The sequence below is a fragment of the Guptibacillus hwajinpoensis genome (assembly GCF_020171785.1).
Taxonomy (GTDB): Bacteria; Bacillota; Bacilli; order Bacillales; family Guptibacillaceae; genus Guptibacillus; species Guptibacillus sedimenti.
Map to the genome: position 1 here is coordinate 519,045 of NZ_JAIVAE010000003.1, position 89,567 is coordinate 608,611.

Here is an 89,567-nt window from a genome sequence, read left to right on the forward strand (position 1 = left end):
TCATAAATGGCTATAATGTAATCCTTATGTTCACTATGACCAGGAATCCTTCGTAACCATTGACTTAAAGTCTCTCCTGCTTGACGTCCAACCCCATACTTCAGCGCCTTTATTTCTAAATTAAAAATTTGCTTTCTTACTTGATTCAAAGGTGGTTTTAATGGGCTTCCCTTCTTATCTTCCCTTGTATCCAACATTTCACTCGTAATAGTAGCAAAGCTACTTACTTCAAGTCGAGAAAGTACAAGCCTTTTTTTATAAATGATGAAGAAAGTAACGATTAATGCAATGATAAGGCAGGTGTAGAAAATAAGTTCAAGTGGCAAGTCTATACTTTGTCCATTTATCGTTTGTTCCTTGTTCATTTGTTGGTTTTCCATTGACGAATTCCCCTCTAAAAAAAGAGAATCTTCTGCAGAGCGCGTCGAAAGATTTGAGGTTAGCCAGTAGATTGGTAAACCAATAACATAACCAATTCCACTTATTGTATAAGAAATCAACTTTATAAGAGGGTCTTTTATCCAAATAATAATGCTAAACAAGCCGCTAGAAACAGCTAACAAAAGAAGGATAGAACTCATGACCCATCTGGCCTGCTTCAGTCCCCCTGCTTTTCTTATTTCCACAGCCGCTCTACATATGAGGAGCAAAAGAAATTGCACAAGAGGAAATAGAAATACGACCTGTCTTAACTCTGAAGAATTACTGAAAAGGAAGAATAGAAAGGAACCAACCAAATTTAAGAAAAAAATGATTGTATCATCATGTCGAGTTAACTCTCTAATGTTGACATAGCTCCGCCAAGCGATCGTAATCGAAAGGAGAATGGAATAAAAAAGCGGGACGCCTAACACGAATCCTACAACAGCAGTTAGGATGCCAAGCAGAATTATCCACGACAAAGTGATTTGATCACGATTTCTAAAATAAAGAAGAAAGTAGCAACTTCCGCAACCAAGAACAAGCACAAGAAAAGGGAAAATAGGCGGGAAGGTTTGTTCATATAAATAAAAGAACGCTAAAAGAAAATACACGAAAACCATATCATAAATATAATAGAGAAAATGAGGAAGTTCTCTACGTACTTTCATCAATTCTGAACCCTTTCTACCTTACCAAGATAGGCATAACCATCCGACATTTTCACGTCATAGCACATATGACCGATACTCTTCAAAAACTGATAAAATGTTTCTTCTTCCTTTGATTGAATCGGCTCACCTAATCGAATCAAAACAGAGCGCTCTGATAATCGCTTTTTGAGCAATGAACTCATCCGTTCAAAAGATAACAGCGGTCTTGTGTCATCAATGCGAGCCAATAACTCTAGTGCCTTACTTAACTGAGCATTCCCCTCTCCAACTTCAAGTACCATTGAAGAAGCAGGTCCTTCCGGATCAAGATTAATATGAATTTCAAACGCTATCCCTCGTTTTGTAGCGACTGAACAAAGAAATGCCAGTTGGCTAATATATGCTTCGATGTTATTGGAGACTTGCCCAGGACTATTCTTTCTTTTAACAGACAAATCAAGAATAAAAACCCACCTCATCTCGATCGAACGCTCATACACTTTCGTTTTTAATTCTGAAGTTCTTGCCGTAGCTTTCCAATGAATACGATTAAAAGGATCAGAGTTCGCATATTCTCGTGCACCTGCAGGAGCACACAAGTTTTCATAGAGGGAATGTTCATAAGCGTGACTCCCCATTTCATAAGTCGAAAGTTGTTCTACGCCCTGCACCTCCCTCAACTCAGGGTAAATCAATATTTCTGTTTGTGAGAAGCCTTGAAAACTAGATAGACGGCTTCCTAAACCAAAGAGATCCTTTATTATAAATTGAAGGTTCCTTATTCGCGTAGCTCCTCTTTCATAAGCATGGATAGAAAAGGAAATATTCTTACGTTCATTTCGTCTCATAAAAAAAGGAACACCATAATAGTGAAGGTTTTTCGTGTTTTGAACAATTTCAAGTTGGGAGAGATGAATCACAGGCTCCAAAGCAAAGCGCAGCTCGCCGTTCCAAATCGGCAACTTCCCTTGATTTTGTAACGAAAAGGAGAGCGTTTCATATTCTCCTTTGAAAAGCCTAATCGTATGTCGCTTATTTTCTACCTGAACAGATGTAGCTGCTTTCTTTAAGTAGATACGAGTTCCATAGCTAAGTAGCATTAATGCCACAGTAACTATGAATAGCTCGACCGATTGTAAATAAAAAGAAATAATAATCAAAACCCAGCTTAGTCCTAGAAAAGAAGAAAGGAATAGAGAGAGTGTGGTTTTCGTCTCCCACCTCATGATGTTGCCCTTCCCCTCACTTCCACCGGCACCTCGACTTGAGTAAGGATCTCTTGAAGCACAGCTTGTTTCGTCTTACGCATCGCTCCTTCCATCGTTAAGACTAGACGATGACTGAGAACATAAGGCGCAACGAACTGAATATCTTCGGGAGTAACAAATGATCTTCCTTCAATGAATGCTTTTCCCTGTGCTGCTTTCATAAAGGCAATGGTTCCTCGTGGACTTACGCCAACACTTATGTACTCTCCGCTTCTCGTCGCTTGGACGATACTTAAAAGATAATCCTCAATCACTTCAGAAAGCTCCACTCGCTTCACTTCTTTTTGAAATAATTCAATTTCTCCATCTTCAAAAACCGACTTCAAATCATCGAATGGATTTTGAAGCCTCATCATTTGAATCATTCGTTTTTCTTCTATCTGTGTTGGATATCCGCTTTGCATCTGCATAAAGAAACGATCCATTTGGGCTTCAGGTAATGAAAAAGTTCCCTGTGATTCGAGGGGATTTTGCGTTGCGATTACGATAAAAGGCGTCGGAAGTTTGAGCGTTGTTCCTTCAATGGTTACCTGCTTTTCTTCCATTACTTCTAGTAAACTCGACTGCGTTCGAGGCGTTGCTCGGTTGATTTCATCAGCTAGCAATACGTTCGTCACAACTGGTCCTGGACGCAATTCAAAATCTTGCTTTTTTGGATTAAAAAATTGAATACCTGTCACATCACCTGGTAAAACATCTGGAGTAAACTGAATTCTTTTAAATTGCCCACCTAGTAAAACAGCCATCGATTTAGCTAAAAGGGTTTTTCCAGTCCCGGGAACATCTTCCAGCAACACATTACCATTATTTAATAAAGAAATCATCACCAGCTCAATCGTTTTTTTCTTTCCGATTAGAACTTTTTGCATCTCATGTTGGACAAGCTTCATCTTTTCAACAATAGTCATATTAGCAACCCCTTTTTAGGTGGTGTGATATCGATTAATCCTTATCTTGCTTATACTTCCAGAGGAAATCACGATCTAAACTTGTACCACGCCTTTTCTCATCTCTTAACTTATGACTCCCATCCTTACCGAGTTGATTTCCTTTAAGAAGAGCTCCCTCGCCATATTTGGATCGGATTGAACCAATCGTATTCTGAAGATTGTGTCGTTTTGAATCCGCTTCAAAAGAAAATAAATCAAGCTGAACAGTGGCCTCGTTTCGATCAACTAGCTGCTGTCCTGTTACGCCAAGTAAGCGAATCGGCTGCCCTGACCAATTCTTCTCAAAGAGAGCTTGAGCAGCTTCAAGAATGTCCGCAGACTGAGATATTGGATTTTGAAGTTTTCTACTTCTAGTAACGGTTGTTCGATCACTGTAACGTATCGTTAGCTGAATATTAAAACTAAGAACGTTCTTTTTGGCCATCCGCTTAGCTACGGAATCAGATAAATTTGTGAGTGCGGTATGAATACGGTGATGATCAATAAGATCTTCCGGAAACGTAGTGGAATTGCCAACACTTTTAAATTCATCTATCGCATCTGGATTAACGGGGCGGTTGTCTCGTCCGTTGGCACGCTCATGTAACCTTCTTCCATTAATGCCTAGCTTCATTTCAAGTTGTAGAGGATTCGCATGAGCTAGATCGTGAATGGTTTTAATTTCTAGCTCAAGTAATTTCTCTTTTGTTTTCTTTCCTACCCCATGCATTTCCCCAACATCAAGTGGCCAGAGCAATTGATCTAACTCTCGTTTACGAAGAATGGTAATCCCTAAAGGCTTTTTCATATCAGATGCCATCTTTGCTAAAAATTTATTTGGTGCAATTCCAATACTACAAGGGATGCCAATTTCAGCATGAATACGATTTTGAATTTCCTCCGCTATTTCAATAGGATTCCGATGTCCACAATCTTCTGTTATATCTAAATACCCTTCATCAATGGAAACTGGCTGAACGAGTGGCGTGTAGGTTTCTAATAGTTCAAAAATTTGGAGAGAGGTTTGTCGGTAAAGTGGAAAATTAGGCGGCATAATGAGAAGTTCAGGACAGTGCTTTTTGGCTTCCCAAACCGGCATAGTTGTTTTGACACCTTTCTTTCTCGCTTCATAGCTACTCGTTACCACAATACCTCGCCTTTCCTCTACATTCCCGGCAATAGCAAGAGGTTTTCCTCGAAGTTTTGGGTTATGAGCGACTTCGACAGAAGCGTAAAAACTGTTCATATCCACATGAAAAATAATTCTTCCTCTTCCCTTTGTACTAAGGTCCATTCCATCCATCTCCTTAAAGCCCTCTATCGAAACCGTTGCGTTTCCCCCACTCATGCTAAAAAGACAGGAGAGGTCTCCTGTCTCACGTGGTGAGTGCTTGCTTTCGTTCTATCCATTTCACAAATTCACTACCGTGAAAATGCTGGTTGAATTCCATTTGAAATTCGTACATCGCATCTAGAAATTCAGCATTTTCAGCTGATTTTGAGCGATACTCATCTAAGTAATTCATGACCGCATAGGAATACTGTGTACTAGCTTCCACTTTATGGTGACCTTCTTCCGTTAAGGTCACGTATGATACGCGCCGGTCGTTCGCTTTCTTATCAAGTTTGACAAACAGTTTGTTTTTCAAACGTTTTAACACCTGCATAACTGTTGATACGTCCCAAAGCCCAATTTCTGAAACTCTTGTAATGGTAACTTCTTCTTCCAAATAAACAATCCACATCACATGCTGTTCGGCTTGAGTTAATCCAATTTCTCTCGCATTTTTTTGCCATTCATTTTCCAGTACTTTATAAGTTCCTCGCATATAATTCATCAGTTTATGAGTTTGAATAGAGTCCATTTTAACACCGCTTCCACTTCAATAATTATAATCATACCGTTCTATTTTAACATAATATAGAAGCAGTGCCACAAAGGTGGATGTAACAAAAAAGAGAACATTGCCGAAAATCGACAATGTTCTAAACGTTTTTTAAACTTAAGCGTTGGCAACTTCTTTAATGATCGAAACCACTGCTTCAGATACCTTTACAAGCTCTTTTACAGGCATGCGTTCATTCGTTGTATGAATTTCTTCGTAACCAACTGCAAGATTGACTGTAGGAATACCATGCCCAGCAATCACATTGGCATCACTTCCACCACCGCTAGTTAATAGCTCAGGAGAACGGCCAATCTTTTCCATTGCTTTTTTTGCTACTTCAACGACATAGTCACCATCATTGAACTTGAAACCAGGGTACATCACCTTAATATCAAGATCTACGGACCCACCCATTTCTGAAGCCGTTTTTTCGAAAGCCTGTTTCATTTTCTCTACTTGCGCTTCCATTTTCTCAGGAACGAGTGAGCGTGCTTCAGCTAGCACTTCTACATGATCACAAACAATGTTTGTTTGAGAACCACCTTCAAACCGACCGATATTCGCTGTTGTTTCATCGTCAAGTCGACCAAGCGGCATTTTCGCGATTGATTTGGCTGCCATTGTGATCGCTGAAACGCCTTTTTCAGGTGCAACACCAGCATGAGCTGTTTTACCATAAATGGTTGCTTTTATTTTCGCTTGCGTAGGAGCAGCGGTAATGATTTTTCCGACTTCACCATCACTATCAAGCGCATAACCGAATTTGGCGATTAGCTTTTCAGGATCAAGAACTTTTGCACCTTGAAGCCCTGATTCTTCTCCAACGGTAATAATAAACTGAATCGTTCCATGCTCAATGTTTTGTTCTTTTAATACGCGAATGGCTTCAAACATAGCCGCTAAACCTGTTTTATCATCGGCTCCAAGGATCGTTGTTCCATCGGTTACCACATACCCATCTTTGATGGATGGCTTAACGCCCTTACCTGGCACTACTGTATCCATATGAGAAGTAAAGTAAATCGGGTCTGCTTTGTCAACGTTCCCTTTAAGCGTGCAGATTAAGTTCCCTGCCTCATGATCTGTCTTATCTGCAGCATCATCTTCTTCTACTTCCACACCAAGCGATGTGAATTTCTCCTTTAAAATGGCAGCAATTTTCTTCTCGTGTTTCGTTTCAGAATCAATTTGAACCAACTCTAAAAATTCGTCTACTAGTCTTTGTTCATTAATCATGTTGTTTGTGCCTCCTAGAAATCGGTTTAAAGCGGGATATTGCCGTGTTTCTTCTTAGGGCGTTCTTCGTGCTTATTCCGCATCATTTCGAGCGCTTCAATCAGTTTCTTCCTCGTTTCTCTTGGATCGATGACGTCATCAACCATTCCACGTGAAGCAGCTATGTATGGGTTCGCGAACTTCTCACGATATTCTTCAATCTTTGCAGCTCTTGTTGCTTCCGGATCTTCACTCTCATTAATTTCTCTTGCAAAAATCACATTTGCTGCACCTTCCGGGCCCATTACGGCAATTTCAGCATTTGGCCATGCATACACGAGATCGGCTCCAATGGATTTAGAATTTAAAGCGACATATGCGCCACCGTATGCTTTCCTTAGGATAACCGTAATTTTGGGTACGGTCGCTTCTGAATAGGAATAAAGAATTTTAGCTCCATGGCGGATAATACCTCCATGCTCCTGTTTAATACCCGGGAAAAACCCCGTAACATCTTCAAACGTAATTAATGGAATATTAAAAGAATCACAGAACCGAATAAAGCGCGCAAGCTTGTCAGATGAATCAATGTCGAGTCCACCAGCCATAACTTTTGGCTGATTGCAGACCATTCCTACCGTCTCACCTTTTATTCTTGCAAAACCAACAACAATGTTTTTCGCAAAATATTTTTGTACTTCAAGAAATGAGTCTTTATCTACTACTGCATCAATCACCGTTCTAACGTCATATGGCCTGGTCGCATCAAATGGAACAATGTCAGCAAGATCTGCACAGAAATCGTCACGTTCTTCACTTTTAATGATGGGACTCTTTTCTTCATTATTTGATGGTAAATAACGAATCAAATCACGAACGCTTGTGAGAACCTCTTCTTCTGTTTTACCTGTAAAATGAGCATTACCACTTTTAGAACGATGGACTTTCGCACCACCAAGGTCTTCTGCAGTAATCTTCTCACGTGTAACCGTTTCAATGACTTTAGGTCCAGTTATAAACATCTGACTCGTATCTTCTACCATAAACACAAAATCTGTAATTGCAGGGGAATAAACAGCTCCGCCTGCACATGGCCCCATAATCACCGAAATTTGTGGAATCACACCAGAATAGATGGAGTTACGATAAAAAATGTGTCCATACCCATCCAATGATACCACACCTTCTTGAATTCTCGCACCTCCAGAGTCGTTCAAACCAATAATTGGCGCACCATTACGCGCTGCAAGATCCATAACGTGGGCTACTTTTTTGGCATGCATTTCACCTAGCGCTCCGCCAAAAACAGTAAAATCTTGCGCAAATAGGTAAATAGGACGGCCATGCACCTTTCCATAACCGGTGACCACACCTTCACCCGGCGCTTTTACATCTCCCATTCCAAAATCTTGAGATCGATGTTCAATAAACGAATTAAGTTCAACAAACGTACCCGGGTCAACGAGTAAATCAATTCGTTCTCGAGCCGTTAACTTTCCTTTCTCATGCTGTTTGTTAATTCGTTCATCCCCACCTCCAAGCTCTACTTCCCTCCGTCGATCATACAATTCATTGATTTTATCATACATATCCATTATTCTGCCTCCTTCGAAGGTTTATCACAAAGTTCATACAGAACCCCTCTTGCTGATTTAGGATGCAGAAATGCAATATTCGCTCCACCAGCACCTTTAACAGGCGTTTCATGAATAAGTTTCACACCGTTTTCAGAAAGTTCACGTAGCCTGTCTTCAATTCGATCGTCTGCAAGTGCGATGTGATGAATTCCTTCGCCTCTTTTATTAATAAATGAAGCAATCGGACTTGATTCTCCAATAGGCTCTAGAAGTTCTATTCTAGACTCACCGATTTTCATAAAAGCCACTTTCACCCCTTCTGAAACAACTTCTTCGATTGCCTCTAGTTTCAAATGAAGCTGGTTCACATAAAAAGGGAGTGCCTCTTCTAGAGAAGATACTGCAATTCCGATGTGATCAATTTTTTTAGGAGGTTCTTTAATGGATTGATCGATTCCGTCTCGCTCGTACACTGCTTTTTCGATAAAAACAGCTGTATCTTTAGTTGGCGTACCTGGCGTAAATACCTTTTGAATTCCTTTTGATTCTAAGAATGGGATATCTTCCCATGGAATAACTCCGCCTCCCACAACGATAATATCCCCCGCATTGCGCTGTTCTAGCAGTGAAACAATTTCAGGGAATAGTTCATTATGTGCACCTGATAAGCAAGATAAGCCAATCGCATCCACATCTTCTTGGATTGCAGCTGTGACGATTTGTTGGGGCGTTTGCCTTAAACCCGTATAGATTACTTCCATTCCATAATCACGAAGGGCCTGGGCGATTACAAGAGCGCCTCTATCATGACCATCAAGACCTGGCTTTGCAATTAAAACGCGTATCTTCTTCATCTCTTTCCACTCCCGTTTGTTTAGATTCCAGTGTATTCGCCAAATTCTTCTCGGAGTATGCCGCATATTTCACCGACTGTACAATAATCTCGTACACAATTAATAATAAGCGGCATTAAATTACTTGTGCCTTTAGCTCCCGACCTTAATTCCTCCAACCGAGCGCTCACTCGATGCTGATCTCTTGTAGTCCTTAAAGTTTCAAGCTTTTCAATTTGTTTCCGTTGAAGCTCAGGATCAATACGATGTAATTCTGGCTTAGGTTCGTCTTCTAACTTGTATTGATTCATGCCCACGACGACTTCTTCACCACTCTCGATTTTCTTTTGCGTTTCATAAGAAGCTTGGTGAATTTCGCGCTGCATATAGCCCTGTTCAACTGCGGACACTGCTCCGCCCATGTCATCGATCTTACGAATATAATCAAAAACATACGCTTCAAGTTGATCAGTCAAATTCTCGATAAAATAAGAGCCACCAAGGGGATCAACCGTATCGGTTACGCCGCTTTCGTTTGCAATAATCTGCTGGGTTCTTAGAGCAATTCGTGCGGAATCTTCCGTTGGTAAAGCTAACGCTTCATCTTTCGCATTTGTATGAAGGCTCTGTGTCCCTCCTAGAACAGCCGCAAGTGCTTGAATGGTCACCCGGACGATATTGTTGTCTGGCTGTTGGGCTGTTAACGTTGATCCAGCAACTTGAGTGTGAAAACGGAGCTGCAGACTTTTCGGCTTTTTTGCACCGTACCGTTCTTTCATAATTTTAGCCCAGATTCTTCGAGCTGCTCTAAATTTCGCAACTTCTTCAAGGAATTGATTGTGCCCATTAAAAAAGAAAGCTAGCCTTGGCGCAAAATCGTCGACTTTTAATCCCGTCTCAATTGCTGCATCGACATAAGCAATACCATTCGCAATGGTAAATGCTAGTTCTTGAGCCGCAGTCGAACCCGCTTCTCGAATGTGGTAGCCAGATATACTAATCGTATTCCATCTCGGTACATACTCTGCGCAATAAGCAAAAATGTCTGTAATCAATCGCATAGATGGTTTTGGAGGAAAAATATATGTTCCCCTTGCTATATATTCTTTTAGAATGTCATTCTGGATCGTTCCAGAAATTTGTTCTTGCGATACTCCCTGTTTTTCTGCTACGACGATGTACATCGCTAGCAATACTGATGCCGGCGCATTAATCGTCATGGACGTACTCACTTTATCAAGGGGGATATCTCGTAAAAGCGCTTCCATATCATCGAGTGAATCAATCGCTACGCCTACTTTACCAACTTCTCCTTTTGCCATCATATCATCCGAATCATATCCAATCTGCGTTGGAAGATCGAAGGCAACGGATAAGCCAGTTTGACCTTGATCAAGTAAATAGCGAAAGCGACGATTGGTTTCCTCAGCTGAGCCAAACCCCGCATATTGTCTCATTGTCCATGTTCTACCACGATACATGGTTGGTTGAATCCCTCGTGTGTATGGATATTGTCCCGGTAAACCCAGTTTCTCCATGTAATGCTGATCTAAGTGATCCGGATGTCCAAGACGGTCTATGTCAATTCCAGAGCTCGTCTTAAACGCTTCTTTTTTCTCCGGAAATTTCTCGATTAATTTTTCAGTTAGTGCTTTCCATTCCTCGAATTGACTTTGAAAATCTTTCTTTTCTGTCTCCATCCCCATTCCTCCCTGTTGTCTTCCTCATAATTAAATCGATTAGAAATTTAGATGTCTAACTTATATCTAATTCTGGATAAAGTAAGCGTTTTCCTCTAAAATTCGTAAAATTTGTCGAAGCACTTTCTAGTTTCATCAAGGATAGTCTTGTCCAACCTAACAAATCATTGTAAAATAACGATAGAATGCTTATTTTGGGAGGGACTCTCATGCCTCGTAAAGCTACAAAGATCGTTGTTTATATTATGATTATTTCGATGCTTCTTAGTTTATTTGCTGGAGCAACAGCGATGTTGTTTTAATGACAACACGTTTTCAACTAGCTCATTCACAAATATAGGAAACAAAGCATAGAAAAGAAGAAGCTGCCATTAGACAGCTTCTTCTTTTTATAATCACTTTAATTCAATGTGTTTCTCCTATCGCTCCAGCTTTACTTGCCAATTCATCAAAAGATTGATCGCTTGAAGTAATTAGAATTTTAGTTCCAATTGGTATGTCATTATAAAGCAGTTCAACTTCCTCATTTAAAAGTCGAATACATCCAGCAGTTGTATATTTCCCAATTGAATCTGGACGATTTGTTCCATGGACGCCATAAGTTCTTCCGTTTGTTCCTTTTGCATCAAAACCAATCCACCTTGTACCAAGCGGATTCTCTTTCACTCCACCTTCAATATTTTTCTTTCTGTAATAAGGATTTTCCGCCTTCACAATTACTGTAAATAGACCTTCAGGAGTCTGATCGATACTTTTACCAGTCGCTACCGATAAAACACGCTGAACTTCATTTCCATCAATATAAGCTAGTTCGTTTACCTTCTTATTTACAATAAGAAATGGATCACCTGCATTTGGCTGAGTACCGAATGGAAAGAGAATGGATACCGATAAATACAGCGATAACATGATAGAGAACAAATGTATCACTCCTTTTATTCTCTATCATGCAACCATTTATAGGATTCATTCAGCTTTTGAAAAAGCGCCTGGTTTAAAGTAACGCTTTAGTAACAAATATTGTTCGACTTCATTTAGGAAATACAGAAGGGCTGAGCGCGTTTCAAACTCTTCACGATCTGCAGGCAGTGGAGAATTCCGAAATTCCTCACGCATCGTTTCTAATTCTTCTAGAAAAACATTTGCTGTATTTTGGGGCTTTACTGAGCTACTAAGCTTCTCCATGAAGTCAGCCATTGTACGACCATGAATATAAGTTTGATCAAGAGATGAAATAATTGGTAACACTCTCTCCAAGATCGCAAATTGTTTTTCGCGCATTTTAAAATAAACATAATATTTATCATCATCACGTAACATGTGATTTTCTATATCTTTGAGTGCAAGGTTCTTAGCATACTGAAGTAAGTCACCAACTTCAATGATCTCTTTTCCATCCCAGTTACTTTCCCCTTCACGAAGATAAACAGCATACTCCATAAGGATAATTGAAAATTTTTCTTCGATTTGTTTTCTGATATTCAACAAATCTTTTTCAAGGCTGGGCATATACAAATTAAAGAGAAGTGCAACCCCAATTCCTATGACAATAATCGCTACTTCATTCCATACAATTCCCCAACTTACATGATTGAAATTATAAATATGGAGTATGATAACTGAACTTGTAATAACACCTTCCGTTGCTTTTATCGCAACAACCACTGGTATAAAGAAGAGTAGCAATAAAGATATGCTAAACGGTGTATAACCAATTCCTTCAAAAAATACTGCACTAAATACAATACCAAGTAAACAAGCTAAAAACCGTTCCCAAGAACTTCGAAATGATCGTTTAGTTGTTGGTTTAATACAAAGAATCGTTAAAATACCGGCAGAAACATAGTTATCAAGTGAGAAAAGTTGCGCAATGGTGATAGCAACCCCAGTTCCTATTGCTGTTTTTAACGTTCGATAGCCAATTTTCACTTTCAATAAAAATTCTTCCTTCCACAATAAGAGTTACTTCTTTAATATCCTTCAATTATCAGAGTCTAAACTATTTTCTCTTGATTGAACAGTTAATTTCGTATAGATAACGCTTTCATGATAAATATTCTATTGAATACATAATAAACACTTAATAAAACAAAAAAGTGAACACGAATGTTCACTTTACAACACTTTATCTAAGAATACTTTTGCTCTATCTGTTTTAGGGTGGTTAAAGAATGAACTAGGTTCACTTTCCTCAACAAGTTTTCCTTCATCTAAAAACAAAATTCGATCTGCCGCTTCTCTTGCAAATGCCATTTCATGTGTAACGATGACCATCGTCATCCCAGATTGCCCAAGATCTTTCATGACGTCTAATACCTCTTTAACCATCTCAGGATCAAGTGCAGATGTAGGTTCATCAAACAACATATATTCTGGCTCCATTGCTAGGGCTCTGGCAATCGCAACACGTTGTTTTTGTCCACCAGACAAGCGCTTTGGATACTCATTCTCCTTCATCGATAGACCTACTTGTAAAAGGAGCTCGTGAGCTTTTGCCTCAGCAATATCACGCTTTATTCCCTTTACTTTCATTGGTGCGTAGATAAGGTTTTCTAGAACGGTTTTATGTGGAAAGAGGTGGAAATGTTGAAAGACCATTCCAACTGTCTGGCGTAAGTCCATGATATTTGTAGATGAGTCTGTTAGTTTCTTATCATCCACCCATATTGAACCAGAACTAACTTGTTCCAATTGATTTAAACACCGAAGAAGAGTCGACTTACCAGATCCAGAAGGGCCTATAATCGCAACCACTTCACCTTTCTTAATCGATGTATTAATACCACTTAATACTTCATTGTTCCCGAATTTTTTGTGAAGGTTTTCTACTTTAATCACTGCGACTCATTCTCCTTTCTACTATTTTTCCTATCAGCGTTAAAATCATAACAAGCAAATAGTAAATAATCCCTGCAATTAGTAACGGTTCAAAGTATTTGAATTTCTCAGCAGCCACGATCTGACTTCGTCTCATAATATCAAAAACACCAATAACAGAAACAATCGCAGATTCTTTTGTTAATGTAATAAACTCATTCATAAGAGCAGGTAAAATGTTTTTCATAGCTTGCGGCAAGATAATATCCTTCATCATTGGACGATAAGGAATACCCAGGGCAGCAGCAGCTTCATTTTGTCCAGTGTCTACTGCACGAATTCCTGCTCGTATTATCTCAGATATATAGGCGGCAGAGTTGAGACCAAATGAGAGAACACCCGCTTCAAAAGCTGAAATATCATAACCTGTTAACTGAGGCGTTGCATGATAAAATAATAATAACTGTAAGATAAGAGGGGTACCTCTGAAAACAGATGTATAAGCATCAGCTAGCCAACTAAGCATCTTGACTCGCCCGATTTTAAATAAAGCAAGTATTGTGCCGAGTACAAATCCTACTATAGCTGAAACACTAACAAATTTTAACGTGACCAATATTCCTTGCAGGATGTATGGAATATTAGGCACGAATTGACCGAAATCTAAATTCATGCCTGTTCATCCTTTCTTCTATGATGTTATTCTACGGTGTCCTGTCCAAACCACTTTTCGATAAGCTCGTCCATCTTACCATTATCCTTCATTTCCTTAATGACTTCGTTAAACTCTTTCGTTAACTCACTATCTTTCGGGAAAGCGACAGCTGACCCCGCCTCTTCTGTATTTGGAAGATTCTCACCAGTTAGATCGTCATTACTTTCTAAGTAGCCTTTTGCTACAGTATCTTCAATAATAATGGCATCATAACGCCCTGATTTAAGTTCTTGAATCAGTTCTGGAATGCGATTTAACGTGATGATTTCCATTTCGATTCCACTTTCTTTTAATTCGTTAGCTTTGTCTTCTTGAATCGAGCCAAGTTGAACCCCTACTTTTGCTCCATCGAGATCTTCTGGTTTTACCATTTCATTATCCGTTGAAGAGACGATCATATGGTTAGCTGAATAATAAATATCCGAGAAGTCAACATTCTCCTTACGCTCCTCTGTAGGTGTCATCCCTGCAAGAACAAAATCGACACGCTCACTACTTAAAGCAGTAATTAGTCCACTAAAATCCATGTCTTTGATCTCAACTTTATAACCTAACTCTTCTGCAATATAATTAGCAATATCCACGTCAAATCCAATGATCTCTTCTCCCTGAGCAGAATCAATATATTCAAATGGCGGATAATCAGCAGAAGTACCCATTACAAGAGTTTTTTCTGAATTACCTCCATCCTCTTGATTTGCATCTTCATTTGAAGATCCGCAAGCAGCAAGCCCCATAACCATAAATAATCCGACTATCACGATTAACCAATTTTTCTTCATTTTTATTCCCCCTGATAAATGTATAATAATTCGTTTACTTGAATATTTATCACTATATCAGATATCTCGTTCTTATTCTACATGTTTATTCATATATTTTCATATAAATTAAAGTAATTCTTTTCTGTATATTCTGTTATTTTCACAAACACTCACTATTGTATTTAGTTTCATAAAATTTAAAACGAATAAATAATGCATAAAAAAACACCAGGCATTTTGCCTGGTGCTCACTGAAAAGCTATTAACAATATTTATTGAATAAATATTGTAACATTCCGGATACTTCTTCGGGATCGCTTCCTTCAATTTCATGACGTTCTACCATGTTAATGATTTCTCCGTCTTTTAGAATAGCAAACGAAGGAGAAGATGGTGCAAACCCTGTAAAATAAGAACGTGCTTTTGCTGTTGCTTCTTTATCTTGACCGGCAAAAACCGTTACAAGATTATCTGGTGTTTTCTCGTTATTGATCGCCATCCTTGCGGCAGGACGCGCAACGCCTCCTGCACACCCACAAACTGAGTTGACCATCACAAGTGTCGTTCCTTTACTTGTCACTACCTCTTCTACCTCTTCAGGTGTTGTTAATTCTTTATATCCTGCTGCTTTGATCTCTTCACGAGCTGTTGCGACAACATCATTCATAAATAGATTAAAGTCCATTGACATGCTAGATTCCTCCCTTAATTCAAATCGCTTTCTTTCTTATTGTATCGCGAATCACTACACTTTTCCAAGAAACGCTTTCATTCTATCAAAAAAAACAGCCATCCCTTAATGAGATGGCTGTACATTTTAGTAAACAGATGTGTTTTCTTTTGAGATAGTTTCTAGGTTTTCCTTCACTCGAGCAAGAAACTTACCGCAAATCATACCATCAAGTACTCTGTGATCAAGAGAAAGGCAAAGATTTACCATATCCCGGACAGCAATCATCCCGTTATTCATAACAACTGGTCGTTTTACAATGCTCTCTACTTGAAGAATAGCAGCTTGAGGATAATTTATAATGCCCATAGATTGAACAGAGCCAAATGAGCCAGTGTTATTTACTGTAAACGTTCCAGCCTGCATTTCTTCACCTTTGAGCTTACCAGTTTTGGCTTTTTGGGCGAGTTCTTTCACTTCACGAGCAATTCCTTTAATTGATTTCTCATCAGCGTTCTTAATAACCGGAACGAAAAGTGATTCATCTGTTCCAACCGCAATCGAAATATTAATATCTTTTTTCTGAACGATTTTATCTCCAGCCCACATCGAATTCATTTGAGGGAATTCTTTAAGTGCTTCGACGACAGCTTTAACAAAGAAAGCAAAGAACGTTAAACCATACCCTTCTTTCTTTTTGAAATCATCTTTAATCCCATTACGGTATTCCACAAGATTTGTTACATCTACTTCCACCATTGTCCACGCATGTGGAGCTTCATGCTTACTGCGAAGCATATTGTTTGCAATGGCGCGTCGAACACCTGTCACTGGAATCTCAATATCGCCATCTGCAACAGGAACATCAACGGCTTTTGATTCTGGCACTGATTTTGATGGAGCTTTTGGAGCTTTTGGAGCTTCACTCTTCTCTTCTTTTTTGTTTTCAGCAGGAGTTTGTTCTTGCTTTGGTGCTGGAATTTCACCTGAGTCAATTACCTTCTGAATATCTTTTCGGGTAATACGACCACCTTTACCAGAACCGCTAATTTGTTCAAGGTCGATATTATTCTCTTGAGACATACGAAGAACTGCTGGTGAGTAGCGACGTTTCATCGGCTGATCCTCATCCTGCTCTTTCTTTTCTTCAGAAATATTTTCAATCGCCTGTTGACCTGTTGACTCTTCCTGCTTTTCTTCTTTAGCTGCTCCACCTTCAACATCGATATAACATACAAGCTCACCGACTTCAATTGTATCGCCTTCTCCAGCGACTAGTTCTTTAATAACTCCTGAATAAGATGAAGGTACTTCCGCATTCACTTTATCTGTATTTACCTCTGCAATTGGATCATATTTGTTTACAGTATCACCGACTTCAACGAGCCATTTTTCAATCGTTCCTTCTGTGACACTTTCTCCAAGTTGAGGCATCAGTATTTTTTCAACTGCCACAATAAACCCTCCACTTCTTACAATCTTTTAGTATTCTGCTAGTTCGCGCATTGCTTTTTCTACTTTGTCAGGATTTAGCATAAAGTACTTCTCCATCGGTGGGGAGTACGGCATAGCCGGTACATCCGGTCCTGCTAAGCGTTGAATCGGCGCATCAAGATCAAAGAGACATTCTTCTGCAATAATGGCAGAAACTTCACCAATGATACTTCCTTCTTTATTGTCTTCCGTAACAAGAAGAACTTTACCTGTCTTTTTCGCAGCTTCTACAATGGACTCACGGTCCAATGGGTAGACTGTACGAAGATCTAGAACATGTGCAGAAATACCGTCTTTTTCAAGCTTCTCTGCTGCTTGAAGAGCAAAGTGCACGCTTAGACCGTATGTAATTACTGTAATATCGTCACCTTCACGTTTTACATCAGCTTTTCCAATAGGAAGCGTATACTCTTCTTCAGGGACCTGGCCTTTGATCAACCGATAAGCACGCTTATGCTCAAAGAAAAGAACCGGATCATTATCACGAATGGCAGCTTTTAACAGCCCTTTTGCATCGTAAGGGGTAGAAGGCATAACAATTTTAAGTCCAGGGACGTTAGCAAAAAGCGCTTCGACTGATTGTGAATGATAAAGTGCACCGTGAACGCCACCACCATAAGGCGCACGTATTGTAATAGGGCAATTCCAATCATTGTTTGACCGATAACGAATCTTCGCTGCTTCAGATACAATTTGGTTAACAGCAGGCATAATAAAATCTGCAAACTGCATTTCTGCAACAGGTCTCATTCCGTACATGGCAGCACCAATTCCAACACCAGCAATGGCTGATTCTGCAAGTGGAGTATCAATCACACGGTGTTCACCAAACTCGTCATAAAGACCGTCCGTAGCGCGGAAAACACCTCCGCGTACACCAACATCCTCGCCTAGTACAAAAACTTTCTCATCGCGCTGCATTTCTTCTCTTAAAGCCTGGGTTATCGCTTGAATATATGAAATAACTGGCATAATGGTTCCTCCTTACTCTTCGTATACATACTTCAATGCATCTTCAGCCGGTGCATAGTCTGCATTTTCTGCGTACTCTGTTGCTTCATCTACTTCTTTTTGAACACGCTCATGAATTTCTTTTTCAATTTCATCAGTTAACACGCCTACTTCTTTTAAATAAGCTGCAAACGTAATAACAGCATCCTTTTTCTTCGCTTCTTCAACTTCTTCACGCGTACGATAAGCGCGATCATCGTCATCACTTGAGTGAGGTGTTAAACGATAAGATACAGTCTCAATCAATGTTGGGCCATCGCCTCGGCGCCCTCTTTCTACCGCTTCTTTCGCAGCTTCATAAACAGCAAGTGGATCATTTCCATCAACCGTTACACCAGGCATTCCATAACCAATCGCGCGATCAGAAACTTTCTCACAAGCTAACTGCTTTGAAACTGGTACTGAAATCGCGTATTTGTTGTTTTCACAAACGAAGAGCACTGGTAACTTATGCACGCCAGCAAAGTTAGCCGCCTCATGAAAATCTCCCTGATTGGATGAGCCTTCTCCAAACGAACAGAACGTTACTAGGTCTTTCCCTTCCATGCGACCCGCGAGAGCAAAACCAACTGCATGAGGCACCTGAGTTGTTACAGGTGAAGAGCCAGTAATGATGTTGTTCTTCTTCTGTCCAAAGTGACCCGGCATTTGACGACCTGCTGAGTTTGGATCTTCTGCTTTAGCGAAACCTGAAAGCATCAGATCTTTTGCTGTCATACCGAAAGAAAGGACTACGCCCATATCACGGTAATACGGCGCAACAAAATCTTTCTCTGGATCCATTGCAAATGCAGATCCAACCTGAGCCGCTTCTTGTCCCTGACAGGAAATAACAAAAGGGATTTTACCAGCGCGATTCAGTAACCACATGCGCTCATCGATTTTACGAGCCATTAACATAGTTTCAAACATTTCAAGCACTCTTTCATCTGAAAGTCCTAATGCTTCATGACGATTTTCAGCCATAATGTTTTACCTCCTTAAATAAACCTTGTATTAAGAATGAATTGCTTTCCCATCCACTGCAAGTGCAGCTTCACCGATTGCTTCAGACAGTGTAGGGTGAGGATGAATTGTATGCGCCACTTCCCAAGAGGCCGCATCAAGAACTTTCGCTAGACCCGCTTCAGAAATCATATCCGTTACATGAGGGCCGATCATATGTACTCCTAGAAGATCCTCATTGTCCGCATCAGCTACAATTTTCACAAATCCATCAGATTCTCCGAAAACAAGTGCTTTTCCTATTGCTTTAAAAGGGAACTTTCCAATCTTAACGGTATGACCTTGTTCTTTCGCTTGCGATTCCGATAAACCTACACTCGCCATCTCTGGACTGCTGTAAATACAGCTTGGGACCTGAGTGTAATCAATTGGGTCAGGATCTTGATCGGCTAGGTGTTCTACTGCAGTAATCCCCTCATGTGAAGCAACGTGAGCAAGCTGCATACCACCAATTACATCACCAATCGCGTATATATGAGATTCTTTTGTTTGAAAATATTCATTGGTTTGAATAACGCCTTTATCTACTTCAATTGTTGTATTCTCAAGACCGATGTTTTTCACGTTTGCTTCCCGTCCTACTGACACCAGCATCTTATCTGCAGAGAACGTTTTCGTTTCTCCTTCATGTTCCGCCTGAATGGAAACACCCTGATCCTTTGTTAACGACTCACCCATCACTTTTGCACCAGTGAAAAGCTTGATCCCCTTTTTCTTCATCAATTTGTGTGCTTCTTTAGAGATATCCTTATCTTCTGTTGGCACAATACGATCAGCATATTCGAGAACAGTTACCTCTACACCAAAATCAACAAGCATGGACGCCCATTCAATTCCAATAACACCACCGCCGACAATGATAATGGAAGATGGGAGGCTTTCCATATGAAGAGCTTCATCTGAGGTCATAACATAGTCGCCGTCTACCTCAAGTCCAGGAAGCGTACGAGGCTTCGATCCCGTTGCAATAATAACGTTTTTAGGAATCAACATTTCATTTTCTTCCCCGTTATTCATTTCAACTGAAACCGTACCAGGCATTGGAGAGAAAATAGATGGTCCAAGAATTCGACCGAATCCTTCAAATACATCTATTTTCCCTTGTTTCATAAGGTGCTTCACGCCATTATGAAGCTGATCAACAATTCCCTGCTTACGTTCTTGAACCTTTTTAAAATCTAACGCAATTTCCTTTGCCATTACGCCAAACTTCTCTCCATGCTTAGCAGTGGCATATACTTCAGCACTTCGAAGTAACGCTTTACTTGGAATACAGCCGCGATGCAAACAAGTACCACCAAGTTCACGCTTTTCAACGATTGCCGTTTTTAGACCTAGTTGGGAAGCACGAATAGCAGCTACATAGCCACCAGTACCTCCACCCATTATGACGAGATCATATTCTTCAGCCATTCAAATTCTCCTTTATAAAACGTTTTATTCCCTTTTTTTAAAAGAGTCACTGCACATGAATATTAATGAAAATGCGTTAGAATCTCTAAACCATTGACTCCACAGAAGAAACAGGATAAATTTTCGCTATTTCCTCTTCTCTTAACACGCGTAATCCACCTTCTGCAAGTGCCTGTAGCTCATTTTCACCAGGATGAACGAGAACATCAGCAATCCACTTGATTTGCTCTGTTATTTGAGAGACAAATTGTTTTCCATAAGCTAGACCACCAGTTAAAACGATCGCATCCACTTCTCCTGCAAGAACAGCACTAGCCGATCCAATCTCTTTGGCTACCTGATACGCCATGGCATCGAAAATAAGTTTCGCCTTCTCATCTCCATTTTGAATCCGCTGTTCCACTTTAAGAGCATCGTTAGTTCCAAGATAACCAACGTAACCTGCTTGTCCAACTAGCTTCTTCATAATTTCGTCAGCATAATATTCCCCTGAAAAACACATGGACACTAGATCACCAACAGGAACTGTTCCCGCACGTTCTGGTGAGAATGGCCCTTCACCGTGCAAGCCATTATTTACATCCACAACTTTACCTTTTCGATGGGCACCTACGGTTATCCCGCCACCCATATGAGTTACGATAAGGTTAAGATCTTCATATTTGCTATTTAATTGAGAAGCTACTCGTCTGGCGACTGCTTTTTGGTTTAAAGCATGAAAAATACTTTTACGTTCGATTTCTGGCACTCCAGAAAGGCGAGCTACATCTTGAAGCTCATCAACAACTACTGGATCAACAATAAAAGAGGGGATATTGAGCTGTTCAGCAATTTCAAAAGCAATAATCCCACCTAAATTCGAAGCATGTTCACCAGAATAACCATTGCGAAGATCTTCAAGCATGCGTTCATTAACTGAGTACGTTCCACCTTCGATAGGACGCAACAAACCACCGCGTCCTACAACCGCAGATAATCTCGAAATATTAATATCTTCTTCATCTAACGCTTCAAGAATGGTATTTTTTCTAAATTCATATTGATCGATGATTGTTTTAAATTGATTGATTTCATCTCTATCGTGCCGTAATGATTTCTCAAATACAGCACGCTCATTATCAAATACACCTATTTTTGTTGAAGTTGATCCCGGGTTGATTACCAGAAGTCTATATACTTTATCTGTCACTCCAAACCCTCCGTTTATCTACGATGACCTAAAATATGCTGAGAGTTTGTTAAGAATTGACTTCTAGACTGCTTCATTTGCTCAATTCTTTCTTCAGCAAGACGGTCTGCCGCTGCATAAGTAGGAATACCATCGCGTTTAGAAATTTCGATAACTTTAGAAATAGTGTCATAAATGCCATCAACGCGCTTCATTGCACGATCGCGATTATATCCATAAAGCTCATCCGCAACGTTAATAACACCACCAGCATTGATAACATAGTCTGGCGCATAAACAATACCCATCTCATGAATCTGATCACCGTGTGTCGTTTCGCGAAGCTGGTTGTTTGCTGCTCCAGCAATAACTTTTGCTTTAATTTTGCCTATTGTATCGTCATTGATAATTGCACCTAGTGCACATGGTGCAAAAATATCACAGTCTACCTCGTAAATGTCTTCTGGATCTACAGCTTTTGCACCGAAGTCAGCTACTGCACGATCAACTGATTCTTTATTGATATCTGTAACAACTAGAGAAGCTCCTTCTTCATGAAGGTGTTTGCAAAGATTATAGGCAACATTCCCTACACCTTGAACAGCTACTGTTTTACCTTGTAAAGAATCTGTACCAAACGCTTCTTTTGCTGCAGCCTTCATTCCTACATAAACACCATAAGCTGTTACAGGAGAAGGGTTACCAGAAGAACCAAACGCTGGTGAAATACCCGTTACATATTCTGTTTCTTCATGAATAGTATCCATATCTTGAACAGTAGTACCCACGTCTTCGGCAGTAATGTAACGACCGTTTAATCCCTGAATATATCGTCCAAATGCCCGGAACATCGCTTCATTTTTGTCTTTACGAGGATCACCGATGATAACTGTTTTTCCTCCGCCAAGATTTAAACCTGCTGCAGCATTTTTGTACGTCATTCCTTTGGCTAAACGAAGTGCATCCTCAAATGCAGCTTCTTCAGAAGCGTATGTCCACATTCTTGTTCCGCCGAGAGCCGGTCCTAGGGTTGTATCATGAATCGCAATAATCGCTTTTAATCCTGAAGCTTTATCTTGACAAACAACCACTTGTTCATAATCGTATTTCTCCATATAAGTAAAAAGTTCCATCAGTAATCTCCCTCTCTGTTATCCTCTAATTTTATTTAGCTGAACTTACTGCAAGCGCGATACTATAAACTTTGCTTTCTGAACTATCTGCGCGAGAAGTTAAAACAATTGGCGCTTTAGCGCCAGCGATGACTCCTCCAACTTTTGCATTTGCAAAATAGACAAGTGATTTATACAATGCATTCCCTACTTCTATTGAAGGAACAAGAAGGATATCTGCTTTCCCAGCTACTTCACTTTGTATCCCCTTATGCTCTGCTGCTTCTATTGAAATAGCGTTATCCAATGCGAGGGGTCCATCAATCACGCATTCAGAAATCTGTTCTCTTCTATTCATCTGAGTTAGCGCCGATGCATCAAGCGTCGCTTGCATAGCTGGATTAACGACTTCTACTGCGGCTAACGGCACAACTTTGGGGCGCTCAATGCCAATACTTCTCGCAATCGATACCGCGTTATTAACAATTTCCACCTTTTGCGTTAAATCCGGCTCAATATTCATACCAGAGTCTGTTACAAAAATCAGTCGTTCATATCCTCGAACATCAAATGCGGCTACGTGCGAAAGAACCTTTCCTTTTCGCAAGCCATATTCTTTATTTAAAACTTCTTTTAAAATGACTGAAGTGGAGACCATTCCTTTCATTAAAACATCGGCATCTCCATTTCGAACGGCTTGAACAGCCATTCTCGAAGCCTCTTGATCTGACTCCACATGCACGATTTGAAGAGATGATGATTCAGTTAAACCTTCATCAGTTAACATTCTCTTGATATCTTGCTTATCACCGTAAAGAATGAATGAAGCCAGTTGTTTCTGAATAGCTTTATGAACCGCTTCAATCACTTCTTTATCTGCAGCAGCAGCAAGTGCAATCGTTTTGTTAGGTTGTTTGGATACTTCCATTACAAGTTGATCTAGATTCATTGATGTCCTCCCTCTACGCCATCATACTATTATGCAAGTTCCGTGCCAATTCTACATTATTGTCATAACAGGGTTTTGAACTGATGGACCACGCAAAAACCTGCACACCACGCAAATTATTGCATGCCAGACTTTTCAATACCGTGTTTTTCCATCTTGTAGTACAGGTTACGAAGTGACACACCTAAGGCCTTTGCTGTCGCAGTTTTATTTCCCTCATAATGGGCAAGAGTTTGACGAATTGTCTTCTTTTCAAATTCATCAACTAGCTGAGACAACATTTTGTCAGGGGTTCGTTCGACGAACAGCACATCAGCATCTTTTTTCTCACTCAACAATGATGGGAGATGGTGTGAATCAATCATCGTTTCAGAGACATCCATATGAATCACAATTCTTCCCAAGACATTCTCAAACTCCCTAACATTACCTGGCCAATCATAAGATTTTAAATAGTCAACAGCACCATCCGTTATCCCTTTAACATTTCTCCCATAGTCTTGATTAATTTTTGTAAGTAAATGCTTTGCAAGGGCGGTAATATCTTCTTTCCGCTGTCTCAAAGGAGCTATTTGAATCGGCAGTCGATTTAATCGATAGTATAAATCTTCCCTAAATGAACCATCGATTATTCTTTTCTCCAGTTTCGCATTTGTTGCTGCAATTATTCTTACATTAATTGAAATTGGCTTCGCTCCACCTACTCGAACTATTTCTCGCTCCTGAAGAACACGAAGAAGCTTTGCCTGAGTACCTAGAGATACCTCCCCTATTTCATCAAGGAATATACTCCCACCATTCGCCTCTTCAAAAAGCCCTCGTTTACCACCCTGCCTAGCACCTGAAAACGCGCCATCTTCATAACCAAAAAGTTCACTTTCAAATAAGGATTCAGAAATAGCAGCACAGTTCACTCTGACAAATTTGTTATACTTACGATCACTTGCATTATGTATGGCATGGGCAAATAGTTCCTTACCTGTTCCAGATTCACCACGAAGAAGAACAGTTGCTGGCGTCGAGGCTGCCAGTTTCGCTTGTTGTACAGAAAAAGTCATTTCCTCTGATTTCCCGATAATGTCTTCAAAGGAATACTTTGCTTCAAGTGTTCTAATTATTTGTCTCGCTCGTTGAAGTTGATTGTTCAAAGAGTGTAGTTCTGAAATGTCATGAATCACACCGACACTTCCTTTTAAGAGACCATCCACTATAACCGGCGACACATTAACAACAACTTCTCTTTTTGCGGGACCAACTTTCATTTGTACGCCACGCACTGGTTTTCTCGTTCTGAGTACACGCATGTGCATGCTTTCACCTTCAGAAATATCCGTATTCGCCGGTTTTCCAATTACTTCTTCCCGTTGAAGACCGGTTAATCTTGTGTAGGCAGGGTTAATCATAAGTCCTTTCCCAGTTTCATCCACTACTGAGATTGCCTCGTCAGAAGACTGTATAATAGCTTCCAACATGGATTGAACACTTTTTAAATTTGTTACTTCTTGCGCCATCTGTTCAATTGCGGTCATATCTTTAAAAACAGCCAAAGCTCCTATACGTTTTCCTTCATCATTAAACATTGGAATTCTCGTGGTAATAATTTTCTTACCATTAGGTAGTAACTGTTCTTTATTAATCTCCGCTTTTCCAGATGAAAGGACGCGCGGTAGTCTACTTGAAGCCATAAGAGACCCAATTATTTTTCCATCGGCGAGCTCTTTGCTAATTCCCGTTATTTTCTCAGCACTTCGATTAAATAAAGTTACTTCCTCATGCACATTTACTGCAATCATGCCATCATGTGTTGAATCTAAAATAATTTCTTGTTGTTTGGATTGATCTCGTAACGTATCAATTAATATTTCTTTTTCTTCAATAAGTTTTAAAACAATATTAGCGACCGATCCCGGAATGAGGACAGTATGCTTTTCTCGCCTGTCTCTTATTTCTTCAAAAACCGCTTCATCCCCGGTAGCTTCTACAATGACATCGATTTCAAATTGATTTAATGCTACTTTCCAATCTTCAAATACAGCTATTCCACTATTACGAGCTTTAAGAATACCAGGCGCCCCCTGGTAACAATCCACCATCGCAATAACTTTCATCATTTTAGTTTCCTGCAAAATCTGCAAAAGCGCCAATCCGCCTCTTCCAGCACCTACAATCATACATGTTCGCAACTTTTTCATCACCTGCACCCTATACATGCAATATATTTCATACTAATCATACATCTCTTTTTTAATTTTGACAAATTATGCACGGTTCTTTTTATCGTTTTATGTAAGTTGCAAACACTAATGGACACTTCATTCCTACTTCGCTACAATAGCACTAGTGATGTGTAGAAAGGGTGCACCAGTAATGAGGTTAGTTGCTTTACTTGTCGTATTAATTCCAGGAATCATCGGCGTTATCGGTATTAAATTAATGAGAGATGTTCTTTTCGGAGTAGTAAACCCACCGTTCACTTCTCTTGTTGTTCAATTTATCCTTGGACTCATATTCCTTATCGCTGGCCTCGCTTTCGTTGGTGGATTTATTTTCTACCGTGATCGCAAGCGAAATAAAGTACAGCCAAGGTTTTCCTCTAAAAAACAGTAATCTTTCATTGAAAGATTTCGTAAAAGTACAGGTTCACATTGTAGTAATCTCCCAGACATAAAAACAAAGCCCACTTCACAAAAGAAGGGGCTTTGTTTTTCCAAATTTAATTTGAAGCATTTCACTAAGCTTTCATCAACTCTGAAATAGAGATAACTTGATTTATGTTTGAATTCGAATTACCTGCTATGAGAATAATTATCCATGTTGTGCTCAATCCGAAGCTTATCAGCAACCATTGCAATGAACTCTGAATTTGTAGGTTTCGCTTTAGACATACTCACAGTATAACCAAATAAGTTTGAAATAGACTCTACATTACCTCGACTCCAAGCAACCTCAATCGCATGGCGAATCGCACGTTCTACTCTGGATGAGGTTGTATTGAATTTTTTCGCAATATCAGGATATAGAACCTTCGTGATTGAACCTAATAGTTCAATATCGTTATAAACCATCGTAATCGCTTCTCTTAAGTACATATAACCTTTAATATGTGCCGGTACCCCGATTTCATGAATAATACTCGTGATGCTCGCATCAAGGTTTCTAGGGCGACTTTCACGCTGAGGACGCTTATACGAGCCATTACTTGTTGTAAATGTTGTTTTCTTACCACTCACTTGCCTTACATGACTTGCTAAATTATCCATATCAAACGGTTTTAGTATAAAGTAGGATGCTCCTAAATCTACTGCTTTTTTCGTTACGTCTTCCTGTCCGAAGGCAGTGAGCATAATAACGCTACAAGTATAATTCATTTCTCTTAAACGTTCGAGAACAGCCAGGCCATCTAAATGCGGCATAATTATATCAAGTACAAGGACATCAGGTTCTTGATCTTCAAGAACTTCTAAGCATTCCTGTCCATTGGAAGCGGTTCCGACTACCTCCATATCCTCTTGTCGTGACATATATTCCTCAATTAAATTCACCAATTCACGATTATCATCAGCTAGACATACCTTTATTTTTTGCACGGCTCCGTCTCTCCTTCCACAAGTTTGGTTACCGTAGTAGTATAGAAATTCAACGGAAGTTGTAAATTCCCTCTAAAATTTCTAAAAACATTTAAAAACAATATTTATTCTTCATCATTCTTTAGCATACTTCAATTTACTACACATAACTACATTTTCTGAATAATCTTTCAATTTTGTCGAATTTTCTTCACCCAAAGTATACCATGCTTTGAAAATGAAAGAAAGCGAACATTGAGCTTTTTTAGCTCGCTGTTCGCTTTTCATTACGACTTTCTTCATAAATATTAATACCAGCTTCTTCCAACATCCATTCAATATGAACGCCATAGCCTGAAGTGGAATCATTAACAAACACATGAGTAACCGCTCCAATTACTTTTCCATCTTGAATAATGGGGCTTCCACTCATCCCTTGTACAATCCCACCCGTTTCATTTAACAACTGAGGATCAGTTACTTTAATAACCATTCCTTTTGTAGCAGGAAACTTCTGAGGAATTGAACTGATCACTTCTACATCATATTCTTTTACCTCACTACCTTTTACTACTGTTAAAATTTTAGCAGGACCTTCTTTCACTTGATGAGATAGCGCAATCGGCATCGGCTTATCATACAGGCCTTTTTTTACTTCCTGGTTCATTTCTCCAAAAATACCGAAAGGACTGTTCCGTGTTATTGTACCAAGCTTTTGATCTGTCTTAGAAAATCTTGCTAGCTTTTCACCAGGGTGACCGTTGCTACCTTTTTCAATTGATGTTACAGAAGAGGGATAAATCTCTCCCCGATTAACAACGATTGGCTTCTTCGTATCCATATCAGAAATAACATGTCCTAGAGCACCATATTTTTTCGTATCTGGATGATAAAATGTTAACGTTCCAACTCCTGCTGCAGAGTCACGAATATACAACCCAATTCTGTATGCTTCATTTTGTTTATCCTTTACAGGAACCAACTTCTTACTAAGTTCTTCGTTTTCTCTTACAATCGTCACTTCTAATGCTTGGCCATTATTTGCAGCTTTTTTTACAATTGAGCCAATGTCGCTCATTTTTTGAACGGCTTGACCATTTATCTTAGTAATAATATCGCCTACTTGAATGTCAGCAATTTCTCCTGGTGACCGATCTCCTTGATTCGTATGAATTAAATGGTGACCAACAACAAGTACACCACGCGTGTTTAATTTTACACCAATTGATTGCCCACCAGGTATAACTTTAAAATCAGGAAGAACTTTTACATCAACTTTTTTAATTGGAATATTTCCAACAGTAAAATCCAGAATATCAGAACCGCTTTTTGCGCCGTTAACCGCAATTTCTTTCCCCGACGGGTTAAGACTTGCCACTTCAGAGCTTCCAAGCGTTGCAACGGCAGTAGTAACAGAGGATATTGTTGTTTGATCTCCTTCAAACATGATAATCTCATCTGGAATTGATAAAAATAACTGTACTGGTTTTGAAAAACCAAGTACGATTAAACCTCCAAGGAGAACTACTCCTAACAGCTTCCGAAACATCTCTATCTTCAATCCTTCACTCTCCTCGCTCTTGCTCACACCTCCAACATGGCTGTATCTATAATTTTGCCTTGAGTGGCCGTTATTATAACCTCTAAAAATGAAAATGCTACCCTCAGTTGGATAGCATTACATATCATGATTTAATTTGGTTTGCTTGATATAACAATTCTTTTGCATGTTTCTTTGTAAGCTCTGTCATTTCGGCGCCAGCAATCATTCTTCCAAGTTCTTCTATTTGTTCATCTGTACTTAAATTTCCAACACTTGTCTTTGTTCGACCTTCACCCGTTTCTTCTTTTGAAATATAAAGGTGATGATCAGCCATTGCTGCAACTTGAGGAAGGTGAGTAATAACAAGTACTTGGGACCCGGCGGAAAGACGCTGTATCTTCTCCGCCATCGCTTGAGCAACCCTTCCACTTACACCAGTATCTACTTCGTCAAAAATAATTGATGTAATACCTTGATGTTTTGAAAAGATGGACTTCAACGCCAACATGATACGAGATAACTCGCCACCAGAAGCCGTTTTAGAAAGTTCCTTAAGCGGCTCGCCTGGATTGGTAGAGATCATAAAATCAATATCATCTTGTCCAGATCGATGAAAAAATTCTTTCTTACTTTCATCTCGGTCATTAAAATGAATTGCAAATTCTGTTTTTTCCATATAAAGATCTCTAAGCTCATGGTGAATTGATTCAACAAGCTCACTAGCAACTTTTTTTCGCAGACCGGTCAAATTATTAGCCTCTACAGTTAAATCAGCCTTAATCCCTTTTAAGTCAGCCTGTAGCTCGTCTACGCGATCTTCTCTGTTTAATAATTCATCTACTTCATCTTCAATCGAAGCTGCATATTCCAATATGTCTTCTACAGATTCTCCATACTTTCGCTTTAATAATTGGATTTCGTTTAGTCGTTCTTCTACAAAATCCAATCGTGCGGGATCAAATTCAAGTTGATCACGATATGTATTTAATTTACCTGCCGTTTCTTCAAGTAGATAAAATTGATTGGCTACTTCTTCATGGTATCCCTGTAGTTCTTCATCAAGGTCCGCAACTGACTCGAGTTGTGACATAGCAAGCCCTACCCAGTCTAATCCTTTATTATCTCCATGTAGGGAATCATAAACATCCTGAAGAGCAGTATATAGTTTCTCAAAATTACCCAATCGTAATTTCTCGTCCATTAACTGATCATCTTCATTAGGAGAAAGCTCAGCTTTCGTGATTTCTTCAAGTTGATATTGAATTAAATCCAGCCTATGAGCCATCTGCTGTTCATTCTCAGTTAAATTTTGCATTTGTTGCTGGATTTTTTTGTATCTTTGAAAGATTTCCCTGTATTCAAAAAGAGCCGGACCAATTGACCGTTCCCCAAACTGATCGAGCAAAGTAAGATGCTTATCAGATTGCATTAAATCCTGATGTTCATGCTGACCGTGAATGTCAATAAGTGTTTGACCAATCTCTCGCAAAATTCCAAGCGTCACTAATTTTCCATTTACTCGGCAGATGCTTTTACCTGTATGTGAAATATCACGGCGCAGTACCACCATGTCATCTGTAAACTCGATTCCGATATCTTCAAGTTTTTGCACTGTTGGATGGTTTGTATCAATATGAAATAACCCTTCAATTTCTGCTTTTTTCGTTCCATAACGGACGAATTCAGCTGATCCTCTCCCACCAACCAATAGCCCTATGGCATCAATAATGATGGATTTACCAGCACCTGTTTCTCCAGTAAGAACGGTTAACCCTCGCTCAAATGAAACGGTAATTGCTTCTATGATCGCAAAATTACGAATGGATAGTTCCGCTAACATATTCTCCCACCTTTAAAGATCCTCATTCATATTCTACAGCATATCAATAAACCGTTGTGATAACATCGGGGCCGCATCGGCGCTCTTACATATAATTAGAATCGTATCATCTCCGCTTATATTCCCCATAATCTCTTCCCAGTCTAGATTATCGATTAGAGCACCGATAGCATTAGCGTTACCAGGAAGCGTTTTCATTACAATAAGATGATCCGCATGATCAATACTAATAAACGCGTCTGTTAAAGTTCTTTTTAATTTTTGCAGCGGGTTAAAGCGCTGATCTGCTGGCAAACTGTATTTATATCTGCCGTCGATTGTTGGAACTTTAACAAGATGAAGCTCTTTAATATCTCTCGAAACAGTTGCTTGCGTAACGTTGAATCCTGCACTTTTAAGACAATAGACAAGCTCATCCTGCGTCTCTACATCTTGATTGGCAATCATTTCACGTATCTTGATATGACGTTGTCCTTTATTCATTGTATAACCTCCGGCAAGTAAAATCTGACAGCCTTATTATATAGTCCTATCTCTCTTTTGTATAGACCCTCATAAATATTCACTTACTAAAAGAAAACTTCTCCATTCAGAATTTCGAACAACATGAACGAGAAAAAGGACACACATCGTGTATCCTTTATAATTTCTGATGTGCTTCTTCAACAACTTCTTCTGCAGAAGGAACATTTTCGACTTTGCTCTCCTGTTTCCAGCCAAGATATAATAGAAATTCGATATTTCCTTCGCCACCAGTTATTGGTGAATATGATATACCGTTTACTTGATATCCTTCTAGTTCAGCAAAATCCATCATTTCTTTCAGTACACGATGATGAATTTTTTTATCACGTACAATTCCTTTTTTGCCTATTTCGCCGCGGCCTGCTTCAAATTGCGGTTTGACGAGAGCGATAACTTCACCTTTCTCTTTCAAAATCCCTTTTAATACAGGTAGGATTAATTTTAAAGAGATGAATGAGACATCTATTGTGGCAAGATCCGGAAGTCCTTGTTCAAAATCCTCTCTAACAGCATATCGAAAATTCGTTCTTTCTTTCACAACCACACGATCGTCTACTCGCAGTTTCCAAGCTAATTGATTGTAACCTACATCAAGTGCATAAACGAGGGAAGCGCCATTTTGAAGTGCACAGTCTGTAAAACCACCAGTAGACGAACCAATATCTAAAACCACTTTGTTTTCGGGATCGAGAGAGAAGACGTCAATGGCCTTCTCTAACTTTAAACCCCCACGTCCAACATAACGTAGCGTATCTCCTTTAATCTGAAGAAGAATATCTTCTGGCACTTTCATGCCAGGTTTGTCCATCCTTTCCGTCTCTGAAAAGACAAGACCTGCCATAATTGCTCTTTTTGCTTTTTCTCTCGTATCAATTAAACCTCGGTTTACAAGGAGTACATCTAGTCTTTCTTTTTTTGCCATGCTTTTTTATGCCCTCTTTTGTTTTGCTGGAATCATTTTCTTTGCTTTCTCAGCAATATCATCTGAAGTTAATCCAATTTCTTTTAATAACTCACTTACACTGCCATGTTCGATATAAGCATCGGGGATTCCCATTCGTTGAATACCACCATGCTGATAGCCACTGTCATTAACATATTCTAGAATGGCACTACCAAACCCACCTTGGAGTATAGCTTCTTCAACTGTAAGCATCGGTAACCCTTCTTGCATGAGATCTGCGATCATTTTCTCATCTAAAGGTTTTATGAAGCGAGCGTTAATCACACGAGCTGAAATACCTTCTTTTTCTAATTTATCCGCAGCACTCAACAGATCTTGTAACGTAGGGCCAAATGACAAGAGAGCAATATCCGTACCTTCACGAATAACTTCCCAACTACCAATTTGAATTTCTTTTAATTCTTGATCCATCTTTGTACCAATCCCGTTCCCTCTAGGATAGCGTACAGCAATTGGTCCCTGATTGTACTTCAAACTAGTATAAACCATATGCTGCAATTCATTCTCGTCTTTCGCCATCATAAGAACCATATTAGGTAAGTGTCTAAGGAATGAGATATCGAAAACACCTTGGTGCGTTTCACCATCTGCTCCTACAAGTCCGGAACGATCAATCGCTAGGAAAACATTCAAGTTTTGTCGGCAAACGTCATGAACAAGCTGATCATAAGCTCTTTGAAGAAACGTAGAATAAATCGATAAAACCGGTTTTAATTCCTGAGTTGCAAGTCCTGCAGCCATTGTAGTAGCATGTTGCTCAGCTATACCAACGTCAAAAAGCCTTTCTGGGAATTGTTTTTCAAATGCTTCCCACTTAGAGCCTACTGTCATTGCTGGTGTGATGACTGAGATGCGATCGTCCTTCTCTGCAAGCTTTCGCACTGTTTCACTAACGACCTTACTATATCCAGGCGCTGCGACCTTCGGTTTAATTTGTTCACCTGCTTCAATCTTATAAGGACTCACACCGTGCCAAACGCCAATCTGATCGCTTTCTGCGGGTTGATAGCCTTTTCCTTTTTTCGTAAGTACGTGAATAAGGACCGGTCCTTTTGTCTTCTTAGCATATTTAATGTTTTCCATTAACGCTTCAACGTCATGACCGTCGACTGGTCCAAGATAGGTAAAACCAAGCTCCTCAAAGAAAATCCCTGAAACCAACAAATATTTCAACGCATCTTTCACGCGCTCAGCGGTTGAAGCTAGCGCTCCGCCAAACGCAGGAATTTTTTTAAGTAAATACTCAAGTTCATCTTTTGCTTTATGATATTTCCCAGCTGTGCGGAGCTTTCCTAAAATATTATGAAGAGCACCTACATTTGGAGCAATAGACATTTCATTGTCATTTAAGATAACGAGCATATCTTTTTGTTCGTGTCCGATATGATTAAGAGCTTCAAGTGCCATCCCACCTGTAAGAGCCCCATCTCCAATAATCGCAACTACACTTTCGTCAGAGCCTTTCATATCTCGAGCAGCCGCCATCCCCATTGCTGCTGATAATGAGGTAGAGCTGTGCCCAGTTTCCCAGACGTCATGCTCACTTTCATTTCGTTTTGGAAAACCACAAAGACCTTTATATTTACGTAGCGTATCAAATCTCGAAGCTCGTCCAGTGAGAATTTTATGGACATAAGCCTGATGGCCAACATCCCAAATAAATTTATCTTTTGGGCTATCATAAATTTTATGAAGCACGATTGTAAGTTCTACTACGCCAAGATTAGGCCCAAGATGTCCACCAGTTTCGGATAGTTTATTAATTAAAAAGCTTCTAATCTCTTCAGCAAGCTCGGTCATATCGTTCATATCATAATTCTTTAGAAACTTAGGATTCTCAATCTTTTCTAAATCCATGGGAATGTCCTCCCCTTCTTATTTCGATTTACGGTTTCCCTTTTTCTTTTTGGATTGTTTGTCCACCATCTTGATCTTAAATGTTTTTTCTACATAGTATAAAAATCTACCTACTTGAAAGATGATACCTGTAGAAAAGTGGATGGCAAACGTTTTTCCGAGCGCTTTTCCTCCAACCGTTAACGCAGCAATGACGCTTGTAAATACTACTGATATTATATATTGAAACAAAGATCCATCGCTATGTCCAAGCTGAAGTGTTAATTGGACGACAACGGTTGCAGAGGCTGTACCGCTTATAATACCCGATATATCACCAATTACATCATTACAGAAGCTTGCTACACGATCTGCGTTACGTGTCACAAAGATCGCATGTTTCGCACCAGTAAGACGTTCTGCTGCCATCGCATGAAATGGCACTTCGTTTGCGGCAGTAGAAGCTACCCCAATTGTATCAAAGAATATCCCAATTAGAACGATCAACAGAACCACAATCATACCAATTGCCCATGAAACTCCACTTAATACCGCTGTTGATATAATTGAAAAAATAGCCGCTAACACAAGTGTGATAACGGCAATAGCTAAACTCCAGTTTATGGATTTTGATACGGAAGCTTTCATATCTACTCCTTGTCCATTATATAATCACATAAAAATAAGTATCCAACTAACAGGACATCAAGGGGTCAGTTCGTTTCCCCCTGTTCCCTGTCAGTTGAATACCCCTGTTGTATTATGTATCGCAGAGTGGTCACTTAAAGAGTAAAGACTGCGGCTTAGGTCCAGTAGGTTTTCCCAGATTGATACCTCAACGTCGCCGTTCAGGCGGTTTCCCTTTACATCAATCTTAGCGTAGTCACCAGGCGCTAGACTGGATTACCACTTAGTCCGCACTATAATCCCCTTTAAGTGTCACTCGGAACAGTCTAGGAGTTTTCCTCAACAGTTCCACACATTTCCTAGCCTCTTTTGCAGAGCAGATTTCATATGGGTGGTAGGAAAAAAGCGGCCGGCCGAGCTGCAAATTTCCAATAATCCATAATCCCCTCTAGCTCCACTCAAGGCAGGCTACGCTGTTCAACTGCGTTCCCATGCAGCTGCAACAGGTTCATACCCCAATTCATAGCAGGCAGCGTTAACCGCTCTGCTACAAGAATGGGCCTCCGCGGAAGCAGGGTCAACGCCCACATGCCTTTGTGGATCGCCCTGCGACCTTAACTCCCAGCATCGACCCAAGTCTGGGCGACTCAAGCCAACACCAGGAACTTCATCGATGTGCCCTATGGCGGATTTTTAGGCCCGCCTTCAGAAATGGCGAACTGACTAGAATACTGCACCACTCAGTCTTAATTTATTATACCACACATTCATTTTATGCTCAATTATGTGTTAGTGGTCCCGCTCTACAATAAATTTCGCAATAGATTGTAACGTGTCCTTTTCTACGTTAGCAGCAGTTAGATGGGCTAATCCCTCTTTAAAATGATGATTAAGTTTTTCTTTTGCTCCGTCTAGTGTGAGAAGCTTTGGATAAGTACTTTTTTCGTTCGTTTCATCACTACCAGGAAGTTTTCCAATCTTTCCTTCTTCTCCTTCAACGTCAAGAATATCATCGCTAATTTGGAAGGAAAGGCCTATATGTTCGCCAAAAGCACGTAGATGTTCACGTTGATGACTTGTTGCATGACCAATTATTGCCCCAGCCATAATAGAAAATACAAGAAGTTTTCCTGTTTTATGATGATGAATGTATTCAAGTTGTTCTAGCGTTAATTCTTGTTTCTCCCCGTCTAAATCCGCCATTTGTCCTCCTACCATTCCGGAAGGGCCAGCAGCGTGAGATAATAATTTAATCAAGTCAACTTTTTGTTCACTTGTTAAATTGGAATCTGCAATAAGTTCAAAGCTTTGGGTTAAAAGCGCATCCCCAGCAAGAATCGCAGTTGCCTCTCCAAAAACGATATGATTTGTTGGTTTACCTCGACGTAAATCGTCATCATCCATTGCAGGCAAGTCATCATGAATCAATGAGTACGTGTGAATCATCTCAACCGCACACGCCACCGGAATGGCTTCTTTAATAGAATGACCAAATGCTTCTACGGTAGCGAGCATTAATATTGGACGAATGCGTTTTCCACCTGCGTGAATGGAATACAACATCGCATCCTTCAATGATTCCGGCATCTCCAAGCGGTCAATGTATGCGGGAAGTTCTTCATCCAACAGTTTCTTACATTCGTTCATATAGGAACTGAGATCTGAAGTCACGCTTCATCCTCCTGGACAGAAAAACGTTTAATTTCACCGTTTTCTTCAACAATTTGATCCATTTTACCCTCAACGGATTGCAGTTTCTCATGGCATACATTTGATAAATTCATTCCTTCTTGAAAGAGTGAAATCGCTTTTTCAAGAGGTACGTTACCTTCTTCCAATGCTCCGACAATTTGTTCTAACTTTTCCATCGCTTCTTCAAATGTTACGTTCTCATTTTTCTCCATTCGAATCACTCTCCTCTAATCCCCATACATGGCAATCAATTTTCCCATCTGTCATTTCAAGTTTTAGAATATCTCCAGGTTGAACCTGATGAACAGATTTAATGAGTTCTTCTTCTTTATATGCAAGGCTATAGCCACGCTCCATTACTTTTAATGGACTTAAAGCATTCAGTTTCCCTGCAGCAAGCGAAAAATCACGTTGTTTTCCCAGTAGAACACGCTGCATTTCTTTATTTAAAGAAAGTTTAAGCTCTTCAAGCTCCTGGCTCGCTTCTTTAAGAAGTTTTTGTGGATGCTGCTTCACTAGCTGCTTATGATTTCGTTCTACTCGCTCTGTGGTATATGATAGCAATCGCTTCATATTTCGTTGCATTCGTTCAACTTGCATATCAAGCTCTTGTTCCTTTTGTTTCAATAATTGATCAGGATAACGAAAGGCATATGACTTCTGGAGGTTTGATAATCGATCTCGATCCGTAGCTAACGTTTCTTGCATGACTCTCATTAACCTATGTACTCGTTGGTCAACCCGCTCTTTTAATTCTACTACGCTGGATACTGCCAGTTCAGCTGCTCCAGTTGGCGTTGGTGCTCTTAAATCTGAAACAAAATCAGCAATAGTAAAATCGGTCTCATGGCCAACAGCTGATATAATTGGCACTCTTGAATTTGCTATACTTCTGGCAACTTCTTCTTCGTTAAATGCCCATAACTCTTCAATTGACCCTCCACCTCTACCAACAATCAGCACATCAATCATTTTCATAGCATTTGCCATCTCGATCGCCTGAACAATTGACCCCTTAGCACGATTCCCCTGAACAAGAACGGGAAACACCGTTATCCTAGCAGCCGGATAACGTCTTTTGATCGTTGTAAAAATATCTCGAATAGCTGCTCCAGTTGGGGAGGTAATCACTCCAATTTCTGTAGGATATCGGGGTATTTGCTGTTTGAGGTTTTCTGAAAACAACCCTTCAAATTCGAGTTTTCGTTTCAATTCTTCATAAGCTAAATATAAATTCCCAATTCCATCAGGCTGCATTTCTTTTGCATAGAGCTGATATTGACCATACGGTTCAAACACTGATATCTCGCCTCGAATTAGGACTTTCATACCGCTTTCCGGCTTGAATTTCATATGTCGATTGTTTCCAGCAAACATCACTGCCTGAACACGCGACTTATCATCTTTTACAGTAAAATAAAGATGCCCTCGATTGTGAAGCTTCACATTCGATAGTTCACCACGTAACCAGACATCTTGAAGTGCTGGCTCATTATCAATCATCCGCTTCACTTGTCTCGTAAGGGCTGTAACCGATATATAGCGATCAGCTTTCACAACGTTCCCCTCCTCATTGAATTAGCTTTTTTGTATGATTTTAGAGAGGACTCCATTTACAAAGCGTCCCGATTCTTCTCCACCGAACAATTTTGCTAGTTCAACGGCTTCATTTAAACTAACATTTACTGGTATATCATCTCTCATCACTATTTCATACGAAGCCATTCGAAGAACAGAACGGTCTACATTACCAATTCGGCTAAAGGTCCAGTTAACAAGGTTCTCTTTAATGACTGCATCAATCTTTTCGAGATTCTCAAGCGTTCCGAAGACAAGCTCAGATAGAAACTCGTCACCTTCTCCCTCATTTAAAACGTGTTGCAGGGCCTCACGTGGATCGGTGTCTGTTACATCTATTTGAAACAATACCTGGATGGCTTTTTCTCTTGCATGTCTTCTTTTCATTGCTATACTCCCTTTACGCTTATATTGCTATACCAATAAATAATAGCATAATGTTGAGGACAAATACAGGTTTTGCAATGTCCAATTGTTTTCATAAACTTAGTAAGGTTCGTGAAAGTTGCTCCGATGCGTAAAATTCATTTCATTCATGAGTGGAGTCACATTCGTAAAAAAAGCAAAAAAACAAGCAGAGGGGACATGCCCCGCTGCTTATTCTTCGTCTTCAGTTTCTTTTTTATCAAACGTGATTCCAACAACGCTCACATTAACCGCGCTGATTTCTAGCGCAGTCATTGTTAGAAGCGCCTGTCGAATGTTTTCTTGTACCTTCTCACACACTTCAGGAATGGATAAACCATAGCTTACTACAACGTATGCATCCAAAATGATGCCATCCTCATCAAGCTCTACCTTGACACCTTTTCGATGATCTTTTCGTCCAAAGCGTTCCACAACACCTGAAGCGAAATTCCCTCTCATTTCTGCAACACCGTCAACTTCTGAAGCAGCAATACTACCGATTACTTCAATAACTTCTGGTGATATTTCGACTTTTCCAAGTCCAGTATCGTGCTCTTCCATTTCAAATGATTGAAGTTCATTCATATTGAACACCTCACTTAGAATTCGTTGATTGTTCTGTTAAATCGTATTTCTCAAGAAACTTAGTGTTGAAGTCGCCGCTTACAAATTTCTCGTGACTCATTAAACGCATATGGAATGGAATGGTCGTTTTGACACCTTCCACCACAAACTCTCCAAGAGCCCGCTTCATTCTAGCAATCGCTTCTTCTCTTGTATCAGCGTAAGTAATGAGCTTTGCTACCATTGAATCATAGAAAGGCAAAATATCATAACCAGGATAGACAGCAGAATCTACACGAACGCCAAACCCACCTGGAGGGAGGTACATGTCGACCTTCCCTGGAGATGGCATGAATTTCTTGTCAGGGTCTTCTGCATTAATGCGACATTCAATCGCCCATCCTTTGAACGTTACATCTTCCTGCGTGTACCGCAACGTTTCATCAGAAGCTGCTCGAATTTGCTCTTTAATTAAATCAATACCCGTTACCATTTCTGTCACAGGATGCTCAACCTGAATACGTGTATTCATTTCCATAAAATAAAATTTCCCTGTTGGCTCAAAAATAAACTCAACAGTTCCTGCACCAGAATATTGGACGGCTTTCGCAGCACGAACGGCAGCATCGCCCATTTTTTTTCTGATGGTTTCATCAAGAGCTGGGGAAGGCGTTTCCTCTACAAGCTTTTGCAAACGTCTTTGGATTGAGCAATCTCGCTCTCCAAGATGGATCGCATTCCCATGATTATCAGCAAGGACCTGAATTTCCACATGGCGAAAATCTTCGATAAACTTCTCAATGTAGACCCCAGGATTACCAAATGCAGTCGATGCTTCCTGCTGGGTAATGTTAATTCCTTTTACTAATTCGTTTTCATCCTTAGCAATCCGGATACCTTTACCACCACCGCCAGCGGTCGCTTTAATAATGACAGGATACCCCATCTCATTAGCCAGAGCTACCGCTTCGTCTGCATCCTTCACGATGCCCTCAGAACCGGGTACAATCGGCACTCCCGCTTCCTTCATCGTTGTTCTAGCAACGTCCTTGGTACCCATACGACTAATCGCTTCAGGGCTTGGTCCAATGAACGTAATATTGCACTCTCTACATAACTCTGCAAAGTCTGCGTTTTCCGAAAGAAATCCATAACCAGGATGAATCGCATCAACACCGGTTACCGTTGCAATACTCATAATATTGGTGAAGTTTAAATAGCTGTCTTTTGAAGCAGTTGGTCCAATACAATAAGCTTCATCTGCTAACCTAACATGCAGGGCTTCTTTATCGGCTTGAGAATACACAGCAACCGTTTCAATGCCAAGCTCTTCACAAGCACGGATAATTCGAACAGCAATTTCTCCTCGATTGGCTACAAGTACTTTCTTAATCTCCATACCATCATCACCTATGCTTTCACTAAAAACAGAGGTTGTCCGTATTCAACTAGCTGTCCATCCTCAACTAGCATTTCAACGATTTCTCCATTTACCTCTGCTTCTATTTCATTAAAAAGCTTCATTGCTTCAATGATGCAGACTACGCTATCTTCTGAAACTTTCTCTCCAGTTTTTACGTAAAGTTCCGATTCTGGATTCGGACGAGCATAGAACGTTCCCACCATTGGTGATTCGATTTTATGTAATGATTCATCTTGTACTTCTTCTTTTTCAGCCGCTTTAGGTTCTTCTTTAACAGGAGAAGAAGCCGGCATCGTTTGATCAACAGGCTGTTGTGCAATGGTTTGCTGTACAGGTTGTTGAACAGGTGCCTCTGCATATTGCACTTCATTTTTCTTTAATACAATCTTAGATCCATCACTTTCATATTCAAATTCATCAATGCTTGATTGATCAATTAGTTTGATCAATTCGCGAATTTCTTGAACTTTTAACAAGATTTCCACTCCCTGTCGTCTTTTTGCTAATTTTGGATAGTAAAGGAGGTTTTCTGTATAGAAGACACTCTCCAACCTATAGTGATTATAGCATAATAATAATGACCATTAGTATCTCCCGTAAAACTTACAGTCAATCAAACCTCATGGTTAAGACCATTATATAACAGCTGGTCCTAAGCCTATTTATCATATCATATCTTACGGTTACTTGGTAGAAGTCAACTTTGCATGACCTCCTCCACTAAGGGTAACAAATAAAGAAATCGTTTTCACTAGTATTTTAGAAAACGCGCCTAATTATAAAAAAAAAAGAGATGGAGTAATCTCCATCTCTACTTTGCCACAGGCTGAAATTCTACAGCGATTCTATGACCTTCCCCTAACTGTTCTTCTGCTAGTACCATAATGTTATTTGCTTCTTCATTTGATAGCTGATCCGCTTTAACAATTACTCTTACTTTCTCGTCTTCAAGAGTATAAACCACTGCATCGCTATACCCTTCTGACTTGATCACATTTTCTAGAACTGATTCCTTTTGAGACAATGCCATTAATTCTTGACGCTGTTCGTGTGCTTCATTTCGTAAATCTGCTGATGCTTCACTTGCTATCACAGCCGTGTAATCTTCAATCGCTGCATCTCGCTTTTCTTGAATTTCAAGTCTTAGCGCCGCAAAGACTTCATCACCAGAAACATTCATCGAAACAGACTTATCTTCAACACCATTCGTTTCTTTTGCTTCTTCTCCTTTCGCCCCTTCCTCGCTTTGCTCCTGATCTCCCACATAGGCTACATTGTTCGAACCAGGTGTCATGATGTAATAAGCTGATAAAACAATAATTAAACTTAGCATTGTCAATAACCATACCGTTTGCTTTTTTAAGACCATTTTATGATTCCCCCTTTAGTTTTTTCGGCAAAACCATCACCCGATGACTTTTCACATCAAGTAGTCTCGTCACTGCATCGACAATCATTTTTTTTACTTCCATGTTTTCCGCTCCGGCTGCTACGACAACTACACCTCTCACCACCGGTTTCTTCGTACTTACTACGATCGGTCCTTGACCATTATCATTCTGAACAATAACGACTTGTTCATCGCTTGATTGTTCTTCAATCTTTCTCGAACCTCCATCGTTTGGAGATTCATAAGTATATTTATCAGTAGAAGTGCTGTTTTTCTCCACAACTTTTTGCTCTGTAGAATCTAAATTAACAATGACAGTGGCATCTGACACTCCAGCCACTTCGTCTAACGCTTCCTTTAATTGAGTTTCATACATATTTTCATATTCTGACATTGACGAGGGACTGGACTTTTTTTGACTAAAAGCGGCTTCACTTTCCGATGAGCTTTCCTGCTCACTGAACACTTGCTGGCCAGGGTCAGGCGTCGAGAAGAAACTACCGGAAAACATGAAGATGACACCAAGCCCTGCTGCAATCATTAAATAATAAAGCGGGATTCCTTTTTTCTTCTTCGGTTTTTTCAATTGATCTAGCCAGCTTGTTGGTTTTTCATCCATGTTACCTACTCTCCTCCCTTCACCTGAACGCCAACCTGGTTTGGATATAATCCCCATTCATCAGCTAGAAAATAAGCGACTTTTTTTGACTGTGCATCTGATGATTGAACCTCTTCTTCCGAAAGTTCAAATGATACCGATACGGCTTCGACGTCCTGAACATCTTTTTCTACTACCTTACTTACCGTTACTGCAATTTGTTCAATATTCTTTTCTCCCTCTGCATCTTTTAGCTCAAGACCTACATGTGTAATTTCAAGGTTAAACTGGTCTCTCAACTCCTTTTCAACCTGGCTTTTCATTTGGACAGCCATTTGTTCTTCAATATATGCAGCATTGGATGCTTGTATTTCACTTTTCTTTGATTCTATCTGATTTTCCATCCTTACATCCGGAGTCATATCTGTGAGAGCTGCTGATCTTAACATTGAATCAAAATCTTTTGTGAAGATTGTTAGAATAGGCGATAGAATAACAGCCATTAACATTAATCCGATGACCATTTTGACATATCGCTGCATATTGGAATTTGGCAACAACAATTCAAGCACGGTAGCGAGTAAAATAAGAACAATGATATTCGTGATCCATCCCGTAATAACTGCCACTTCAAACCTCCTAACGCACCATTAGCGTAATATTTCCAGATGCTATAATAATTGTTACCGCTAAGAAAAACATCAATGAAACAATGGCAAGAGCTGCAAAAATAAACAAAATACTTTTTGATATTACATTAAGAGACTGGATAATTGGTCCTCCTCCTAATGGTTGAATGACTGCTGCCGCAATGTTATAAATCAGCACTAGTGATAAAACTTTTAGTGCAGGGAAGGCACATATCATTAGTAAAATGACAACCCCAGCTAGTCCAACCGTATTTTTCAAAAGCACCGATGCACTTAGTACGGTATCTGTTGCGTCCGTAAACATCCGCCCTACAACAGGTATAAAATTACCAGTTACAAATTTAGCCGCACGAATCGTTACACCATCTGCTACGGCGGTTGAGGCGCCCTGCACTGAAATCACACCTAAAAATACTGCAAAAAATACGCCTAGTGTACCGATTGCTATATTTCGTAGTAAATTAGAAAGCTGGGTAACTTTGTACTGCTCACTAATCGTACTTACAATCGCAAGAACTGCGGATAGAAAAAGCATTGGTAGTACAAACTTCTGGATAAGCAATCCACCAGTGTTAACTAAAAACAGGACGATTGGGTGAAAAAAAGCTACAGAAGCCATCCCACCAACAGAAGCAATCAATGCTAAAAGTAGCGGAATTAACGCTAAGAGAAACCCCATCATATTTGCTATCGCGCTTTCAGTATATTGAATTGCCACGTGAAAACTATTAAGTGCAAGAATAATTAGAACCATGTAGATAATGCCATACGCCACTGTGCTTACTGCTTTATGTTCAAAGGCATTTTGCATGTTTTGTAACAGTATGCTGAAAATAGTTAACAGTATTAAACTACCAAGCAATTTACCATGAACAAGTAATTCATGAAAAAGAAATTTCAATAAACCTAATAAATAAGCTTTTAAAGAAAATTGCTTTTCTCCTTTTATAAATTCCAAGAAGGAACCTTTCTGACTTTCAGGCAAAAAGCCGCCATACTCTTCGATCACTTCGTTCCAATAGGCCTGAATCTCTTGTAATCCGAGCGTGTTTAACTGCTTGTCTACAATTTGAGTTGTTAGCGGCTCATTCTCTTCGCCTTGAGCAAGTACAGTAGATTGAAATTGCAATAAGGTGAAGCAGAGGAATAGTAGCATCAACATCGTTTTTTTCATGTGAGGCATGTCCTGCTCCTCCCTCTTATGATGGTAAAAGTTTAAGCACCGTTTCAATAATCAGGGTGAGAATCGGTATGGCCATCGCTAAGATTAATAATTTTCCAGCAAGTTCAATCTTCGAAGCAATCGCCCCTTGACCAGCATCTCTCACAATTTGGGCACCGAATTCAGCTATATACGCAATTCCTATAATCTTTAATACCGTTTCGATATAGACAATTTCGACATTTGCTTTTGACGCCAAGCTTTCTAACATTTGAATAATATGTTGAATTTCTCCTATTAAATAAAGAAAAATCAAAGCGCCTGTGAAAACCGTAATCGTAAAGGCAAACACAGGCTTTTGTTCTTTGACAACAATAACAAGGAAGGTAGCGATTAATCCCAATCCAACGATTTGTAAAATATCAATCGCAGTCACCCCCTAACCCTGGAAAAGGAAGACCCCTCGTATTTTCTGAAAAAGATCATCAATGATCGTGATCACCATATAAAGGACAACAATAAAACCAATTAAAGTAACCCAATGGGCGTACTCTTCTTTCCCCATTTGCTTGAGAATGGTATGAAGCATGGCTACAATGATACCGATACCCGCAATTTGGAATATTGTATTTACATCATGATTCATTTCCGTTTCCTCCCAATGACTAAATCAATAGTATGACAAGAAGAATCCCCCCAAGAACACCAAGACTCTTAAACATCCGCTCATACTTCATTTGATTGTCTCTCGCTTCTCGCTCTTCTCTTTCCAAATGAATCAAGGCAAGTTTAATTTGTTTTTGTTCATGTTCTCGATCGTGTTGACCTATTGTGGCACCAAGTTGTTTCATTACTTCCTTCTCTTCTTGTTTAAAAGCCGTATACTTCCAAACCTCTTCCATGCTTTCCATCCATGCTTCATAAGCTGTGCCTTGTCCAGCATCGAGCTTTTTCCGAAATGAATCGAAAAACCAGGAAATAGGGTGACCTACCTGTCTACAAATGTGACTACAGGCAACACTGAGTGGTGTCATTCCATACACAATTTCAGCTTCCAATGACTGAAGGGCTGCTTTTAACTGCCGCAACTGTCGAGATCGTTCGCTCACAGTTCTTGACCATTCCACACCTGCCCACGTACTCGCTAAAATAATAAGCACTGCACCTAGTAGCTTCATGCTAGATCACCTTTTTACGTCGAATTTCCTTACCTGTTTTATCTTTGATCGCATGAATCGTTCCCGGACCATCTTTCCGTGACAGTTCGACTATTCGTTCAAAAGATCCAGAGTTGATTAAACCTTGCATACTTGGTCTACGGTGTAAATCATCCATACTCGTTCCGTGCACAGTGACAACAAGCTTAATTCCTGCATTTATCGCTTCAACTATAGCTTCACTATCTTCTTTTCGACCAATTTCATCAACGACCAATATTTCTGGACTCATGGATCGGATCATCATCATCATTCCTTCTGCTTTAGGACAAGCATCCAAAACATCAACACGATCACCAAGTCGATGTTGAGGAACCCCTAAAACACAACCAGCAATTTCAGATCGTTCATCAACAATACCAACTTTGGCTGATGGAATTCTTCTTACGTTATCACCTTCAGCCATAATTCGAGTTAAGTCACGAAGCATCGTCGTTTTACCGGACTGTGGCGGTCCTAAGATAATTGTATTTGTCCATCCCCCTGCATAAAGATATGATACAAGCGGTACAGCTATTCCAAGCTTTTGTTTTGCAATTCTTACGTTAAAAGATGCAATGTCCCGGATCGCTTTAACATGTCCGTTTAGCGTAATGACTTTTCCTGCAAGACCGACGCGGTGCCCACCTTCAATCGTGACAAATCCCTTTTTTAATTCTTCTTCTAGCGCGTACAGGGAATAATGGCTAAGTTTATTTATCATTTGTGAACTATCATCTTTTGAAATGAAGTATGTTTGACCGTTTAAGAGAGGAAAATTCGGTTTTCCATTGATCATTATTTCAAGCGGACGGTTAATGCGCATTCGAATTTCTTCAATCGTTGATCTTTCCATTTCTGTGTATTGACACAGTATTTCCCTTACATTTTCCGGAAGCACGCGAAGAGCTTCTTCCACGAATGTCCCTCCTCCCACTGCTTGTTTCTCTCTACACTACTATTCCTATTTTGATCGAAATATGTCTCTATCAAATCTATGAGAGAGTGCCAATTAAAATAAAGCCTACACCAATTACAATGAATAGAATTTTTGTGATTGATAGATCTCCTGCTAGACCAATTAGTCCAGCTGTCATCGTAACGACAAGGATAATAGGCCCGACAATGGCTAAAAATGCATTGATCAACATTGCGGTTTTAAGATCACGAAAAACTAGAATTAATACACCTGCAATTAGCTCAATAACACCTGAGAGTATGCGAAGTAAACCCATTACAAGAACCGAATGAATCATCATAACCCTCCCTAATCAGTACAACTTATGATGACACCATCTATTTCAGAAGACTAAGTTATGGGGCAGTCTTTAAAAGACACAAAAAAACCACCCTAATGTGGGTGGTTATCTTGCTTTTAAACCATGTAATATGAATTGAACAGTTATTTCAATTTCTTTCTCATCATCCCAATCACGGTCCGGAACCATAATATATCTTGCTAGAAAAAAACCGAGAATGGCGGTTAATGAAAGTCGAATGGCAGAGGAAGAGGGGATTTCAATCAATTCTCCTTTTTCTTGAAAGTGAACGACTACTTTTCCAAATCGATCAAATAAATCTTTCGCTATATGCTCGATAAATTGTGTGCGAAGTTCTTCATGAAAAGGAATTTCCTGAATAAGAATTTTCACAATCGGTAAGTGCTTACGAATAAATGTTTGTCTATTTCTTACAACCGCCTTTAAAAAATCTTCATAGTGCTCATAATCTTGTTCTAGTACTTTATCTAAATCTTTAACGATAAAAGGAGCAACAAGATGACTCATGACAGGTGTAACAATAGCTAGAAGCAACTCTTTTTTCGTGCGATAGTGTCGAAATATCGTTCCTTCTGCTACACCAGCACGTCTGGCAATTTCGCTAGTTGATGAAGCAGAAAATCCCTTTTCCTGAAACATCTCAACCGCTGCTTTTACGATGCGCTTTTGTTTCTCAGTTAAATCTCCGGAATCGCTCACTTCTTCATCAAAAAGCCATCCCATGTTATTCTCTTCCTTCTTCATATGCTCCCCCTGATTCTAAATTCGTCGATGTTTTTTTAGTGCATATATGTTTAAAATCATAAAAACGATTGAAAATCCAAGTAAAACAAGTAAATCAATCCATATATCTGTTAATCCTTGTCCTTTAATCATAACACTTCTTAAAGCATCAGCTCCATAATACAAAGGAGTTAACGGACCTATCCAGCTAAGATAGTTTGAGATCGTATCAAGATTAAACAACCCAGAGAAAAAGATTTGGGGAACGACCACAAGAGGAATGAATTGAATCATTTGCAATTCATTTTTTGCGAATGAAGAGAGTAAAGTTCCCAACGTTAGTGCACTTAACGCTAGCATAAGTGTAATCAACAAGACGTAAAGAAAAGCTCCTTCCATCATGAGATCAATCACATAAATACTATATAATGCTATTATGGCGGATTGAAGCATTGTAAATAATCCAAAACCAATTACATAACCTGTTACAAGTTCCCACCTTTTTATTGGGGTAGCCAAAACTCGTTCAAGCGTCCCTTGTGTCCTCTCTCTCAAGAAAGAGACTCCAGCAATTAAAAACACAAAGAAGAATATAAAGAAACCTACTAAAACAGGTCCAAAGTGATCAAATGAACTCATATCGTTCGAACCAAACAAATAGGACACTTCCAAATCCACTTCTTGATTTTTTCCCATTGAACTACTTTGAACCATATTGATGACTGCTCGATTAATAGAAGGATCGCTCCCCTCAAGATATAGCTTTTTCGCACCGTTCCCAAAATCAATCACAGCATCATAATCGTTTTTCAAAGTAGATTCAATTGGTTCATCTGAAGCGATGGGTTTTACATTAGCGTGTTTTTCCATTTGTTCAACGATCGATTCAGGGGCGTTTCGTACGCCTAGTTTCAATTCCAGATCTTCTCCGTTAAAGACAAGAGATAGCATGGTTAAAATAATAATAGGCGCGACAATCATTAAAGCCATCGTTCGTTTATCACTTATAAACTGCCTCAATATTCTTATTACAACTGCAATTATCCTCATTCGCCCCCTCCTCCAAATGAAAGAAACGCTTCCTCGATTGTTACTGAGTCAGTTTGTTTTTTTAATTCCTCCGGTGTGCCGACTGCAATCAATTGACCATTTTGGATCATACCAAGCCTTGAACATCTTTCAGCTTCATCCATTACATGAGTTGTTACCAATATAAGGACTCCATTGCTTCTTAGTTTTTCAAATGTCCACCAAATTTTTTGTCTAAGTGAAGGGTCAATTCCAACAGTTGGCTCATCTAACAGTAAAATATCAGGATTGTGTAACAAAGCAATGGCGAGGGATAAGCGTCGCTTCATTCCACCCGAAAAATCTTCTACGTTCTTTTGAAGTTCATTTTCTAAATTAACGAGCTGCATTACCTCTATAATCCGTTCTTTTTGATCACGTCGATGGACACCGCTTAGAGTTGCAAAAAACTTCAGGTTCTCATAAGCGGTTAATTCACCATACAAAGCATCCGCCTGCGCCATATAACCAACTTTCTTCATCATACTAAGATTGGGCATTTTCGTATCGAGCACCTTCACCTCACCTTCAGAAGCCTCTTCAATACCACATAAAAGTTTCACTAAGGTTGTCTTACCAGAGCCGGATGGTCCTAAAAGACCGAATATCTCACCGCGTTTTAGTGAAAGATTAACATGATCTAAAATGGTAGTTTTGCCGTAGTTCTTCGTAACATTTGCTTCAATTGCACCTTTGGGCATGTGACCCCTCCTAAAATGAGTGATTACTCACTATATTTTATCATGAAATCACTCATTGTAAAGTGAGTAATCACTCATTTTTAAAGTAAACAAAAAAACCGCTCATACAGAGCGGTTTTTAAAAATCACTTCACTATCCCCTTGATACATATTCACCTTTAGAAGTATCAATAATGAGAATGTCTCCCTGGTTCACAAAGAACGGCACTTGAACCGTTAAACCAGTTTCAACAGTTGCAGGCTTTGTTCCTCCTGAAGCTGTATCACCTTTAATACCAGGCTCAGTTTCAGTAACAACGAGTTCAACAGTATTTGGTAATTCCACACCGATGGTTTCTTCACCATAAGTACGAATCGAAATTTCCATGTTTTCCTTCAGGAATTTTAGTTCATAATTAATTTGCTCTGTAGGAAGTTCCACTTGCTCATATGTTGTTGTATCCATAAATGTGTGCATATCTCCACTTGCATAAAGATATTGCATTTTACGATTTTCAATATGAGCTTTTGAAACCTTTTCTCCAGCACGAAACGTTTTTTCTTGAATTCCACCCGTACGAAGGTTGCGTAGCTTTGTTCTTACGAAAGCTGCTCCTTTACCAGGTTTCACGTGTTGAAATTCCATTACTGTCCAGATCCCATTATCCACTTCAATTGTAAGACCAGTTTTTAAATCGTTAACAGAAATCATTGTAGTCCCTCACTTTCATTATTCGCCGAGAATCAGCAATTCCTTTGTGGAATGAGACAATGTCTCATTTCCTGTCTCGGTGATGACTGTATCATCTTCTATTCGTACTCCGCCCTTACCAGAGAGGTAAATACCTGGTTCAACGGTAACAACCATACCCGGTTCTAACACTGTATCAGATTTTGTTGAAAGCGCTGGTCCTTCATGTACTTCTAGACCAACACCATGCCCCAATGTATGACCAAAGTAGTCACCATAACCTTTTGCAGCAATGAGATCCCTGGATATAGCATCAGCTTCTTTGCCGCTCATTCCAGGCTTGATTTCTTCCATTGCCTTAAGCTGAGCTTCAAGAACCGTGTGGTAAATACCTTTCAGCTCTTCTCCAGGATCTCCAACAGCCACTGTACGTGTTATATCAGAACAATATCCTTTATAATAAGCGCCAAAATCAAGTGTGATTAGTTCGTTCTTTCCAATGACTTTATCACTTGCAACACCGTGGGGAAGGCTTGAGCGAATACCCGACGCAACTATAATATCAAAAGAAGATGAGGTTGCGCCATTTTTTCTCATAAAAAACTCAAGCTCGTTGGATACGTCAAGCTCTGTAATACCCGTTCTGATATAGTTTGTAATATGTTGAAAAGCAGCATCCGCTATTTCAGTAGCTTCTTTCAATACGTTTAATTCACTAGAGTCTTTAATCATACGATGTTTTTCAAGAAGGCCATTGATAGGTACAAGACTAGCTTCAACTTTGGCTTCATATGCTTTAAAGACCTGGTATGTAACTTGCGTTTCTTCAAAACCTAGCTTCTTTACGCCTAGTGCATTAGCTAATTTAGCAACTTCTTCTACAATAGGACCCTTGTGTTGTACAATCTCAAAACCCTTTGCTTGCTCCTGTGCCTGATCAACATAACGAAAGTCTGTTATAAACTTCGCTTCTTTCTCAGTTATTAGGACAACTCCTGAGCTTCCGGTGAACTGCGAAATATATCTGCGATTGCTTGCTGAGGTAATTAACATCGCATCAATATCATACTCTTTAAATGACTGACGTAGATTCTCAATACGTTTCACAACTTCGTCCTCCTTTAGAATTATAAAAATGACTGCAATGCTAGTTCATAACCCTTTAATCCAAATCCTACAATTTGACCTGTAGTGACAGGGGAAATCACAGACGTGTGTCGAAAAGGCTCTCGCTTATGTACATTTGAAATATGTACCTCTACCACTGAAACAGGAACACTAGCAATTGCATCACGGATTGCATAACTATAATGAGTGAAGGCGCCTGGATTTAGAATAATACCCGAAGCATGCTCTGCTTCATGAATCCAATCAATTAGATCGCCTTCGTGATTTGATTGACGAAAAATTACAGTGGCCTCATTTTCACTAGCTAATTGAGATATTCGCTGCTCCACATTTTCAAGCGTTTCGTTCCCATAAATGTCAGGTTCACGTTTACCCAGTCGATTTAAATTAGGTCCGTTAAGCACATAGAATGTTTTCATGCCAGTCTCCTTACTCATGACGATTCGGCAGTTCTCTCTAACTCAGATGATGCATAAAAAAAGAGAATGTTCCATGAACATTCTACCATAGCTTCATTTGTTTGAATAGGAAGTGCCCTTTTGCTGGTTCTCATGATACTCAAATGAGATCGAATAGCCAATGAATACTCCATAGAGTAAATAGAGGCAGATAGTTGTAATAACTGTATTGCGATCTAGTTTTGTAATTGTTGGCAAGTCAATAAACATTGGATTAAGCAAGTAGAATACAATGATCCATAGTACAACCCCATAAGCAAGCCCTGCCAGCATATTATTGATTTTCACAAGCGTTATTTTATATAAAAATGCAACGAGAATGGAAACAAGTCCAATTGAAAGGATACCTATCCATTGACCTAGCTGTTCATTCTTCCACTCTCCAAGTGCCCACGGTGAAAGGATTAACGAAGGCGGTATTTTCGTAAACTTAAACAAATAAGTCAAGTACCCAATAAGTCCCCAAAACAGTCCCCCCGCTATTCCGATCGTAACAATTTTTGATGTGAAAGAAAGAGGTTGTTCTTGTTTATTCTGTTCAAGCTGCTCGTTTTCTTTTGAGTCCTGCTGCTTTTCTTTTTCCATTAGATTCACCTCATACCTAGCATTTCCTACTGTACACGAAATTATTTATTAGAAAATATGTGTATTGGTGAGATTAAAATCGCTAACGTTGGGGAAAATGATTATTAACATCTCCCATCTAGAGGTTTTTGCCTATTTCTTGTAGAATGGTATTAAATACATTTAAACAAGAGTATAATCGTTTCAAAACATTCTACTTCATACTATAGGTTGGTGAGAGATATTGTCAGATACTAACAAGCCTGCATATGGCGGGCAAGCAGTTGTGGAAGGCGTCATGTTTCAGGGGAAACATACATCTGTAACTGCTATTCGGCGAAAGGATGGATCGATTGATTATCTAGAAGTTCCCAAACAGCCGAAACCAATACGAACAAAACTTAAGAAGATTCCCTTTATACGCGGAGTTGTCGCAATCATTGATGCTAGTGGAAATGGGACGAAGCATTTAAATTTCTCTAGCGAGCGTTACGATGTTGATCCTTCTGAAGATGAGGAAGTCCTTGGAAAAGATGAGCCTTCTAAACTAACTCTTTTATTAGGTGCTGCTGCTATAGGCGTTATTTCTTTCGCTTTTGTGAAAACGATTTTCACCTTATTACCAGCATTAGCTGCAGCTTCACTGGAGTTTATATTTCCAGGTCACGTGGTCCAGAATTTAATAGAAGGCTTCATTAAATTGATTCTACTGCTCGGCTATATTTATTTCATTTCACTCACACCTATCGTTAAAAGAGTGTTTCAGTATCATGGTGCAGAGCACAAAGTAATTAATGCTTATGAGGCTGGATTACCCATTACAATCGATAATGTCCAGAAACAATCACGACTGCATTACCGATGCGGAAGTAGCTTTATTCTTTTCACAGTCGTCATTGGAGTGTTTATTTATCTATTAGTTCCCACTGACCCTTTATGGGTCAGGTTAGTATATCGTGTTGCATTAATACCAGTTGTTCTTGGTGTCTCTTTTGAAGTTCTTCAGCTAACGAACAAAGTGAGAGACATTCCAGTTTTGAAAGGACTTGGCTATCCAGGATTGTGGGTACAGCTCCTTACGACGAAGAATCCTGATGATAAACAAGTAGATGTAGCCATTCACTCATTTAAAGAACTACTTTCTCGAGATAAATTACGAGAGGAAGATGATTCAAGCACAAAAGTTGTGTAAAGATGAACAGGAGGTGAATCATTTGTCGCGCCGTGTTGTTCAACCTCTGATTTATTTATTAATAGGTCTTGCAGCTATTGGTTTTTTATGGAAAATACTCACAGATCCAAGCGGACTTTTCAAGCAGCTTCTTATCACTGCAGCAATTGCCGTCGTGATCATCTTTATTGCCAAAAAATTAATGGCAAAAAAAATGGGGCAACAATCAACTGCCTATCAAAGAGCTGCAAAACAATCTTCAAAACTAAAAAAGAAAAAAGCTACGCCTAGAAGAAATGCCACTCACCTACGAGTCATCCCATCTAAACGACTTACGCCTAAGAAGCGTTCATTACAAGATAAGAAAGAAAATCCTTTTACGGTCATTGAAGGACGTAAAGGCAAGAAGAAAAACAGAGCTCTTTTTTAAAATTGTGGTTCTAAAGTTAGCAAGAGTTTTCAATTCAATTTTTAAGTCTTTAAATAAGAAAGGATGGCTGATATTCAGCCATCCTTTCTTTGTATTTCGGGCATTTTCCGCCACGTATTGAGGAATTGAGAAGTTCGTTCCTTACCTAACATGATTAATTTCTTCTGCCCTTGTCTCTCTAATTTAAATGCAGTGGTAATATCCTGATTAATCGGAATAAATACGATGTTTTGAGCTTTTTGATCTTCAATGTATCGTGCATCATGAGCTCGTTTCATTGTTTCAAAGAGAGCCTGATACATGTCAACGGCATTTGATATTTTATTTTCAGGTATTTGATTAAAGTTTGCACTCAGTTGAAACCCGAGCACAGGGCGAAGTGGTTTTTTATGATCAGGCGGTTGAAAAACCCACAGTGGAAAATTACTCAATATCCCCCCATCTACCATGTAATGTTTTTTTCCATTTATGGAATAGAGAGGCTGAGGCTTAAAAAAGAATGGCAAACTTGCACTCATACGCACTGCTTTAGCAACTGAAAATTGCTCTGGCACGAATCCATAATGTGCAAGGTCATCAGGTAATACAACAAGCCTTCCTTTCGTAATATCTGATACAATAATCTTAAGGGAACCTTCGGGCAGATCTCCAAAAGTTGAAATTCCCTTCTTTTTTAATAATTCCCCCACCCAAATTTCTAGGTCCTTTCCAGAATAAAGACCAAGGTTCCAATATAACATCAACCAGCGAAGAAGCGGGAACGTAAAACCTGAATTCTTCTCTAAAAGTGAAGTCAAATCTGTATCAAGCAATGTGTTTTCTAACTCATTCCCCTTATAACCTGCCATGATCAGTGCAGCAATAAGAGCGCCAGCACTCGTTCCAGCTGTTCTCTTAAATGAAAGCCCTCTTTTCTCCACAGCTTGAAGTGCTCCCACAAGTGCAATTCCTTTTACTCCCCCTCCTGAAAACACTCCGTCAATATACACAGAGCCCTACCTCCTTCCAACCTTATTAAAGCCTAAGCTTATAAGCTAAAATTTAGTACAGAAAAAAGATATTGTTTCATATCGATAAAACCTTTATTAATAAAAAAGGAACAATCCGATTAAACCTCGGATTGTTCCTCGTGAGCTTCTTCATTTTTCCGCTGGACTTCCCTAAGTTCATCCACTCGTCCATTCGTTTCTTCAAAATATTGGACTAAATCTCCAATTCGATCAATAGCATCCCAACTTAAATGATGCTCGATCCCTTCAACGTCTTCGTATATGTTCTCTTCATTAACCCCGATAACACCTAGAAATTGTTCAAGCAAAGCATGGCGATCAACGAGTCGCTTGCCTAGCTTTTTCCCTTTGGGAGTAAGCATGAAGCCGCGATACTTTTCGTAAACGACATATTTACCTTTATCTAATTTTTGAATCATTTTTGTTACCGAGGAGGGATGTACCTCTAGTGCTTCCGCAATATCTGATACGCGAGCATACCCTTTTCCGTCTATTAGTGCATAAATACGTTCAATATAATCTTCCATACTTGGAGTAGTGGCCATTGGATTCCCTCCATCTTTTATTCCATTTAAGCCAGTTAATAAAAGCATACACCATAGTATGGGCGGATACAAGGAAAGGTTCCATATGCTTTTATTAAGAGGCTAACCTTAGTGAACTAGCTAAAGGAGATCACAAAAAGATGAAGGATAAACGTTTCCGCTTACCCTTCACTACCTGATCCTAAAGTCCGCACTTCAGCTGTGCACTACAATTATCACATGTGTTACATCCACCGATTTCTTTTATTTGTCCTTTCCGACATACTGGACACGTATTGCCTACTTCTGAGCCGATCGTCACATCAGTTGAACGAAGGTCAGTGATTGTATCAACAAGAACAACTTGTTTCTTTTCTTGCATACCGTCTTCAAATTCAAGCTGCTCAAATGAATTATCTTCTGCTTTAAGAGTTAGAACTTGAGAATCACGGCTACCGTCTACATAAACGGTGCCTCCCTTAGCGCCGCCATTGTAAAGACGCTCATAAACAGCTTCTACTTGCTTTACAGAATACCCTTTTGGCGCATTTACCGTTTTAGAGATCGAACTATCTACCCAGCGCTGAATCACACATTGCGTATCAGCATGATCTTCAGGCGCAAGTTCCATTGCAGACACAAACCATTCTGGCAACTTCTCTGGATCTGCTTCTGGATTTTTCTCGTAGTATTCTGCTAGTATATCTGCTTTCACTTCGATAAATTTACCGAGGCGACCACTGCGGAAATAAGAGAACGAGAAGTATGGTTCAAGACCGGTTGAAACGCCAACCATCGTCCCTGTACTACCCGTAGGCGCTACAGTTAGTAGATGTGAGTTACGAATACCATAATCCATAATGCTGTCTCGTAAATCATTCGGCATTTGTTGCATATACCCTGTGTTAACAAAAGCTTCACGTAAACGATTTGTTTCTTCTGCTGTTTCACCTTCAAGGAACGGGAAACTGCCTTTTTCCTTAGCTAAGTCAACTGAAGCACGATAAGCCGTTGTCGCGATGGTTTCAAATATTTGATCAGTTAACTTATTTCCATCTTCTGAGCCGTACACTGTTTCGCAATAGATCAATAAATCATGAAGTCCCATTACTCCTAGACCCACGCGACGCTCACCGAGAGCTTGTTTTTCGTTTTCTTTTAAGAAATAAGGCGTAGCATCAATAACATTATCTTGCATTCTTACGCCTACTTCGACAGTTTCTCTCAATTTTTCGAAATCAACTGTTTTCGTCTCCTTATTTGCCATTTCAGCAAGGTTTACAGCCGCAAGGTTACAAACTGAATAAGGGGCTAACGGTTGCTCTCCACAAGGATTCGTTGCTACCACTTTTTGGCCATAAGATGTAGCGTTTGTTTTTTCATTAGCATTATCAATAAAGAAGATTCCTGGTTCTGCGGAATATGTTGCACAAATATTGATAAGATCCCATAGCTCTTTCGCCTGAACTTTACGATACGTTCTTACAGGGAATCCTTGTTCTTTCCAATCACGAACATCACCTGATTCGTGCCAATTCTCATTGTAGAAACTCATTTGTTCTTTCGTATAGTTCTCTACATCAGGAAAGCGAAGTTCATACTCAGCATCATTTTCGACTGCATCCATGAAATCCTTCGTGAGACAAACAGAAATATTTGCTCCAGTTAAAAAGTCTGGATTATGAACGGAATACGTACCACCAGTCGCTAATTTCTCCTGTGCGTCTTGCATCACTTTTTCTTCAAACCCACCTGTACCAGGGATACTACGATAATTTAGAATGCTTTGGTACATCGATCTCTCAGAATCAGAAAGAGGTGTGAATTTAAGTTTATCTTCTGCAAGCTTTTTAATTTGCTCGTCTTTTGTGTTTTCCACAAGAAAACGAAGGATACGTGGGTTTTGCATTTTTGAAATGATGAATTCAATAATATCAGGATGCCAATCTGCAAGCATGATCATCTGTGCACCGCGACGTGATCCGCCCTGCTCTACGAGATGTGTAAGCTTTGCAATATCATCAAGCCATGAAACGGACCCCGATGACTTTCCATTAACTCCTCTTGCAAGAGTATTCCTCGGACGAAGCGTTGAGCCATTTGTTCCTACCCCGCCTCCGCGACTCATAATTTCCATTACCTGTTTGCGGTGTTCCGAAATGCCTTCTCTTGAATCTTGTGGAAACGGCATAACATAACAATTGAAATAAGTTACTTCGGTATCAGCACCTGCACCATACAATACTCTACCGGCAGGAACAAAATTCATTGATGAAAGTTCATTATAGAAACGATCTTCCCAATATTTCTTTTCACCATCCGTTTTCTCAACATCTGCCAAGCCCCGAGCGTTCCGTCGTGCAATTTGCTCATAGTAAACTTCAAGGGGCTTCTCAATAACGTCCAATGAACGTACAATTAAGCCAGTTTCTCTCTCTTCTTCAGTATCCAGTACACCGACATAGTCTTCATGCACAGCAACAGTCGCTTTCTTTGAAGCTAGATCCAGTTTTTCAATATACCCAAGACCTCTTGCTGGGAACTTTGGATCTTCCTTAATCGTTAAGACAACAAAATCACCTTTTTGTAACGTCTTTTTTTCAGTATCTTTAAAGGCATAGCGATCCAGCATAACAAGACGACTTACACCTTTGTGGGTAAGGTGCATATCTTCTGTAATAGGATGAACCTGCGCGAACATCTCAATATCTTTATTTAACTGTGCGATGTTAATGGACCTTCTTTTTTCATTGGTTTGTATTGTCATATAAACCCCTCCGTTTCGACATTTATACATATAAGAGCAACTCTAGATGTATGTAACTGTGATAAATCGTCTTGATTAATAGTAGCACATGTCCATCATGCAGACAATCATTTTAAACCATATATAGTGTTCAGAATTCTTTACCCAATACTACATATAGTAAAACGGCGGATGTGCGTTTAATTTGTCAACTTTCAAATTAAGTGAAAATACGAGATTACACTCGATAAATCAAGGTTGAATTACAAGAACAGAGAAAAAAGAGGAATTTTGTCTATTGCACATTTATCCACATTCTGTCTTTTAATCTTAGCCTATCTTTAAATAAAGAATGCATTTAGTTAATGCAACAAGAATAACTTTAGAACATTTGTTCCTCTGTAGTCAATAGGAAAAAGCACCCATGGCAGGTGCTCATTTACTAAAGTTCCATTCGTTACTTGCATACTTATCCATTGCCAAATCGTTCACGTAAGCTTCTTGTTCTTCTGATAGCTCAAATGGGACTAGCTCAATGTTAAGGCCTTTTTGAAATCCATCATAAAAGGCTTTAATCGCTTCTGAAATTGATACTGGTGTATCGCGAAGTGCATTAATAGCCACCGCTTTGTTTCTGAATCCTCTTTGCATCCGTTCACGAATACGATCATTTTTAAATTTAAAGCAATCAAACAATTTATCTTCATCAATATCTAGCAAAATAGATCCATGCTGGAGGATGACACCTTTTTGGCGCGTTTGAGCACTCCCAGCCACTTTCCGTCCTTCTACAACAAGTTCATAATACGAGGGAGAATCAAAGCATACACCAGACCTCGGAGCTCTAAGTTCCTCTTTTTCTTTCTCAGTTTCAGGAACAGAGAAGTAAGCATTTAAACCAAGTTGTTGAAAACCAATCAATAGGCCTTCAGAAATAACACGGTATGCTTCCCTTACCGTAGTTGGCATATCAGGATAATCTTCAGATACAATAACGCTGTATGTAACCTCTTTATCATGAAGAACGGCTCTTCCACCTGTAGGTCTTCTTACAAAGCCCAATCCATAGTTCTCTACGGCTTCCATATTTATATCTTTTTCAATACGTTGGAAGTAACCGATTGATAGGGTTGGAGGATTCCACCCGTAAAATCGAATGACTGGAGGTATGCTCCCTTCACTGTGCCATTTCAACAACGCTTCATCTAGTGCCATGTTATATGCTGGAGAACGTTCTCCCGAATCAATAAATGCCCATTGCTTCATTATCGGTACTCCTTTATCACAGTTAATTTCTAACACCTCTCCTATTCTAGCAGAGGTGAAAATGGATGACCAATGAACACTCTCTTATTTTACAAAAGGTAGATCGCTACGTGACGAACAAAAATAAATGACGAACAATCTCTGATTACCTACCGGAACTAGAAAATATTATTTCGCATTTCATTCGGTAACCTTCTGGTAAATTTTTTATTTATTCTTTTTTTCTTTTGCGGAAAGGGGAAAAGACGTGTAAACTTAAGGTTGTCGATTTTACTTGAAAGGGTGTAACAAAGTATATGGAATGGATTATCGCAATACTTGTCGCGATCATTGTGTATGTTGTCATTACTCGCTACATACAGAAAAGAAATTTGAAAACGTTAACGGAGGAAGAATTCCGAGCGGGCTACCGTAAAGCCCAACTGATTGATGTTCGTGAACCAAACGAATTTGATAACGGTCATATTCTTGGCGCAAGAAATATTCCTGTTAGTCAACTCAAAATGCGTATTAAAGAAATTCGCAAAGACCAGCCAGTCTATATGTATGATTACAATGGAATCATTGTCGCTCGTGCTGCAAGCATCCTTAGAAAGCACGGGATTAAGGACCTTTATCAATTAAAAGGCGGCTTCAAAAAATGGGGCGGAAAAGTAAAGAAGAAGTAAAAAGCAGCTGCGTGGCAGCTGCTTTTTTATTTCCGAAAAGTATTTCATTACGCTGATAGGCAGATTACGCTTTTTGGTATCGTAAGATTGGTTTTCTAGCAGCGGTCGTTTCATCCAGTCGACCAATGACAGTTGTATGAGGAGCTTCCTGAACGATTTCAGGGTTATCTTCTGCTTCTTTAGCAATCTGAAGCAGTACATCACAGAATTCATCAAGCGTTTCTTTTGATTCAGTTTCTGTAGGTTCAATCATCATACACTCTTCGACATTAATAGGGAAATAAATCGTAGGTGGATGATACCCAAAATCAAGCAAACGCTTGGCCATATCTAACGTTCGAACGCCCAGTTTCTTTTGTTTCTTACCAGAAATAACGAATTCGTGCTTACAATGCTGTTCATACGGCAACACAAAAGCATCTTGAAGACGTCTCATCATATAATTTGCGTTCAAAACTGCGTTTTCAGATACTTGCTTTAGTCCTTCTGGCCCCATCGTACGAATGTACGAGTAAGCACGGACGTTAATCCCAAAGTTTCCATAATAAGGTTTCACTCGTCCAATCGATTGAGGACGATCATAGTCAAAACGATACGCATCATTTTCTTTTACAAGAACTGGTTTCGGAAGATATGGAATTAAATCTGATTTAACGCCCACAGGTCCCGAACCAGGTCCTCCTCCACCGTGTGGTCCAGTAAAGGTTTTGTGTAAATTTAAATGCACTACATCAAAGCCCATATCCCCCGGGCGAGCTGCCCCCATAATGGCATTCATATTCGCACCATCATAATAGAGTTTTCCACCGGCATCATGAATAATTGTCGCCATCTCGGTAATTTGCTCTTCAAACAGACCAAGGGTATTGGGATTTGTAAGCATAAGAGCTGCGGTGTCATGATTGACAACACGCTTTAGATCTTCAAGATCAACAAGCCCTTTTTCATTTGATTTAACGGTCACTGCCTCAAAACCAGCAACGGTGGCAGATGCGGGATTTGTACCGTGGGCAGAGTCTGGGACAATGACTTTTGTACGATTAAAATCCCCATTTGCTTCATGATAGGCACGAATCATCATTAATCCTGTCCACTCGCCATGAGCACCTGCAGCAGGTTGTAGGGTCACTTCGTCCATACCTGTTACAGCGACAAGGTTTTCCTGCAGGTTGTACATCATTTCTAGTGCACCCTGAACAGTCTCCTCTTCTTGAAGCGGATGAACAAAAGCAAAACCAGGATACCTTGCCACATCTTCGTTAATTTTTGGATTATATTTCATCGTACATGATCCAAGCGGATAAAATCCAGAATCCACCCCATGATTACGTTTCGATAAGGCGGTATAGTGACGCATTAGCTGCAGCTCCGAAACTTCTGGTAGCTCCGGCTCAGTTTTGCGATTAAATTCCTCCGGTAACCATTCATCTAAATCAATGTCAGGAACATCAAGTTCAGGAAGACTGTATGAAATACGCTCCGGTTCACTTAGCTCAAATATTAACGCCTGGTCTTTACTCATTTTGCTCCCCCCACTTCTTCTACAAACATATCAATTTCCGCTTTTGTACGATTTTCTGTTACTGCGACAAGCATGTGATTGTTAAGTTCAGGATAATCGCGACCAAGATCATACCCACCGATGATTCCTTTGGTTAATAACTTGCGATTCAATTCCTTGATTGGTCCGTTAACCTTAATAACAAATTCATTGAAATAGACGCCATTAAACACAGTCTCTACACCAGCTTCTTCAAGACGCGTTTTCGCATAATGAGCTTTTTTTATATTTTGCTCTGCCATTTTGCGTACGCCTTTCTTTCCGAGCGCGCTCATAGCAACTGAGGAAGCTAGCGCATTTAGTGCCTGGTTTGAACATATATTGGACGTCGCTTTATCCCGACGAATATGCTGTTCTCTTGCTTGTAACGTAAGTACAAAACCACGCTGTCCATTCTCATCAGTTGTTTGTCCAATCAAACGTCCTGGAACTTTCCGCATTAGTTTTTTTGTCACTGCGAAATATCCACAGTGAGGCCCCCCAAATTGAGCTGGGATACCAAACGGCTGACAATCTCCCACAACAATATCCGCACCCAACTCACCAGGTGGCGTTAAGCGGCCAAGCGCCAGTGGGTTACTTGAAACGACGAACATTGCTTTTTGCTCATGTACAAGCTTTTCAATATCTGGCAATGGTTCAAGTTGCCCGAAAAAGTTCGGATACTGAACCATCACACAAGCAGTATTTTCGTCAATTTCTTGCTTCAACTTATCTAAGTCTGTAACTCCATTGCTCGAATCGACTTCTACCACGGATAAGCGTTGCCCTCTAGCATAAGTATCAATGACGGCACGCGCTTCTGGGTGAACCGTTTTAGATACGATGATTTTTTTCTTTTTTGTTTGTCCGGCACTTAGCAGACCCGCTTCAGCTAGTGCCGTAGGACCATCGTACATCGAGGAATTCGCTACTTCCATTCCTGTTAATTCACTAATCATCGTTTGAAACTCAAAAATAGCTTGCAATTCACCTTGAGAAATTTCAGGTTGATACGGCGTGTAGGCCGTATAAAACTCAGATCGACGAATAACGTGATCTACGACAGAAGGAATGGCATGATCATAAACGCCAGCACCGAGGAAAGACGCATTTTCGAGAGTATTCGCATTTTGGGATGATAGCTTTGACATGTAACGAATCAATTCCGATTCAAAAAGCTGCTTTTCCACCTTAAGTTCGCCTTTAAAACGAATGGCTTCTGGAATATCCTCAAAAAGATCCTGAACAGAGTCCACCCCAATCGTTTCAAGCATTTCTTTCCTGTCCTGGTCAGTCGTTGGCAAATAGCGATGTTTCATATGTTCATTTCCTCCTCAGTATCCGTTTATTTCTGACGTTTATAGAATGGTGATGGAATAACTTTAGCTGGTACACGCTTATTTCGAATTTCCACATCTAGCTCAGTATCCATTTCTGTATACTCTTTCTTAATTAGCGCAAGACCTACGTTCTTTTTTAAAGTTGGAGATTGTGTACCTGTTGTCACTTCTCCAATCAGTTGTTCCCCTTTATAAACAGGGTAGTTCGTACGAGGAATACCCCTCCCGATCATTTCAATACCAACTAATTTTCGATCCAAGCTATTTTCACGCTGACGAAGGAGAGCAGATTTACCAATAAAATCAGCCTCTTTACTAGTTTTTACAGCAAAACCGATTCCCGCTTCAAGCGGAGAGATATCCTTCGTTAGCTCCTGTCCGTAAAGAGCTAGCTTAGCTTCAAATCGAAGAGTATCACGAGCTCCCAAGCCGCAAGGTAAGATATTTTCAGGTTCACCCGCAGCTAAAATTGCCTTCCAAAGAGCAGGGGCATCTTCTGAAGCGGTATATAGTTCAAATCCATCTTCACCTGTGTAACCAGTTCGAGAAACTAACGTTTTAATTCCCGCAATCATAAGATCAGCCTGAAACTTAAAGAAACCAATTGATGAAAGATCTGTATTTGTGAGACGCTGCAGAATGACCTCTGCTTTAGGACCTTGAATCGCTAGTTGTGCCATCTCATTCGATATATTGTTAAGGGATACACCTTCAATGATGTGCTCCTTAAGCCAGTCAAAATCCTTCACGGTATTCGCTGCATTTACGACTAATAAGTAATGTTCCTCCGAGTATTTGTAAACGAGAAGGTCGTCTACCGTCCCACCATCCTCATAGCACATCGCAGTATACTGGGCTCCATCTACTTTCAGTTTGCTAACATCATTTGTCATCATCTTCTGAAGATAATCAAGAGCTTTTTCACCTTTGACATCAATTTCTCCCATATGAGAAACATCAAATAATCCAGCTCTTGTTCTCACAGCTTCATGCTCTTCCTTAATACTAGAAAATTGAACAGGAAGTGCCCATCCACCAAAATCAATCGTTTTAGCACCCATTGACTTATACGTTTCAAATAACGGGGTTTTCAATAACTCGCTCATCTTGTTCCCTCCTATAACATCGAAATCAAAATCGTTTCATTTAACCCTAACCAACTATGCAAACCAAACCATGTCTAGCCATTAAAAAAAGACAGAGAAAACCCGCTGTCAGTAGCGCGTTTTCTCTGTCCTTTTGACCTGAAAGTTTCTCCTCACATCAAAGTGCGAGGATTACATCTTTGGCGGCTTAAAGAAGCTCTCTCCAGAGGTGCGTCTAACAAGAGTCTTTTTGCCTGAGAGATTCACAACTTTGCTTGCTCCTTCGGCGCTGCATCTAGCAGTCTCTCCTCTTGCCTTCATTCGCTTATTTTCAGTTTTAAGGTATTGGATTGTACGGATTGATTCATACTATTAATGCTTTCGATTTCAATCCTACCACTACCATAGGAGCGTTGGCAACAATCTTTTTAATAATAAAAGTATTTTAACTACTATATTAAACACGAACAATATTATACATCAAACTTATTTCATTCGTAAATAACAGTTTTAAAGAGAGGGTTTTCATTTTGAGGACTGAATTACAATTCGATCAAGAGTGGACAAACAACTTTCTCAAACAAATTGAAGAGGATGGACCATGGGCTAATTGGGAGCTTTTTAAACTGGCTATCGAAGCTGAACAACATCGGGCTATCCCATCGTTTAAAGGATTACAAGCTCCTACTTACCTTCCTGACTTAACACCTCACCCTTATCAACTCGAAGCTGCACGGCGAGTCGTTGAGGAGATGAATGGAAAGGCAATTCTAGCAGATGAGGTTGGTCTCGGAAAGACAATCGAAGCTGGTCTTATAATTAAAGAATATATGATTCGTGGGTTAGTAAAAAAAGTTCTTATTCTTGTCCCAGCCTCGTTAGTGTCTCAATGGGCTATCGAGCTTAACACAAAGTTTTATATACCTGCTGTTGTTCAACGAAAAAGCTATGTTTGGGATCAGTGTGATGTTGTCGTATCCTCGATTGATACAGCAAAACGTGAGCCCCATCGGTCAATTGTTTATGAGCAACATTATGATATGGTCATCATCGATGAAGCGCATCGTTTAAAAAACAACCGAACAAAAAACTATGAATTTGTCCAACATTTGCCTAAGAAGTTCTGCCTTCTATTAACAGCTACTCCCGTTCAAAACCGTCTTGATGAAGTTTTCAACCTAGTATCATTACTAAAACCAGGTCATCTCGGCAGCTTTGAGAATTTCGAAAAGGATTACAAAGGAAAAGAAAAAAATGCTGAAGACGAAGAGAGACTTCGCACACTTATACAAAAAGTAATGGTAAGGAATCGCCGTGAGGATACTGGTATGGATTGGCCTGAACGCATTGTACAAACGGTACCGATTACTTTCTCACCTGAAGAAGAAGATCTTTATCGTTCAGTTGAAGCATTGAAAAAAGAACCGATTTCAACCCGTAGTCAATTTTCGATTATTACTTTATTAAGGGAAATTTGCTCAAGTCGTGAAGCTGCCTATATGACGTTAAAAAAAATGCTTGAAAAAGATTCTCTTGATGAAGTCACACAAACCTTCATCCACTCCTTAATTAAAAAAATTGAAGGTGTACCAACAAATTCAAAAGCACAAAAAGCCCTTGAACTAATACAATCAATTGAAGGAAAAGTCATTATCTTCACGGAATATCGGGCGACACAGCTATATTTACAATGGTTTTTAAAAGAGCACGGTATTACTTCCGTTCCTTTTCGAGGTGGGTTTAAACGCGGAAAGAAAGATTGGATGAGAGAGTTATTTAAAAATCACGCTAAAGTTCTTATTGCCACAGAAGCTGGTGGCGAAGGGATCAACCTTCAATTTTGTCAGCACGTCATTAACTATGACCTTCCATGGAATCCTATGAGGATTGAGCAACGGATCGGCCGCATTCACCGACTCGGACAAGAAGGGGATGTTCACATTTATAATTTTGCAACAAAACATACGGTTGAAGAACATATACTTACCCTGTTATACGAAAAGATCCAGCTGTTTGAAAGTGTCATAGGTCAATTAGATGAGATCTTAACTCGCCTTGGGATGCGTGATATTGAAAAACATATTTCTGACATTCTCCTTCATTCCGAAAGTGAAGGAGAAATAAAAATTAAGATGGATAATATTAAAGAACTAATCAATTATCAAAAGGAGGATTCAGATGCATCAAGAAAATATTCATAACTATTTGCGTTCGTATTTTCTCGCGAATGATTGTCGTATTCTACACGAAAAACCTGGCCTCCTCGATGTACAACTAACCATTGAACTTGATAAAGAGTTAATGAACAGACCATTTTATTGGCATTACCTTGAAAAGACAGGCGGAACGCCAAGACCGATGACACTTACGTTAATTACAAATCAAACTATTGAAGAGAAAGGTGAGTTTGTTCATTTTGGAGCACCAAGACTGCATCAAATCTTTTCCTCCACCAAAAAACTCGCCTCTTCCATTCGTCTATATGAGGATGTACAAACGAATCAGCAACAGCAATATCCTCTTCATCCCTGGCTTTGTCTTAATATAAAAATCTCTTATCAATGTGATAGAAAAAAACACCGTCTTCTTTCACTCGGTCTTCACCTTGTTAGTGGAGCGGTAGTCGATGACTTTCACAATTTGTTACTAAAAAAGTCGCTTACCCCAAAAATTCCTGACTATGCTTTTACCGTAACACCTATCATAAAACCAGAAAGTGGATTAAAAAGACTCGAATCTGTTGTAGAAATGCTGCTCACAAAAGAAGACGTACAGTGGGCCGAAGAGGCAAGGGTAAGGTGGGCTTCTGACCAGCACCTTCTTGATCAATTTTACGAGGGCAATACGAATGATCAACGATATGAAGTAGAAAAAGAGGCACTAAGGAAACAGTATGAGCCAATCATTACTGCAGAAATTATTAATGGAGGTATTTTTCACCTTGTTCCCGGTATCGAATCACAACCGTATCCCACTTAAAAAAGCTCGGACTCAACTGTCCGAGCTTTCACGCTTCTTTTTCTTCATGAACATCGCTACCGACATTGGAATGATACCAAACCATCGAAACAAAAAAGGCTGCTTTTTTGCTTTTCTTACAGCACGCTGCTGCTGTCTTTCTTCTTTTGGTTGATCGATATATGAGACAACTTGTTGTGTCATATATTTCACTAAATCATTCGATGACATCTTAATCACCCTTTTATCATTGTCTTCATTATTAAGGGTGTCCAAATACTTAGTTTCTTATCCTATGCGTTGACATATTTCGGCGACAATGTCTTGTACCGAACGATTCGTCGTTTCAATTTCATAATCTGCTTCACGGTATAGCGGCAGCCTTTCTGTGAAGATAGTGTTAATTTTATTTTGCTTGTTATCTCCAGCAAGCAATGGCCTTGAAGTATCGCCTTCTAATCGCTTAACAATTTCTTCGGGCTCACAGTGTAAATAGATCATTGTGCCATTCTGCTTCATATAAGATCGATTTTTTTCACTTAAGACGATCCCACCGCCTGTACTAATAATAATATTTTCAGTCGGAAGATTTTTGAGAGACGCTGTCTCATATGATCGAAACGCTTTCTCCCCCTCACTTTCAAAGATAACTGGAATTTCTCGTCCTTGCATTTTCGTTATATGCTTATCCGTATCCTCTGAAGGAAGAGCTAACGCTTTTGATAACTCTTCAGCAACAGTTGTTTTCCCTGATCCCATAAAACCTGTTAAATAGATCGCTTTCATGTTTATCCCTCACTCCATTCTACGACTTCTTTCAATGTTTGATTGTATTGGAACAGCGCAAAAACCTTCGTCGCATTTTGAGTTGTTCCATTTAGCGTGATGTAAATAACTTCTGAAGGAGAAAACTGAATCGCAGCGTGAACCGTGCCTTCTTCATAAATAAATGTTTTTTCAGTAGTTTCGACATCGTTTTTTTGTATATATGAAATTGTATCTTTCATTCCTAACACTAGCAAGGAATGCTTTTTGAATTGTTCCTCTTCACGATCTAGAAATGCTCGTTCGTTCATTGTTACATAGCATAAATGAAAAATGAACCCAAGAAGAAGTGTGCTAATTAGCATCATCATAGCAGTCATATAGCCTTGGTCATCCAGTTGCTTAAGACATTTGAAAACTAACTTGTTTCTCCGTGTTCCCATTATTTAGATCCACCTCGATCATTACTCTCCTACCGGAGATTTGAACTGTAAAATCTCTAATGTTTTGTAAGACAATTTCATGACCGGTATTATTGACGCGGCGACGTATGGAAGATCCATACCGTTCATACTTAACGATCGCTCCATCTTTTTTCGTTAGTTCAATACTTCCCTTACTAAGTATAATTTGAGTGGCTTCTCGAACTTCTTTAGAAAACAAGTGGAAAAACAAGCGTGTTTCTTCTTGCTGAAAATCTGCCCCTGAATTTTGGATGGCAGCGCTCATAAGTAAAGGAAGCGTCCAAATAATAGCCAGTAATATGGTCAAGGTTAGCATTAGTTCAAGTAACGTGATCCCTTTTTCACTACTCATGAGGCAAGCTTCTACATATCAATAATTCATCCTTTTTCTCCTCAATGTAAGAAATGCACAACCCATTCGCTGTTTCAGTTAAGTAAAATTCAGTGCCTTCCACGAATTCTTGCTTGGGAGGTACTACATTGTTTAATACAAAGTCATTCCAATATTGATCGAGCAAATGTATCGCTTCCTTTCTCGTTTGAATGCTCATTCGCTCTTCATAAAGTTGTACATAAATTGGCAATGCACCGGAAGATAAAAGAGTAAGTATAGAAAGGGCTATCAAACCATCAAGTAGCGAGTAACCATTACAATTTTTTAATATAGAAGCGACCTGCTCCCACCTGTACAACAAGCTTATACTCCTCCTTACCCGACTTCATATAAAGGGTACCTGCCTTTTGAACATTTCCATTACCGCCATAAACAATTTGATACCCCATTGTTCCTTCATCGATTGTGATGTGATCTGGAATCTCGTTTGTTCTCACTACCGTCGATGCATTACCTTGGATACTATAAATACCTTTACTTGGTGAAATCAAAAACCGATAAGAAGAACCATTTACATAAGCGAGTTCTTGAGTATACCTAAGATCCGATTGAATCTCTTCTAGGAAATGTTTTGTTACAGAAGCATTTTGCGTAGGCGTAATGTGAAGAAAAACCAGGGTTAAGAGAATCGACAATAGAGAAAGTACGATCATCATCTCAATTAAGGTATAGCCAAAAGAATTTATGATGAAATGAAACCTTTTCATTACTCGGCTAAATTCACTTTTCCATCGGTGATCGTTAATTCCTCTCCACCGGGACAAGTGGTTTCATCCATATCGAGATAGCCATCTGTAACAAGATCAGCAATTGTAGTTGGAAATTCTTTTTTATTCGCTTTGTATGCTGCTACCTGTGTTTGAGCGACTTTAATCGTTGCTTCACAACTTTTATCTTCAACGACTTCGTTATTTTTCGTTAAACCTGGGACAGCAATTAAAAGAAGAACGGAAATAATCATAATAACGATCATCATTTCAATGAGCGTAAATCCCTTTTCTTGTTTAAATAAGCTTATCCATTTTCTTAATTTCATTCATAACTTCCCCCTTAAATGTTTTGCAAATAATAAAACATCGGCATTAGAATAGACATAAACATCAACATGACGACAAGACCAACACCAACAAAACTAACAGGCTGCAAAATCATAAACCCCTTCTTGACAAGCTCTTCAAATCGTTCGCCAACCACCTCCCCATACAGAATAAGCTCCCTGCCGAGATTACCACTTACTTGTCCATGCATTAAAATTTCTTTGAACTCAGGTACATATAAACTAGCGTGATCAAATAAAGCTTCTAACTTTTCCCCGCGCATCAACGACAGTGAAACCCGATTAGCTTCCTCTTGAAAAAAAACAAAATGCGATTGCTTTGTTAATAGCGAAAAAGCCTCGGCAATGGAAAGACCACTTTGAAGTAATAAACCTAAATGAAGGGAGGTATGATGAGTAAGGTAGAGAGGGATAAAGAGGTGAACGAATGGTACTTTACTATAAATAATCATTTTCTGTACTGCAGAACTAGGTTTGTTTTTCACAAACGTAGTAAGATAAATTGCAATGGAAAGACCAATAACACCTACAACAATAGCTGGCATAAACCGAACAAGCTCCATAAAAAACTTCGAAATAAATGGGAGAGGAACATCAAGCGTTTGGTACAACGTATTAAATTGAGGCAATAAGTACTTTCCTACCACAAATAACATGATGGCAGTCATCCAAAATAGAAAGATTGGATAAGCAAGCGTACTGCGTAGACGTTTTTGCCATTCACTTCTCGTTTTCATTAACTGTCCAGATGCAGATATGCCTGTCGCAAAATCACGCTGTTCAGACATATACAAGTAAGATAATATATCTCCTGGGAAGTGAAAATCAGCTAAAACATCATGAAAGGAGTCCCCACCTTTTAACCTTACAATAATCATTTCAATGTTAGCTCGAATGTGATCATTTTGATATAAAGCATAAACCTCCAGACATTTTGCGAGCGAATACCCCTCTTCAAGCATCTTCCCTACCCGACAAAGAAAGTCTGCTTTTCGATCAAGCTTCCATTTGAATCGTCTCACGGTTAAATAATCCCAACTCCTTCTCTACGGTTTCTTTTTGAATATAGCCTAAGGCATAGGCTCTAAGAATGTAATCTTTAATTGTGGCTTGACCTGGTATGGTTAAGAGATCTGGGTAATCGAGGGCTTTCTGAAGGTGGAGTCCTGCGAGAATTTCAACAACAGCAAGCTTTCTACGAGTTCTCCTTTTAAGACATTCAAGAGAACACACATCACAATAGGGACACTTTAAAGGAACTAACCGCTGAGTTGCAACGCCTCTTAATGTTTGAGTGATGTTATGAAGTGGGATACCGAACTCCAGTAATCTTGGAATGCATTCAAGTGTACTTCCCGTATGGAGTGTGGAGACAACCAAATGACCAGTCATACTAGCTCTTATTGCGAGTTGAGCCGTTTGTTCATCACGTATCTCTCCTACAACAAGAATATCAGGATCATGCCTTAATCCGGCTTTGAAACCCTCATAATACGAAAGTCCAGCCTTCTCGTTCACTTCCATTTGAATAAAATCAGGATTTCTCTTTTCGATCGGATCTTCTATTGTGAGAACACGGCGATGTCGTTTTACACTTAACGTTTGAAGTAAGGAATACATGGTTGTCGTTTTACCTGATCCAGTAGGGCCTGTAATCATAAATAAACCACTGTTACAACTAACAATCTGAAGAAGTCGGTTTGCAATTGAGGGAAAAAGAAAAAGTTCTTTAAAGGAGTGAGTTTCATCTTGTGGCAAAATACGAATAACGAGACTTTCGTGGTACGGAGTTGGAATTGTAGAGAGACGGAGATGAAGTTTTCTTGGGTAAAGAATCATATCCATTGCACCATTTTGAGGACGACGTTTTTCACCGATGTCCATTCCACTCAAAAATTTAAAATGAGACAATAGCTTTTCAGCGACACTCATTGGTAACCATAAAGCATCGTAAAGACGATTATCCACGCGAAATTGAATGGCTGCCCCTTTCTCCTTTGGGTGAAAATGTACATCAGATGCTCCCACTTCCATCGCTTGTTTGATAATGTCTTTCCCCTTTTCTTCAATATTCAGCAAAACACACCTTCCTTTCGTCTAAATTCACGATTTTAAAATCGTAAAGAAAAGGATTCGCCAGGTCACTGGTAAATCCTTCTTGGTAAAGTTAAATATTTATTTATTTAAGTAAAAACTCTTGAATACTTAATTCAAACAAACACTCTTCTTCAAGGAATGGATAATGGTTGCTTTCTTCAAAAACAACCAATTTGGCATTAGGAATTGCACTCGCCATTTCTTCGGAATAAGAAAGCGGACATTGCACATCATATCTGCCGCAAGCAATAAGAGTAGGGGTTGTGATAGCAGTAAGCTGTTTTATGACATTAAACTGTAAAATTTCTCTTGCGAAGAAATTCATTCGAGCTACCGCCATCTTTTTATGTATAGGTTTTGAAAATAAAATCTTATATAGCTCTGGTCGATAAAGAGAAAGTTTCGTCCTTTTTTCAGTTATTTTTTTTCGTTCATCTTGCTCAAGATCGGGGTCTTTTAACCGCTCAATAAGTTGCTGCATCAGCTCATGTTGAGGATGATCGACATGATAGATACAAGCGGGAGAAGAAGAGGCGTATTCCCTAGCAGCAGCCCCTACAATGATTAAACCTTTTAGTGAGTTTGATGCATGAATTCCATATACGCAAGCCAGCATTCCGCCTGTGGAATGCCCAGCGAAAACCCATTTTCGAATTTTCATCTTTTCGCGTATACTTTCAAGATCAAATACCGTTTCAATCATAAAAAATTCGTGCGGTGAGTTTACAGAATCTGTGTTTCCTGCTTCTTTAAGATTCACTAAATATACCGTATAGTACTTTGTGAATACATCTGCAAAATAATCACCGCTGTTATTAAATTGAGAATAAAGATGGGTCACGCAAAGTGGTGGACCATTACCTTTTACAAAAACCTCAAACTTACCTCGTTCGGTTTTAACGATAAGTTGTTTCCACATTAAGACTCCCCCAAACGGTACTTATTATTCATAAAGAAATGAAAGGCTACTCTAGTATGACAGCCGTACCGTAGGCAATGATTTCTGATGCACTCGTCATAACGGCTGAGGACTGTAACCGAAAAGCAACGATTGCATTAGCACCCTTACTTTCTGCATCCTTTACCATTCTCGCAATTGCTCTCTGTCTAGCTTCTGTCATCATTTCGGTATACTCAGTAATTTCACCACCAACAATTGTCCGAAGGCTTGCAAGAATGTCCTTCCCTACGTGCTTAGACTGAACAGTGCTTCCTCTAACATAACCAATCACTTCCTTAATATTTTTGTTTGCGACTTGATCAGTAGTTACGATTATCATCATTCTGTTCCTCCTTTTCCCTTTTCCTTCGATCTTTAATTAGCAAATAAATCAAGACAGCAAGCGAAAGCGCATATCCGACCATAACGAGCGGAACCCATGAAGCATTGATAAAAAACATAACGACAATCAGAACTTGAAAGAGGGAAGCACCTATTAACAATAATATTTTCATTGCGCCTATCACCGGCTTTCTACATCTAACATAAGAATACATTATTTTGCGTGATTTTTCTTGTCCTGTTTTGCCAAATCAATTCCACATAAAAAAGCGATACGCAGAGTCATTTCCGCATATCGCTGTGACATGGATTATGATGTTATCTTATTCAACCAATTGCCCGGGCATTCCTATAATGAAGGTGATTTTTTTGCCTTCTGCTAAAAATAAGTATAAGTATCTAAACCGCTGCTTATACTACTAGAGCACGAAACCATTGGGCTATAGCCAAGCGGTAAGGCAACGGATTTTGATTCCGTCATGCGCTGGTTCGAATCCAGCTAGCCCAGTTAAGATACAACAGCAAGCTTCTTTTTACGTTGTTTTAAATTTTGCAAACCCGACTTATTGTAACCTACAATTAATTTCTTTCCGTTAGTCACGATAGGACGTCTTAGAAGCTTTGGTTCATTATGCATTAGTTCAAGCATTTCAGAAAGGGTAAGATCATCAATTTCAACATTTAGCTTTTTGAATGAAGTACTTCTTCTCGCAAGAATTTCTTCAATACCATCTGTAGATAAGGTAATGATTTCTTTTAATTCATCAATTGAAGGTGTATCTTTAAATAAATGACGCTCTTCAAAATCAACACCATTTTCTTTTAACCATGCTTTTGTTTTTCTACAAGATGTACAACTTGGATAAGTATAAAACAATAATTTATCTTCCAATTTAAATCCTCCCCGATTCGTTTTCCGTTGATAACTAACTTTACCCATATTATACAACACTTAAACAAATATTGTACAAGAAAAAGATTTGTATTTTTGTGAACGATTTGGGATAATAAATTGGAACCCTTTTCAAGGTTAAATAAGGAAAGTCATTATTTTGCCATGAGACTAGCATTTACTTTTCCACAAGAACTCATATATAATACGATATGTATGGGGAATGAACGAGCAAGGGAGGAACTTTTATGCCTAGAATGTACCGAGTTTTAGCTTTCTGGACCGGCATTTTCTCACTCATGGGCTTTGTTGGTGAGATGCCAGTATTAGGATTGCTGTTCCTTGGCCAGGCCGGCATGTTTTTAGCGTTAAGTTATCTAAACTTAACAGAACGTACTTATTTGTATATTTTTGGTGTATACTTAACTTTGTTTATGGTCGGTTTTTCCTACTGGTCAGTGTTCATGATGACGCCTGGATCAGGCGGACATTAATCCGAACGCAAAAAAGACGATGCTTACGCATCGTCTTTTTTTGGGCACTTTTCTTGAATCATTACTAAAAATTGATTCGACTGAGCCAGCCACCTTACTGCTCGATTTTGTTTATGCTCTCTAGAAAAAGGATTATCCGGAGTCGTTTGCTGAAGAAATTGAAGCAAACCCTCTTTTAAAAGAAAGTGTCCTTGTGGGAGACAATCGACCCACTGAATCCCGTGACTTAGACCAATGTTTCGAATAGCGTCTACATGAACATGAGTTGTGATATCCATTTCCCCAGGGAACTGTAAAACGTTTTCTATGAGCTGATGATTGTAGTATCCCCTAAGACTGCCTCGTCTCCTTCCAGGTTTTCCCCACTCCTCATTTGTATATCCATAATCTACTGTAAAGACTTTTCCATGAGATAGCCAAATTCCTATCTCATCCAACCATTCTCCCATTGCAAGCGGAATTTCGATCCGTTGTCCATCACTAATCTGTAGTTCGTGACACGCTAACCAGTTCAGAATTTCGGGGTCTGTACAGGGAATGTACACCTCCTCAAAACAATCATAATCATTTAAACCAACACAGACTTCAAGAAGTTCACGTTGTTTTTCAATAACACGTACAGGAAACGCATCAAGCAATTCATTTGAGAATAGAATGCCATTTAACTTCGGTAGCTCTTCCTTAATTGTAGAAAGTGAAGGATAAATCAGCACGTTATGATGCTTAGTGCGCTCAGCAATTAATTGCTGATGATAAGGACTGGATTCCAGTACAAAATAAGTTAACTTTTTATAAAACTTATGATCCACCGTTTTTACTTCATCAAGAAAGGAAGAAATGAAGTTACCATCACCTGAACCCGCATCGACAATTACCGGTGCATACGCGTTTTTTTGTATTTCTTTTATAAGCACTCGGGCCATTACGCGAGAAAAAACGTCACCTACACTTGTTGAGGTAATGAAATCACCTCTTTTCCCCGTCTTTGGTGCATGCTTCTGATAATACCCATACTTATGATGATAAAGAGACAATGTCATAAACCGCTCGAAAGTGATTGAACTATTTGAGCTCTGTTCAATTTCATTTTTAATGACAGTTTTTAACGACATTGCCTATAAAGAAAAGCCATTTAGAAATGGATTTTCAGTCATCTCAGTTTCAATAGTTGTAGCCCCTCCATGTCCAGATGCTACGATCGTATGTTCAGGTAGCACAAGTAGGCGATTATGTATGCTCTTAAGCAATTGTTTTTGATTCCCGCCTGGAAGATCTGTTCTTCCTATACTTCCGGCAAACAGAGCATCACCGGAAAAGACGATATTCGCGTCTTTGAAATAAAATGATACGCTGCCAGGTGAGTGTCCCGGCGTCTCTAGAACCGTAAAATTAAATGAACCGATTGTCATATCTCCTTCTCCCTCAATGAGATGGTCAGCGGGTTTACCAGAAATGTTATCAACAACTGGAAAAAGTTTTGAGCCGTTTAAAGAAGGATCTGAAAGCCAATTTGATTCATATGCATGCAAATAGACTGGAGCTTGATAAGTTTCTCTTAGTAAATCAACGGCACCGATATGATCAAAATGAGCATGAGTTAAAAGAATAGCCAATGGTTTTAACTCCATCTTTTCGATTTTTCTCTTGATTCGTCCTCCCTCAGCACCTGGATCTATAACAAGAGCTTCTTTATTTTCATTCCATATCAGTGCTGCATTTGCTTGCACAGGTCCAACAGCCATTTGTTTCCATTCCATAACATTCGCCTCCATTGAAAGATTATGCTTCTTATTCTACACTATAAAAAAGAGCGAATAAAAGGAGATGTTTCTACTGAACTTCGTGTATGGTGTTGAAATGAAACCACCTGTTAATAAACTACCTGGGTTCATAGCGCAAATTGTCAAAAAAACGGCTGATCTTGCTAACGTGATGGATCGTGATAAACAACTTGTTATCATTTCAGATCGAATCGAAGCTGAAGCACTTCAGAACTACTATCAGTCCAAAGGTGTTCTCGAAGACGTTCATCCACTCATTCATCTTTCTCAAGCATCTGATTGTAAACTTTCTTTCACAGACTACGGCTTCAATTCTCAAAACAACGAACATTATCTCTACAAAGAAATGGTTGCGTGGTTCAGGATACTTAAAGGAGACGACCAACAAAAAAAAATGGCGCTTTTACAAATGGAAGAACATTTCATTTGTCGGGATGATCAGGTTTTTTATATTGATCGAATGCACATAAAATTAATGCAGGGTATCGCTCGAGCTTACGACATTGAACTTACATTTTCGAGTGAATAACACCTCGACAAACGAAAAGAAAACGGTTAAAATAAGAAAGGACTTATCGTACATACCATTCAAGAAAAATTTACGATTCAACCATGCAACAGTCATTTTACGGGTATACTGATAATGAGTGCATGGATAGGGAGGTATTCCAAATGGGATTAGCAATTATTTTTGCAATCGTTACTTTATTTTGCGTATGGGGTGTTTTTCGTTCCCTTCGTGAAAAGAACTTTATGGGCCTTGCCTTTGCAGGATTAACAGTGCTTGTATTCGGCGCCTTTACTGTTGCTACAATGATCGATATTCTTTTCGGATCTGGTGGCGGCGGAGGCCACTAAAAAAACAGCCATTTCGGCTGTTTTTTTATGTCTTAGAAGCACATGATACGTCATGTTACTTTTATTTTAAATGTCTTTTAACTGATTCGAGTTTATCTTCCATATTCACCTTTTTATCACGACGATCATCGATTCGTAGATTCGTGGCTACACGCTCAATACCTGCTTGAAAGGGCGCTTCATGAATCGCTTTAACAACGTCTAGGAGATCTGAAATATCTCCTTCAATAAGAGTACTCATAGGTGTTAAACGATATGTAATCCGATCAGAAAACGATTCTAGAACCTCCTGTACATCCGCTACATACTTACTAACACTTGGTGTTTCCGTTCCAATTGGGATCACTGTAACATCTACAATTGCCATTATTTTTTTCCTCCCTTTTCTTCAAGTAACTGCATTTTTCGATTAAAGAAAAAGCGATACGTCACCAATGAAATAATCATCGCACAAATGGACACAGATGAAAAGATGCTAATCGAAATGACGATCTGATAGCGAATGGCTTCAATTGGCGAAGCTCCACCAAGAATTAGTCCTGTCATCATCCCTGGCAATTGCACAAGTCCAATCGTTTTTAATCCATCTACATTAGGAATCATTGCTGCGCGAATCGTTTTTCTAATAATCATTTGAGAAGCTTGTGAAGCATTTGCTCCAAGCGATAATGCTGCAAGAATTTCTCCTTTACTATCGTGAAACTCGTTCTTCATTCTCTCAAATGCAAGACCAGTTGCCACCATACTATTACCAATAATCATTCCACTCATCGGAATAACCTGTTCGGATCGAAAAGGAATAATATCAAATACGATCCATAATGACAATACAAACACTTCAATAAGAATAAGCGAAGAGAACGACAGGAGAAAAGCATACGGAATCCCTTTTCCTCTCTTTGATGCTTGAAGAGAAGCAATGACTAGCATGACAGCTACCCATAATCCTACCCCCTGCCAATCTGGAATAGAAAAGAGAAATGTGAGAACATAACCTATAAAAAACAATTGAACGACGCCGCGGATAGAAGACCATATAGCTGATTTGCCGATCCCAAGCGAAAACAAATAAGAAAGCGAAACAGGAATCATGACAAATAGAATCATTGTAAGCAATGAAAGATTCGATATGTTCGTCATAAATTATCCTTCGAGAAAGTGCTTTAACGTAGCGGATTTTGGTTGATAAAACAATTCGGTTGTTTTTCCTTGCTCTTCAACTCTACCTTCATTCATAAATAGGGTATAGCTACCAAGTCTTTCTGCTTGCTTAAGGTCATGTGTAATCATCAAAATTGTCTTCCCTTCTTCATTCACGAGCTTATGTAACAAATCTTCCATCAAATCCACTGTCCGCATATCAAGTGCACTGGTCACTTCGTCTAATAACAATACCTCGGGATTATTAGCAAGCGTTCTTGCAAATGCCACTCGCTGCTGTTCGCCACCAGATAAATTTTCTACTTCTTTCGTTAAAAACTCTTTAGGCAACTGTACTTTTTCCAATAGCTTTACCCCTTCATTGGGCTCCCACTTTTTTTGAAGAGAAGGACCAAACTTTAAATTATCTTCTACCGTTCCATCAAATAAATGAGCCTGTTGAAACACCATTCCAATGTTTCTACGCAGCTCTGATATAGGAAAATCGCTAATATTTTTCCCTTTAAAGTGAATCTTACCCTCATCTGGATCTTCTAGTCTATTTAACAAAAGTAATAAACTACTCTTCCCTGCACCTGAGGGTCCGATGATTGTCGTTAAACTGCCTTCCATTAATGAAAATTGAACACCCGTTACACGTTCATTGGATACATTTTCTACTTCGATTAGTTTATTCATTGAACTTCCTTTCTTGAAATCGAATTGCTTCATTAACACCATTCTAAAAGTTCCTTGCTTAGTCTATGTATTTTTCCCCTCCTCATTCGAATAGCAAACTTATTCACATAAAAAAACCCTGCAGAAGCAGGGTTAAGTTTTCATAACGGAAGGTTGTATTTGTCGATAAGCAGCATGATTTGTTGGCCCAATTCCTTTTCCTATTGGGAGAGCGTGTGTAATAGCAGCCGTAATATATTCTTTTGCGATAGCTATAGCCTCGGGGATCGGCCTCCCCTTAGCAAGCTCAGCTGCGATACAAGCTGAATACGTGCAACCAGTTCCGTGGGTGTGTTTTGTTTCAATACGCTCTGATTCATAATGGTAAAAGCGGTCGTTTACATACAGAACATCTACAGCAGTATTACTCGTCATATGTCCACCTTTAACAAGTACAGCTTTTGCACCACTTGCATGTAGGGCCTTTGCCGCCTCCTCCATACCCTTGATAGAAGTAATAGCTTTACAATTTAGCAATTCAGCTGTTTCAGGAAGATTAGGCGTAATAACAGCCCCTAGCGGAAAAAGCTTTTCTTTCATAGCCAATTTTGCTTCATTTTGCAAAAGAGACGCCCCACCTTTTGCGATCATCACAGGATCAATAACAAGATTTGAGACATTGTAGTCCCTTATCTTTTCCGATACCGCCAGAATGATGTCACTCGAAAAAAGCATCCCGGTTTTTACTGCGTCCGCCCCAATATCTGAGAGAACAGCATCAAGCTGTGATTGCACCGCTTCGATTGTTTGCGGGAACACATGATGAACGCCAAGCGTGTTCTGAGCTGTAAGTGCTGTAATCGCACTCATTCCAAACACGTCGCGCTCTTGAAACGTTTTTAAATCAGCTTGAATTCCAGCTCCGCCACCACTATCTGAACCAGCAATCGTCAGTGCTTTATACATTAGATCCTCTCCTTATTAGATAGCCTGAAAACGATCAGGACGAAATTGACCAATTGCAATTTGTTGGGGAACTTGATCTATTTCATCGGCTACGATTTTTGCCGTAATTGGGCTTAGTAAAATTCCATTTCGATAATGTCCGGTCGCCAAAATAACCTCCGGTTTCTTAATTAACTTTCCGATTAGTGGAAAACCATCCTGTGTAGCTGGCCTTAACCCGGCCCATTTATGAAATGGATCCATCTTCTCGAGCACAGGCATCACCTTCTTACTCCACTTTTCGAGACGACCAATCCCATGTTCTGTTACGTTCGTATCAAAATCAGCGATATCCTCTGAGGCACCGACCACAACGGAACCATTCGCTTTAGCTACCAAATACCCCTGGCTTGTAAAAACAATGTGGTTTAAAGGTGGAGCTTCATATGCACAAATTTGTCCGCGGATCGGATATACGGGCAATGTGCAACCAAGCTCTTTTTCCCAATACATTGACCAGGCTCCTGCTGCAAGAACAACCTGATCACTGTCAATTCGCTCCTGCTTAGTTATGACAGCATACCCGTCCAGCGTTGCATCTCCTACATTTTCGATGACATGAACACCTAGATTGCGGCAGGCTTGTAAAAGAGCCGCCACATAGCCAGGGGCATAAATATGAGACTCTTCAGGACACCATAAAGCGGCAACAACATCTCTAGAGAGCCCTGGTTCTTTAACTCTTACTTCTTTAGCACTTAAAATCGTCGATTCAACGTTAAACTTTCTTTGCCATGCCTGTTTTGTTTCAAGAGAAAGAAGGTCGGCTTCATGATAGATACAATACAAACTACCGCTTTCATTGTACTCAAAATCAATATCCGAATGACGTTTGACCTCTTCTTGCCATTCAGGAAAAATCTGCAAGCTCTTTTGGCATAGTCGGAAAAAATCGTCAGGGTCTTCTTCAATTTCAGAATACGGAGCAAGCATTCCTGCTGCTGCACCAGAAGCCTGTCCACCACATTGCTGCGCTTCGACCACAGTAACGTTATGTCCTCTTCTTTGACATTCAAATGCAATGGATAAACCGATCACTCCACCACCAATAATCGTGATTCTAGCCATATCGATCCCCTTTCTTAGCTTTGTATCGGACTACTAGCCGTCGCATACTTCTTTTTAGAGATTCTACCTGCGCTATAGGACAACCTTCCAGCATGAATCGCATGTTTGACAGCCTCTGCCATCATAACGGGGTTTCTCGCTTTAGCTATCGCTGTATTTAACAACACACCATCTGCGCCGAGTTCCATTGCCTGTGTAACATCAGCAGCACTTCCAAGGCCAGCATCTACGATCACCGGCACTGTAAGCTTCTCAGTAATCCGTTCAATATTATAAGGATTTAAAATACCTAGACCCGTACCAATGGGAGACCCACCTGGCATCACTGCCGAAGCACCCGCTTCTTGTAATCGATAACAGAGTGCGGGATCATCTGATGTGTACGGCAATACAATAAACCCTTCGTTCGCTAAGATTTCTGTTGCTTTTAGAGTTTCGATTGGATCAGGAATGAGCATCTTTTCATCTTGGCTCACTTCGATCTTAATCCAATCACTTAGTCCAGATGCCTTTGCTAAACGAGCGATTCGAATCGCTTCTTCTGCTGATGTAGCACCTGAAGTATTCGGTAAATATTGAAATGGTTTTTCGATGTGTTGAAGGATCGCATCTTCGTCTGGTGCTGAAAGATTCACTCTTCGAATCGCAAACGTCAAAACTTCCGCTTCAGAAACCTCAATCGCCTTATTTTGAACATATGGATTCGGGTATCTTCCTGTCCCTAGAAAAAGCCTCGATGATAATTGTTTACCAGCTATTGTTAATTTGTTAGTCATTTACTCAACCTCCACCTACAAAGTGAACAAGCTCAATTTTCATGCCATCTTGTACATTGATATCTTTCCAGTTCGATCGATCAACTATTGCCCCATCTACCTCTGTTACAACCAGACCTTCTTGCAAACCAAAATGCTTCACAACATCCTTCAACGTAACCACATCTAGATCGTGCTCATCGCCATTTATTTGCAATCTCACTTCTCGATCACCTCACTCTTGATCACTTGCTGAAATGATTCACATGTTCCTTTCACATCGTCACTTCCTACTACTTCGCTGATCACACAAATCCTTTTCGCCCCCGCACGTAAGACTTCTGAAACATTGTGTAGTTTTATACCTCCAATGGCGACAAATGGAATGGAAATTTCAGAAATCACTTCCTTGATATATTCAGTAGTAACAGGCGCTACCACGTCACTTTTACTGTTAGTAGGAAAAATTGGACCTACCCCGATGTAATCAGCTCCCCCCTTTTCTGCAGCACGCGCTTCTTCAATTCGATGAGTTGAGATTCCGATTATTTTACCTGGTCCAATGATTTTTCTTGCCGTTTCTAAAGGCAAATCATCTTGCCCTAAATGAATGCCGTCTGCATCAACAGCTAGAGCGACATCAAGATGATCATTAACGATAAACGGTATACTGTATTTTTTTGTTAACGCTTTTAACTTTAGTGCTTTTTCAAGCACTACTTTTTTTGAATTGGTTTTATCACGTAGCTGAATGATATCCGCTCCACCTCGAATGGCTTCCTCCATTACGTCGACCAAATCTCGATCTTGATGAAATTCCTCTCCTGTAATCACATATAATTGAAACTGCTTCATGATTGATTCCCTCCATCGCTATGACTTACTTCACATTTCTACAAAATGAGATAAAAGACGCTAGAACGTGAAAAACCCCCATTCCGCGTATGGAATGGGGGTAGTATAAAAACACCGCTACCGACTTCCCTACGCTGGTATCAACCAGATCAGGTTCAAGGGTAAAAGAAATAACGGTTTCTTTTTCTCAGCCTTCCCTAACTTGAAGGCACCCCTAGTCTCAGAAAATATGAAATTACTTTTATTATGACAAAAAAGCTCTTAGAGTTCAAGCTCACTACATGTATAGGGTAGACAGAAAGATCCCTATTGTATTTTGATAAATCTCGTTAAATTGGCTAACTGGTAAAGGATTCTCTCCTTTCCCGATTTCAACAGTGAAACCAGGTCTTCTAAAATCCTGTATAAACCAATCCTTGTAACCTGCAAAACTATCAACATACCGAATGGGGAGATAGCCACTTAAGCGAGAAAATTCTGTTACAAGAATTTCTGACTCAGGGGGTTCAAGCCCTTCAAATCCCCAAAAAATCACTTCTCCCTGTGAATGGAATGCTAGCGCTCTGTCAAATTTCTTTCTTCTAGTTAAATCAGCAATTGCAATTGCTTCCGGTTCAGTAAGCGGGGCTTTTCCCGGGTAATTTCTTGGAGATGGCTTTGTTGGTTTACGCTCAGCTTCTACTTCCCATTTGGCCGGGTATTGATTATTTAAGTCGACACCTCGAATGTTCGCCTTCCAACGACTAAATTGGTCACTCCCATTGTTAATCTCATTTGCAAGAGAACGATACGGTTCCTCTTCAGGTAAACCATTAATGACAAGATCAACTCCATCTGGATTGACCATTGGCACGAGTGACAAAGAAGTGGATTCATAAAGCGGGGGGAGATAGACACCGCTAAGCTGCTGGCTACTTGTTAATTCACGTGCATAATCATCGATAAATTTCATGATTAAAGTTGTCGTTAACCATTCATTTGCGTGGAATGAGCCATTCATGTGAACTTTTTTCGCGCCAGTTCCTACCACTAATTCCGGAATTGGTTTTCCCATTACTGTCTCACCAATTAGACCTCTTTTAATAAATGGGTAGACACCAAGGATTTTGCGGATATCCTTCACAAGCGTCCCATAATCATAAGCTTGGTTGGGATTTATCAGTGACCAAGTGACACGAATGGGAATATTCACTTTCTCACCCGGCTTTAGTGAAAATGGATTTTGATCATTTAACAATAAAACACCGTCTAAAGGCGCACCATACCAACCCGCTAATTTCCATAATGTATCCCCTTGTTTAATCGTATAACTTTTTGTTACATAACCAGGGATCTGTATTTGTTCTCCAATCATCAACTGATCAGGATCTTCAAGATTGTTGCTATCTAAAATGAGACGGAGCGGTATTTGAAAGACACGACTATATTTCCAAAGGCTGTCCCCACTTTTCACTCTAATTTTCATCATTCACCCTCCCACAAGTCATCTCCCTCTTACAATAATATGACTAGAAGGATGGCCTATGCTTCGTGAATAAAGCTTTTCTCAAAAGAAGATGTTTATTATCTCTACTTTTATGTTTAAATGCGTATAAAAAAACCACGCTTTAAAAGCGTGGTTTTTCTAGTGGTTTATTTTATCTCGGCATCTTGCTGCTCTTCATGCTTTCCTAAGAAACGAAGCAGATCGCCGTACACAATTTTATCTGAGTAAGCAAGGTCTGTTTTTGCCTTTTCCATGTATGGTTCACAGGCAGCTTTATCCGTTTCATCACCGGTTTCCTTATCATAACAAACATTTTTCGTATAAAGGTTATTTTCTGTAATGAAACTTCCATCACGAAGTATCGTGAAATTATCCTGTTCTTCTGCAAACAGGTCATTACCAAACTTAATCATATCTTTTGTTTCAATTCCGAGAAGGTGCATGATTGTAGGCTTCAAATCAATTTGTCCACCCACTTGATCCATTACTTCTCCCTCCTGGCCAGGGATATGGATAATAAGAGGAACCTTTTGTAGCTCTGTCGATTCAAATGGTGTGATTTCCTTCCCTAGAAACTCACCCATTGCTTTATTATGGTTCTCAGAGATACCATAGTGATCCCCATACATAACAAAAATTGAATCTTCATATAGTCCTTCTTCTTTCATGCGCTCAAAGAATTTTTTAACAGCTTCATCCTGATAGCGAACCGTTGTGAAAAATCGGTTTACAGTACCATCGTCTGAAGTCCACTCTGGAATATATTCATCTTCTGATTCAAGCGTGAAAGGAAAATGATTCGTCAGGGTAATATATTTAGCATAGTAAGGTTCTGGCATTGTTTCTAAATACTTAATGGATTGATCAAAGAAATATTCGTCTTTCAATCCCCAACCGATTGAATTATCAGGTGTGACCGTAAAGTCATTAATATCATAGAACTTATCGTATTTAAGGGCATCATACATAACGTCGCGATTCCAAAAACTTTTATTATTGGCATGGAAAACGGCATTATAGTAGCCATTTTCACTTAAAATTTCTGGAGACGCATTGTATTCATTTCCTGAGTGGGTAAAGAACACCGCACCGCTCGGTAGCCCATAAAGAGAATTCTCAAGAATAAACTCAGAGTCAGAAGTTTTCCCCTGTGCTGTTTGATGATAGAAATTAGGGAAATAATAACTTTCATCAATAAGATCATTAAGGAACGGGGTAATTTCTTTTCCATCAACCTCTTCGTTTATCACGAAACTTTGCGTGGACTCTAAAGAGACGAGAATAATGTTTTTGCCTTCTGCTTTACCAAACATTTCAGGGTTTGGTTCAACATGGTTCGCTTTCACATAGTTTTCAATATCAACAATTTCACTACCGTCGGCAAATGCTCGTTGTGCCTTTGCTCTCGATTGTAGAACAGCATCATAAACATGATAGTTGTAAGTACCGATATATTTAATAAGCATTTCACGATCAAACGTCCGAGTTAAGAGTTGAGGACGCTCTGTTTCAGCAAGGCCGACGTTAATAGCGAAAAGGGCGATGGCACTCGCAAATACAATAGCGATTTCTTTTTTCTTGACTGCGTAGGTTTTAGTTTTACGTACAAATAGGTAAGCTGAGAGAAGAATGATATCTATAAATAACAAGAAATCATAACCGCTTACTAGCTCTGCGATACTGTTACCAAGTTCACCCATGTTATTCGTTTGAAAGAGAAGCGGTATCGTAATAAAGTCTGTAAATTCTCGATAGTAGACAACATTTGCAAATAAAATAAATGACCCGACAAAATTAATGATCAGCAATACTCTGTTGCGATACTTGGGTGAGGCAAATAATGCAAAACCGAGGAATAACAAGACAGAACTAATCGGGTTTAACAATAAGATAAACCCCTCCATTTTATTTTCAGGTTCAATGTTAAACGCAAATTCATACACCAAATACGTTTTTAACCACAGCAAAAATGCTACGACTAGAAAAAACGAATACTTATTTTGTAGCTTTTTCATGTTTTCTTAGTACCTCCTTAGTTGGATATAAGGAAAAGCTACCATATCTTTCTACGACCATACATAATCGCTATGATAGTATGTTTTCGAAATTTAATCAACTAACTTTTGTCCTTATTTTAGTATTTCTTTCAACAATTTTTTTGATTCTATTTTGTGCGGCCATTAGTAATAACGAATAAGTCGTCCAAAAAGTTTCGTCTGTGCAAAATAATCATAAAAAAAGAAGAGATCAGACTCCACTGATCTCTTCTTTACCCCTATCATGACAGGGATAAACGCGAACAACTAGGACTATTTCACTAATTTAGTTTTAACAAGCCAGGCCCCACCTATAACACCAGCATCATTGCCAAGAGTAGCAATTGCGAAATCTGAGCCTTCTTTCACCCTCGGTAAAGCATATTTTTCAAATTGATGCTTTAAGGGTTTCAACAAAGCTTCCCCCGCTTTAGAAACGCCACCTCCAATGACAATCTTAGATGGATTTAAGGCGTTTGCTAAATTAGCAATAGCCAAACCAAGATAGAACGTAACTTTTTCAACTACTTCTTCAGCGTAAGAATCCTTCGCTTCTGCAGCTTCAAAAATGTCACGAGAAGTAAGCTGATTCTGCTCCATATATGTATGATAAAGAATGCTTTCTTGATTAGATGTAAGATTTTCCATTGCAATCCGAACAATACCAGTTGCAGAAGCAACGGTTTCAAGACAACCCGTTTTACCACAGTTACATGAAGCACCCGCTTCAGGAACAGAGGTAATATGTCCAATCTCTCCTGCCATTCCGTTCGTTCCGTGAATAATCGTACCATTTGTAATAATGCCGCCGCCTACTCCAGTTCCAAGCGTTACGCAAAGCAAATCACGAGCACCATCACCTGCACCTCGCCACATTTCTCCAAGCGCAGCAATATTAGCATCATTATCAATAATAACCGGTAATCCTGTTTCAACTTCTAGCTTATCTTTTAAAGGAAAGTTCCGCCATCCGATATTAACAGCATGGTAGATAAAGCCTGTCTCCATCTCAATGAACCCTGGGGCTCCCATGCCAATTCCAGCAAATTTCTCTTTGGCTATCTCCATTTCTTCCATTTTATCGTCGATTGCTCTTGCAATATGCATCGTAATATGTCGACCCGCTTCTGATTTATCCGTCGGAATTTCCCATTTCTTTTTAATTTCTCCGTAAAAATCAAGGAAAGCAAGCTTGATTGTTGTGCCTCCAAGATCCACACCTATAAACCATTTTTCTTCTTTCATCATCATCCACCTTTCATAACCCTGATTTTATTTTAAAGGAAAACCTTTCTTTTCCAGAAACTTTTTCATGTATGTTCGAACAGGACTCGTTAATTTATGAGCCATCATCGCTGTCCAACCACCTGTGCGCTGTCCAGCCGTTCGATCTGTATAATAAGATGAAATCACTTCATCATATTTGGTTAACTCACCTTTAAAAACTTTTTCATTTTGTTCATATTCATCTACGTGATAAATGTTTTCTAGAGGCAAACGCGGTTTAATATCAGGTTCCTGATTAGGATATCCTACGCAAAGACCGAACAATGGAATCACATATTGTGGTAGATTCAATAAATCATTTACTTTTTCTAGATCATTTCGAATACCACCAATATAACAAATTCCAAGACCCATTGATTCTGCAGCAACGCTTGCATTTTGTGCTGCAAGAGCTGCGTCAATTAATCCTACCATGAATTTTTCAGTAGATTGCACCGTTTCTGTGACATCAGTTCCGTGCATTTCTGCCGTAGCATGATGACGATTAAAATCGGCACAGAATACGAAGAAATGGCCATTCTCTTCAACGTAACTCTGTCCCCCTGCGAGCTCTGCTAATTGTTTTTTCTTCTCTCTATCTTTCACACCGATAATAGAGTATGCCTGAATATAACTTGACGTTGACGCAGACTGGGCCGCTTTGACAAGTATATTAATTTGTTCTTCTGTTAGTGGCGTATCTTTAAACGCTCGAATAGATCGATGAGCGAGCATCGTTTCAATGGTTTCATTCATTTTTGTCTCTCTCCTTGTTGATTTCATTTCGTAAGATCATTCTGGCGACGAGGTAATCTTCTTTTTCGAGAATCTTCATATCATATAATTCTTGTACCTCATCTTCCATTAATTCAAGATCTCCAAGTCTACTACCTGTATAGACAATCATGCCATAGCGTTTTAAAAGTTGTTGTATATCATAAAATGTTTTCATTTTCCTCACCATTGCTATTATAGCAATCCATACTCTTAAAAAAAATAAATAAGCACAAAAAAGGACACATTCTTTAGTAAAGAACGTGTCCCTTAACGATCTGGATCTTTTGTATGAAGAACTGTTGGCCTTCGATTTTTAAGAGGCATCGGCGCTCGGAAAATAACATCGCGAAAAGCACGATATGAAAACGGAATAAACGGCCACAGGTATGGAATATGAAATGATTTTGTACGAATAAGAAGGACCATCCAAAGAGTAAAGCCGACAACAAAACCGATGACTCCAAAGGCTGCTGTTACGACTAGTAATAGTAGTCGTAACAATCGGTTGGCAAGACTCAATTCATAAGATGGCGTTGCAAAGGTACCTAAAGCGGCAAGAGCTAAATATAAAATAACCTCATTAATAAATAATCCTACCTCAACAGCTACTTGTCCTATTAATATAGCTGATACAAGACCAAGCGCTGTCGCTAAAGACGTTGGTGTATGAATCGTTGCCATTCTAAGAATATCAATTCCTATTTCAATAAGTAAAAATTGAACAAATAACGGCAGGGTTCCCCCTTGATCAACGCCAATAAATTGCATATTCGACCCTAATAACCTTGGATTTGTAGCAAATAAATACCAGAGCGGTAAGATGAAAATCCCGATCCATACAGCAATAAAACGGACAAGCCTCAAATAAGCGCCTACAAGCGGTTTTTGGCGATACTCTTCCGCATGCTGCAAGTGATGCCAAAATGTCGTTGGTGTGATAAGCACACTAGGGGATCCATCAACATAAATCAAAACGTGACCTTCATAAAGATGAATGGCAGCAGTATCTGGTCGCTCTGTATACCGAACAAGAGGATACGGATTTAAATGCCTACCACAAATAAACTCTTCAATTGTTTTTTCACCCATCGGTAAACCATCTGTATCGATATTACTAACCGATTCCTTGATTCTCTTAACGATTTCTGGATCCGCAATATCCTCAATGTAACTAATACAAATATCTGTTTTAGACCTTCTACCAACCTGCATATATTCCATTCTTAATGTTTTGTCTCTAACTCTTCTCCTAGTCAATGACGTATTAAATACAATTGTTTCAACAAATCCATCTCTTGCCCCTCTCGTTACACGTTCCAAATCTGGCTCTTGTGGTCCACGAACTGGATAGGTTCGTGCATCAATCATGATAATTTCGCTCATGCCTTCTACAACAAGAGCCGTTGGACCCGCTAGAACAAGGTCCATTACGACATCAAGGTCGTTCTGTCGATCAATTTCAACATAAGGAATATGAACTTTCATGAGTTTTTCAAGCGGATCTGGATCAAGTTGTTCTGGCTCAAGTCTTGATAATAATTTCATTAAATAATGCAGAATATCATCTTTTACAAAACCATCAATTAAGAACATCGCCATTTTCCGACCTGCATAGTCGAGATCAAGTTGAATCACATCAAAGCTTTTACCGACTCCTAATTCTTTATGAAGAAAATCTATATTTTTTTCAAATGAATGACTAACTGGATGAATAATCTTTTTTTGAGACATTGGTCGCCCTCCTCGTTTCCATCATTCACCAATCTCATTCGTTACATACCTATCAAATAATTGGGCAAAGAAAGAGGCTGGGACATAACTAGCCTGAAATCGATAAAAAGGTTCCGTTCATCGTTTTTGATGAACGGAACCTTTTTTGTTTGGTTATTCCTAAGATTATTGGATCACTCCGCACTCATG

At 39.5% G+C, this 89,567-nt stretch carries 99 protein-coding genes, 1 tRNA gene and 2 riboswitches (1 of these 102 only partly in view); of the genes, 11 read left to right on the forward strand and 89 right to left on the reverse strand.

Annotated features, from left to right (window positions below; all coding sequences use genetic code 11):
* From LCL91_RS06655 to LCL91_RS06695, 9 genes are all read right to left on the reverse strand, one after another.
* Positions 1 to 1,091 carry the 5' portion of a DUF4129 domain-containing protein gene (locus LCL91_RS06655; RefSeq protein WP_224881062.1) on the reverse strand. Its footprint begins 130 nt before the window's first position, so the window shows 1,091 of its 1,221 coding nt (coding positions 1–1,091); it begins with the start codon at positions 1,089 to 1,091; the stop codon falls past the left edge of the window.
* The gene (locus LCL91_RS06660) at positions 1,091 to 2,299 is read right to left on the reverse strand and encodes a DUF58 domain-containing protein (protein ID WP_224881064.1); all 1,209 of its coding nucleotides are present in this window, start codon (positions 2,297 to 2,299) and stop codon (positions 1,091 to 1,093) included. The genes LCL91_RS06655 and LCL91_RS06660 overlap by 1 nt, the downstream gene beginning before the upstream one ends.
* A complete protein-coding gene (locus LCL91_RS06665) occupies positions 2,296 to 3,249 on the reverse strand; it encodes an AAA family ATPase (RefSeq protein WP_224881066.1) in 954 nt (317 codons plus the stop codon). The genes LCL91_RS06660 and LCL91_RS06665 overlap by 4 nt, the downstream gene beginning before the upstream one ends.
* Before the next feature lie 34 nt (positions 3,250 to 3,283).
* The gene (locus tag LCL91_RS06670; RefSeq protein ID WP_224881068.1) at positions 3,284 to 4,564 is read right to left on the reverse strand and encodes a DNA polymerase IV; all 1,281 of its coding nucleotides are present in this window, start codon (positions 4,562 to 4,564) and stop codon (positions 3,284 to 3,286) included.
* Between the two features lie 82 nt (positions 4,565 to 4,646).
* On the reverse strand, positions 4,647 to 5,135 hold the full coding sequence (locus tag LCL91_RS06675; RefSeq protein ID WP_224881070.1) for a BlaI/MecI/CopY family transcriptional regulator: 489 nt from the start codon (positions 5,133 to 5,135) through the stop codon (positions 4,647 to 4,649).
* 138 nt (positions 5,136 to 5,273) lie between these two features.
* On the reverse strand, positions 5,274 to 6,395 hold the full coding sequence (locus tag LCL91_RS06680; RefSeq protein ID WP_224881072.1) for a M20/M25/M40 family metallo-hydrolase: 1,122 nt from the start codon (positions 6,393 to 6,395) through the stop codon (positions 5,274 to 5,276).
* A 26-nt stretch (positions 6,396 to 6,421) separates the two neighbouring features.
* Positions 6,422 to 7,969, reverse strand: coding sequence for an acyl-CoA carboxylase subunit beta (locus LCL91_RS06685; RefSeq protein ID WP_224881074.1), 1,548 nt, complete (start codon positions 7,967 to 7,969; stop codon positions 6,422 to 6,424).
* Positions 7,969 to 8,805, reverse strand: a complete 837-nt coding sequence (mce, locus tag LCL91_RS06690) for a methylmalonyl-CoA epimerase (RefSeq protein ID WP_224881076.1) — start codon at positions 8,803 to 8,805, stop codon at positions 7,969 to 7,971. Before mce ends, LCL91_RS06685 begins: the two co-directional genes overlap by 1 nt.
* A 20-nt stretch (positions 8,806 to 8,825) precedes the next feature.
* The gene (locus LCL91_RS06695; protein ID WP_224881078.1) at positions 8,826 to 10,484 is read right to left on the reverse strand and encodes an acyl-CoA mutase large subunit family protein; all 1,659 of its coding nucleotides are present in this window, start codon (positions 10,482 to 10,484) and stop codon (positions 8,826 to 8,828) included.
* 209 nt (positions 10,485 to 10,693) lie between these two features.
* Between LCL91_RS06695 and prli42 the strand changes: the two genes are divergently transcribed.
* Positions 10,694 to 10,786 (forward strand): stressosome-associated protein Prli42, encoded by a 93-nt coding sequence (gene prli42, locus LCL91_RS06700; RefSeq protein ID WP_142329569.1) that lies wholly within the window; start codon positions 10,694 to 10,696, stop codon positions 10,784 to 10,786.
* 103 nt (positions 10,787 to 10,889) lie between these two features.
* Here the strand turns inward: prli42 and LCL91_RS06705 are convergent, their stop codons facing one another.
* From LCL91_RS06705 to LCL91_RS06770, 14 genes are all read right to left on the reverse strand, one after another.
* Positions 10,890 to 11,405: a L,D-transpeptidase gene (locus LCL91_RS06705; RefSeq protein WP_224881080.1), complete on the reverse strand. Its 516-nt coding sequence runs from the start codon at positions 11,403 to 11,405 to the stop codon at positions 10,890 to 10,892.
* 45 nt (positions 11,406 to 11,450) lie between these two features.
* The gene (locus LCL91_RS06710) at positions 11,451 to 12,419 is read right to left on the reverse strand and encodes an aromatic acid exporter family protein (protein WP_224881082.1); all 969 of its coding nucleotides are present in this window, start codon (positions 12,417 to 12,419) and stop codon (positions 11,451 to 11,453) included.
* Positions 12,420 to 12,599: 180 nt separating this feature from the next.
* Positions 12,600 to 13,322, reverse strand: a complete 723-nt coding sequence (locus tag LCL91_RS06715) for an amino acid ABC transporter ATP-binding protein (protein ID WP_224881084.1) — start codon at positions 13,320 to 13,322, stop codon at positions 12,600 to 12,602.
* Positions 13,315 to 13,974 (reverse strand): amino acid ABC transporter permease, encoded by a 660-nt coding sequence (locus LCL91_RS06720; protein ID WP_098444144.1) that lies wholly within the window; start codon positions 13,972 to 13,974, stop codon positions 13,315 to 13,317. Before LCL91_RS06720 ends, LCL91_RS06715 begins: the two co-directional genes overlap by 8 nt.
* A 26-nt stretch (positions 13,975 to 14,000) precedes the next feature.
* Positions 14,001 to 14,798: a transporter substrate-binding domain-containing protein gene (locus LCL91_RS06725; RefSeq protein ID WP_224881088.1), complete on the reverse strand. Its 798-nt coding sequence runs from the start codon at positions 14,796 to 14,798 to the stop codon at positions 14,001 to 14,003.
* Positions 14,799 to 15,042: 244 nt separating this feature from the next.
* Complete coding sequence (locus tag LCL91_RS06730; RefSeq protein WP_159783030.1) at positions 15,043 to 15,471, reverse strand: BrxA/BrxB family bacilliredoxin; 429 nt, start codon at positions 15,469 to 15,471, stop codon at positions 15,043 to 15,045.
* 126 nt (positions 15,472 to 15,597) lie between these two features.
* Positions 15,598 to 16,905 carry a dihydrolipoamide acetyltransferase family protein gene (locus LCL91_RS06735; protein WP_224881091.1) on the reverse strand — a complete coding sequence of 436 codons (1,308 nt, stop codon included), beginning with the start codon at positions 16,903 to 16,905 and terminating at the stop codon, positions 15,598 to 15,600.
* Between the two features lie 27 nt (positions 16,906 to 16,932).
* On the reverse strand, positions 16,933 to 17,916 hold the full coding sequence (locus LCL91_RS06740; protein ID WP_160918842.1) for an alpha-ketoacid dehydrogenase subunit beta: 984 nt from the start codon (positions 17,914 to 17,916) through the stop codon (positions 16,933 to 16,935).
* 12 nt (positions 17,917 to 17,928) lie between these two features.
* Positions 17,929 to 18,921, reverse strand: coding sequence for a thiamine pyrophosphate-dependent dehydrogenase E1 component subunit alpha (locus tag LCL91_RS06745; RefSeq protein WP_224881093.1), 993 nt, complete (start codon positions 18,919 to 18,921; stop codon positions 17,929 to 17,931).
* 30 nt (positions 18,922 to 18,951) lie between these two features.
* The gene (gene lpdA / locus LCL91_RS06750) at positions 18,952 to 20,373 is read right to left on the reverse strand and encodes a dihydrolipoyl dehydrogenase (protein WP_224881095.1); all 1,422 of its coding nucleotides are present in this window, start codon (positions 20,371 to 20,373) and stop codon (positions 18,952 to 18,954) included.
* 85 nt (positions 20,374 to 20,458) lie between these two features.
* The gene (gene buk / locus LCL91_RS06755; protein WP_224881097.1) at positions 20,459 to 21,562 is read right to left on the reverse strand and encodes a butyrate kinase; all 1,104 of its coding nucleotides are present in this window, start codon (positions 21,560 to 21,562) and stop codon (positions 20,459 to 20,461) included.
* A gap of 14 nt (positions 21,563 to 21,576) precedes the next feature.
* A complete protein-coding gene (bcd, locus tag LCL91_RS06760; RefSeq protein WP_224881100.1) occupies positions 21,577 to 22,674 on the reverse strand; it encodes a branched-chain amino acid dehydrogenase in 1,098 nt (365 codons plus the stop codon).
* Positions 22,675 to 22,705: 31 nt separating this feature from the next.
* Positions 22,706 to 23,602 carry a phosphate butyryltransferase gene (gene yqiS, locus LCL91_RS06765; protein ID WP_224881102.1) on the reverse strand — a complete coding sequence of 299 codons (897 nt, stop codon included), beginning with the start codon at positions 23,600 to 23,602 and terminating at the stop codon, positions 22,706 to 22,708.
* A gap of 116 nt (positions 23,603 to 23,718) precedes the next feature.
* On the reverse strand, positions 23,719 to 25,794 hold the full coding sequence (locus LCL91_RS06770) for a sigma-54 interaction domain-containing protein (protein ID WP_224881104.1): 2,076 nt from the start codon (positions 25,792 to 25,794) through the stop codon (positions 23,719 to 23,721).
* Between the two features lie 175 nt (positions 25,795 to 25,969).
* Between LCL91_RS06770 and LCL91_RS06775 the strand changes: the two genes are divergently transcribed.
* Positions 25,970 to 26,209: a DUF2627 domain-containing protein gene (locus LCL91_RS06775; protein ID WP_224881106.1), complete on the forward strand. Its 240-nt coding sequence runs from the start codon at positions 25,970 to 25,972 to the stop codon at positions 26,207 to 26,209.
* Between the two features lie 179 nt (positions 26,210 to 26,388).
* Here LCL91_RS06775 and spo0A read toward each other — a convergent pair whose 3' ends face one another.
* From spo0A to LCL91_RS06925, 30 genes are all read right to left on the reverse strand, one after another.
* Positions 26,389 to 27,189: a sporulation transcription factor Spo0A gene (gene spo0A, locus LCL91_RS06780; RefSeq protein ID WP_098444156.1), complete on the reverse strand. Its 801-nt coding sequence runs from the start codon at positions 27,187 to 27,189 to the stop codon at positions 26,389 to 26,391.
* A 244-nt stretch (positions 27,190 to 27,433) separates the two neighbouring features.
* Positions 27,434 to 28,729: a SpoIVB peptidase gene (spoIVB, locus tag LCL91_RS06785; RefSeq protein ID WP_224881109.1), complete on the reverse strand. Its 1,296-nt coding sequence runs from the start codon at positions 28,727 to 28,729 to the stop codon at positions 27,434 to 27,436.
* Positions 28,730 to 28,853: 124 nt separating this feature from the next.
* Positions 28,854 to 30,551 carry a DNA repair protein RecN gene (gene recN / locus LCL91_RS06790; protein ID WP_224881111.1) on the reverse strand — a complete coding sequence of 566 codons (1,698 nt, stop codon included), beginning with the start codon at positions 30,549 to 30,551 and terminating at the stop codon, positions 28,854 to 28,856.
* A gap of 33 nt (positions 30,552 to 30,584) precedes the next feature.
* Positions 30,585 to 31,034, reverse strand: a complete 450-nt coding sequence (gene ahrC, locus LCL91_RS06795; RefSeq protein WP_098444159.1) for a transcriptional regulator AhrC/ArgR — start codon at positions 31,032 to 31,034, stop codon at positions 30,585 to 30,587.
* 157 nt (positions 31,035 to 31,191) lie between these two features.
* On the reverse strand, positions 31,192 to 31,998 hold the full coding sequence (locus LCL91_RS06800; protein WP_224881113.1) for a TlyA family RNA methyltransferase: 807 nt from the start codon (positions 31,996 to 31,998) through the stop codon (positions 31,192 to 31,194).
* A 6-nt stretch (positions 31,999 to 32,004) separates the two neighbouring features.
* Positions 32,005 to 33,897, reverse strand: a complete 1,893-nt coding sequence (gene dxs, locus LCL91_RS06805; protein WP_224881115.1) for a 1-deoxy-D-xylulose-5-phosphate synthase — start codon at positions 33,895 to 33,897, stop codon at positions 32,005 to 32,007.
* Between the two features lie 18 nt (positions 33,898 to 33,915).
* The gene (locus LCL91_RS06810; protein WP_098444162.1) at positions 33,916 to 34,524 is read right to left on the reverse strand and encodes a hypothetical protein; all 609 of its coding nucleotides are present in this window, start codon (positions 34,522 to 34,524) and stop codon (positions 33,916 to 33,918) included.
* A 768-nt stretch (positions 34,525 to 35,292) separates the two neighbouring features.
* Complete coding sequence (locus LCL91_RS06815; protein WP_224881117.1) at positions 35,293 to 36,174, reverse strand: polyprenyl synthetase family protein; 882 nt, start codon at positions 36,172 to 36,174, stop codon at positions 35,293 to 35,295.
* A complete protein-coding gene (locus LCL91_RS06820; RefSeq protein ID WP_098444164.1) occupies positions 36,171 to 36,407 on the reverse strand; it encodes an exodeoxyribonuclease VII small subunit in 237 nt (78 codons plus the stop codon). The genes LCL91_RS06815 and LCL91_RS06820 overlap by 4 nt, the downstream gene beginning before the upstream one ends.
* Complete coding sequence (gene xseA / locus LCL91_RS06825; RefSeq protein WP_224881119.1) at positions 36,394 to 37,752, reverse strand: exodeoxyribonuclease VII large subunit; 1,359 nt, start codon at positions 37,750 to 37,752, stop codon at positions 36,394 to 36,396. The genes LCL91_RS06820 and xseA overlap by 14 nt, the downstream gene beginning before the upstream one ends.
* Positions 37,753 to 37,773: 21 nt before the next feature.
* Positions 37,774 to 38,160, reverse strand: a complete 387-nt coding sequence (nusB, locus tag LCL91_RS06830; RefSeq protein ID WP_159783062.1) for a transcription antitermination factor NusB — start codon at positions 38,158 to 38,160, stop codon at positions 37,774 to 37,776.
* A 210-nt stretch (positions 38,161 to 38,370) separates the two neighbouring features.
* Positions 38,371 to 38,766, reverse strand: a complete 396-nt coding sequence (locus tag LCL91_RS06835; RefSeq protein ID WP_098444167.1) for an Asp23/Gls24 family envelope stress response protein — start codon at positions 38,764 to 38,766, stop codon at positions 38,371 to 38,373.
* A 10-nt stretch (positions 38,767 to 38,776) separates the two neighbouring features.
* Positions 38,777 to 40,144, reverse strand: coding sequence for an acetyl-CoA carboxylase biotin carboxylase subunit (gene accC, locus LCL91_RS06840; protein ID WP_224881121.1), 1,368 nt, complete (start codon positions 40,142 to 40,144; stop codon positions 38,777 to 38,779).
* Positions 40,145 to 40,155: 11 nt separating this feature from the next.
* Entirely contained in the window at positions 40,156 to 40,644 is a 489-nt protein-coding gene (gene accB, locus LCL91_RS06845; RefSeq protein ID WP_098444169.1) for an acetyl-CoA carboxylase biotin carboxyl carrier protein, read from the reverse strand.
* Positions 40,645 to 40,979: 335 nt separating this feature from the next.
* On the reverse strand, positions 40,980 to 41,537 hold the full coding sequence (locus LCL91_RS06850; RefSeq protein ID WP_224881123.1) for a SpoIIIAH-like family protein: 558 nt from the start codon (positions 41,535 to 41,537) through the stop codon (positions 40,980 to 40,982).
* A gap of 1 nt (position 41,538) precedes the next feature.
* The gene (gene spoIIIAG / locus LCL91_RS06855; RefSeq protein WP_224881125.1) at positions 41,539 to 42,177 is read right to left on the reverse strand and encodes a stage III sporulation protein AG; all 639 of its coding nucleotides are present in this window, start codon (positions 42,175 to 42,177) and stop codon (positions 41,539 to 41,541) included.
* A gap of 5 nt (positions 42,178 to 42,182) precedes the next feature.
* On the reverse strand, positions 42,183 to 42,785 hold the full coding sequence (gene spoIIIAF, locus LCL91_RS06860; RefSeq protein WP_224881127.1) for a stage III sporulation protein AF: 603 nt from the start codon (positions 42,783 to 42,785) through the stop codon (positions 42,183 to 42,185).
* A gap of 10 nt (positions 42,786 to 42,795) precedes the next feature.
* Positions 42,796 to 43,980, reverse strand: coding sequence for a stage III sporulation protein AE (gene spoIIIAE / locus LCL91_RS06865; RefSeq protein ID WP_224881247.1), 1,185 nt, complete (start codon positions 43,978 to 43,980; stop codon positions 42,796 to 42,798).
* Positions 43,981 to 44,005: 25 nt separating this feature from the next.
* Positions 44,006 to 44,395: a stage III sporulation protein AD gene (gene spoIIIAD, locus LCL91_RS06870; RefSeq protein WP_224881249.1), complete on the reverse strand. Its 390-nt coding sequence runs from the start codon at positions 44,393 to 44,395 to the stop codon at positions 44,006 to 44,008.
* A 12-nt stretch (positions 44,396 to 44,407) separates the two neighbouring features.
* Entirely contained in the window at positions 44,408 to 44,614 is a 207-nt protein-coding gene (gene spoIIIAC / locus LCL91_RS06875; protein WP_048308951.1) for a stage III sporulation protein AC, read from the reverse strand.
* A gap of 19 nt (positions 44,615 to 44,633) precedes the next feature.
* Positions 44,634 to 45,146, reverse strand: coding sequence for a stage III sporulation protein SpoIIIAB (gene spoIIIAB / locus LCL91_RS06880; protein WP_224881129.1), 513 nt, complete (start codon positions 45,144 to 45,146; stop codon positions 44,634 to 44,636).
* Position 45,147: 1 nt separating this feature from the next.
* The gene (gene spoIIIAA / locus LCL91_RS06885; protein WP_224881131.1) at positions 45,148 to 46,083 is read right to left on the reverse strand and encodes a stage III sporulation protein AA; all 936 of its coding nucleotides are present in this window, start codon (positions 46,081 to 46,083) and stop codon (positions 45,148 to 45,150) included.
* 76 nt (positions 46,084 to 46,159) lie between these two features.
* The gene (locus LCL91_RS06890) at positions 46,160 to 46,420 is read right to left on the reverse strand and encodes a DUF2619 domain-containing protein (RefSeq protein ID WP_224881134.1); all 261 of its coding nucleotides are present in this window, start codon (positions 46,418 to 46,420) and stop codon (positions 46,160 to 46,162) included.
* 108 nt (positions 46,421 to 46,528) lie between these two features.
* The gene (locus tag LCL91_RS06895; RefSeq protein WP_224881137.1) at positions 46,529 to 47,188 is read right to left on the reverse strand and encodes a TetR/AcrR family transcriptional regulator; all 660 of its coding nucleotides are present in this window, start codon (positions 47,186 to 47,188) and stop codon (positions 46,529 to 46,531) included.
* Positions 47,189 to 47,203: 15 nt separating this feature from the next.
* Positions 47,204 to 48,217, reverse strand: coding sequence for an ABC transporter permease (locus LCL91_RS06900; protein ID WP_224881139.1), 1,014 nt, complete (start codon positions 48,215 to 48,217; stop codon positions 47,204 to 47,206).
* Positions 48,214 to 48,936: an ABC transporter ATP-binding protein gene (locus LCL91_RS06905; RefSeq protein WP_224881141.1), complete on the reverse strand. Its 723-nt coding sequence runs from the start codon at positions 48,934 to 48,936 to the stop codon at positions 48,214 to 48,216. The genes LCL91_RS06900 and LCL91_RS06905 overlap by 4 nt, the downstream gene beginning before the upstream one ends.
* Positions 48,937 to 49,069: 133 nt before the next feature.
* Entirely contained in the window at positions 49,070 to 49,627 is a 558-nt protein-coding gene (gene efp / locus LCL91_RS06910; protein WP_224881143.1) for an elongation factor P, read from the reverse strand.
* Between the two features lie 18 nt (positions 49,628 to 49,645).
* Entirely contained in the window at positions 49,646 to 50,713 is a 1,068-nt protein-coding gene (locus tag LCL91_RS06915) for a M24 family metallopeptidase (protein ID WP_224881145.1), read from the reverse strand.
* 20 nt (positions 50,714 to 50,733) lie between these two features.
* Complete coding sequence (aroQ, locus tag LCL91_RS06920) at positions 50,734 to 51,153, reverse strand: type II 3-dehydroquinate dehydratase (RefSeq protein WP_224881147.1); 420 nt, start codon at positions 51,151 to 51,153, stop codon at positions 50,734 to 50,736.
* A gap of 93 nt (positions 51,154 to 51,246) precedes the next feature.
* Positions 51,247 to 51,777: a YqhR family membrane protein gene (locus tag LCL91_RS06925; RefSeq protein WP_160918819.1), complete on the reverse strand. Its 531-nt coding sequence runs from the start codon at positions 51,775 to 51,777 to the stop codon at positions 51,247 to 51,249.
* A 223-nt stretch (positions 51,778 to 52,000) separates the two neighbouring features.
* Between LCL91_RS06925 and LCL91_RS06930 the strand changes: the two genes are divergently transcribed.
* Positions 52,001 to 52,948: a DUF1385 domain-containing protein gene (locus LCL91_RS06930; protein ID WP_098444183.1), complete on the forward strand. Its 948-nt coding sequence runs from the start codon at positions 52,001 to 52,003 to the stop codon at positions 52,946 to 52,948.
* A 22-nt stretch (positions 52,949 to 52,970) separates the two neighbouring features.
* A complete protein-coding gene (locus LCL91_RS06935) occupies positions 52,971 to 53,357 on the forward strand; it encodes an SA1362 family protein (protein WP_224881149.1) in 387 nt (128 codons plus the stop codon).
* A 74-nt stretch (positions 53,358 to 53,431) separates the two neighbouring features.
* Here LCL91_RS06935 and LCL91_RS06940 read toward each other — a convergent pair whose 3' ends face one another.
* The 4 genes from LCL91_RS06940 to LCL91_RS06955 all read right to left on the reverse strand — a co-directional run bounded on the left by LCL91_RS06940 (position 53,432) and on the right by LCL91_RS06955 (position 58,903).
* Complete coding sequence (locus LCL91_RS06940) at positions 53,432 to 54,346, reverse strand: patatin-like phospholipase family protein (RefSeq protein WP_224881151.1); 915 nt, start codon at positions 54,344 to 54,346, stop codon at positions 53,432 to 53,434.
* A 119-nt stretch (positions 54,347 to 54,465) separates the two neighbouring features.
* Positions 54,466 to 54,912, reverse strand: a complete 447-nt coding sequence (mntR, locus tag LCL91_RS06945; RefSeq protein ID WP_098444186.1) for a transcriptional regulator MntR — start codon at positions 54,910 to 54,912, stop codon at positions 54,466 to 54,468.
* A gap of 181 nt (positions 54,913 to 55,093) precedes the next feature.
* Positions 55,094 to 57,658, reverse strand: a complete 2,565-nt coding sequence (locus LCL91_RS06950; RefSeq protein WP_224881153.1) for a vitamin B12-dependent ribonucleotide reductase — start codon at positions 57,656 to 57,658, stop codon at positions 55,094 to 55,096.
* A 414-nt stretch (positions 57,659 to 58,072) separates the two neighbouring features.
* Positions 58,073 to 58,903, reverse strand: a complete 831-nt coding sequence (locus tag LCL91_RS06955) for a lipoate--protein ligase family protein (protein WP_255639921.1) — start codon at positions 58,901 to 58,903, stop codon at positions 58,073 to 58,075.
* Between the two features lie 296 nt (positions 58,904 to 59,199).
* Between LCL91_RS06955 and LCL91_RS06960 the strand changes: the two genes are divergently transcribed.
* A complete protein-coding gene (locus tag LCL91_RS06960; RefSeq protein WP_224881155.1) occupies positions 59,200 to 59,571 on the forward strand; it encodes a rhodanese-like domain-containing protein in 372 nt (123 codons plus the stop codon).
* Between the two features lie 64 nt (positions 59,572 to 59,635).
* On the opposite strand, the gene gcvPB is transcribed toward LCL91_RS06960, so the two are convergent.
* From gcvPB to gcvT, 3 genes are read right to left on the reverse strand one after another with little or no spacing between them, the layout of a single operon-like run.
* Entirely contained in the window at positions 59,636 to 61,093 is a 1,458-nt protein-coding gene (gcvPB, locus tag LCL91_RS06965) for an aminomethyl-transferring glycine dehydrogenase subunit GcvPB (RefSeq protein ID WP_224881157.1), read from the reverse strand.
* Positions 61,090 to 62,433: an aminomethyl-transferring glycine dehydrogenase subunit GcvPA gene (gene gcvPA, locus LCL91_RS06970; protein ID WP_224881159.1), complete on the reverse strand. Its 1,344-nt coding sequence runs from the start codon at positions 62,431 to 62,433 to the stop codon at positions 61,090 to 61,092. Before gcvPA ends, gcvPB begins: the two co-directional genes overlap by 4 nt.
* Before the next feature lie 26 nt (positions 62,434 to 62,459).
* The gene (gene gcvT, locus LCL91_RS06975; protein ID WP_224881161.1) at positions 62,460 to 63,560 is read right to left on the reverse strand and encodes a glycine cleavage system aminomethyltransferase GcvT; all 1,101 of its coding nucleotides are present in this window, start codon (positions 63,558 to 63,560) and stop codon (positions 62,460 to 62,462) included.
* A 211-nt stretch (positions 63,561 to 63,771) separates the two neighbouring features.
* A riboswitch (glycine riboswitch) is annotated at positions 63,772 to 63,860 on the reverse strand.
* Between the two features lie 209 nt (positions 63,861 to 64,069).
* Here gcvT and LCL91_RS06980 point away from each other — a divergent pair.
* Positions 64,070 to 65,740 (forward strand): DEAD/DEAH box helicase, encoded by a 1,671-nt coding sequence (locus tag LCL91_RS06980; protein ID WP_224881163.1) that lies wholly within the window; start codon positions 64,070 to 64,072, stop codon positions 65,738 to 65,740.
* Positions 65,718 to 66,518: a YqhG family protein gene (locus LCL91_RS06985; protein ID WP_224881165.1), complete on the forward strand. Its 801-nt coding sequence runs from the start codon at positions 65,718 to 65,720 to the stop codon at positions 66,516 to 66,518. The genes LCL91_RS06980 and LCL91_RS06985 overlap by 23 nt, the downstream gene beginning before the upstream one ends.
* Before the next feature lie 12 nt (positions 66,519 to 66,530).
* On the opposite strand, the gene LCL91_RS06990 is transcribed toward LCL91_RS06985, so the two are convergent.
* The 12 genes from LCL91_RS06990 to LCL91_RS07045 all read right to left on the reverse strand — a co-directional run bounded on the left by LCL91_RS06990 (position 66,531) and on the right by LCL91_RS07045 (position 72,729).
* Positions 66,531 to 66,728, reverse strand: coding sequence for a YqzE family protein (locus LCL91_RS06990; protein ID WP_224881166.1), 198 nt, complete (start codon positions 66,726 to 66,728; stop codon positions 66,531 to 66,533).
* A gap of 57 nt (positions 66,729 to 66,785) precedes the next feature.
* Positions 66,786 to 67,283 carry a shikimate kinase gene (locus LCL91_RS06995; protein ID WP_224881167.1) on the reverse strand — a complete coding sequence of 166 codons (498 nt, stop codon included), beginning with the start codon at positions 67,281 to 67,283 and terminating at the stop codon, positions 66,786 to 66,788.
* A 2-nt stretch (positions 67,284 to 67,285) separates the two neighbouring features.
* Complete coding sequence (gene comGG / locus LCL91_RS07000; protein WP_224881168.1) at positions 67,286 to 67,705, reverse strand: competence type IV pilus minor pilin ComGG; 420 nt, start codon at positions 67,703 to 67,705, stop codon at positions 67,286 to 67,288.
* Positions 67,665 to 68,078 carry a competence type IV pilus minor pilin ComGF gene (gene comGF / locus LCL91_RS07005; protein ID WP_224881169.1) on the reverse strand — a complete coding sequence of 138 codons (414 nt, stop codon included), beginning with the start codon at positions 68,076 to 68,078 and terminating at the stop codon, positions 67,665 to 67,667. Before comGF ends, comGG begins: the two co-directional genes overlap by 41 nt.
* The gene (locus tag LCL91_RS07010; RefSeq protein WP_224881170.1) at positions 68,071 to 68,421 is read right to left on the reverse strand and encodes a type II secretion system GspH family protein; all 351 of its coding nucleotides are present in this window, start codon (positions 68,419 to 68,421) and stop codon (positions 68,071 to 68,073) included. The genes comGF and LCL91_RS07010 overlap by 8 nt, the downstream gene beginning before the upstream one ends.
* The gene (gene comGD / locus LCL91_RS07015; protein WP_224881171.1) at positions 68,375 to 68,884 is read right to left on the reverse strand and encodes a competence type IV pilus minor pilin ComGD; all 510 of its coding nucleotides are present in this window, start codon (positions 68,882 to 68,884) and stop codon (positions 68,375 to 68,377) included. The genes LCL91_RS07010 and comGD overlap by 47 nt, the downstream gene beginning before the upstream one ends.
* Positions 68,827 to 69,156: a competence type IV pilus major pilin ComGC gene (gene comGC, locus LCL91_RS07020; RefSeq protein WP_224881172.1), complete on the reverse strand. Its 330-nt coding sequence runs from the start codon at positions 69,154 to 69,156 to the stop codon at positions 68,827 to 68,829. Before comGC ends, comGD begins: the two co-directional genes overlap by 58 nt.
* Positions 69,157 to 69,170: 14 nt before the next feature.
* Positions 69,171 to 70,199 (reverse strand): competence type IV pilus assembly protein ComGB, encoded by a 1,029-nt coding sequence (comGB, locus tag LCL91_RS07025; RefSeq protein ID WP_224881173.1) that lies wholly within the window; start codon positions 70,197 to 70,199, stop codon positions 69,171 to 69,173.
* A complete protein-coding gene (gene comGA / locus LCL91_RS07030) occupies positions 70,174 to 71,256 on the reverse strand; it encodes a competence type IV pilus ATPase ComGA (RefSeq protein WP_224881174.1) in 1,083 nt (360 codons plus the stop codon). Before comGA ends, comGB begins: the two co-directional genes overlap by 26 nt.
* 100 nt (positions 71,257 to 71,356) lie before the next feature.
* On the reverse strand, positions 71,357 to 72,193 hold the full coding sequence (locus LCL91_RS07035) for an alpha/beta fold hydrolase (protein ID WP_224881175.1): 837 nt from the start codon (positions 72,191 to 72,193) through the stop codon (positions 71,357 to 71,359).
* 46 nt (positions 72,194 to 72,239) lie between these two features.
* A complete protein-coding gene (locus LCL91_RS07040) occupies positions 72,240 to 72,554 on the reverse strand; it encodes a YbjQ family protein (RefSeq protein ID WP_224881252.1) in 315 nt (104 codons plus the stop codon).
* Positions 72,535 to 72,729 (reverse strand): hypothetical protein, encoded by a 195-nt coding sequence (locus LCL91_RS07045; protein ID WP_224881176.1) that lies wholly within the window; start codon positions 72,727 to 72,729, stop codon positions 72,535 to 72,537. Before LCL91_RS07045 ends, LCL91_RS07040 begins: the two co-directional genes overlap by 20 nt.
* 263 nt (positions 72,730 to 72,992) lie before the next feature.
* Here LCL91_RS07045 and LCL91_RS07050 point away from each other — a divergent pair.
* A tRNA-Gln gene (locus LCL91_RS07050) sits at positions 72,993 to 73,064 on the forward strand.
* Here the strand turns inward: LCL91_RS07050 and LCL91_RS07055 are convergent.
* Positions 73,065 to 73,448 carry a Spx/MgsR family RNA polymerase-binding regulatory protein gene (locus tag LCL91_RS07055; protein ID WP_224881177.1) on the reverse strand — a complete coding sequence of 128 codons (384 nt, stop codon included), beginning with the start codon at positions 73,446 to 73,448 and terminating at the stop codon, positions 73,065 to 73,067.
* A gap of 248 nt (positions 73,449 to 73,696) precedes the next feature.
* Here LCL91_RS07055 and LCL91_RS07060 point away from each other — a divergent pair, with 248 nt between their 5' ends.
* Positions 73,697 to 73,942: a DUF2626 domain-containing protein gene (locus tag LCL91_RS07060; protein WP_098444207.1), complete on the forward strand. Its 246-nt coding sequence runs from the start codon at positions 73,697 to 73,699 to the stop codon at positions 73,940 to 73,942.
* A 23-nt stretch (positions 73,943 to 73,965) separates the two neighbouring features.
* Here LCL91_RS07060 and LCL91_RS07065 read toward each other — a convergent pair whose 3' ends face one another.
* Both LCL91_RS07065 and LCL91_RS07070 read right to left on the reverse strand, forming a co-directional pair.
* Positions 73,966 to 74,976: an SAM-dependent methyltransferase gene (locus LCL91_RS07065; RefSeq protein ID WP_224881178.1), complete on the reverse strand. Its 1,011-nt coding sequence runs from the start codon at positions 74,974 to 74,976 to the stop codon at positions 73,966 to 73,968.
* A gap of 81 nt (positions 74,977 to 75,057) precedes the next feature.
* Positions 75,058 to 75,699 carry an MBL fold metallo-hydrolase gene (locus LCL91_RS07070; RefSeq protein ID WP_224881179.1) on the reverse strand — a complete coding sequence of 214 codons (642 nt, stop codon included), beginning with the start codon at positions 75,697 to 75,699 and terminating at the stop codon, positions 75,058 to 75,060.
* A gap of 67 nt (positions 75,700 to 75,766) precedes the next feature.
* On the opposite strand from LCL91_RS07070, the gene LCL91_RS07075 reads away from it, so the two are divergent.
* Entirely contained in the window at positions 75,767 to 76,252 is a 486-nt protein-coding gene (locus LCL91_RS07075) for a hypothetical protein (protein ID WP_224881180.1), read from the forward strand.
* Between the two features lie 143 nt (positions 76,253 to 76,395).
* Positions 76,396 to 76,581 carry a DUF2759 domain-containing protein gene (locus LCL91_RS07080; protein ID WP_098444211.1) on the forward strand — a complete coding sequence of 62 codons (186 nt, stop codon included), beginning with the start codon at positions 76,396 to 76,398 and terminating at the stop codon, positions 76,579 to 76,581.
* 61 nt (positions 76,582 to 76,642) lie between these two features.
* Here LCL91_RS07080 and LCL91_RS07085 read toward each other — a convergent pair whose 3' ends face one another.
* From LCL91_RS07085 to LCL91_RS07150, 14 genes are all read right to left on the reverse strand, one after another.
* On the reverse strand, positions 76,643 to 76,948 hold the full coding sequence (locus tag LCL91_RS07085; protein ID WP_224881181.1) for an MTH1187 family thiamine-binding protein: 306 nt from the start codon (positions 76,946 to 76,948) through the stop codon (positions 76,643 to 76,645).
* Positions 76,948 to 77,721, reverse strand: a complete 774-nt coding sequence (locus LCL91_RS07090) for an ABC transporter permease (RefSeq protein ID WP_098444213.1) — start codon at positions 77,719 to 77,721, stop codon at positions 76,948 to 76,950. Before LCL91_RS07090 ends, LCL91_RS07085 begins: the two co-directional genes overlap by 1 nt.
* A gap of 3 nt (positions 77,722 to 77,724) precedes the next feature.
* Positions 77,725 to 78,462: an ABC transporter ATP-binding protein gene (locus LCL91_RS07095; RefSeq protein ID WP_224881182.1), complete on the reverse strand. Its 738-nt coding sequence runs from the start codon at positions 78,460 to 78,462 to the stop codon at positions 77,725 to 77,727.
* 90 nt (positions 78,463 to 78,552) lie between these two features.
* Entirely contained in the window at positions 78,553 to 79,365 is an 813-nt protein-coding gene (gene thiD / locus LCL91_RS07100) for a bifunctional hydroxymethylpyrimidine kinase/phosphomethylpyrimidine kinase (protein WP_224881184.1), read from the reverse strand.
* 15 nt (positions 79,366 to 79,380) lie between these two features.
* Positions 79,381 to 80,472: a glycine oxidase ThiO gene (thiO, locus tag LCL91_RS07105; RefSeq protein ID WP_224881186.1), complete on the reverse strand. Its 1,092-nt coding sequence runs from the start codon at positions 80,470 to 80,472 to the stop codon at positions 79,381 to 79,383.
* A gap of 14 nt (positions 80,473 to 80,486) precedes the next feature.
* Positions 80,487 to 81,248 (reverse strand): thiazole synthase, encoded by a 762-nt coding sequence (locus LCL91_RS07110; protein WP_224881188.1) that lies wholly within the window; start codon positions 81,246 to 81,248, stop codon positions 80,487 to 80,489.
* A gap of 4 nt (positions 81,249 to 81,252) precedes the next feature.
* Positions 81,253 to 81,450 (reverse strand): sulfur carrier protein ThiS, encoded by a 198-nt coding sequence (gene thiS, locus LCL91_RS07115; protein WP_224881190.1) that lies wholly within the window; start codon positions 81,448 to 81,450, stop codon positions 81,253 to 81,255.
* The gene (gene thiE, locus LCL91_RS07120) at positions 81,447 to 82,082 is read right to left on the reverse strand and encodes a thiamine phosphate synthase (RefSeq protein ID WP_224881192.1); all 636 of its coding nucleotides are present in this window, start codon (positions 82,080 to 82,082) and stop codon (positions 81,447 to 81,449) included. Before thiE ends, thiS begins: the two co-directional genes overlap by 4 nt.
* Positions 82,083 to 82,191: 109 nt before the next feature.
* A riboswitch (TPP riboswitch) is annotated at positions 82,192 to 82,308 on the reverse strand.
* 51 nt (positions 82,309 to 82,359) lie between these two features.
* A complete protein-coding gene (locus LCL91_RS07125) occupies positions 82,360 to 83,547 on the reverse strand; it encodes a M14 family metallopeptidase (RefSeq protein WP_224881194.1) in 1,188 nt (395 codons plus the stop codon).
* Between the two features lie 167 nt (positions 83,548 to 83,714).
* Positions 83,715 to 85,583 carry an LTA synthase family protein gene (locus LCL91_RS07130; RefSeq protein WP_224881196.1) on the reverse strand — a complete coding sequence of 623 codons (1,869 nt, stop codon included), beginning with the start codon at positions 85,581 to 85,583 and terminating at the stop codon, positions 83,715 to 83,717.
* Positions 85,584 to 85,877: 294 nt separating this feature from the next.
* On the reverse strand, positions 85,878 to 86,855 hold the full coding sequence (locus LCL91_RS07135; protein WP_425589663.1) for an ROK family glucokinase: 978 nt from the start codon (positions 86,853 to 86,855) through the stop codon (positions 85,878 to 85,880).
* Positions 86,856 to 86,876: 21 nt separating this feature from the next.
* Complete coding sequence (nfsA, locus tag LCL91_RS07140; RefSeq protein WP_224881200.1) at positions 86,877 to 87,626, reverse strand: oxygen-insensitive NADPH nitroreductase; 750 nt, start codon at positions 87,624 to 87,626, stop codon at positions 86,877 to 86,879.
* Entirely contained in the window at positions 87,619 to 87,822 is a 204-nt protein-coding gene (locus LCL91_RS07145) for a YqgQ family protein (RefSeq protein ID WP_224881202.1), read from the reverse strand. Before LCL91_RS07145 ends, nfsA begins: the two co-directional genes overlap by 8 nt.
* A 92-nt stretch (positions 87,823 to 87,914) precedes the next feature.
* Positions 87,915 to 89,378, reverse strand: a complete 1,464-nt coding sequence (locus tag LCL91_RS07150; RefSeq protein ID WP_224881204.1) for a spore germination protein — start codon at positions 89,376 to 89,378, stop codon at positions 87,915 to 87,917.
* Positions 89,379 to 89,567: the final 189 nt, after the last annotated feature.

Excerpts from the sequence above, each read along its gene's own strand:
- LCL91_RS07145 (WP_224881202.1), bottom strand. The coding sequence starts at position 87,822 with ATGAAAACATTTTATGATATACAACAACTTTTAAAACGCTATGGCATG.
- LCL91_RS07045 (WP_224881176.1), bottom strand. The coding sequence starts at position 72,729 with ATGAAAATATTATTGTTAATAGGTGCTTCCCTCTTTCAAGTTCTGATT.
- LCL91_RS06890 (WP_224881134.1), bottom strand. The coding sequence starts at position 46,420 with ATGATTCATTCGGTTCTTGTAATGGGTTTACTTCGCATACTCTCAGGT.
- comGG (WP_224881168.1), bottom strand. The coding sequence starts at position 67,705 with ATGGGAACACGGAGAAACAAGTTAGTTTTCAAATGTCTTAAGCAACTG.
- LCL91_RS06950 (WP_224881153.1), bottom strand. The coding sequence starts at position 57,658 with ATGACAATACAAACCAATGAAAAAAGAAGGTCCATTAACATCGCACAG.
- thiD (WP_224881184.1), bottom strand. The coding sequence starts at position 79,365 with ATGTATAAAGCACTGACGATTGCTGGTTCAGATAGTGGTGGCGGAGCT.
- yqiS (WP_224881102.1), bottom strand. The coding sequence starts at position 23,602 with ATGAATCTAGATCAACTTGTAATGGAAGTATCCAAACAACCTAACAAA.
- LCL91_RS06685 (WP_224881074.1), bottom strand. The coding sequence starts at position 7,969 with ATGGATATGTATGATAAAATCAATGAATTGTATGATCGACGGAGGGAA.
- LCL91_RS06660 (WP_224881064.1), bottom strand. The coding sequence starts at position 2,299 with ATGAGGTGGGAGACGAAAACCACACTCTCTCTATTCCTTTCTTCTTTT.
- bcd (WP_224881100.1), bottom strand. The coding sequence starts at position 22,674 with ATGGAACTTTTTACTTATATGGAGAAATACGATTATGAACAAGTGGTT.
- LCL91_RS06675 (WP_224881070.1), bottom strand. The coding sequence starts at position 5,135 with ATGGACTCTATTCAAACTCATAAACTGATGAATTATATGCGAGGAACT.
- LCL91_RS07070 (WP_224881179.1), bottom strand. The coding sequence starts at position 75,699 with ATGGAATGGAAACAAATGGCTGTTGGACCTGTGCAAGCAAATGCAGCA.
- LCL91_RS07035 (WP_224881175.1), bottom strand. The coding sequence starts at position 72,193 with ATGTGGAAACAACTTATCGTTAAAACCGAACGAGGTAAGTTTGAGGTT.
- LCL91_RS06895 (WP_224881137.1), bottom strand. The coding sequence starts at position 47,188 with ATGAAGAAGGAAGAGAATAACATGGGATGGCTTTTTGATGAAGAAGTG.
- LCL91_RS07095 (WP_224881182.1), bottom strand. The coding sequence starts at position 78,462 with ATGGTGTTAATGAAGCAATTCGATTTCAAGAAAGGAAGTTCAATGAAT.
- LCL91_RS06730 (WP_159783030.1), bottom strand. The coding sequence starts at position 15,471 with ATGTCAATGGACTTTAATCTATTTATGAATGATGTTGTCGCAACAGCT.
- LCL91_RS07085 (WP_224881181.1), bottom strand. The coding sequence starts at position 76,948 with ATGGCAATTGTAGATGTTACAGTGATCCCAATTGGAACGGAAACACCA.
- ahrC (WP_098444159.1), bottom strand. The coding sequence starts at position 31,034 with ATGAATAAAGGACAACGTCATATCAAGATACGTGAAATGATTGCCAAT.
- spoIIIAC (WP_048308951.1), bottom strand. The coding sequence starts at position 44,614 with ATGAATCATGATGTAAATACAATATTCCAAATTGCGGGTATCGGTATC.
- LCL91_RS06995 (WP_224881167.1), bottom strand. The coding sequence starts at position 67,283 with ATGAAAGCGATCTATTTAACAGGTTTTATGGGATCAGGGAAAACAACT.
- comGC (WP_224881172.1), bottom strand. The coding sequence starts at position 69,156 with ATGAAATTAAGAAAATGGATAAGCTTATTTAAACAAGAAAAGGGATTT.
- thiE (WP_224881192.1), bottom strand. The coding sequence starts at position 82,082 with ATGAAGCAGTTTCAATTATATGTGATTACAGGAGAGGAATTTCATCAA.
- comGF (WP_224881169.1), bottom strand. The coding sequence starts at position 68,078 with ATGAGTAGTGAAAAAGGGATCACGTTACTTGAACTAATGCTAACCTTG.
- gcvT (WP_224881161.1), bottom strand. The coding sequence starts at position 63,560 with ATGAGCGAGTTATTGAAAACCCCGTTATTTGAAACGTATAAGTCAATG.
- LCL91_RS07125 (WP_224881194.1), bottom strand. The coding sequence starts at position 83,547 with ATGAAAATTAGAGTGAAAAGTGGGGACAGCCTTTGGAAATATAGTCGT.
- spoIIIAG (WP_224881125.1), bottom strand. The coding sequence starts at position 42,177 with ATGGATGAAAAACCAACAAGCTGGCTAGATCAATTGAAAAAACCGAAG.
- efp (WP_224881143.1), bottom strand. The coding sequence starts at position 49,627 with ATGATTTCTGTTAACGATTTAAAAACTGGTCTTACAATTGAAGTGGAT.
- dxs (WP_224881115.1), bottom strand. The coding sequence starts at position 33,897 with ATGGATTTAGAAAAGATTGAGAATCCTAAGTTTCTAAAGAATTATGAT.
- LCL91_RS07135 (WP_425589663.1), bottom strand. The coding sequence starts at position 86,855 with ATGATGATGAAAGAAGAAAAATGGTTTATAGGTGTGGATCTTGGAGGC.
- LCL91_RS06720 (WP_098444144.1), bottom strand. The coding sequence starts at position 13,974 with ATGAATTTAGATTTCGGTCAATTCGTGCCTAATATTCCATACATCCTG.
- LCL91_RS07150 (WP_224881204.1), bottom strand. The coding sequence starts at position 89,378 with ATGTCTCAAAAAAAGATTATTCATCCAGTTAGTCATTCATTTGAAAAA.
- mce (WP_224881076.1), bottom strand. The coding sequence starts at position 8,805 with ATGAAGAAGATACGCGTTTTAATTGCAAAGCCAGGTCTTGATGGTCAT.
- spoIIIAB (WP_224881129.1), bottom strand. The coding sequence starts at position 45,146 with ATGAAGCTACTAGGTGCAGTGCTTATTATTTTAGCGAGTACGTGGGCA.
- LCL91_RS06820 (WP_098444164.1), bottom strand. The coding sequence starts at position 36,407 with ATGGAGAAAAATGAGAACGTAACATTTGAAGAAGCGATGGAAAAGTTA.
- LCL91_RS07060 (WP_098444207.1), top strand. The coding sequence starts at position 73,697 with ATGCCTAGAATGTACCGAGTTTTAGCTTTCTGGACCGGCATTTTCTCA.
- LCL91_RS06810 (WP_098444162.1), bottom strand. The coding sequence starts at position 34,524 with ATGAAAGCTTCCGTATCAAAATCCATAAACTGGAGTTTAGCTATTGCC.
- thiO (WP_224881186.1), bottom strand. The coding sequence starts at position 80,472 with ATGGCTAGAATCACGATTATTGGTGGTGGAGTGATCGGTTTATCCATT.
- LCL91_RS06850 (WP_224881123.1), bottom strand. The coding sequence starts at position 41,537 with ATGGTCTTAAAAAAGCAAACGGTATGGTTATTGACAATGCTAAGTTTA.
- prli42 (WP_142329569.1), top strand. The coding sequence starts at position 10,694 with ATGCCTCGTAAAGCTACAAAGATCGTTGTTTATATTATGATTATTTCG.
- LCL91_RS06695 (WP_224881078.1), bottom strand. The coding sequence starts at position 10,484 with ATGGAGACAGAAAAGAAAGATTTTCAAAGTCAATTCGAGGAATGGAAA.
- LCL91_RS07090 (WP_098444213.1), bottom strand. The coding sequence starts at position 77,721 with ATGACGAACATATCGAATCTTTCATTGCTTACAATGATTCTATTTGTC.
- LCL91_RS07130 (WP_224881196.1), bottom strand. The coding sequence starts at position 85,583 with ATGAAAAAGCTACAAAATAAGTATTCGTTTTTTCTAGTCGTAGCATTT.
- spoIIIAE (WP_224881247.1), bottom strand. The coding sequence starts at position 43,980 with ATGAAAAAAACGATGTTGATGCTACTATTCCTCTGCTTCACCTTATTG.
- gcvPB (WP_224881157.1), bottom strand. The coding sequence starts at position 61,093 with ATGAGTAAAGACCAGGCGTTAATATTTGAGCTAAGTGAACCGGAGCGT.
- LCL91_RS06770 (WP_224881104.1), bottom strand. The coding sequence starts at position 25,794 with ATGAAAAAGTTGCGAACATGTATGATTGTAGGTGCTGGAAGAGGCGGA.
- LCL91_RS07110 (WP_224881188.1), bottom strand. The coding sequence starts at position 81,248 with ATGACTAACAAATTAACAATAGCTGGTAAACAATTATCATCGAGGCTT.
- LCL91_RS07040 (WP_224881252.1), bottom strand. The coding sequence starts at position 72,554 with ATGATAATCGTAACTACTGATCAAGTCGCAAACAAAAATATTAAGGAA.
- LCL91_RS06680 (WP_224881072.1), bottom strand. The coding sequence starts at position 6,395 with ATGATTAATGAACAAAGACTAGTAGACGAATTTTTAGAGTTGGTTCAA.
- mntR (WP_098444186.1), bottom strand. The coding sequence starts at position 54,912 with ATGGCCACTACTCCAAGTATGGAAGATTATATTGAACGTATTTATGCA.
- lpdA (WP_224881095.1), bottom strand. The coding sequence starts at position 20,373 with ATGGCTGAAGAATATGATCTCGTCATAATGGGTGGAGGTACTGGTGGC.
- LCL91_RS06900 (WP_224881139.1), bottom strand. The coding sequence starts at position 48,217 with ATGAGGATAATTGCAGTTGTAATAAGAATATTGAGGCAGTTTATAAGT.
- LCL91_RS07075 (WP_224881180.1), top strand. The coding sequence starts at position 75,767 with ATGTTTCTACTGAACTTCGTGTATGGTGTTGAAATGAAACCACCTGTT.
- LCL91_RS07080 (WP_098444211.1), top strand. The coding sequence starts at position 76,396 with ATGGGATTAGCAATTATTTTTGCAATCGTTACTTTATTTTGCGTATGG.
- LCL91_RS06985 (WP_224881165.1), top strand. The coding sequence starts at position 65,718 with ATGCATCAAGAAAATATTCATAACTATTTGCGTTCGTATTTTCTCGCG.
- aroQ (WP_224881147.1), bottom strand. The coding sequence starts at position 51,153 with ATGAAAACATTCTATGTGCTTAACGGACCTAATTTAAATCGACTGGGT.
- recN (WP_224881111.1), bottom strand. The coding sequence starts at position 30,551 with ATGTTAGCGGAACTATCCATTCGTAATTTTGCGATCATAGAAGCAATT.
- gcvPA (WP_224881159.1), bottom strand. The coding sequence starts at position 62,433 with ATGAAACATCGCTATTTGCCAACGACTGACCAGGACAGGAAAGAAATG.
- LCL91_RS06955 (WP_255639921.1), bottom strand. The coding sequence starts at position 58,903 with ATGAAGCAATGGGCATTTATTGATTCGGGAGAACGTTCTCCAGCATAT.
- LCL91_RS06745 (WP_224881093.1), bottom strand. The coding sequence starts at position 18,921 with ATGGCTGAAAATCGTCATGAAGCATTAGGACTTTCAGATGAAAGAGTG.
- LCL91_RS06740 (WP_160918842.1), bottom strand. The coding sequence starts at position 17,916 with ATGCCAGTTATTTCATATATTCAAGCGATAACCCAGGCTTTAAGAGAA.
- LCL91_RS06775 (WP_224881106.1), top strand. The coding sequence starts at position 25,970 with ATGAGGTTAGTTGCTTTACTTGTCGTATTAATTCCAGGAATCATCGGC.
- nfsA (WP_224881200.1), bottom strand. The coding sequence starts at position 87,626 with ATGAATGAAACCATTGAAACGATGCTCGCTCATCGATCTATTCGAGCG.
- LCL91_RS06835 (WP_098444167.1), bottom strand. The coding sequence starts at position 38,766 with ATGAATGAACTTCAATCATTTGAAATGGAAGAGCACGATACTGGACTT.
- LCL91_RS06670 (WP_224881068.1), bottom strand. The coding sequence starts at position 4,564 with ATGGACCTTAGTACAAAGGGAAGAGGAAGAATTATTTTTCATGTGGAT.
- LCL91_RS06800 (WP_224881113.1), bottom strand. The coding sequence starts at position 31,998 with ATGGCAAAAAAAGAAAGACTAGATGTACTCCTTGTAAACCGAGGTTTA.
- LCL91_RS06925 (WP_160918819.1), bottom strand. The coding sequence starts at position 51,777 with ATGGAAAAAGAAAAGCAGCAGGACTCAAAAGAAAACGAGCAGCTTGAA.
- LCL91_RS06905 (WP_224881141.1), bottom strand. The coding sequence starts at position 48,936 with ATGCCCAAAGGTGCAATTGAAGCAAATGTTACGAAGAACTACGGCAAA.
- LCL91_RS06960 (WP_224881155.1), top strand. The coding sequence starts at position 59,200 with ATGGAATGGATTATCGCAATACTTGTCGCGATCATTGTGTATGTTGTC.
- LCL91_RS06990 (WP_224881166.1), bottom strand. The coding sequence starts at position 66,728 with ATGTCATCGAATGATTTAGTGAAATATATGACACAACAAGTTGTCTCA.
- accC (WP_224881121.1), bottom strand. The coding sequence starts at position 40,144 with ATGGAGATTAAGAAAGTACTTGTAGCCAATCGAGGAGAAATTGCTGTT.
- LCL91_RS06725 (WP_224881088.1), bottom strand. The coding sequence starts at position 14,798 with ATGAAGAAAAATTGGTTAATCGTGATAGTCGGATTATTTATGGTTATG.
- LCL91_RS06665 (WP_224881066.1), bottom strand. The coding sequence starts at position 3,249 with ATGACTATTGTTGAAAAGATGAAGCTTGTCCAACATGAGATGCAAAAA.
- nusB (WP_159783062.1), bottom strand. The coding sequence starts at position 38,160 with ATGAAAAGAAGACATGCAAGAGAAAAAGCCATCCAGGTATTGTTTCAA.